Raw genomic sequence first — 115,343 nt, forward strand, 5'->3', positions numbered from 1 at the left:
GGCAAAGGCCAAACCTTATTTTTTCTACTCATCTCAACTTTAGTGTTGCTGCTTATCAATTAAAACAAGTTACTAACATTCCGTACTGCACTATTGCTCACGGGATCGAAGCTTGGGATATAAAAAGCTCTTCTATAAAAACTGCTCTACATCATGCAGACCTTATCTTAGCAGTGAGCAACTACACACGCGATCGCCTTCTCAAAGAACAAAATCTCGATCCCCACAAAGTTGCTCTCCTACCAAATACGTTTGATGCAAGTCGCTTCAAACCTGCATCTAAACCTGCTTATTTACTAGCGCAATATAAACTTACCCCGCAACAGCCAGTCATACTGACTGTTGCAAGACTAGCAAAAGGAGAACAGTACAAAGGATACGACAAAGTTCTGCAAGCTCTTCCACTTATTCGCAAAGTCATTCCCGATATTCACTACATCATTATTGGTAAGGGAGATGACAGATCTAGAATTGAGCAAATCATTGCTCAACTTGAACTGCAAGGTTGTGTGACTCTAGCTGGTTTTGTACCTGATGAGCATTTGTGCGATTACTACAACCTTTGCGATGTTTATGCCATGCCCAGCAAAGGAGAAGGGTTTGGCATTGTCTATCTAGAAGCATTAGCTTGCGGCAAACCCGTCCTAGCAGGTAACCAAGATGGGGCGATTGATGCACTTTGCCATGGCGAACTGGGAGCACTTGTTAATCCAGAAGATATCGGAGAAATTACGCAAGCGTTGCTCAAAATTTTACGCTATGTTTATCCCAATCCTTTAATTTATCAGCCTGAAGCTTTACGCCAGAAAGTAATTACTACCTTTGGGTTTGAGCGTTTTCAACAGAATCTTGCAAATCTTATGGGTGAGCATTTCAAGTTAATGACAAGGAGATAATTTTTATGTGTGGCATCTCAGGAATTCTTACTGCCGATCGGTATCAGGATGCCTTGGAAACAGTTATTCGGCGGATGCAGATAGCGATCCAACATCGCGGACCTGATGATGCTGGTCTTTATATTTCAACTAATAGACAAGCTGCTCTTGCTCATACTCGTTTGTCAATTCTTGACCTCAGTCCAGCAGGGCACCAGCCCATGTCCGCATCTGATGGACGGTACTGGATTACCTTTAATGGTGAGATTTATAATTTTCGACAACTTCGGCAAAATCTCATCTCCCAAGGAGAGCAGTTTTATTCACAAACAGACACAGAAGTTATTCTTAGGCTGTACCAGAGAATGGGGCATAACTGTGTCAAGTATTTACGGGGGATGTTTGCTTTTGCTATCTGGGATAACCTGGAGAAAACCTGTTTTTTAGCTCGTGACCCTCTGGGAATCAAACCGTTATATTATTGGCAATCTGGTTCAACTCTGATTTTTGCTTCAGAACTCAGAGCTGTTCTTGCCTCTAGTTTACCGACTGTTAACATGAGTAAGTCGGGATTATATGGTTACTTGGTAACTGGTTCGGTGCCAGAACCACACACTCTTATAGAAGATATTTACTGTTTGCCAGCCGGTCATTGGTTGTATTGGCAGTCTACTGGAGTAAAGAAAGAGCAGTATTGGCAAATTAACTTCACCCCCGAACAAATTTCACCACAAGAAGCCCAAGAAAAAACTCATGCTGCTCTGGTTGACTCGATTGAACATCACTTTATCAGTGATGTACCTGTAGGAATTTTTTTAAGTGGTGGTATTGACTCAACAACTGTTCTTGCCCTAGCAAGCCAGACACAAAAAGAACAATTAAGTACTTACTCTATCGCTTTTGAAGAAACGCAGTGGAATGAAGGGGAGATTGCCAAACAAATTGCTAAAGAGTTTGGTGCAAAGCACACGGAATATAAAGTCACAGCATCAGCGGCTAAAGAGTTACTACCTAAATTTTTAGACGCGATCGATCAACCAAGTATCGATGGTTTTAATACTTTCTGCGTATCAAAAGTAGCTCGTGAAAGTGGTACTAAAGTTGTACTATCAGGGCTGGGAGGAGATGAATTATTTGCAGGATACCAATCTTTTGTAAAAATTCCACAAATGGTAGCAAAAAGCAAACAGTTGAAAGCAATTCCCATGCTTGCTACCAGCGCAGGGACGGCTTTGGCTCATTGGGGTGTGCCACCAAAAATAAAGCGATTGGGCGATTTTCTTCGGGGTTCTCCCAGTTCATCTACAGCGTATCGAAGCTTTCGAGGAATTTTCTCTCATACAGAAGCTTGTACACTTGCCCATCAATACGTTGAATCTCCTCCAACTTCCTTTCATTGGGAAAACTATCTAAATAATCAGCAACTAACTTTCACCCTAGAAGATGAAGTTAGTTTTTTAGAACTGAGTTGTTATATGCGGAATCAATTACTCCGTGACAGCGATGTTATGAGTATGGCTTGGGGACTAGAATTGCGGGTTCCTCTGGTTGATAGCAGCTTGTTAGAAGCAGTTGCGCCCATCCCTAGTAATCTTCGTTTAGCCTTTGGAAAAAAATTATTGATTGCAGCCGTCCCTAATTTACCTGATTGGGTTGTGAATCGTCCCAAACGAGGCTTTTTCTTTCCCTACGAGCAGTGGATGGCAGGTGAATGGCGAGATTACTTTAGCAATATCACTGCCTCAAATGATATACCCCTCAAACCCTGGTATCGCCGATGGAGTTTGGCAGTTCTTAAGTATTGGTGGGAGCAGGTAACAAAATGAAAGTCCTTCACGTGATTCCCTCTGTTGCTCCAGTCCGGGGCGGTCCGAGTCTTGCAGTCATAGAAATGGTCACAGCACTGCGCGATATGGGTATTGATGCTGAAATAGCCACCACAAATGATAACGGACGAGATTTACTAGATGTATCTCTTGGAGAATGCACTGAGTACCATGGAGTGCCAATTTGGTTCTTTTCTCGATTTTCCCCTAACTCCCATGCTGTACGTGAGTTTGCTTTTTCCCATCAATTAACTGCTTGGTTATGGCAAAAAATTCATCAATATGACCTGTTACACATCCATGCTATCTTTTCTTATCCTTCTACAGTAACGATGGCGATTGCCCGTCAAAAACAAGTTCCTTATATAGTTCGTCCTTTAGGTCAATTGTGCCATTGGTCTCTCCAGCAAAGCGCTCGCAAAAAGCAGATTTATCTCAAGCTTATAGAAATAGCTAATCTTAAGGGTAGCCAAGCCCTTCACCTGACCTCCAAACAAGAAGAGCAAGAAGTTTCTCTATTAAGTTTAAATACCCCCAGTTTTATCTTGCCTCATGGTTTGTCCATCCCGCCCGCAATCCCTGATGCTCGTCAGCGCTTGCGCCAGGAGCTAAATGTTCTGGCAGATGAACCCATCATCTTGTTTTTGTCACGTTTCCATCCTAAAAAAGGTTTGGATTATCTAATTCCAGCACTAGGGAAACTAGCCGATCGTCGCTTTACCTTTGTTATGGCGGGTAATGGCTTGCCAGAGTATGAAAAATACGTAGAATCACTGCTTTTTTCTCATGGCATTCGCACTCATACGCATATTACCGGATTTGTTGAAGGAGAAAGAAAGAATATATTAATGCAGGGAGCAGACCTGTTTGCTCTCACGTCCCACTCAGAAAATTTTGGAGTCGCAGTTTTAGAAGCCCTTGCTGTTGGTCTTCCCGTGCTGGTGACTCCTGGTGTTGCTTTAGCTGGTTTGGTGAAAGAGGAGCGTTTGGGTTATGTTCCAGAACTGGATATAACTGCGATCTCATCTCTTTTAAAACGAGCTTTAGAACATCCTCAAGAAGCAAAGAGTATGGGTGAATATGCCAGGAAACTAGTTTTAGAGAAATATACTTGGAGGAATATATCTAATCATCTTATAGAGATTTACAACAAGATTATCAAACATTATGAGTTGTTTTTAATGCAATAGAGAAAATTTTCTTATTAGCGATACATATCAAAATAATGGAACAAGTTACACCTCTTTTGCTTACATATAATGAAGCGCCCAATATCGCTCGCGTGCTCAAGAACCTTTCTTGGGCAAACAATATTATTGTTATTGACAGCTACAGTACCGATGGAACTCTGGAAATTTTAGCCTCCTATCCACAGGTTCAGGTTTTTAAGCGAAAATTTGATACCCATGCATCGCAATGGAATTATGGTTTAGAAAAAGTTACAACTGAATGGGTACTCTCTTTGGATGCAGACTACATAGTGACCGATGAGCTTTTTCAAGAAATTCAATCGATACCTTTAAATACCTTCATAGATGGTTACTTTGTTCGATTTAAATACTGTGTATTTGGCAAACCATTACATAGCGCTTTATTACCACCCCGCCAAGTTCTTTTCAAAAAAAATAAAGCAAAATATATTGATGATGGACATACTCAGCTGTTACGCGTAGAAGGTCAGTCTAGTTATCTTTCTGGTTATATTTACCATGACGATCGCAAGTCTCTAAGCCGTTGGCTATGGGCTCAAGATCGCTACATGGTGATTGAGGCACAAAAGTTAACAGAAACTCCTAATAATCAACTTAGTTTGGGAGATCGCATTCGCAAACAAAAAATTCTAGCTCCTTTGATTATCTTGTTCTACTGCCTCATCTTAAAAAGAGGTATTTTCGATGGATGGCATGGATGGTACTATGCCTTTCAAAGAGTTTTGGCAGAAGTTTTACTTTCTATTCACTTAATTGAATATGAAAAAATGCAAAAGCAGAATATGGAGACCTTTGTGTTAAAAACGCTGAGTTAAAATTAAGCATCTTAATTGAAGAATACAGAAAATTGGTGGAAGTTATCGGTGAAGCAATTACAGAGCTATCTCAAAAAATATTGGTTTTTTACTGTAGTAGGTCTGTTCATTGTTCTCCTAAGTATTATTCCCATACGTTTAGCGATCACCTCCTATCAAAATCCATTTCCACAAGCCATATTTACTCTTGGTGGGGGTATAGATAGAGAAAAATTCACAGCTCAATTTGCACAATACTTTCCTAATCTAGAAATTTGGGTTTCTAGTGGCACAAATAAAGACCAAGCTAAATCTGTTTTCCAAGCGTTTGGTATTTCAAATCAACGCCTTCATTTAGACTACCGCGCCGTTGACACGGTTACCAACTTCACTAGTCTTGTATCTGATTTTAAACAACGCCAGATACAACACCTGTACTTAATTACCTCTGACTTTCATATGCCACGAGCAAAAGTAATAGCTACCTTAGTTCTGGGCAGTCAAGGCATTACTTTTACCCCTCTTTCCGTTCCCTCCAATCGACCTAAAGAACCTCTCATGAATATTCTCCGCGATTGTTGTCGCTCACTCCTTTGGATTTTGACAGGTCGCACAGGAGCAAGCCTCAATTCTTATGTTATTTATTCGTCATATGCGTTTAGATAATTATACTTTAGGAGCATATACTCCAGGTGCTCCCTTTTGGAAACAACTGTTGTGGTATTTCCTGGGATCGCCTTTAGTACAAAGTTATTGGCTACCCGTGTCTTCTTTCAAGGTTTGGATGCTGCGCTTATTTGGTGCAACGATTGGTCAAGCAGTCCGTATCAAACCTGGGGTGCGGGTCAAGTTTCCTTGGCGGTTGACAGTTGGCGATCACGTTTGGATTGGTGAAGATTCTTGGTTAGATAACATTGCCCCGATTGCCATACAGAGCCATGTTTGTTTGTCACAAGGCGTATACCTATGTACGGGAAATCATGACTGGAAGCATCCTGATTTTCAGTTAATTGCTGCACCAATTTACATAGAAGAAAGTAGTTGGATTGCAGCAAAAGCAGTTGTTGGTCCTGGCGTTACTATAGGAGCAGGAGCAGTGCTGACATTAGGCGGAGTGACAGGGCATTCATTAGAACCAATGACTATTTACGCAGGTAATCCAGCTCAACCGCTTAAAAAAAGAATAATCAAAGAACAAGAAGTAGTGTGCTAATTAAATAAGTAAAAGCGGTGTAGTACTTATACTCACCGCGTAGTGACTTCTAATATCACTCAATTTCAGTTTAGCAAAAGTCACTTAAAGGTAGATTTAACCTAATTGTTTTAAACGCGACCGTTACTGGCAATAACAGACTTACGGAATTGCCCTACACTTTGAGCAAAGCGATCTGCTAGGATTTGTCTGTAAACCGCTTCATAACCATCAGTCATTGCTTGATAGCTAAAACGCTTAAAAACATATTCCCGACAACCAGCCCGGTCTAATTCAGCAACCTTGTCAACAGCAGCTACACACTCCTCTACAGTGTTGCAAAGGAACCCTGTCTTTCCGTGGGCAATCACCTCTTTTGTAGATCCCAGTTTCATAGCAATCACTGGAGTACCAGATGCCATTGATTCAATCATCACTAACCCAAATGGTTCTCGCCAGGTAATGGGGAACAAAGTTGCAACCGCACCGCCCATCAATACATTCTTTTGCTCGTGGTTAGCTTCACCCAAATACTGAATCTGTTTGCCATCGATAAGAGGTTTAATTTCCCTTTCGTAATACTCTACATCAACGACATCTACTTTACCGGCCATCTTCAAACGCCAACCCGTTCTCTTGGCTATCTCTATTGCATGATGCGGTCCTTTTTCAGGAGATATACGACCTAGGAAGGCTAAATACGGCTCTTCATCTGGTTGGGGATAGAATTTATAACTGCTGACATCAATACCGTTGTAAACCGTTGCCGCATAGTTCAACCCCAGCCTTGGTTCCCTCTGTGCATCGGAAATACTAACGTATGGTTGCTTTTTCCCATACCTATACATCTTTTCATTATCAGGGGTAAAAATACCGTGCAATGTATGAACGGTGGGGGTTTTTACCAGATTGGCATAGGGGATCACTCCATAACCCATATGAGAGTGAATAACGTCAAATTCTTCCGCCATTTCATACACCCGGCTGAGTTGCAACGTTTCGTAAACGTTATACTCCTTTACTTTCTTATCAAGTCTAAGGGCTTGGGGGTGAACCGAGACAAGGTTTGCCAGACTGATAGAATCTCCCGATGCAAAAAGGGTTACTTCGTGTCCGCGACGGACTAATTCATCAGTCAGTAACCCCACTACTAACTCTACGCCACCATAAGCTGGGGGCGGTACTCTCTCCCATAATGGAGCAACCTGAGCAATCCGCACAAATAACCTCCTAAAAAGTTAATTTATCAAAGTGCAGACCTTCTTACTAATGCATCATTTGAAGCTACCCTGTCTGCATGAGAGCTTGGTAAAAAGAAAAAATTTAGTAAGAATCATATACAAACTGTATAGGGTTTCTTCAAGATTCTCTGTCTATCCCAGGTAGGGAAATTCTTATCTACCCCACACAATACAAAGTTTTTATTTATTAATCTTTGTTCCCGATTTATTCTTTCTATAGAACGTTAACAAAATAATAAAGATATATAAAAATACAATTTATCTTTCTAAAAGAATATTACTTTAGTTGTAGAAAAGCACATTTTGAATTCTATTGCTCGACCTTGTCAATCTTCCAAAATAAAGATAATTCTCCCAATTAACTTAATTAAGATATTTAAAGCCTTATTGTCTTCTAAAAAATGGCTAATGTTGTAACAATAGTAGCGTAGCTTGAGTAAATTTAGTTGAATTCGTTAAATTTCAGAGCCTGAAACTCTAAAAGTATTGGGACGTTTGTAAGCAAATTGAATTATTTATACAAATGAGCGATCGCTTAATTTCTATAAATAATCTATTTTATAAGTATGGATAATCAAACTAATTAGGACTTACGCATAGGGGGGAGCGACAATATGTAAAATACCCAAAATGGCGTTGAGGTTGCGTCAGTCCTACTAATAACACTTGATTTTCAAGCATCAGCGTATGAACCCAAGTTATGGGGGAGAGCGTCCCCCCGCCCCTACACTCTCGCTGCACTCACACTATAAGTCGCAGTCTTAGTCTGTGCCGCATTAATCGCCACACCCAAAACATGCTGACCGGCTTTTTCCAGCAGATCTTTAGATAGCTCAATATTGCTGGAATCTGCCACTCCTGGTCTAACAACAAATAAGACGCCATTAGAAATCTTACCTAGAATAGTAGCATCAGCTGCTACGGTCAATGGAGGAGTATCGATAATGACAAAGTCATAAGTTTGTGCAACTTGCGCCACCAATACAGCCATTTGGCTGGAATCGAGCAAGGCAACTGGATTGCGAGTTGCAACACCTGCAGTAAGTACTTGCAAATTCGGCTGGACTTCAACTATAGACTCTTCCAAAGAAGACTCACTTGTGAGGACGCTGCTTAAACCACGCTCGTTTGGAATTTCCCAGATTTTATGCTGGCTGGGATGACGCAAATCTCCATCTATGAGCAACACTCGGCGTCCTAACTGAGACATGGCAACAGCTAAATTAACAGCAACAGTAGATTTGCCTTCTTTAGGTACGGAACTTGCAACGACTATGACTTTGATAGGTCTATCTGAGTTAAAAAATCTCAGATTGGTTTGAAGCATTTGGAATGCTTCGCTGACAGGAGAATCGGGATTATTTCTGACAATGACTTCTGGAACAGCGTGAATAAGATTGCGATGGGGAAAAGGAGGAACGATCGCAAGTACAGGATAAGAGGCTAACAAGTCTCGAGCCGATTTAGAAGTTTTAACAGTACCGTCAACTTTCTCTAACAGCCAAGCAGCAGCGCTAGCCAAAACAATTCCACCAACTAAGCCTTGCAGCAAGTTCACGTACTGACGGCTCTTTATCGGCTGTCCTGGGACTAAAGCAGGTGTGATAATTCGAGCATTACCTACTTCCTGATTCTCTGCTACCTGAAGCTCTTGATATCTATCTAAAAGGTTTTTATAACTAGCTTCAGTAGCAGCTATTTCACGTTCGATTTGACGCTGTTGAAGCTCTAGTTGGGGTAAAGTATTAGCCCTTTGTCTGTAGGAATCAATAACTCTATCTAAAGCTTTAAGCCTTACTTGCAAACTCAGACGTTCTGCTTCAGCACCAGCAAAACTCTGAAGGATTCCTTGTTGCAAACCTAAAGTTCTAAGTTGAACAATTTTTTCTGGGTCTTTAATTTGGTTAAAGCGTCCTGCTTTACCGATAAAACTTTGTTCTATTCGTCGCTTGAGTTCTTTATTGAGAATGTTGACTTGCTCTTTCAAGTTAATCACAGTTGGGTGAGCATTTGTTAAGCGGAGTCTTGAAACTTCAAGCTTTTGTTGAGCCTCTTGTAACTGTCCGAGAACAGAAATAGTTGTAGGAGATTCACCAACAAAACCTGCAATAACTGCTTCTTGCGAGCTCACACCAAACATACTCTGGATTGATTCCTTACGCGCCGTTTGAGCTGCAAAATCAGATCTGGCTGCAGCTACTTGCCTATCTAGCTCGCTGAGAATATTTACACTAGATGCTGCTTCTGCTTTGAGGTCTAAAACTCTATTTCGCTGCTTAAATCTTTGTAATGTCTCTTCCGCCGCTTGTAATGCTGCTTTCCTTATCGGTAATTGTTGCGCTATAAAATCTCTAGCAGACCTAGTTTGGGCACGATTTGCATTTATGTCATTTTCTATGTAAATTCTCATTAGGGTATTGACAATAGAGGCAGCCTTTTTTGGTTCTGTACCTACGTAAGATAGTTCCAGGATATCAGTACCCTTGATGTTAGAAACTTGTAGTTCTTTTAACAAAACTTGAGGACTTTGAGATAGCCTTAAAGCAGCTATAGCTCTTTCTGCAAGAGGCAGAGAACGCAAAATAGCCGCTTCATTATCTAAAGGATTACCACGTACTGAAGTTTCTAACTGTCCTAGTTGGCTACCAACCCCTGTCAAAGAAGAGGTCGTATTCTTTTTAAATAAAAGTTGACCGCTTGCTTGATAAATAGGTGTATCCTGCATCGTTTTCACAACACTTAACAGGAATACAGCCAAAAAGACGATAGAAGCTGGTAACCATCGCCGTCTCAAAATAAACCAAATTTGTACGTAATCTTCCATGGTTGTTGTTGTAGGGGGAAGCAGGTTTTACTTAATGTAATTTTTTAGATAGCAAAATACACCCTCAGTAGACAAAAGCCAAACTCTTAGAAAGACCTGTTAAATTTATCTCCAGGCTTGTGTCGTGTCTGATAACTTTAAATTAGTTATGTTTAATAAAACTCTCTAAAGTATAGGAGCCCTCACTGTAAATGCTAATGGCAGATTTACGGAAAATAATTAGCGATCCCTCTGAGATTTTAAAGCTCTCTCCGAGTAATTACCGTTGACAAATGATAGTGAGAGTCTGTGAAGAGATATTTTTCAACTACCGACATTCACCGATCGCTAAAGATAACTACATTTAAATAGCTTTAAATTTATCTAGACTAACACAGAATCTTAGCGGTTATTAACAACACATTTATCCCTAAGCCAGTGTATGGAGAACCAAAGAATGCAACGAAATGTAAAATCATAGATTTCACACCCAGTAGTCCTATGTAGCCTTTGGCAAGCCTAATGACGAACGAACTAGTATAAATAAAAACCTAAATTAATGATTTGCGTTGATTTACTTAAGCAAAGCTCAGACAAATTGATATCGAGACGCGATCGCATTCAATACAGCATTTCATCGTGGTTAGTTGTGAGCGATCGCCACTTCAGTTACAACTACTTATTTACATTTCTTTATGTTTTTGTTAAGTTTTTTAATATGTCCTCATAATATCACTCATACTGCAAACATGACCACCACAACCCTTCTGACCAGTATCTTCAAACCCAACGTAAATCCCAGTGTCTCCTCCCAAACAGCTTGGGCGCTCCTGAGAGTCATCGTTGGCATCATCATGATCCACAACGGGTTAGACAAACTAGGTAACATCGAAAGCTTCTCTCAAGCCTATGTCGAAGTCATCGGTTTACCCTTTCCCCTGTTTTTCAGCTATGTAGCAGCCTTCACCGAACTCCTAGGCGCACCACTACTCGCCATTGGTTTGTTTACCCGCGTGGCATCGCTCGGTTTGTTCTCAACCATGTGTGTGGCTGTCTACCATCACATCCTGGTTGCAGGCTTCAACATTTCCTACCTAGAACTGTCTTTAATTTATGCAGCGTGCTTTCTCTTCTTCACCATCAATGGTGCAGGTCTATTTTCCACCGATGCCCTAATTGCCAACCGGCTGGATGCTAATTCCCTATCCATCCAAGCCAAGCAAATCATGCGTCTGGAGAAGTCTTATCAAGCAGCAAGTGCTGATAAAGTATCAGTTGGCTAATGGCTAAAGCTAATGGCTAATAGCTAATGGCTAATGGCTAATTGCTTTTTGACGATTAGCTATTAGCTATTAGCAGTCTTCACTCTTATTTTTATATTTCATTTGGGACTGCTATACCAGTTTTCTATGAAGATGCATACAATTAGCCTGCGAAGGCAGGCTTTGTTTGTATAGCTCCACATTTCCAATGTGAGGGCAATAATGTGCAACTTCACATAGAATTACTCTTAGCCTTTGCTTCAGCAGGGCGAGTGTCAATCCTAATCAGAGGCCAAAGAACGGCGTAATTCGCGAATAGCTACACCCGTACCGCGATCGCCTGCTGTTTTTAAACACTGAGCGATAACAACTCCTAAATCCACATTAGGGAAGTAGCGGCTGGTTGGTTGCAGCTGGTATTGATTTTCCTGCAAACCATAAATTGCTAAGCGATCGCGTTTGAAGATCCAAACTTCTGGAATACGGTACGGGATATAGTCGTTAACATCAGTGTATGAAGTGACATCAATTTCAATTGCTAAATCGGGTGATGGATCGGTATCCCACTCCAACCTGTCTCGTCCCACCACTGCTTGCCAATTATCAATATAAAAGCAATAATCTGGTTCAATACCGCTTTCAGAAGGCAGTTCCATTGTAATGGGTGTAAATGCTTCATAATTGCGGTTTTGGGCATCAAGTAAAACTTTCACAACATCTGCCAAAATATTCGCTTCACGTCCGTGTTTCGGCAGTGGTGACATGAGTAAAATTTCCCCAGAGCGATACTTAATACGTGGAATGGAGGAATCGCCTCGACTATCGCAAAGGGTACGATAGAGTTGCCAGGAACCAGGCATTCTCACCAACGTTCCGGAGGGTAGCTGAATATTTTCGCTCGAAATGACGGCGTACATAGTTTTGATGGAGCGACTGACTCCCATGATAAGCTGTCTTTAGATGATATTGAATTTAATTCATGCTTAGCGCTTAAAAATCACAATACAGACGAAACCTGCCGGATGTAGGTTTGTTTAATAAAGTCCACATAGGTGGTGAGTCCAGCGCTGCAGGCGGGTTTCCCGCCGTAGGCGACTGGCGAACCCGAAGGGACTTTGTTTGTATAGTTGCGAATTATATTCGCCTCTAGCGCTCTTAAGTTCTTCAGGAATGATTTAGGATTGCTATATCTGAAAACCAACTTAAAATTATTGTTTACAACATTGAAAATGAGGAAATTGTCCAATGGCTAAAATAGACGATTATCGAAATAAAATTCAACAACTTCTTAATAAATATACCAAGTATAAACCAAGTTACGGTGAAGTAGAAGTTGAACCAATATTTGATACAGAACGCAATCATTACCAAATTCTAAGAGTAGGCTGGAACAACCAAAAGCGTATTTACGGTCCTATAATGCATCTTGATATTATAAATGAGAAAATTTGGATTCAACAAAATACGACTGAAGTTGACATTGCCTTGGAACTAATAGAAATGGGAGTACCCAAGCATGATATTGTCATTGGATTTCACACTCCGAAAATGCGAGAATTTACAGATTTCGCAGTAGGGTGAGAAGCCGGGAAGGGTCAGGGTGAGGGACTCCTAAGCCCCCTCGCCCGTGGAAAAGGGGGTTGGGGGTGAGGGCAAAACCTACCGCTTCACAGAGTGTTTGCCATTGCCATTGTGAACTACCACAGAATCCAGAACAGTATACTCGCGAGTATCTATCGTCTCCAGCGCCATAGGCGGCTCAACAATGGCACTTTCCTGCTTCTCCTCAGTGGTAAACACCGCAACGGAATCCTGCAATTGCTTTGCTACACTCACAGTCTGATCCAAAGAGCTCGAAACCAAGCGAGAAAATTCACTCGTATGGAAAGAATCATGAGCAATCTGCTTCATCAACGACGCCACCAGTTGTGAAGTTTGCGCTTGGGACACCGTTGCATCAGAAATTAACTGCACCAACTCATCAATCTGGCGGGATACATCTAAAATCTCCCCTAATTGCATCTTAGTATCTCTCACCAAATCCGTCCCTTCCACCACCTGATTCATTCCCTCTTCCACAGCTTTTACCACTTCCGTGGTTTCAAACTGAATGTTATCCACAATTTGCTCGATTTCTTGAGTCGCTTGTGTCGATTGAGCCGCTAATTGACTCACTTCTTCTGCAACCACACTAAAAGCCCGACCTTCTTCACCCGCTTTTGCTGCTTCAATGCTGGTATTAATCGCAATAATATTTGTTTGCAAAGCAATTTGTTTAATCAAAGCCACCACTTTGTAAATCTCTTGAGAAGATTCACCCAACCGCTTCACCTTCTTAGCCGCTTCTGACATGGTTAAACGCAGATTCATGATGCTATTAACCGTCAAATCCATAGAACTGTTTCCGCTTTCAGCAGCAGTGGACGCCGTGCGAGCCATAGTTGCTGCTTGGTGTGCGCTATCTGCCACAGCTTGGATGGAAAGCGCCATTGCATCGAGAGACTGTAAAGTGTTGGTAATTTCTTCAGCTTGTTTGAGAGCATCATCAGCCAACAAACGCATTGCTTCTGAGTTTTCCCCAACGTAAATATTGACCTGTGCGGCGGTGTGTTTCACCTGAGTCACAATATGCCGCAAATTTTGAATAATGGCATTGAAAAACTCAGCCACAACCCCAATTTCCCCTACGGAAATTTCCGCACGTACCGTCAAGTTACCCTTAGACACTTCCCGAACATCATCGAGCAGCGCAACCACTTGCCGTTGCAACGTTTCCTTACTGTCTCGCAACATTTCTTGTGTCTGTGTTCGTTCTGTAATATCTGCCTGTACTCCAATAAAATGAATCACCTGTCCCAACGCATCCCGAACTGGTGAAACGGTCAGCTGATTCCAAAAAGGAGTTCCATCTTTACGATAATTCTTAATCACAACTTGGCAATCGCGTTCTTCTCTGACAGCGTCGTGTATCTCTTTCACCGTCGTTGGATCTGTATCCGGTCCCTGCAAGAAACGACAGTTTTGCCCCAGTGCTTCTTTTTGCGAGTAGCCGGTGATTGTTTGAAATGCAGCGTTGCAAAAGATAATGGGGTTATCTGCCTGACGCGGGTCTGTAATGAGAATACCATTGCTAGCCGCAGCAATAGCGCGATCGCGCACCCGTAAAATTTCCTGTGCTTGCTGCAATTCATGCAACAGATTTGCCTGTTCCAAAGCAATCCCTATTTGAATTGCCAATTGTCGGAATAACTCAACCTCCGTCTTTTGCCAAAGTCGAAAACCGCAGCACTGATGGCAAAACAGCAAGCCCTGGAGTTGATTGTTATTCAAAATCGGCGCAGCCATATAAGCCTTAATCTGGAAATGTTCTAAAATCTCCAAATGAGCTTGAGCAAAACCCACATCGTAAATATTGTTCGTTACCCAAACCCGACCACCGTTGTAAGTTTCAATATAACGTTCCCAAAAAGAATCATTCACTGTATGCCCTAGGAGGGGATTCCAATTTAACCCTACCTCCTCCGCAATGATTGTTCCACTCCAGTCAGGATTAAAGCGGTAGATAATCACCCGGTCTGTACCCAAAGCTTGCTGCACTTCACGGACCGCCGTATTGAGAACATCATCCAACTTGAGAGAACGGCGAATGCGGAGAGTCAATTCTGTAAATTTCTGCGCCCGCAAAACTTCCGCTTCCTGCTGTCTCAAGAGTATAGCTTGCGCTGACATCCGGCGATCGATAAAAGATGTCAGCAGAGTAAACGCCAAAATAATCAGGGTACACACCCCAATCCCAGTTGCTAGCAAGGTTAAAGAAGAATTTGCCTGATTTGCCAACACCCTACCCACAGCTTGAGTTGGCATAAAAGAAGCTGCTGCCATTCCCGTGTAATGCATACCAGCGATCGCGCACCCCATCAGCAGCGAACTTAATATCCGCGATGACCTTCCCTTGTGGCTCGTTTGCATCCGGAAGTGAAAAGCAATCCACAAAGCCGCAATAGATGCTGCGATCGCAACAAGCACTGACAGTACAAATAACACGGGATCGTAATGAGTGTGAGCCTCCATCCTCATAGCTGCCATCCCAATATAATGCATGGCAGCAATCCCCAGACCCATTAACACCCCCCCAAACAGCAAGCGCTGCCAGCTCAAAAATTGGCGACTGGCAAGAAAGAGCGCTCCTCCAGAAGCAACGACAGCAGGCATGATTGAGAAAATCACCGTCTTCACATCATAGGCAATAGGGACTGGCAAACTAAAAGCAAGCATGGCGATAAAGTGCATCGACCAGATACCAATTCCCATCGTGATGCTACCGCCAATCAACCAAATCAGCCTGATCTTTTTCTCAGCCGCCGTCACGCGCCCTGCTAAATCTAGAGCTGTGTAAGATGACAGTACTGCGATCGCTATAGATAGCGCTACTAAGCCCTGGTGGTAGGTGCTACTCATCATTGGTAAATTCCCCTGGTGTCCCAAAACAATCTTTTTGAATAGTTTATTAAAACTTAATTTTCGTATCTTTTATTACCAGTAACCTAGAAAAACAAAAAAACATATAAATTGGGTAGACCTTTTAGTGGATGAGCCTCATTTTTCATCTGGAACCTCCGGGAGCAGGGAAACCTTGTGTCTTTAGACCAAGGAGGAACTGCGACTCGTGCCATTTTAATGGCAGTGAAATTGTCTTGAGAACTCGTTGCATACTCAAACCGTCCTTTATTATAATTGGATGAGTTTTCAAGTTATTTAAATGCAGACAATATCTGTAAAATGCAAGATTGAAGTTCCTGTAAAGTTGCAGCAAGAGATTGACGCAACTTTAGAGGGGTTTGCAGATGCTTGCAACCAGATATTGTCCGTTGCAAAACGCGAAAAATGCTGGAATACAACCAAGTTGCATCACTTGGTTTACAAGAGCGTTCGTGAAGCCACGGGGTTGAAAGCAAATCACGTTTGCCAAGCGATTCGTCGCGTGATTGGCAACGCTAAGGCTGTTAAACAAATCCACGCATTCAGACCAACGTCCATTAATTTGGATGCTCGGACTTTTCAATACATCGAAGAGTCCCAAGCCGTTGGCGTGACATTGATAAGTGGACGCAGGAAGTTTAAGTTGAGCATCGGTAACTATCAACTGGGGTTGCTCAAAGGTCAATCTCCAACTGCTGCCACTCTCAACAAAACCAAACGGGGCGACTACTATATCAACATCGCTGTTGATGTTCCAAGCCAACCACCGGGCAAAACGCCCAGAGTAATTGGCATTGACCTCGGCAGGCGAGATATCGCCACGACAAGTACTGGAAAATCTTGGAGTGGCAAACAGATTCAATTTATCCGTGACCGCTACAGTAAGGTCAGAGCTAATGTTCAACGCAAACGCACTCGGAGTTCTAGAAGACTCCTGAGACGGCTCTCTGGCAGAGAACAACGCTTTCAAAAGTGGCTGAATCACAACATTTCTAAAGAAATTGTCTTTGAAGCAAAACAAAGTAATGCCGCACTTGCTTTTGAAGATTTGACAAACATTCGAGAATCGCTCAACGAAAAGCCACGTTCTAAAACGGAACGACGTAGAACCAACAATTGGGCATTTTATCAGTTGCGGTTGTTTACCCAATACAAGGCAAGTATTGCGGGAGTGCCAGTAGTTTTGGTTCCACCTGCTTACACGAGTCAGACTTGTTCGCGGTGTCACCACGTACATCCGGTTAACGGTAAATCGTATCGTTCTGGTAAGTCGTTTAAATGTGGACATTGTGGTTTTGAATGTGATGCCGATTTGAATGCGTCTGCCAATATTGCAGTTTTGGGGTACTCCGCAATCGTGCCCGAAAGTCCGGGGATGAGTTGTTTGTTGGAAGGGCAGCGAAGGGCTGTTTCCGACAAATAGGCGTGAACTGGGCTAAAGCCCCGTCTCTTTAGAGCGGGGTTGCTTACAAGAGACATTCTTGCACAAAAGAATTTTTCGTAAAAGCTCTTCCACATAAATTTTTTTAAAAAATAAAAACTAAAAAAAATAAAAGCCGCAAGCAAGATATTCTCGCGCTCACGGCTGAACCGCTATTATCCCCATTTGAACTCTCTATATCTTATATTTTAAACCATAAAAACCCTAATTTTGTACAGTAGGAAAAGTAGGTTAGTTACTGTATTTTTTTAAAAAAATAAAGACTGAAAAGTAGGAAAAGACGCAAAGATAAACACATTTTACTATATTTAATATCAATCAAAAATTGATTATTTTCTTATTAATAAATGTTATTTTCTCATTGACTGTCATCCTATAGTTGGCAAGAAGAAACAGAATTGTGTTATGAAATCAATACCTTTGCCAATTTCTTAAAAACCCTACAGACTGGAAGTCTGTGGCTACATAAACAAAGCCCACCTGCGTGGGCTAAAACCCAAAGCCCACCTGCGTGGGCTTTATTTGTACAGCCCTACTCTTCCAGAGTGAGGGCGTTTTGGCAAAAGTATTGACTGAGCAGTCGCTATTTGCTGTTTACCTATCAACGCCGCACTCTTTCTGTTTTGAAAACACCAACTGAAGCCTGAAACTCCTGCGCCATCTCCACAGTTTGCAGTAAAGAAGTAGAAACTTGACGAGATAAATCGCTTGTCCGCAAAGAACTGTCAGCAATTTGCTTCATCAAGCATACCACTGCTTGAGAAGTTGCTGCTTGAGAAACGGTGGTATTGGAAATAGAATGGAGTAAATTATCAATTTGGCAAGAAACATCTAAAATTTCACCAAGCTGGAGCTTTGCATCTTGGACACACTCAGTTCCATCTACCACTTGTGTCAATCCCTGTTCCACAGCTTTGATTGCGGCTCTTGCTTCTAACTGAATATTGTCCACAATTTGTTCAATATCTTTCGTTGCTTGGGAAGCGCGAAGAGCTAATCCACCAATTTCTTCTGCAACCACCGTAAAGGCTTGACCTTCCACGCCTACTTTTGCTGCTTCAATACTCGTGTTAATAGAGAGTACGTTAGTTTGCAGGGCAATTTGGTTAATCATGGACACAACTTTGGTAATTTCTTGAGATGCTTCACCCAATCTCTTGACTTTTTTGGCAGTCTCTGAAATTGTCAACCGCAAGTTCATAATATTATTAACAGTATGTTCCATTGCATTTCTTCCTGCCTTGGCAGTTGTCGATGCACTGCGAGCCATCTCTGTTGCTTTATGAGCGTTGTCCGCCACATCTTGAATTGACAGCGCCATGGAATCCAATGATTCCAAAATATAGTTAATCTCTTCGGCTTGTTGAAGTGCTTCATCTGCTAACTCGTGCATTGCTTCTGAATTGTCTCCAACAGATACGTTTACCTGTCGGGCTGTATTTTTTACAGATATAACAATTTGTTGCAGACTTTCAATAATAAGATTGAAAAAGTCAGCAATCACCCCAATTTCTCCTGGTGTAATTTCTGCACGCACGGTTAAATCGCCTTTAGCAGCTTCTTGAACATCGTTGAGCAGTTCTACAACCTGTCTTTGCAAAGTTTCTTTACTGGATTCTAATTCTTGCTGTGCTTGCATTCTTTCTGTAATATCTGCTTGCACTCCAATAAAATGACTCACTTGTCCTGAAGCATCTTTGACTGGTGAAACTGTCAATTGATTCCAGAAAGGAGTGCCATCTTTACGATAGTTCTTGATAATGACTTGGCAATCACGTCTTTGTTGCAAGGCATTGCGTATTTCTCCCACAGTCGCCGGATCTGTGTCTCTTCCTTGCAAGAAGCGACAATTGCGTCCCATAACTTCTTGTGACGAATAGCCAGTGATGTTCTCAAAAGCAGTGTTGCAAAAGATAATGGGATTATCCGATTGCCTAGCGTCGGTAATGATGATGGCATTACTTGCTGCTGCGATCGCGCGATCGCGCAACCACAACACTTCCTGCGCCTGTCGCAATTCGTGTAACAGATTTGCATGTTCTATGGCGATACTGACTTGAATTGCCAACTGTCCGAACAAATCCACTTCCGATTGCTGCCATTTCCGAAATCCAGAACATTGATGAGCGCACAACAACCCAACAAGCGCATCGTTAATGACAATTGGTGCAACCACATTTGCCTTCACTTGAAGATTTTCTAATATCTCGCGGTGGCAATCTGTAAAGCCTGCTTCGTAAATATTATTAGTTGCTCTAACTCTTCCATTTTTGTACAACTCCCTACAGTGTTCGTTCATTGGATCGTTCAATGTTTTGCCTATTGTTCGCATCCAGGTGCGTGTCACTGATTCGGCAACAATCGTGCCACTCCAATCAGGCTTGAAGCGATAAATGATAACACGATCTATATCTAGAGCTTGACGAATTTCATTGACAGCAGTGTTGAGCACATCATCCAAACTCAACCAGCGTCTGATTCGGAGAGTCATGTCTGTAAATTGTTGCGATCGCAAAGCGTCTGCTTGTTGCTGTTTGAGAATCTTGGTTTGAGTATATAAATGTCTATCGACAAGGGAAGTGAGTAGCGTAAAACCCAGAATGATAAAAGTTGCTAGCCCCAGACAAATACCTAACAAAGTATCATCTGTTTGAACGTCTTGTACAAAAGAAACTGTTTGCGCTAACTTATTGGGTGTAAAAGAAGCTCCAGCCATCCCTGTGTAGTGCATCCCGGAAATAGCAATTCCCATAGCAATAGCACTTGAAATCTTAATAAAACTTCCAGCCTTGGTTTTCCGGGTGTAAAAGCCCAGCCATAAAGCTGTAATTGAAGCAGCAACAGCAATGATTAAAGAACCTGCAAACCATAAAGGGTCATATTGCGTATTGACTGCCATCTGCATTGCTCCCATACCCGTATAGTGCATGCAGGCAATGCCCAAACCCATCAATACGCCTCCAATTAACAATCTCCCAAAACCTAAAATCGGGCAACTGACTAAAAAAAGTGCGGCTCCTGAAGCAAGAATTGCAGGTAATATTGAGAATAAAACTTTGCCTAAATCGTAAGAAATAGGTGTTGGTAGGTATAAGGCTAACATGGCAACAAAGTGCATTGACCAGATACCAATTCCTATAGCGATCGCACCTCCAATTAACCAAGCGATTCTGACTTTTTTACTGACTGCACTCATGTGTCCTGCTAGGTTTAACCCCGTGTAGGAAGCAAAGACTGCGATCGCTATAGATAATGCCACTAAATTTTGGTTGTAGGTGCCATTCATTGCTTTTTTCCCTGATAGTCGTTAGTGGTTGGTAATTGTAAGTGTGTAGTCGTGCTATAGCTGACGCCACACTTTGGCGAACAGCGCCAGTTTTTCTTTGCGTCTTCCTCCATTGGATAGAAATCATGTCTAAATCAAGTATTCATAAAGTTAAAAAGATAAAATTTAAATCTTTTATGAATTATCAATCTAGTAGTATGAATTGTTGGAATTAGCTGCTATTATTACATGAATATTTTTTGGTTAAAATAGATTTTTTTTTAATAGTTCAAAGAGCTAAAAAATAGATAAATTAGCTAAAGAACAGATAATCAAGAAAAAATTTTGGTTGCAATAAGTAAATCAGTGGAAAGAATCATTAGTAGTATGTAGTGGCAATACACAGGAAGTATCCCGTTTTGGCAAAATGTCCTCAGAATAGAATTCGAGACGACAGGCGCTATCTCAGGAGCGGAGACGCTACGCGAACAACGGGGGGAACCCAGAGCAGTCGCCTCAACGGGGGGCTTTGGGGTCCCCACGAAGTGGGGTTGGGGGGAAACCCCCCTCCCTTGTTCACCAGTTGCCAGGGCGCGGGAAACCCCTCCCTTGTTCGCCAGTTGCCAGGGCGCGGGAAACCCGCCTACAGCACTGGTCTCACCGCCTACAGCACTGGTCTCACCGCCTACAGCACTGGTCTCACCGCCTACAGGGCTGGACTCACCACCTACGTGGACTTTGTTAAAAATAACCTGCGTAGGCAGGTTTCGTTTGTATAGCCGCGATTTCAATCGCAAACTTGTTTTTTTCAAATTGGCATACTCCCAATACACACGCTAAACGGCTCCTACAGACCAAATAAAAGTGTCTAACAGAACTTCGTTTGCACGGTTCCCATTTTCTCCACTGACACTGTTTGCATGAGTCAGCTATAACTGTAAAGTTATTTGACTCCTAAATACCCTTAAGACTACTCATGTAGTATTAATGTAATATATATTAATCGAAAAAGAATGCTTCTGACCATAACCACCACACACAACCCAACAACTGACTTGGGTTATCTCCTGCACAAACATCCAGAGCGCTGTCAATCCTTTTCGCTCTCCTTTGGACAAGCACACGTCTTTTACCCAGAGCTTAGCGAAGACAGATGCACGGCGGCGCTGTTATTGGATATCGACCAGATAAAGTTAGTGCGGGGACGCGGTGCAACTTTGGCAGAGTACGTGAGCGATCGCCCTTATGTGGCTTCATCATTTTTTAGTGTTGCGATCGCCCAAGTTTTCAGTACAGCCCTTGCAGGGCGGTGTAAAGAACGACCCGAAATGGTACAAACACCCATACCCCTCTTTGCCAGATTAAGTGTTTTACCGTGTCGGGGTGGTGAAGTTTTCTTGCGCCAGTTATTTGAACCATTAGGCTATACTGTCAATGCCGAAAGTCACCAACTCGATGAAGAATTTCCCGATTGGGGACAGAGCCGATATTACACAGTAGAATTGCAGCATACTTTGCCTCTGAGGGAGCTACTCAGTCATCTCTACGTACTCATCCCCGTTTTAGATGATGAGAAACACTACTGGGTCAGCGAACAAGAAGTTCAAAAGCTCCTGCATCATGGAGAAGGGTGGTTAACAGCACATCCAGCAAAACAAGAAATTACCCGTCGCTACCTAAAACGACAGCACCGCCTCACGCGTGCTGCTTTAGCAAAATTAGCAGAAGAAGACCAACCCGATCCAGATTCCTCCCAAGAAAGCCATGCTGAGGAAGAAGCAGAGGTAGAAAAGCCCATCAGCTTAAATCAGCAGAGGTTAAATGCAGTTGTAGCCGCTTTAAAAGAAAATAGTGCAAAGCGAGTCATCGATCTAGGTTGCGGTCAGGGTAGCTTAATGAAAGTACTACTTCAAGACAGCTTTTTTGAACAGATTACAGGTGTAGACGTATCCTATCGTTCCCTAGAAGTAGCACAAGAAAGACTAGACCGCCTGCGTTTACCAAAAAACCAGTGGAACCGGATGCAACTGTTTCAAAGTGCGCTGACCTACCAGGATAAGCGTTTTACCGGACACGATGCAGCCACCGTCGTAGAAGTCATCGAACATCTCGATTTACCCCGCCTTGCAGCCTTTGAGCGATCGTTATTCGAGTTTGCCCAGCCAACAACAGTTATAGTCACTACTCCCAATATTGAATACAACATCAAATTTGAGAACTTACCAGCAGGAAAACTGCGCCATAGAGACCATCGTTTTGAGTGGACCCGTCAAGAATTTCAAACTTGGGCAAATACTGTAGCAAAACGTTTTGGTTACACAGTGCAATTTCAACCTATTGGAGCAGAAGATTCAGAGGTAGGTTCGCCTACACAAATGGCGGTGTTGAGAAGGGTTAATTGCTAATGGCTAATGGCTAATTGCTAATTGCTAATGGCTAATTGCTAATGGCTAATTGCTAATAGAAACTTACAAATTACAAATTATAAACAACTAACCCCTCACAAATGAAATTTGATGAACTTGATAGTAAAATGCGGGTTTTTGAGACAGCACACGACTATTGTGTACTGCCCGGAATTTATATTGTAGCAAGATTAGATGGGCGTAGCTTTACTCGATTGACTAAAGAAACCCATCAATTTGAAGCTCCTTATGATGAAAAATTTCGCGACATGATGCTGACAACAACTGAATATTTAATGCATTGTGGAATAGATATTATTTATGGCTATACCCAAAGTGATGAAATCTCGTTGCTGTTTTCTCGTAACGAAAATAGTTTTGGTCGTAAGTTAAGAAAACTAAATTCAGTTTTAGCAGGAGAAGCAAGTGCTAAGTTTTCTTTATTGCTTGGTGATATCGGTGCTTTTGATTGTCGCATATCCCAACTACCCAGTATGGAAGAAGTTGTAAATTATTTCCGTTGGCGACATGAAGACGCTCATAGAAATTCTCTTAACTCCCACTGTTACTGGAGTTTGCGGCGAGATGGTAATAATGCAACCCAAGCTACCAAAAGACTTCAGAAAATGTCTGTTGCTGATAAAAACGAACTTTTGTTTCAGTACGGTATTAATTTCAATCAGTTACCTAACTGGCAAAAACGAGGTGTAGGTTTGTATTGGGAAGAATATGAAAAATTGGGTTACAATCCCGTAAACGGTGAAGTTGTTCCCACCACGCGACGGCGCATTCTCCATGATTTTAATTTACCTATGAAGGATGAATACAGCCAGTTTATTACAAAAATTATTAACAGTTCATTGTAATTATTCATTAACCATTAGCCATTAGCCATTAGCCATTAGCCATTAACATGAAAATAACACTTCCCGAATTATCTCTAGTTGTTCTTATCGGAGCTTCTGGTTCTGGTAAATCAACATTTGCTCGCAAAAACTTTCACCCCTTTGAGATATTATCTTCAGATTTTTGTAGGGGACTGGTGTCTGATGATGAAAACAATCAGGCTGCAAGTTCTGCTGCTTTTGATGTGTTGTACTATATTGCAGCTAAGCGATTGGCGATCGGTAAACTCACTGTTATAGATGCTACTAATGTTTACCCGGAAGACCGCAAAAAATTGCTAGCACTGGCACGAGAGTATCACTTTTTGTCTGTGGCGATCGCTTTCAATCTTCCAGAAGAACTTTGTCACCAACGCAACCAACAACGACCAGACCGTCAGTTTGGTCCTCATGTAGTGCGCCGTCACACTCATTTTCTGTTGCGATCGCTGCGAGGTTTGGAAAAAGAAGGTTTCCGCTATGTCTACACTCTCAATTCCGTAGAGGAAATAGAAACTGTAGAAATTGAGCGTCAACCACTCTGGAACAACCGCAAACACGAACTTGGTCCTTTTGATATCATCGGCGATCTTCACGGTTGCTGTGATGAACTTGAAGCTCTATTGCAAAAGTTGGGCTACCAAAAAGACAAGGAAGACAAGGTAGAATCTTCTCCCTTGTTTACCCAATCCCCCCCTCTCCCCATCTCCCCCTCCCCCTCTCCTCATTGGGACTTCCCCACCTACTACCACCCTGAAGGACGCAAAGCAGTTTTTTTAGGTGACCTTGTAGACCGGGGACCTCGGATCTTGGATACGGTAAAACTTGTGCGGAACATGGTTGCAGCAGGAACGGGTTTCTGCATTCTAGGTAATCATGAAAACAAGCTATTGCGGAAATTACGAGGTAAAAATGTTAAGGTAAATCATGGATTGGAGCAAACTTTGGCTGAAATTGAGCTTTTGCCAGAGGATGTGCGTGAATCTTTTACAAAACAGTTGTGTGAGTTCCTCAATTCCCTGATAAGTCATTATGTTTTTGACAAGGGACAGCTGGTGGTTGCTCATGCGGGATTAAAACAGGAAATGCACGGGCGGGGTTCTGGGGCTGTACGGGAGTTTGCTATATATGGTGAAACGACTGGAGAAATTGATGAGTTTGGTTTGCCCGTTCGTTACAATTGGTCTGCAGATTATCGCGGTGAGGCGGTTGTTGTTTACGGACATACTCCTGTTCCAGAACCTGAATGGTTGAATAATACTATTGATATTGATACGGGGTGTGTGTTTGGTGGGAAATTAACTGCATTGCGTTATCCAGAAAGGGAACTGGTTAGCATTCCTGCTTTTCAGACTTATTGCGAACCTATCAAACCAATTGTGGAAACGCGGGGTGCTTCCTTGCAGCAGGAATATGATGATGTGCTTAATATTGAGGATGTCCTCGGGAAGCGCATCATTGATACTCGACTCAAAGCTAAAATTACGATTCGCGAAGAAAATGCGATCGCAGCCTTAGAGGTGATGAGCCGTTTTGCTGCTAATCCCAAATGGCTGATTTACTTACCACCTACCATGTCTCCTGTAGAAACATCTGAAGAACCGGGTTATTTAGAACATCCGATTCCGGCTTTTGCCTACTATCAAAGCCGTGGAATTACGAAAGTTGTTTGCGAAGAAAAGCACATGGGTTCTCGGGCGATCGCGATCGTCTGTCGAGATGAAATAGCAGCGAAAAAACGATTTGGTGTAGTGGATGAGGGAATCGGAATTTGCTATACCCGCACGGGAAGAAGATTTTTTGATAATTTACAGCTAGAGCAAGAATTTTTGACCCGATTGAATGCTGCCCTTTCACACAGTGGTTTTTGGGAAACATTTAATACAGAATGGGTTTGCTTGGATTGCGAATTGATGCCTTGGTCTGCCAAAGCCCAAGCATTATTACAGCAACAGTATGCACCTGTTGGAATTGCATCGCGCCTTTCCTTAACCGATGCTGTAACCTTGTTACAACAAGCCAGTCACCGGGGTGTAGATGTCAGCAATCAACTCAGTTCTTACCAAGAACGAGTCAAAATGGCCCATCAGTACGTCAATGCCTACCGCCGTTACTGCTGGCCAGTCAGTGATATTTCTCACCTCAAACTTGCCCCCTTCCACATATTAGCAACAGAGGGAGCAGCCCATACCGATAAAGACCATCTCTGGCACATGGAACAAATTGCCAAAATTTGCCAGTCTGACCCCAACCTGCTTTTTGCAACCAACTACAAGGCGATCGATTTAACCGATCCCAACAGCCAAGCAGATGGAGTCCGTTGGTGGGAAGAACTCACAAATGCAGGAGGTGAAGGTATGGTCGTCAAGCCAATGCAATTTATAGTTCAAGAAAATCGCGGTATCGTGCAGCCTGCTATTAAGTGTCGCGGACGGGAATATCTGCGGATTATCTACGGTCCTGAATACTCAAAAACTGAAAATTTAGCACGCTTGCGTCACCGGGGACTCTCCCTCAAACGTTCTCTTGCCATGCGAGAGTTTGCCTTAGGTGTTGAAGCATTGGAGCGTTTTGTGGCTCGTGCGCCCCTACGTCGCATCCATGAGTGCGTTTTTGGTATTTTAGCTCTAGAGAGCGAGCCAGTCGATCCTCGATTGTAAATTAGTTGCGGATCGCCCTAGTAGTTCACCACATAAGTTTTGATGGTCACTCACCTCGTTCCCAGGCTCAGCCTGGGAATGCTGTCTTTGGAGGCTCCGCCTCCAGTGGAGTGCGAGGCAGAGCCTCGCTGTATGCATTCCCAGGTAGAACCTGGGAACGAGAGTGGGTAAGTGAACGCACTACCCATCGAAATTAATGTGGTGAACCACTAGCTTTTCCGCACTCTGGAGACGTGCAATTGCGTGAGGTAGGCACTTCATGCGATCTGCCCTCTGGGCTGGAGCGAAGCGATCGCGCAATTCTACGTGTGGAAATCCGCATGACAAGACTTACTGATGGAGCGATCGCTTGTGAAGTCCGGACTAAAACGGTGTTTTAAGAATAATTCCATAGAAGGGTATGGAAGGGAGAACAACCGTTTGCCCTAATAATTTTATTTAAAGTTTGTTTAGCGCTCTATTTTCCAAAGCGTAGTTGGAAATGAAGCTTTCCAGACAAAGGTATTTAAATATAAATCTTGATATGCTGGTTCAATTTTGAATTGTTGTTGCTTGAGATAAGAAACTAGCTCTTGAGAGGGATAAACTAAGAACACATTGCTGAACTCATTGGGAATTACGACCTTTGTTGGGTGAGATACCAGCAGGACTTTGACATGAGAAGCCAGTTCATAGTTTAAAGGAGCTACGGCGAAAACCTCTGCATCTGATATTAAAAGCGGACGACTTGCTTCGTTGATTATATTAGATGACTGACTGACAAAGTTTTCTTTTCCATTCCAAGTTTCTGTTGAAGAACTTATTGCACAAGATAAAATTCCAATAGAGATGATTACAGTAAAGGCAATTCGCCACAATTTTGTATGGACTGGAATCGAAGGTTTAGTTATTTTTGTCGCTAGTAAATAAGCGATCGCTATTTGAACTCCTAAAACACACGGAAGTATATATCTATCTATAGCAGAACGCCTTCCCCCTAATGTTAAATCTGGTATCGCAATGGCAAGTGCAGTTACTCCAGTGAAGCACATAATAAACAGCCAAGTATCTTTTGGGGCGTGCTTGTAAAGAAAATAAAATGCATAAATAGCTAAAGGAACAAAAATTCCCCCAAACACAGCTACAAAGGCTTCTTCAGAAAGTAAAAACTTTTTTTCAAAAAAATCATGCCAATAAATAAAAATATCACAAATAATCTTTGTCCAAGAACAGAATAAATCCGTAAAAGCAGCAGGCTCATTTGTCCAGTCTGTTCTAATTTTAGCGGTCTCTGAATTAGTGAGTAAAACTAATATCCAAGGAGAATATATCACAAGAACAAAAATAACAGTTGATAAATATTTTTTAATTTTGTGTGTTAGAGAAAATTTTTCCTTAATAAGGAGATAAACTCCATGTCCAATAAGAACGAGATTTGAAAAGAAAAAAGAATAAACATTGAGTACTGAAATCACTCCATAAATCAACCAATCTTTCTTGCGATTGAACTCCACCGCCCGCAGGAAAGCTGCACTTGATAGTAAGAACATTAAAATCCATAACATTCTAGGTCTAGCAATTTGAGCGTGAGCAATATGAATAGGTGAAACGGCAATTAAAGCTACAGAGATTGATGCTACTACTGGTGATTTAAATAGTTCCATACACAGCCAGTAAATAGCAAAAAATACCAGAAAGCTAGTCAAGACTGTAAAGCTTCTCATTGCTATGAGAGAAGTACCAAACCATTGCATCCAAATCCTAACTAATACAAAATAAAGTGGTACGTGTTGGGGAGCTTCATTTGCTGTAATTTTTATGGTATCGAACACGTTAGTTTCTGGAGCAATTTGCCAAAACTTTTTCATTTCTTCAGGCGTAATAATCTTATCCCTAGGAATTGAAAGTACAGTTTCTCTTTGATGCCCGCCTGCTCGTGTTAAAGTAATAAATTCATCTCCATCAAAAGGTTTTTTATCGAGGTTAACAACACGAAGAAATATACCTATAACCAATATAATAATTACCAATAAACGTAGATTTTTTAGAGGCAATTGATAATTTGTTAGCTTTGTTTGAGACAATACCACTTCACATAAACTCCGACACGTAACAAAATCATATCACGAGCTTGACTCGCCCAACTTGATTGCTAAAGCCCTGAAGTTTTATGCTTTAGAACTTCCAAACTGATAAAGGTGTCAAAAAGTGTATTTGAAAATAGGAAAATTTTTAGGCCATCGCTTTGCTGTAGCATAGCGGCAGATCGCTAATTAAGAAAGACCAAGAGCCCTCTTTAATTACTTTCAAGAGAAAATAATATAAAATGCTTCCAGTATAAGGATTACTAAAACCCGACTTCCGTACAGTACCATTGGGATACAGTGGGTTTGGCGCAACTGAGCGAAAAACTGGCATAGATACAAACAGCCATAAGAGTGTAAGTTGCAATCAGCATAATGAGAAGTTTTTGAGATGTCAGTGTTTGAAAAAATTTCTGTTTATACGTACTTCCTACTACTGCACCCAAAATTCCACCAATAGGGGCGAGACTAACCATCATAAATAACACTGGTAACGAGCCAAGACCACCACCTTTTCCCCAGGATTGCACCAGTCCCGGTACGGAATAGGTTGGCATCATGCAGATAAGCATTGTCCCAAAGAAGGAACCAAGGATTGCAGGAATCATCGTTTTATTAATACGGTGTTTAATTGCCCCAATGATTAATCCAACAACAAGACCGATCGCAACGGAGATAAATATACCAAATATGGTACTGGCAAACAAATTTGGCACAATGTAATTAAAAATGAGAGTTAAATTCAACATAAAAGTACAGTGCGATGTAGCTCAACGATGCAAACTTTAGCCGACCGGGTTCCCAGTCATTCACCATTTTCTCCATCAATTACGGTATTTGTCATCGTAAGATTTATTATAAGTGCGCTCCCCCTACAGCAAAATCGAGAATTTTCAAAAACACGATTAACAAATTCTTCTTGGGCTCTGTCAAACTATCTTAAGAACTTTTATGCCCAATGGGATTAGTTGTTAAAGAGTCTTAAGTGGTTGGTGTTAATCAAATAACTCACAATTGAAACCTTGTAGACGATCGCAAACTTAGAATTACGAATATTCGCTGCACAGCAGGTTGGCGTCGGTAGTTTACAATCCCACCATAGGAGTGTAACCTGGTAGTTGCTTGATTCGTTCTATCCAACTCAGAACGTGTTGATAGGGTTCCAGTGAAATTTTGCCATCAGGTGCAAGAGCAATGTAGGGAAAAACTGCTATATCTGCAATGGTGGGGCGATCGCACTCCAACCATTGGCGATCGCTTAAATGTTGGTTAAGCTGTGTAAGAATAAATTCTGCTTTTTGGGTTGTCCAGTCAATATCGACATAAGTGGCATTAAACAGATGATACCGACGTGCCAATTCCGGACCCTGACGGATTTCACCTGCTGTTGTGGATAGCCAACGCACAACTCGGCTCAGTGCTACAGCATCAAGAGGTAACCATTGTTCGCCACCATACTGGCGAGCTAAATAGACTAGTATTGCTTGAGCATCTGCAAGCGTGGTATCGCCATCTACAAGAACGGGAACTTGACCAAAGGGGTTGATGGTAAGAAATTCAGGAGACTTGTGTTCTCCCTTTATCAAATCAACTTTAATCCATTCATACTCAATATTTAAAAGCGATAGCAAAAGCCTGGGTTTGTAGCTGTTACCGGATAATTCGTAACCGTAAAGTTTAATCATGAATTTTTTTGTATACCAATCGTTTAGTATGGATAATGTACCAATCGTTCGGTATAATGTCAAGAGGTCAATTTTTAATTCCTCAATACATGGCAAAAGATACTTACATCCCCTGTTTGCTGCAATTATTTCGACAATATGGCTACGATGGCGCAACCCTATCCAAAATATCTCAAGCAACGGGGCTTGGGAAAGCAAGCCTCTATCATCATTTTCCTGGCGGTAAAGATGAAATGATGATGGCTGTATTGGATTTTCTCAATAGCTGGTTTGAGCAACACATCTTAAAAGCGCTGCATTCAGAAGGAGATGTGCGGACTCGGTTGTGTAGAATGTGCGATCGCGTTTTGGAATTATATGACGGTGGGGAACAACCCTGCTTGACAGCTATAATATTGATGGGGTCAGCACGAGATGTTTTTCATGCTAAAGTGCAAGCAGTTTTGCGTGCTTGGATTGATGCGATCGCAAATGTTTTAATAGAAGCAGGATTTAGAGAATCTTTAGCAAAAGAACGAGCACAAAATGCCCTCATAGCAATTCAAGGAGCTTTGATAGTAGCGCATGGGTTAGACGATTTAACACCCTTTGAACGTGTTGTCAAACAATTACCGCAAGAACTTTGTTCTTGAGTTGTAGGAGGGCTACCAATAGGCGATCGTGCAAGTCAACCTCAATAACACTGCTGAGACAAATATGGGGTCACCGTGCCAATCCGGGTTTTTTGTTTGAAAGTTAATTGCGGCTGGCTACCCGAAAAATCTGGTCAGCAGTCAAATTTAATTCAGGAAAAGTCGGTGAGATAATGCGTTCGCTTCCTCTGAACTGGCTGACCTGATACTCATCTTCGACTAGGTAGTACACAGAGAAAGTTGGCTGCTTGGGATTACCGATAAACTTACGTCCACCTAACGCGGCGTAATCTGCAATCCAGTACTCAGGAATACCCATTTCCTCATAGTCAGCGAGCTTTTTGTGATAATCATCACGCCAGTTTGTGCTGACTACCTCAATGACTAAAGGAACTGATGCTGCATCAGATACAGTTGACTCCTTTTTCCACAGAGGTTCATTGATTAAGTTAGGGTTGTTTAGTAGCAGCACATCCGGCGAGTAAGCCGATTCGCTTTGGGTCGGTTTAACAAATGCTGTTTTGGGAATGAAATAAGGCAGTTTCAAACGTTTGTATTCTGTGACTATCTCTCCGACTAAAAACCCAACAACTTGTTCGTGGTCTCCTGTTGGTGGTGGCATTTCAACAATTACTCCATCGTGTAGTTCATAGCGTCGTTGCGGGTTTTCTGGGTACCAAGCAATAAATTCGTCGAAAGTTACTCGTTTGGTTAAGGCTTGGGTCATTTGTCCTCCTTCTCTTGCTCTTGAAGTTTTTTGGCGAGCGCTTCTGATATCAAATCCGGTTGATTGCACACAGATATAATTACATCATAATGAGCGTTTTAGCCATTTGGAGTTACTTGGCCTTTACTTGCTGCAAAATCAATATCTAAGTATATAGCTATGATTTTAGGCACTTAGCGATCCCCCCTAGCCCCCCTTAAAAAGGGGGGAAAATACTCTTAAAGTCCCCCAATTTATCGGGGGATTTAGGGGGATTTTGAATGTTTTGCTACTGATGACAGGACTTTTCAAATATCCTCTAAGACAAGCTGCAAACTTCCTCTACCGAGGGTTGAAGTCTGCGGCTTGAGACAGGGCGTAGTTGCTGGTTTTTCCTGGAATCGACCGATCCGCCTTAAGTGCTTCGCCCCGTAAAATTTGGAGAAGGATCTCGATTGTCTGTTGCAGGTGAGTCCGCCCATCTTCCAATGTAGCTTTTGGGTCCATATATCCCCCCGGAACCTGATGTCCGACGGGTCCAGCAGAAATGATGGTAATTTTACCTTCGCGCTTGCCTCGATTCCAGTAAGATAGAGGGAAGATTTTCCAGCGACCCGGAAATACGATGGGACCCAATCGCTCAACGGTGTCTTTGTCGCCAACAATGTGATAAAGATGTTCCAACACCAAAAAATTGTTGTTAGCGCTCATCACGCCACCTAGGGAGATAACATCAATCGGAGCTCCGGTCGATCGCTTTAAGTAGGGAGCAGCAGCAACAGACATTTCTCCGCCACCGCTGTAGCCAAGTAGAGTAATAGGTACGCCGCTTCTAGGTTGGTAACCGCGCTTGATTAAACCATCAAAAATGACTTGAGCGATGCCTTGATTGTAGATAGGTCCATAGCGTTTGTCGGAAGACACCGCCACAATAATTACGTTTCGCAAGTTCACCAGCAGTCCTAACAAAGCCGCCGGATTTGTCCACCGCATTTTATCTGCCAGACGCCATAAAAATGCTAGCGGGCGGTCTTCATTGAGGGGCTTGTTCAGCACCGAATACATCATTAATCCCTGCACTAATTCCACACCTGAAGGTAAGGAGGGTTCGAGCGCCTTCAAAAAATCTTCAATATCCGGTGTATATTCTGCTCCCGACTGACCAACCCCATCAAGATAAACGACATAGCGATCGACAGATGGATGGTGTGTCGATCGCTCGATCCCTGCTGATGTAGGAGACGTATCGATCTCGTCATCATACCAGCCAGCCCACCACCCCAGGGATTCCAGTGGTGCGAGAATTCCGGCAAAGACGAGCGCAACTACACCAATCCAAACCAAATCGAAAATCAGCTGCCACAAACCCTGTAGATTGGGGTAAGAGCCGAATAAACCGTTGCGAATCGGACGCAACAGCACTAGGATAATCATAAAGGCGATCGCCATCACCAGCAAGCTCAGTACTAGTTTTACAGGCTGCGGAATGCCCTGCGTTTTGCGGTCGAGTTGCACGAGTGGATCGGATGTATTGGTGCGTTGAGTGATGTTCAGGGGAGTTGAGACGCTCGGTCGATCTGTCAGGTTTTGAGTGACGCTACGGGCTCTCTCTGAAGCAGAACGACCGGAAGCTTGAATAAATTCCTGAATTTCGGGGAATCGAGTTTGAGATGCGGTAATAATCGGCTCCGCCGGTCTGCCCCCCTCCAACACCCGCTCTATAAGCTCTTCACGCGTATCGATCAAATCGACTCCCGCAACGCGATCGGCAAGACTGCGACCGAGACGCGCAATGGGCTGTCCGATGGTACCTTCTAAAAGCTGCTTTACCAACCAACCGAGCGCCACATAAACCAAAGCAGATCCAACTTCAACCCGAGCCACCGCAGCAAACCCTACGACCATTGCTAACAAGTTCCAGACGGAAAGCAGGTTGGCGATCGGATAACCCAAGTAAGGCAAAGCTCCTAAAAAGCCAAACAGCTGGGGAACATATCCCAATCCAAACACTTCGATTAAGGTCAGCAACGGTACGCGTGTCGATCCAGGTAGCAGACAAATGACCCAGGTACTCAGCGTTAAAAAGAGAAAGCCAACCGTAAACAGAACTGCATTCAGCAACAAGCTAAACGCAAATCTCCATAACTTAACGCGGCTAATAAACAGAACAATGAATTGTCCAACCGCAAGCGATAGACCTGAGAGCAGCACGACAAGCAACGCTAACCAGAGCCCGTCGGGAAGCGTTGCGATCCGTTGAAAGGCATTGAATTTGAATGCAAACGCACCCCCAATCAGTTCATGCCATTGATTCAACGCTGTGTCAATCATTGTGCTGCTCCAAATTGAAATAACTCAATGTCAATCAAGTGATGTAAATATCAACTATCATGCTTGACGATGCAGAAACAATCAATCTCTTGGTACATTTGAGATAATATTCATGCAAGATGTAGCAGTCCGTGTAAGAGTTACAAACACCTCTTTCTTGTCCCTACATCCCCCTAATATTAATTCCATTCACCTTGTAAAGTGAAAGCAGCCCAGTAGTAAGGTGCAGCATATTTTTGAGTCTGCCATATTTCTACCTGTGCTGCTCGCAAAGCTGCTGCAGGCGTTAATTTTTCTTTTAGCATCTTCTTGTAAAATGCCTTCATGAGTTCTGCTGTTGCTTGGTCATCCACACTCCAAAGACTCACCACAACTCGCGGGCTACCCGCATACATAAACCCCCTTGTTAACCCTACCAATCCTTCTCCCTTAACTTCCTCTCCCAAGCCAGTTTTACAGGCGCTAAGTACCACCAGTTCTGCTTGCAGCTTAAGGTTAAAAACATCGTGCAAGCGCAAAAACCCATTTTGCGGCACTCCTTTGTCATTAAAGAGCGACAACACGACTCCTGATAGTTCTGGATGCTTGCTGTTGAGGATGCCATGAGTCGCAAAATGAATCAGGCGATATTGACTCAAATCGCTACTTGTAGCCGTGGTACGACTTGCACTAAAGTCAAAAGCTGGCTTACCTTCGTTAGTTGGAACAAGAGCAAGAATTTGCTCTGCTTCTTGACGTGTAAACTGCAAGCGCTGAAAGCTAATGTCTGAATCTCTGGCAGATCTGGTTAAATTGAGACTATCTAAACTGTTTTCTGAATTTGATGGGCGAGACGCCTGTCTTTTACCTTGGAGACGCTCATCATCAACACTAAAGATAGGATCTGCTAACACAGCTAATGTTTTCGTTGCAGGTTTGCGTTCTTTATGTTCGCGTCGGAGTATCGCTAGTGTAGACGCTGAGGGTAGAGTAATAATTTCGTGGTTGAGCAGTAACGGTTCGTATTTACCATTATTTTGTGAGTTGGGTAGAGTCAGGGCGGCAAATGGCACGTACTGCAAAGCTCCATCACTAACAACGACTAAGCGTTTCTGTCCCAGTTGCTGAGCTACTGGTGCTACTATTAGCTGAGATAGAGTATCTATAGATGGACTGTGCTTGAGATATGGAGTCGTTACGGATTGACGAAACTTTTGGACAGCGGCTTCAATATCCGCACGCTTGGGCAGTTCGTAACTGGTTATCTTTTTGTTAGTGACTGCCCAAAGATAACTGCGCTTTTCCCCCAAAGAATATTCTAAAAGCAGTGTGCGATCGTCAAGAATTTGTTGCTGAATTTGCGGAACTGAAAGAGGTTGAGGTTGAGTGAGTGCTGCATAACGGGGACTCGTAGCGCGGATCTGTGCTTGGACTTGCTCGTACTGTTGTAAAACTGCTTCATTTTCTTTTTCTAAAGCTTGTGTCTGTGCTTCAGTGCGATCGCCACCTAATAGCTGTATCCGACGTTTTTCTAAAACATCCAGTTGTTGTCGTAAGTTACGTTCTTGAGAGAGTAACTTCGGGTCCACTCCTTGGCGAATATCTGCATTCGCTTCTGTCAGCAACTCCAAAAGACTGCGGGCGCGGGCGCGTTCGCTGGTTTGCAGTGCTAGAGCATCGTATCCTTGAGATGGTTGCTGTTTGTGCAACTGCATGAGCAAATCAATATAAAACTGATAATAATCTTGTACTGTAGCAAAATAGGAAGCCCGCAGTTCTTGGGAGTTTATTTTGGTGCGTAAATCTTCTACAATGTCGATGACTGTTTTGATTTGAGTGAGAGCTGCATTAAGATTGCCTTGATTCCGTTGAACGGAGGCAATGTTATACAAGCTCTGCGCTTCCCCTCCCCTGTTTCCTAGCTGTTGATATACAGGTAAAGCTTGGTGGAAATAATCCAGTGCTTTTTGCTGTTCTCCCAAACTTAAGTGAACTCTGCCAATATTATTAAGATTGGCTGCTAACCCTAATTTATTTTCTACAGATTGAAATAAAGGTAAAGATTGTTGGAAATAATCCAGCGCTTTTTGTTTTTCTCCTAAATTTAAGTAAACTGTACCAATATTGTTTAGGCTCCCAGCTTCCCCCAGTTTGTCTCCTGTATGTCGTTTGAGAACAAGGGATTGCTGAAAATAATCGAGCGCTTTTTGCGTTTCTCTCAAGTGTAAGTAGACTGTACCGATATTATTGAGAGTATGTGCTTCTGCTGACTTATCTCCTGTTTTTTGATACAACGGTAAAGATTGACGGAAATATTCTAGTGCTTTTTGCTGTGCTCCAAAATCCAAGTAGACATAACCAATATTATTAAGAGTACGAGCTTCCCCTCGTTTATCTCCCACCTGTTTCCTCAAGGAAAGAGATTGTTGAAAATAATTCAATGCCTTTTGCGGATCGCCTAAATCTAAGTAGACATTGCCAATGTTGTTAAGACTGATAGCTTCTCCTGCTTTATCTCCCATCTGTTGCTTGAGCAACAGGGCTTGGTGAAAATAGTCCAACGCTTTTTGGAGTTCTCCTGAATCTAAGTAGACTTTGCCAATGTTACTCAGAGTAATCGTTTGTCCTTTTTTATCTCCTATCTGTCGCCTCAGTGATAGGGTTTGATTTAAATAATCCAGTGCTTTTTTCTGCTGTCCTAAATCTGAGTAGATTTTACCAAGATGACCGAGGGTGAAGGCTTCTGATGAGCGATCGCCCAATTTACGATACAGTGGAAGTACAGCTTCAAATTTGGCGATCGCTTGTAGCAAAGATTCTGCTGTTCCTTGCTCGTAGAGTTGTTTTCCCTCTTGAAACAATTTTTCAGCATCAGCAGGAGTTGAATTTGGCAAACTTGTCTGCGATCGTTGTGTAACATTCACTACCCAAGATTCTTTGGCAGTGACAGAACTTGATTCAACAAACAACAAAATGCTGGCAAAAAAAATACTAGTGCGACCTGCTAGCAATACAAGCGAATGCCATCGGATTAAATCACATACCCTCCATTTTGCCATAACAGCACCTTTATTCTCTAGCTTACTAGCTATAGCATTCCCAAAAGCCCTCGAACGATCGATATTCGACCCAAGTTTTGGGAACAATAATAGAGTCAATCTCTAAAACTCATGCATTTATATCGACATGAAATGGATTCAAGCATCTTTGTATCTTGCAGCCCTTTCCTTACCTGTTTGTTGGAATTTCCTTCGGGTCTCTGCTCTCACACCGCAGAACCAGAGTTACCACACACCTAAAACATGGCAAATCAGTCAAGTTTTTAAGCCACCAAAGCGGGGAAAACCTCCTGCAAGTGCTGGTGGAGGGACTCGCAGTGTCTCTTGTCTAAAAGGAAACAAACAACTAACCCCCTTAACGCCTTCAGAGAAATTGGGGCTGACATTAGCTGAACGTCCAACATTTTTTTGGTATGTACCTTCATCTTCGGCCCAAACAGCCAAGTTTGTACTTCTAGCTGATAAAGATCGAGAAGTATTATATGAAACATCCCTGACTCTTCCCAATAAACCCGGAATCATTAGCTTTAAAATTCCCGATAGTGCTCCCGCACTTGCCGTGGGTAAAACTTATCACTGGTATTTCACCATTGTTTGCAATGCTGAAGACGCTAGCGAGAATCCTCTTGTCGATGGCTGGGTAGAACGCACTCAAGCAGAATTACCCCTGTCGGAAGCCTTAGCCAAGGCAGATTTGTGGAAGTTACCTGCTATTTATGCAGAAGCAGGGATTTGGCATGAAGGATTAACAACTCTCGTGCAGCTGCGCCGTACTGAGCCACAAAACTTAAAAGTAAAGATGAATTGGAGACAATTTTTAAAATCAGTTGGTTTAAATGCGATCGCCTCAGAACCATTGATCGATTGCTGTACGGCAGAAAATGCATCACCGAAATAGTTGAGATACAGTAGCACCCCTATTGCAACTGCAAATCTTTTTTCAATCTGTCGTCTGATTTTGGAGAAATGGTCTAACTTTTTCCAGGAAATCGTATTATTTATGACTCCATTTAATTGGTTTATCTGCGTGCATCTGCGGTTTCCTAATTTTTGATAAAAAATAATGATGTGGACAAAGCTGAAACCGCGAATTTGGCAATGGCGGGTTATTTTATTTGCATTTCCCAGTGTTACAGCCCTAACAATCGCACTCCGCTTAACTGGATTACTCCAATTATTAGAATTAGCAGCACTGGATCAATTTTTTCTCCTCCGACCTCGAGAGCCAGTTGATACACGTATTGTGATAGTTGATATTAACGAAGCAGATATTCGCAAACAAGGTCATTGGCCCATATCCGATCGAGAGCTTGCTAGAGTATTAGAGAAAATCAAACAGCAGCAACCTAGAGCCATAGGTTTAGATCTCTATCGAGATTTACCCGTAGAGCCCGGTCATCAAAAACTGCGCGAGGTCTTTGAGTCCACTCCCAATATAATTGGAGTACAAAAAGTTTCCGATACTTCCGACAGTTCTGCGGTCAATCCCTCTCCCATACTCAAACAACGCCAGCAAATTGGAGCCAACGATTTCCCCTTAGACAGCGATGGTAAAGTTCGGCGCGGATTGTTGTATCTAAATTTAAACGAGGAGGAGACTCTTGAAAGTTTTGGGTTAAAACTCGCATTGTTGTACTTAAAACCTGAAGGGATTACTGCAAAGCCAGCAAAAAGTAACTCCAATTACTTGCAATTGGGTGAAAGTGTTTTTTATACTTTTGAACCTAATGATGGGGGCTATGTCCGAGCGGATGCTGGTAGCTACCAAGTGCTGTTAAATTACCGGGGAGGGATACAGCAGTTTACCAAAATTTCCCTCACAAATGTTCAAGAAGACCGCATTCCGCCAGATTTAATGCGTGGCAAGGTGGTATTAATTGGAGCATCTGCTGAAAGTTTGAAAGATGTATTCTACACGCCTTATAGCAGTCATATATTAACTTCCCCCAAACGCATGGCGGGTGTAACAATTCATGCTAATTTAATCAGTCAAATTTTAAGTGCGGCTTTGGATAATCGTCCACTCATAAAATGCTTACCTGAGGTGCTAGAATGGTTGTTGATTTTAATTGCAGCAATCTTTGGTGCCACTTTGTGTTGGGTGCAACGACACAATAACACTCAGAAAAATATCACGATTGTCAGTATTTTCCTAGCCAGTTGCTGTCTGCTGGGTGGTAGCTTTATGGCGTTTCTAGCTGGTTGGTGGATTCCCGTTGTCCCTTCACTGCTAGCATTAGCAGGCTCGGCGATCGCTGTTACCCAGTATCTTGCCCAAAGTGCTACCGAAATGAGAAAAACTCTCGGTCGCTATCTGACAAATGAAATACTTGCAAATATATTAGAAACTCCTTCTGGTTTAAAGTTAGGGGGAGAGCGAAAAAAAGTCACAGTCCTTGTCTCCGACCTTAGAGGTTTCTCGGCTCTTTCCGAACAATTACCACCCGAACAAGTCGTCAACGTTCTCAATCTTTATTTAGGAGCCATGACAGATGTTATCGATCGCTACAAAGGGACAATTAGTGACTTTATGGGTGATGGCATCTTTGTCATGTTTGGTGCGCCCATAAATCGTAATGATGATTCCCAAAGAGCCATCGCCTGTGCTGTAGGAATGCAATTAGCAATGCAGCACGTGAACGAACAAATTCAGCAAATGAATTTACCAATGCTCGAAATGGGAATTGGGATCAATACAGGCGAGGTTGTGGCGGGGAACATCGGTTCTCAAAAACGCGCCCAGTACACAGTTATTGGCAGTCATGTCAATTTGGCAGCTCGAATCGAATCTTATACAGTGGGGGGACAAATTTTAATTTCCGAAAATACTCGCAAGGATGCTGATATTGACCTCCAGGTTACCGGACAGCTGCAAATAGAACCTAAAGGCATGAAAGAACCCGTGACAATTTTTGAAATTCGAGGCATTGGGGGTGATTATAACCTGTTCTTACCCCAAGATGATGAAGGCATCATCGATCTAGAGCAGGTCGTTCCAGTGGAATATACGGTTTTGCAGGGAAAACACGCAGTTGGAGCAGTATTTCAGGGGGAATTAGTGAGTCTTTCAGAAAAAGGGGCGCATTTGCGATCGCCACATTCTTTAGACATCCTCAGCAATCTAAAACTCAAATTATTAATTGAAGCAGACCTGGAAACAGAAGAAAAATACTTCTATGCCAAAGTCATCAAACAATCGGGAGATAGCGGATATCATTTTTTGATTCGGTTTACAGCTATTCCCCCAAGAGCGATCGCAGTTCTCAATACACTACGCAATACATCATAAAGGAGCATTCCAATGAGAGAAAAAACGCCGACGATTGGAAATCGCGGCTACACAAACAAAGAGGGAGCTACGCAGGCTTCAATCAAGTCCGCGCAGGCGGTGAGTCCAGCGCTACAGGGGGGTTTCCCACGCCCTGGCGACTGGTGAGACCAGCCCTGAAGGCGGGTTTCCCGCGCCCTGGGGACTGGCGAACCCGAAGGGACTTGGTTCGTATAGCCCTAGAATTCTGTTTTGAGGGCAATGTGCATTCATTGGGGTGCATGAAGTGCAGCAAACTTAAAATTTAGCCCGCGCAGGCGGGCTTTGTTTGTATAGCCCCACATTTCCAATGTGAGGGAATTTTAAGCGCAACTTCATATAGAACTGGTATTATCACGGTTATGCGCCGTTTATATGACAGCACATGGCTTAATGGCATTATCTTGAAAAAGAAAGATTATTTGTTGCAGTCGGGAGATCGCTTCTGGCTCAGTTGGGTTTCAAAAAGGTCAAACGGTAAATAAGTTCATCAGAAAATTTACCTTTGACAAACTCTGCGGTCTTATTAACGCTATATAGCTCAAAATCAAGATTCTCAAGCACCTTACGACAACCATAGTTTTGCTCGTTCACCGAAGCATAAAGAGCAGGAAAGTCAAAGCGCTCGCGAGCAAGGGCGATCGCTTTTGAGCAGTAAGCAGGCGCATACCCCCGTTTCTGAAAGTTTGCAAAAGTCATGAGACCAATTTCTGCGTAAGCGTCATCGAAAATACCTATCTCGACAACTCCAACAAACTGGCGTTGGGGAAGTACCGCCGCCCACTTGAGCCAAGTCATAGTATCGTTATCAGGTGATTTTTCCAGTGCAGCAAACTTGAACTTGTGCTTCAAATCCGAGAGAGTCGGTATCTCATCTTCTAAATATTCATATAAAATAGGGTCACTTAGATGTGAGTACAGCATCTCGGCGTGGTCTTCCGTCACTTTTTCTAGATCCAAGCTAATCGCAGCTTTGTTCATGTCTTATCTTCCTTGGAGGGGTCTACGAATGAAATAATTTAACGCTTAAGTCGTTTTTTAAAGCTGTACTTAGTTATAGAAGAATAATAATTCTACTGCAAGATCGTCGAACTATTTAAAGATGATAGATATCATTTTCTAATTCAGTTTGTGGCAATCCCCAAGAGCGATCGAAGTTCTCAGCCACGCGATTTCCTACAGGCGTTCCCTGTTCCTTTTTTTGTAATTTTGCAGTCTATAAGCAGGCTCTACTTCTTCAACCACAAGCAACTATTACTAGAACTTTAACAAAATTTAGCAATTAATACTAAACAGATGTTACCAATGTGGGAAAACTAAATTCAGAAATCATGATAAAGCAGTATGGCTGACACTCTTGTAAGAATTCCCGGATACAACATAACTGAAGAAATCTACAATGGTTCGAGAACTCTAGTTTATCGAGGATATCGAGAGATAGACTCATTACCTGTAGTCATTAAACTGCTGAAAAATCCTTATCCCAGCTTCAATGAACTAGTACAATTTCGCAATCAGTATACCATTGCCAAAAATCTTAACTCACCCTTCATTGTCCAAACTTATAACCTAGAACCTTATCAAAATAGCTATGGGTTGGTGATGGAAGATTACGGCGCGATTTCTTTAAAAGACTGGATTAGGGAAGGGGAAGTAACACTCTCGTTAAGGGAATTTTTACAAGTAGCGATCGCCTTATGCCATACCTTAAATTTACTCTATCAAGAGCGCATTATACACAAAGATATAAAACCCAGCAATATTTTAATTAACCCCGAAACCAAACAAGTCAAATTAATTGATTTTAGTATCGCTTCTCTACTCCCGAGAGAAACCCAAACTCTTGTCAATCCTAATGTAATAGAAGGGACGCTGAATTATATCTCTCCAGAACAAACGGGAAGAATGAATCGCGGGATAGATTATCGCACAGATTTTTATTCTTTGGGTGTTACTTTCTACGAATTACTGACAGGAAAATTGCCATTTACAGCACATGAGGCAATGGAATTGGTGCATTGTCATATTGCTAAAACCGCACCCTTGGTAGATAAAATTAATTCAAAAATTCCATCTGTGCTCTCAAAAATTGTTAGTAAATTGATGGCAAAGAATGCTGAAGATAGATATCAAAGTGCATTAGGACTGAAGTTTGATTTAGAAAAATGTTTGCATCAGCTGCAAGTTGACGGTAAGGTCGAAGACTTTGAAATTGCACGGAGAGATGTTTGCGATCGCTTCATTATCCCTGACAAACTTTACGGACGAGAAACTGAAGCATCAAGTCTGCTCCAAGCCTTTAAAAGAGTCAGCCTTGGTGCAACAGAAATGATGCTAGTTGCGGGCTTTTCCGGGATTGGCAAAACCGCCGTTATCAACGAAGTTCATAAACCCATTGTGCAGCAACGCGGTTACTTCATCAAAGGAAAATACGACCAGTTTAACCGTAACATTCCCTTCAGTGCCTTTGTACAAGCCTTTCGGCACTTGATGGGACAACTCTTGAGTGAAAATGATACTCAGCTAGCACAGTGGAAAGACAAAATCCTCTGTACTTTGGGTGAGAACGGACAAGTCCTCATTGAAGTCATCCCCGAACTCGAACAGATTATTGGCAAACAACCCGTAGCCCCAGAACTGAATGGCAGTGCTGCACAGAACCGCTTCAACTTGCTCTTTCAGAAATTCATTGCCATCTTCACCACAGCAGAACATCCGTTAGTCATGTTCCTCGATGACTTGCAGTGGGCAGATTCAGCTTCACTAAACTTGGTGCAAGTGTTGATGAGCCAAAATGCAGTGGGCTATTTGCTAATGATTGGGGCATATCGAGATAACGAAGTCTTTCCCGCTCATCCCCTAATGCTGACACTTGAAGAGATAAAGAAAGCCTCAGCAACTATCAGCACTCTCACCCTAGCTCCGTTAAGTCAATCTCACATCAATGATTTGGTTGCCGATACCCTCAGCTGTTCAAAAGTTTTAGCACAACCACTGACAGAGTTAGTTTATCAAAAAACCAAAGGCAACCCCTTCTTTGTCACGCAGTTTCTGAAAGCCTTGCATCATGAAGGCTGCATTGTCTATGACTTCAATATAGGACACTGGCAGTGCGATATGATAGCAGTGCGATCGCTCTCGCTTACTGATGATGTGGTTCAGTTTATGGCGCTGCAATTACAAAAGTTGCCACAAACCACTCAAGAGATACTCAAGTTAGCTGCTTGTGTGGGGGCGCAGTTCGATCTGGAAACATTGGCGATTGTTTCAGAAGAATCACCAACCGATGCAGCGACAGCATTGTGGAAAGCCTTGCAGGAAGGCTTGGTTTTACCCACAAGTCAGATTTACAAGTTTTTTCAAGGTGCGGAACAGTTTGAGGCAGAGAATACGGTGAATCCCACCTACCGCTTTTTGCACGATCGCGTTCAGCAAGCCGCTTACTCCCTGATTCCCGATGACCAACAGCAAGCCACTCATCTTAAAATTGGGCAATTGCTGTTGCAAAATACGGCACCTGAAACCGTAGAACTCAAAGTTTTTGATATTACCAATCAGTTGAACAATGGAATCGATTTGATCCATTGTATCGCCGAGCGATATGAGTTAGCTCAGTTGAATCTGATCGCTGGCAAAAAAGCAAAAGTTTCTACAGCTTATAAAGCAGCAGTTAAATACTGCACGATCGGGATTGAAATACTTCCCAAAGATAGTTGGGAAACTGCTTACGACCTTACATTTAAGTTGTATCGGGAATGTGCAGAGTGCGAATATATCACAGGGAGCATTGACAAAGCAGAATGGCTCTTCGAGCGAGCATTACAGTATGCCAAAAATAAATTCGATCTAGCAGAGATTTATGGCCTTCAACTAGCTCTAAGATCCAATCACGGCGAGAATTTACCTGCCAGTCATGAGGCTGCACTGAGTGGCTTGAGTGTTTTGGGAATGAACATCCCAGCAACCGATGAAGGTCAGCAAGCGCTGATCGAAACCACACTCAAGGAGATCCAGGACAAACTAGAAACCGTGCAACCCGCCGATCTATTCGATCTGCCTGTGATGACCGATCCAGCAAAGAAAGTATGTATGTCAATCCTCCCCGATCTATGGGGAGCTGCTTATGTTGGTGGCAAACAACTGCTTACAATTTTGAGCATCCTCTTAATGCTTCATACTTCATTAATCTATGGCAATACCGAAAGTTCGGGCTGTGCTTACTGCTTGTATGGGATGATGCTCGCGATTCAAGGAGACTATCGAAATGCGTATGAGTTTGGTAGGTTGGGACGAAAGCTCGATCGTCAATTCAATAGCATCAAGTTCATTCCCAAAACCAATAACGTTTTTGGTCATACAATCAATCCCTACAACAGACCCCTGGTTAAAAACGTGACAGTTTACCAACAAACCCTTCAAGCCAGTTATGAAACGGGTGACATTGGGTTTGGCATTTGGGCAGTAGTCTGTATTATTTGGACGATGTTGTTGAAAGGCGATCGCCTATCAGAGGTGTATGCCGAAACCGAGAAATACTTGAGCTACGTGCAACAAGTAAATAATGTGAATATGTCGCATGGATTTACCTTACAGCGGCAATTTCTCTTACACCTGCAAGGTTTGTTGGAAGAACCGGATCTCCTAGTTAATGGTACAGAGCGGGACATTGTTTGCCTTGATGTTTGGCAGAAGAATAATTTTGAAAGTGGTATCAATTGGTATTGCTTCTTAAAAATCCAACTATTGTACTTGTATGGTCGCTATGCCGAAGCCCTGGAAGTCGCTCATATTGCTGAAAAAACGCTAGCTTCTAATCTTGGTCTTTTTCCCATCATTTTATTCCACTTTTATTACCCGCTTAGTTTAGCCGCGCTTTATCCTCAAGCAACACCAGAGAATCAACAGCACTACTGGGATGTGATGCTGCAGCAGCGAAAACTTCTAGAAACCTGGACGCAAACCTGTCCTGAGAACTTTTTGCATCAATCACTGTTGCTGGCGGCTGAAATGGCGAGAGTTTCAGGTAACTACGTAGATGCGATCGTCTGTTACGATCGCGCTATTACCGCAGCCAAAGAAAATCACTTTACCCATATTGAAGCACTTGCCAACGAACTAGCAGCAAAGTTTTACTTGGAATGGGGTAAGGATCGCATTGCTCAGGAGTATATGACTCAAGCCTACTATGGCTATGTCCGTTGGGAAGCAAAAGCCAAAGTCACTGACTTGGAAAAACGCTATCCCCAACTGCTTGTCCCCATTCTGTTACAGGAAACTTGTTCTCCCCTTTACACTAACGAAACTACCTTTGTCTTGGGGAGTGTTACATCCACTAGTTCGGGCACTTCTAGCAACAATCTCTCAGATATCCTAGATTTAAAAGCTACTCTCAAAGCTTCCCAGACTCTTTCAGGTGAAATCGAACTCGAAAAACTGTTTTCATCGTTACTTTCTATCGTCATTGAAAATGCAGGGGCTGATAAATGCGTGTTAATGCTCTTGCGAGACAACCGCTTGCTAATCAAAGGCTCAATGAACGGGGAAACACACCCCGTCGTATTGCAGCAACTTCCGGTTGAAGATAGCCAAGACATTCCCCTGAAGCTGATTTACAAAGTCAAGAACAACAAGCAGACGGTTGTCCTGGTGGATGCGACAGCAGATCCTACCTTAGCCGACGACTCCTATATTGTTCGTCAGCAACCTAAAAGTATCTTATGTAGCCCGATTTTGCATCAGGGGAAGTTGATGGGCATTTTATATCTAGAAAATAATTTAGCAATGGGAGCTTTCACAAGCGATCGCGTCGAACTGCTCAACTTACTCTGCTCTCAAGCTGCTATTTCTTTAGAAAATGCTCGACTTTATGAACGTTCTCAGGAATATGCCCAACAACTAGAAACTGCTTTACAAAACCTGCAACAAGCACAATTACACATCATCCAAAGTGAGAAAATGTCTGCTTTGGGTAACTTAGTTGCTGGTGTTGCTCACGAAATGAATAATCCTTTAGGTTTTATTTTTGCCAGTCTCAAACAAGCTAAACCTACCTTCGTCGATATTGTGGAACACTTGAAACTCTATCAAAAAACTTTACCGAACAAGAGTGAAGAAATTCTCAACCACGAATCAGAAATCGACTTGGAATATAGCTTAGAAGACTTGCCCAAAATGCTTGATTCCATGACTGTAGCATGCGACAGGCTCAAAAATATCAGCACCAGTTTACGTACTTTTTCCCGTGCCGATAAAGATTACAAAGTACCGTTTTACATTCATGAAGGCATTGATAGCACTCTTCTCATTCTCAAACACCGTCTCAAAGCTAACGAATACCGTCCTGCCATTGAAGTCGTGACTCACTACGGTAATTTACCTCAAATTGAATGTTTTCCAGGACAATTAAATCAGGTATTTATGAATATTTTAGCTAATGCTATTGATGCATTAGAGGAGTCGAATCGCGGACAGAATCTTGAAGAAACTAAAGCTCAACCCAACCAAATTACTGTTACAACTTTAGTAGAAAATAATCTGGTTAAAATTGCTATTGCTGATAATGGCAAGGGGATGAGTGAATCAGTCAGACAGAAGATATTTGACCATTTATTTACTACGAAAGCTGTGGGAAAAGGAACGGGGTTGGGATTGGCGATCGCTCGGCAAATTGTTGAAGAAACGCACGGTGGCAAATTGAGTTGCAATTCTGTTCTTGGAAAGGGGACAGAATTTCTTATTGAAATTCCCATGTCAGTCAGTACAAGTCAATCAGCTAAAAATACAGAGCACTTTCCATGCTAAACCGTTTTTAGCTCATAACTTTTTTCCTTCTGGTGTGTCTCCTTTGCACGGCGTAATGCAGCTAGCTGCGCCTGTAACTGCGCTTTAACTTGATGTCTGTAGGTAAAAAAGTGCTCTCCAATACCTAAAGCTGTTAAATAATCATAGATAAGACGGGGTTTGGCAAGAGCGATCGCTATTAATTGCCACCAATACCTAAACCTTGTAGAACGCACTACACCCTGACGCCAGCACAATGCTGCAAATAAGCGGATTTCAGGCCATGTTATCGGACGATTGGTTTTTCCACGCCAGCCCTTCATCATCATCATGTGACGGAAAGTTCGTTTGAGATAGGGCATGGGTTCGTAAATAGACCAAAACGCGTCGATGTATTCCTCAGTAATTTCTTCGACTGGGCGTGTTGGTACAAAATTCATAATTGCACCTTGATGAAATGTCCCCAACCCATCCAGCAGTCGTCCTTCTTGCTGCAAGCGGTTCCACATAGCAGTATTTTGCAATGCTTGTAGCAAGCTAAATTGTCCTTGGGGAATTCCTGTCTCTTCGATAAACTCCCGAATCCTTTTACCTGCACCAGGACGTTCGTTGTCAAAGCCCATAATGAAACCAGACATGATCTGCAATCCTGCTCGCGTAATTTTATGGCATGACTCAACTAAACTTTGACGCGTGTTCTGAACTTTGTGAATGCCCAATAGGCTATCTGTATCTGGTGTTTCAATACCCATGAATACAACAGTGAAACCAGCTTTCACCATTAACTCAATGAGTTCATCGTCTTCTGCCAAGTTCAAAGAAGCTTCTGTGACCAAGATAAAAGGATAATTGTGTTGTTCCATCCAAGGGATAAGCGATCGCAAAAATACTTTAGCGTTGCGTTTGTTCCCAATAAAATTGTCATCTACAACAAACACATACCGCCGCCAACCCAGATCGTAGAGGACTTGAAACTCCCTCAGCATCTGTTCTGGTGTTTTTGTACGGGGCTTACGTCCATACAAGTTGATGATGTCGCAAAACTCGCACTGAAAAGGACAACCGCGTGAAAACTGTACGGTAATGGCTAGGTACGCGTTTAAATCCAGTAAGTCAAAGCGGGCTATGGGAGTTTGCGTCACATCCGGTTTTTCTGTAGCGCGGAAAATTCCCCCTTCGTCTCCCCGTGCTAAAGCTTGCAAAAACATGGGAATAGTGCATTCCCCTTCATCCAAAATAAGATAATTAGCTCCTGCTTCCAGAGCAAATTCCGGTACTGATGTGGGGAATGGTCCGCCAACTGCAACTTTTTTACCTAACGCAATTCCTTTTTGAATCAATTCCTGAAAATCCTGTTTTTGGATTATCATTGCAGAGATAATCACCAGATCGCACCATGCCCAATCATCATCTGTCTCCAGACGGATATTACGGTCTACCAACCGAATTTCCCAATCAGCAGGCAACAATGCAGCTACTGTAATTAAGCCCAAGGGCGGATTTGTAGTGCGTAAACCTGACAACTTGAGTGTTTCCTGGTAAGACCAGAAAGAATTAGGCATTATTGGCCAGAGGAGTAAAGCTTTCATAGAGCACACACCTCGGAGTGTTCAAAATACTTAAACTTTAGGTTACTGCTACTTTGCTTCAAAAGAGCTTACGTTTTGTCTATTTTTGTAAACTAATTGTTAGTGGTTAGTCGTTAGTTGCTATTTATGCTTCCACTAACCGCTAACCACTAACTACTAACTAAAGTAAAATTCATGAGCAACAAGCAACGAGTCTTTTCTGGCGTTCAACCTACGGGCAATCTACATTTGGGTAACTACTTAGGTGCTATCAATAACTGGGTGGAAATCCAAAACCAGTACGATAATTTCTTTTGTGTGGTAGATTTACATGCCATCACAGCACCGCACAATCCAGCAACCCTGGCATCAGATAGCTACACGATCGCAGCTCTCTATCTTGCGTGTGGTATCGATCTAAGCCACTCTACTATCTTTATACAATCTCACGTATCTGCCCATAGCGAACTGACTTGGTTGCTTAACTGTATCACTCCCCTAAACTGGCTGGAAGATATGATTCAGTTTAAAGAAAAGGCAGTGAAGCAGGGAGAAAACGTTAATACGGGTTTGTTAGACTACCCAGTGTTAATGGCTTCCGATATTTTACTCTACCAAACAGATAAAGTTCCAGTCGGTGAGGACCAAAAGCAACATTTGGAATTGACACGGGATATTGTCAACCGATTTAACCACTTGTTTGCCAAACCGGATCGTCCCGTGCTGAAGTTACCAGAACCCTTAATCCGTAAAGAAGGCGCTAGGGTCATGAGTTTGACAGATGGTACAAAGAAAATGTCAAAGTCCGATCCATCAGAATTGAGCCGGATTAATCTGTTAGATTCTCCTGATGAGATTGCCAAGAAAATTAAGCGGTGTAAAACAGATCCAGTTCGAGGTTTGGAGTTTGATAATCCAGAACGTCCTGAAAGTAACAATTTGTTAACGCTGTATATGCTGCTTTCTGGCAAGACCAAGGAAGAGGTTGCGGCTGAATGTCGGGATATGGGCTGGGGGCAATTTAAGCCTTTGTTTACGGATGTGGTCAATGCAGCGTTGAAACCCATTCAGGATAAGTACCGCGCAATAGTTGATGATAAAGGCTACCTTGAGTCCGTATTGCGCGAAGGCAAGCAGAAAGCTGAATCTGCTGCCAACGAAACAGTTACACAGGTTAAGAAAGCCATGGGTTACTCATTACCACTGTAGCAGTTTTACATATTTAATTTTAGATTTTAGATGGACTGTACATCTAAGGTCTAAAATTAACCTCTTCCAATTTTTATGCACAACATCTTGACAACCACTCCCTTAAGTTCATTTCGCGCAGCCGCACAAGCGGGGGAGTTTCTCGTGACTGCTGAGGTTGCGCCTCCTAAAGGGGGAGATCCAACACATATGATTGAAATGGCGGCGACCCTTAAGGGGAGGGTTCATGCCGTCAACATCACAGATGGTAGCCGTGCTGTGCTGCGGATGTCTTCGCTTGTGGCATCAGCTATTTTGTTACAGAATGGAATTGAGCCGATTTGTCAGATTGCGTGTCGCGATCGCAACCGGATTGGTTTGCAAGCCGACCTTATGGGTGCTCACGCTTTGGGTATTCATAATATCCTCGCTTTGACTGGTGACCCCGTGAAAGCAGGAGACCACCCAGAAGCCAAAGGAGTTTTTGATTTAGAGTCAATACGCTTGCTACAAATGATACAGAAACTCAATCACGGTGTTGATTGCAACGAGCAACCTTTAACAGATGGAGCGCTAAACTTATTTCCCGGTGCAGCTGTTGACCCGCAATGTAACAGTTGGTCCGGATTGCAAAGCCGATTTGATCGCAAACTAGAAGCAGGAGCGCAATTCTTTCAAAGTCAGTTAATTACAGATTTTGAACGGCTGGAAAAGTTTATGGATCAAATAGCTGGTGGTTGTAACAAACCGATTTTAGCTGGAATTTTTCTTTTAAAATCAGCTAAGAACGCTCAATTTATCAATCGATGCGTACCGGGTGTAAATATTCCCCAAGACATCATCGATCGATTGGCAAAAGCTAAAAAACCTTTAGAAGAAGGGATGAAAATTGCAGCCGAACAAGTGCAAGTAGCGCGTCAATTGTGTCATGGAGTTCACATGATGGCAGTGAAGCGTGAAGATTTGATTCCACAAATTTTGGATTTGGCAGGAGTTGCGCCAGTGAATTTAGTTGTATCTAAGTAAACTGGTCAATAGATTTTTTAGTAGAGCAGCTAGAATAACTAGCTGCTTTTGTATATGAGATTATGTAATTTCCTTAATAAAACCTTTGCCAAAACACCCTCACTCTAGAAGAGTGGGGCTATACAAACAAAGCCCACCTGCGTGGGCTAAAACCTAGAGCCCACGCAGGTGGGCAACATTTATGTAGCCACAGTGAATTTAGTTGTATCTAAGTAAGGCTATATACTAAACATCTCCAAAAATGATGTAGAGACGCGCTATGGCGCGTCTTTATAAGGGTGAAATATAATCCACAATTAATTCTGAGGGTATCTGTTTATTAACAAAATTGCTAGAATAACTAAGTCTTATAAGCAAATTCAACTTGTATGATTTTGATCTCTTTGTTTTTCATTATGAGAGACTAGTAAGTGTTAATACTAAAGGAGTTACCTTTGTGATTAAGACCCAAACATCCAATCCAGAGCTTTTTGATGAGAACATGGATTTTGAAGAAGACACAGATATTGACCAAGAAGAGGAAATTACTGAACCATTTGATCCTACACAAATTAGAGTAGATACTAGACCAATGACTATCGATCTTGTTCTTGATAGAATTAAATATGAAGAAATTAATTTAACTCCTGATTTTCAACGTCACGCTGACATTTGGACGGATATTTCTAAAAGTAGGCTTATAGAATCTATTCTTATCCGGATTCCACTACCTGCTTTTTATTTGGATGCAACAGATGATGATAAATGGTTAGTCATAGATGGCCTGCAACGCTTAACAGCTATTAAGAGATTTGTTATTGATAACGATCTCAGATTAAAAGGGCTAGAGTTTCTTACTAATTTAAAAAATAAAAATTATAATGAGCTACCCCGACACTATCAACGTCGAATTAAAGAGACTGTCATTACAGTTTATTTAATCGAAAAAGGTACACCTCCCGAAGTCAAATTTAACATTTTCAAACGTATTAATACTGGTGGGTTACCGCTATCACTACAAGAAATCCGTCATGCTTTGAATCAAGGACAAGCAGCCAACCTTTTGGCTAAACTTGCAGATTCAGCAGAGTTCAAGCTAGTAACAGGTCTTCAAAAGACAAAAACTCGAAAATATCTTCGTATGGAAGATCGAAATTTTGTCCTTCGATTTTTAGCTTTTATGCTTACTCCATATAATAATTATCAAGCTAAAAGTTTAGACGTTTTTCTGAATGAAACAATGTCTAGTATAAATCAAATGTCTCAGCAAGAGATAAATTTGTTAGAACAAAATTTTATACGAGCAATGAAAGTAGCATTTGACATTTTCGGTGAATATGCTTTTCGCAAACGTTCAAAAGATAAACTTACTCAAAAAAATCCCATTAATAAAGCATTGTTTGATGCTTGGGCAGTCAATCTCAGTCATCTTCAAGAGCAACAAATTTATAATTTAAAAGAGCGAAAAGAAGATTTAATAGATAGATTTATCGATATCATGGATAATGATAAAGAATTTATGGGATCGATTTCTCAAGGAACTGATAGTATTACCAAAGTCAAGTATAGGTTTAGAATAATTGAACAATTAATCCAAGAAGTATTGTTATGATTTGTTCGATCCGCTTAAAAAACTTCAAACCTTTTGAAGAGCAATTTCTTCATTTCAGAAATCTTACATTACTTTCTGGTCTTAACAGTACTGGCAAATCTTCTGTTCTTCAAGCATTTGGTCTGCTACGCCAAGCATACCAACAAGATTTATTACCAATGAGAGGGTTAGCTCTTAACGGTGAACTGGTCTGTATTGGTACAGCTCAAGATGCTCTCTTCCAAGGAGCACAAGACGATTCTATTAGTTTTGAACTGATTTGGGAAGACGGCAAGAAGGGAATATGGGTTTTTAATTATAATCCAGCCGGAGATGTCCTAACTCTAACCTCAGAACCAGCCCCTCTTGATGTTTATAAATCAAATCTTTTCAATGATAACTTCCATTATCTTCAAGCAGAACGTGTTGGACCTCGCACATACTTTGAAATATCAGATTATCAAGTACGGCAACATCAACAAATAGGAAGTAGAGGTGAGTATACTGCTCATTTTCTTTCAGTATATAGGGACAAAGAGATTCCCATCTCTCGTTTGAGCCATTCCTTAGCCAAGTCACTTAATTTGAGAGATCAAGTGGAGGCATGGATAGGAGAAGTAAGCCCAGGAACACGCATAGAGATTCAATCGAACCCAGATATGGATTTGGTAAGCTTTCAATATTCTTATGGATTGGGAAACCCTCACCGAGCGACCAACGTTGGTTTCGGAATTACATATACCTTACCTATTATTGTAGCTATACTGGCATCTGAACCTGGTACATTAATTTTAATTGAGAATCCAGAAGCACATCTGCATCCAAAAGGACAAGCAAAGATGGGGGAGTTACTGGCGCTTGCAGCTAGTTGTGGTGTTCAAGCAGTAATTGAAACTCATAGCGATCATGTTTTAAATGGCATTCGTCTTGCTGTTCATAGCGGTAAGCTTGCTCCTGAAGATGTTCAGTTGCACTACTTTCAACGTCGAGAAAAAGAGGGACTAGCCTTTACTGAAGTCGTTTCACCAAGAATTGATAGAAACGGACGAATTGACAAATGGCCAGATGGCTTCTTTGACGAGTGGGAAAAAAGCTTGGATGCATTGTTAGAACCAGCAGGAGAATGAGACGTGGATTTTGATGTCATATTAAATGAATTGTCTTTACAAAATCCTGCACCTAATGAAGCAATAGCACGACAATGGATGTCTAATTTTATTAGCACTATAAAGGCAATCAAGGATAGAGGGATAAAGGTAAGTCTTCGCACTAAGGATGATTTTCATACTACCTTACTTGCGCCTAATTACCCTCTTCGCCGCTGGCTGAATGATAAAGAAGTAGACCAAATAGAGCGAGGTTTTATCAAAACTCTTGCAACTAAAAGCCCTTTTTCAACAGATCTCATAAATTCAGCGATTTTGAACATTGAGAATAACATAGGTTTATCTGAATTTTGCTATCAAGGAGAGCAAGTTATTGGACTTGGAGTTGCTCATATTCTTGACACAATATCAGTCAGCTTACTTTCAGACGAGAAGTGGAATTGCAGATACGTAAATTTAGAATTTAGAAGGATAGATGAAGATGGAGAGTTGATTGATGAGGTTGTAAAAATCGTTCATGCTAGTTGTAAAGAGCACATACAAAAACATAGTGAATGGTTTAAATACCGTATTCGTACCACAGTTCTGGACGGATTAGATATTTGGAATTTAAGAGAGGATCTCTTCCCAAATCTTGTATTTTGCGATGATGTCTATAAGCAAGTACAAAGCCTTAACAGTGGTAACCCAATACTACGGCAAGTCATAAAGCGTTTGTTTGAAATGGAAGAAACCTGCAAAAACTGGACAGATGGAGTATTTGATATGGACAGTCTTCCTTGCAAGGTTTCTCCGGAAAGTGACTCAAGGCTGAAGCGATTGAAAAAGGAATTAACTTTTAAATGTCCTGATGGCAACGAGCGTGTTTTCAGTTTGCACGTTCGCATGACACCAGGGGCTTGGCGACTTCACTTTTCCGTGGACTTAGGACCAGGAAAAATCATCATTGGCTACATTGGACTGAAAATTATGTAATTTCCTTAATAAAACCTTTGCCAAAACACCCTCACTCTAGAAGAGTGGACGGCAGGCGCTACAACGGGGGGAACCCAGAGCAGAGCAGTCGCCTCAACGGGGGGCATTGGGTTCCCCACGAAGTGGGGTTGGGCGGAAACCCCCCGAAGTTTGCTATTGGGGAGACAGTGCGTTGCGGAGGTTTCCTCCGTTGAAGCACCTGTCGTCTTTACCCAAGTGAAGCATCTGACGTGGAAACCCCCAAACCGCAACTTCTCTGGGCACGGCGCTGCTCTGGGCAACGCGCTGCCTCGGCTATACAAACAAAGCCCACCTGCATGGGCTCTGGGTTTTAGCCCACGCAGGTGGGCTTCCTTTATGTAGCCACAGACTTCCAGTCTGTAGGGCTTGTCAATAAAAATTTATTACTTTATCCCCAGCAGGGGATGAATGCAAGATAAAATACAAAAAAACTCAAATACCATCATGCCCCAACGCTCTCCAACAAAGCCAAGTAAACCTCAGTCTCGCCCAAAATGGTCGCCAGACACAGAATTGATGGGCTTGATGTTTGAGTTAGTTCCCCAAAAAGATTCTTATCTTTACGCCCAATACACTATCGGACTTCATGCCTGGTTTCTCGATCGCGTGCGTTCTACAGACCCTGAACTGTCAGCATACTTGCATGATGGAGAATCCGAAAAACCGTTTACTATCTCAGCATTAGATGGAGAGATAACCAGTAGCGGCAGACAAATACGACTACTTGCAAACACTTCTTATCATTGGTACGTCACAGCTTTATCCAGTAGAGTACAAAAGTGGATGGCGCAGTGGGTAAAAAAGTTACCTTCTTCAGTTGATTTGCGAGACGCCCCCTTAACTATAGCTTCCTGTCAAATTTCACATCCTCCTACAACTTATGCCGCACTGTTAGATTCTGAGTACGGTGGAACGATCTCCTTAACATTTCTGAGCCCTACTAGTTTCCGTCGCAAAGGTCATCATTTACCTCTACCCGTTCCAGTTAACATTTTTCACAGCTACCTAAGGCGTTGGAACGACTTTTCCGGGATACCTGTTGACCAAGATGCTTTTCTGGCTTGGGTAGACGACAATGTCTTGATTAATCGTTGTCAGGTAACAACTGTAAAGGTATTAGCAGGTAAAAAAGGTGCAGTTACGGGATTTACTGGGGCAATTGAGTTAAGTTTGAAGAAAGAAGCAGCACAAGAACCAGAGTTCGAGCAGTTATTTTATGCTTTGGGGAAACTCGCATTTTATTGCGGAACCGGTCATAAAACTACTTTTGGCTTGGGACAAACACGTTTGGGTTGGTCATCTGAAGTTCCGCAAGATATACCTGATGTAGAAAGTGTGTTGGCAAAACGAATTGAGGATTTGGTAGAAATTTTTAGGGCACAACGCAAGCGAACTGGAGGAGATCGTGCGGATGAAATAGCCTCGAAATGGGCAACTATCTTGGCAAGGCGGGAGATGGGAGAGTCTTTGCAGGTAGTGGCACAAGATTTGGAGATGCCTTATGAAACAGTCAAGACTTATGCGAAATTGGCACGACGGGCTTTAAAAGAACAAGAGTAAAGCTATATTACATTTTGTTTGGAAATCTTTGACAAAAGATTCCGATAATATATAGCAGCCCTAAATCCTTTGGAATAAATTTTAATGATTGTAAAGCTGATAACACCTACCAAACAAAGTTTTTAGTCGTGATTGATAACTTTTTCTTTCGATCCGAGATTTGCGATCGCATAGCCATGAGGATAGGTGCGGGTTGGAGAGTCGATAAAAAACTTTGACTGCTTGAGGGGTGGTAAGAAACGCTGTATTCTACCCCGGATTTGCAGAGTTTTTTCAACACTTTGACGCAGCCATTGGGAGGGATGTTCAAAACCAAAAGCATCTAGCATTGCGTCATCAAGTAAGGCGTATATTGCAGGTTTTAAAAGAGGAGACATCCACTTGGGGTACCAACTCAAAAATAAATCACGAGTTGCTTCACCAACGGAACGATTGGTTTCTGCATAGTGAAAGTGCGTTCGTTCGTACTCAATATTGTATTGTTCCAATTCCTCGTAAGTTGCAGGAATCCCTTCAATGTGCATCCGATTGCCCACTTCCCGCCAGAAATAAAAAGAGGCGAGCCTTTCTTGTTCCGACATCAACCTCCAACCAAAACGGCTATTCCAACGGATAGGTTCAAAAATAAAGGTTGACAGAACATAGAGAAAATCAGCATTTTGAATTTTGAAACGAGAGTGAATGGCATTCATGCGCTGAATTGCCTGACAACCGCGATCGCTGTCATAACCCCATTTACAAAACTCTACAATAATTATTGCTGTATCATCGTAGCGTTTTTGAGGACGTTTGTGAAACTCCCCCGTTTTATCTAATAACTTAGAAATACTCGGAACACAATAAGTTTTCATAAGTGCAACTTCTAGTGCTCTCGTTATGTCCCATGGAAACTCGTAGCCCAACATCAGATGATAAATTTGACAGTGGTCTTGCAGTGGGTTGAGTTGCTGAATCTGCTGTAGGTTGTTGTAACGGTGAAGACGCATGCGAGTATCTCCTGTTCTAGAATGAACTGGTAGTAAAAAAAATGATAGAAAACGCTAGGAATAAATACAACTAAACCCTCAAAAAACACAATGAATCAAGTGGATCTAGCTTTTACTCCAGCCCTAGAACAGGCGCAGTTAGTTCGTCGTCGGGAAGTTTCTCCCCTAGACTTAGTACAAGTCTACCTAGAACGCATTCAACAGTTCAATCCTCAGTTGGGAAGTTATTTTACAGTGTTGGCAGAGCAAGCTATTGCAGATGCTAAAGCTAAAACAGAGATTCTCGCAAGTGCTTCCGAATTGCCACCATTTTTTGGCGTGCCAATTTCTATCAAAGACTTGAACCCCCTTGCAGGTGTCCCTTGTACTTTTGGAAATCCGGCATTATTAAATAATATTCCTAATTATGATGATGGTGTGGTTACGCGCATTAAGCACGCTGGATTTATTATTCTCGGTAAAACAGCAACTTCAGAACTAGGTGCGTGTCCCTATACGGAACCGAGGGGCTTTCCTCCTGCTAGAAATCCCTGGAATTTGGAATACACTCCCGGTGGTTCGAGTGGTGGTGCAGCCGCAGCCGTAGCAGCAGGGTTGTGCGCGATCGCCCAAGGTTCTGATGGTGGCGGTTCGGTGCGGGGACCAGCAGCTTGTTGTGGTTTGGTGGGAATCAAGCCATCACGGGGACGCGTAACTCACGCACCCGTGGGCGATCGCATGAATGGTATTGCAATGAACGGTCCCCTGGGACGTACTGTTGCAGATGCGGCTGCACTTTTAGATGTGATGTCTGGCTATGTCACGGGCGATCCATATTGGCTTCCCAATCCCGAACCATCATTTCTTGCTGCGACTCAAATCAAACCAGGACGGTTGCGGATTGCTTATTCTACAAAAATCCTTCCCATTGGAGAAGCAGATAGCAACTGCAAGCAAGGAGTCTTGCAAACAGTCGAGTTATTAGAACAACTCGGTCATGTTGTGGAAGAAAAATGCCCTGATTTTAGTGGGATCGTAGAACCGTTTAAAATTGTTTGGCAAACTGCACCAGCTTCTTCGGGGCTTCCTTATGAGATTTTACAGCCATTTACCCAATGGTTGTTTGAAAGAAGCGGTTCTGCTGGGGAATACTTGAAAGCAGTTTCTCAAATGCAAGTTGTATCCCGACAAATTGTGGCATTTTTTGATACGGTGGATGTACTGGTATTGCCAGTTTACCTCCATTCTCCCATTCGTGTTGGAGAATGGGCAGACTTAAGCCCAGAAGAGACATTCCAAAAAATTATTGACTGGGTTGCACCCTGTCCGCCCGCTAATGCGACAGGACAACCTGCGATCGCACTTCCTGTGGGTTTTGACAGCAATGGTTTACCTATAGGCGTGCAATTGATAGGACGCCCCGCAGCAGAAGCTACCTTAATTAGCCTAGCAGCACAACTGGAAGTTGCAAAGCCATGGATTCAGCACCGTCCATCGTTAACGGTGACTGGTAACCAGTAATCCAATTATGCAGGCAAGTGTAGAACAGCTTTCAAAAGTTAGCGTACTAGCCGATTTGGAAACAGCAGATAAATTGAATTTGCAACCTCACACTCAAGTACATTCCTACCGGAATGGTGAAATTATCCTGCATGAAGGAGATCGTTTACCAGCAAAGTTATACGCTGTGGTGGGTGGTTCAATTCAAATAACTAAAACAGCATCAACAGGGAAAGAAACAATTCTTCGCACTCTTTCTACTGGGGATATTTTTGCGGCTCCTGCTTTACTTGGAGATGGTGTTGCACCTGCGACTGTGACGGCGCAGAGTGATTGCGAGATTTTGACGGTAGCAAGAGATGCTTTACTGAAAGCTATTCAGCAAAATCCTGATATTGCTCTGCGTATGCTCGTGGTTTTTAACTCTCGCATTCAGCAACTACATGAAACAGTTCATGGGTTAGTCTCTGAAAGAGCTATTGTCCGTCTTGCAAGATTAATTCAATATTTTGCGACTCATGATGGTACGGAGCCAACCGAACAAGGAGTAGCGTTGAAAATTCAATTGCCTTACTATCGCATGGCTCGAAGTATTGGCATCACTTATGAAGAATGTGTCCGTTTGATCAAAAGTGTGAACTCAGTTATTGATTACAGTCGCGGAGGCAAAATAACGATTCTGGATACGAAGAAATTAGACGCGATCGCTAATGGAGAGCAGTAACTTTTCAGGTATCTCCCAATCCTTTTTTAATCTCTGTTACAAAGAGTTAGTAAAAATGCTAAATTATCCGTGGCTTTCAATGCATGGGGAGCATTTGCAGGCATAAAGACAAAAACACCAGGTTCTAGTGCGATCTCTTCTCCTGATAAAGTCAGGAAACCCTTTCCTTGGATAACGTTTATTGTGGCATTGCGGGTAGAGGTATGCTCGGAAATTTCCGTGTCAGCTGCTAAACAAAAGAGCGTGTATTGACAAGTTTTATCTTTGATTAACACTTTGCTCAGAACTCCGTCACAGGGGTATTCAATTTCTGAATACAATTGGATGTTGGATTTGGTAGTATTCATCATAGGAATTTTAGATTTTGGATGCGTGGAGTTTATATTGTGGATTGCAAAGCTTTGTATTTGATATCAAATCCGGTAGGATATGAATGATTAAAAAACCGCAGAGACGCAGAGAGCGCAGAGAGAGAGAGGAAAGAGAAATAATTCCGATATAAACGGATTTGATATGAACTGTTTTCAACAAAATACTCTTGCTTTCTCTCCTCTTTTGAGATTATTGGGCGATCGCGCAAATGATAATATAGCCTAGTTCGTTGTTGTATTTATGGAAAATCCGGCGCATTTCCCAAACTCGTTGGCGAATAGGCTTATGGGTAAAAATGTTCCATAAAATCCGAATAGTACTTAATACACCTTCATCTTGAAACATCTGCCCTAAATTTAATAAGGACATTTTTCCAATTTTTTGCTGCTGCAGTTGCAATCCTGCAGAGGCAAACACAGCGTTCCAGTTAGCTTGTGAAAGTGGCTTGGAATTATATCTTAACACTCTTGCCAGATCGGTATGAATTTCTTCTTCTTTGCCATTGGCTAGTAATTCATGGCTGAGAAATAGACCTTTAGTTTTAAGTTTGTTGTGTATTTGAGATAAAATTTTAGCTTTGCCAGGGGGCGATTGCATGGTCAAAATCGCTTCTGCTAAAACGTAATCGAACTTACCCGGTATTTTATTTAATTGAAAAATATCACCCTCAATAATTTCGATTTGGTTTTCTAAGCCTGCGTTACGGATATTAGCACGAGCACGAAGAGCACTTTCAGGATTTTTTTCTACACCAACAACTTTCACGTTATAACGTTTTGCCAGTTCTATGGCGCTGTAGCCAAAACTAGAGGCTAATTCTAAAACCGTCTCTCCGGGCTGAAAATTAGCCCATTGGAGTAATTGCTCTGTTGCTAATCGTCCACCCGGACGTAAATATTTTTTACCTGCAGCAGCTAGCACTTGGTGTCCGGCTGCTGTTTGGAAATTGAGGGTAGCATTGCTCATGTCTTTAACTCCCGATTGAATGCTATCCCTACTTTGTCAAAAATTTCTTCCTCTGTCTTTGAGGTAGCTCAAGGTTAGTTGTTAGTTGTTGGTGGTTACTGTTATGGTGGATATTTTGTTTTTCTCAACGCGAACTTTTTCTGCAATACTATCCGATTGACGGCATTCTTGCGCTACTGACGATAAATTCGTAAAAGCCCCGGAACTGTTTCCATCTCCCATATCAGATAACGCCCGCCCGACACCTTGCAAACAAGTGTTCATTATTACAATATCAGAATTTTTTTGTTTGAGTTGCTGTTGCAGGATTTGAATTTGTTGTTCGCTATCCTTGAGCTGTCTCTGCGCCTCTTGAAGTTGTTGTTGCGTATCTTGCAATTCAAATTTGACATTATCTAAATCCTTTGGAGACACACATCCACATAATGTCAAGAGTACAGTGATACAAATCGTACCAAATTCTAACCGAAAAGAGTTCTTCATAATAGGGATGCCCTCACTCAGACATAAATTATCTTTTACCGTAGAATTATCTGTATAAAAAGCTTTTTTTCAAAATTTTTATAAACGTAACTTTTTTAATATACTGTACTTAGTTCATAGAGCAACATATTTGTACGTCTGTATAGGCTCTAACTTTTTAGAGTATTTTTCCAATAAACTATTAATGTTTATTGTAAACTTTTAGTTTCGTCTTTTTATGTTAATCTGGCTCACCGTAGTTAATTCTCCTAATTTAAATCGATATGAATTTGACTAAAAGATTAAATAAAAATATCGAAAAAGATTGAATTAGGTTTTGAGTAAATCTGCCAAAATGGCAACAATGGTTTATTAGATTTGATATTCATTTATGTACTGGGGTCGTTTTATTGATATCTACCAAATAAGCGACACTAGAGCACTTCAAGTAAAGTGCAACAAACCATACAAAACTCTTCTCTATTTAGACTTCCCTATTTATTAGAAAAATATGTTAGATAAAGTGTGAAGTCTCAAGTGTAAAGTATGAAAAGTCGTTATTTATGACCCTTGATTCTTCATTGTTCTTTTCATCCTTCATCCTTTATCCTTTATCCTTTCTTTACGTGGGGAATCATTGCGGAAATCTTTTTACAATCACCGTTACAACATGATTGGGCAGTTACTAGCAGGACATTACAAAGTCCTTGAAGTATTGGGTGAAGGAGGTTTTGGGCAAACTTACGTTGCTGAGGACAGCCACCTCCCAGGAAACCCTAAATGCGTCCTCAAACATCTTAAATCTTCTAGTACAGACCCTGAAATTTTAGAAACTGCTAGAAGGTTATTTCAAAAAGAAGCTGAAACGTTGCAAAAGTTGGGTAGCCACGACCAAATTCCCCGACTGTTTGCATATTTTGAAGAGAACCAAGAATTTTATTTGGTACAAGAATTTATTGATGGATACTCTCTCAACAAAGAAATAACTTTGGGGTTGAGATGGACAGAAAGCCAAGTTATCCAATTGCTCATTGAGGTACTGAGCATTTTAGAGTTTGTCCACAGCCAAGGAGTCATTCATCGTGATATTAAACCCAGCAATCTTATCAGACGCGCTTCAGATAACAAATTAGTTCTGATTGACTTTGGCGCAATTAAACAATTGCGAAGTCAAACAGCAACTCGCACGGGGCATAATAATCTGACTCTGATCGTCGGAACTCGCGGATATATGCCTTCCGAACAAATTAGACGCTTACCGCGCCCTAGCAGCGATATCTACGCCTTGGGGATGATGGGTATTCAAGCACTCACGGGGATGTATCCGCACAAACTCCAAGACGATCCGAACACAGGAGAAATTTTGTGGCAACATCTAGCTTGTGTGAGTCCGGGATTATCTGCTGTCTTAACTCAAATGACACGCTATCACTTCAAGGATCGTTATCAGACAGCAACAGAGGCTTTGTGTGCGCTTCGAGAATTAGCGGCTTACCCCAACCAACTTTCAGGTGTTGAGGCGACTGTCACAACTACGACTTTACACGAACTGACTTTGGAATGGGAAGAAGGAGAATTAGCTAAGAATCGCAAAATTACTGAGAAGCAACATAGCAAGAAGCCCGGTAGAGTTCGTGTTGGTCGCAATCCCGAAGAGTGCGATATTGTTTTGAACGATCCAACCGTGTCAGGGCTGCATATTGAAATCTTTTTTCATCAAGCTAAGGAAAGATTTTATTTGCGGAATTTACGCCAAAGGAACCCTCCTATTGTTGATGGTCAATTACTTTTAGCTGGTGAAATACCTCTTTTTATTGGTAGCAGTATACGTTTGGGACAAGTCAATGTTAGGGTGAGTGCGATCGCAAGCAAGGATTATCCTGTAGGGTATGTTCCAATTGAATTCGCACTTGTACCGATCGCCCCGCAACAACCCGTCGTGAAAACGATACGCATGCCCAAAGTGAACAGCTTTAAAGAACACTCAAAGCTGATTGTGCGGTCGGGTCGATCTACAATTGCTTCAATACCCAGCAAAGTGCCACGCCTCTTGGGAGTCAGTTTTGCCGTCTGTGCGAGTGCGATCGGTGGATTGGTCTTTTTTAACGCTGACAACACAAGCGGAAGTAACGCACAACAGAGTTGGCTATCTGAAAAACCCCAGCTTTGTCGTATTATTTCCCCTCCTGGTGGTAGGTTTACGGCTAAATTACGACCCGAACCGGGAACAGAAGTTGGTGCAATCAAACAACTCAAGCTAGGCGAAAGGGTTTTGTTTTTGCGATCGCGCGGTGATTTTACAGAAGTTCAACTACCTGATGGTAGCCAAGGCTGGCTTTTTAATGATGAGATCCGACGTTGTATTGCATCGAAGAAAGGATAAAGAAGGGATCGGGGACAAGGTAGAGGGGGTAGACAAGGTAGAATTCTTCCTTGTCTCCCTTGTCTCCCTTATCCCCCTTGTCCCCGATCGCTTTTTCTAAATTTATCCTTGGCAGAACACAAATCTTTTGAATAATGTATGTAACCGGAATTAACTGGTGGATCTATGTAGCTTTGTCTAAATGCTACAAATCATACTAAAGGGAGATAAAATGCTATGGCACTAGAGCAAGTGAATGCTTTTTATGACACGTTGATGTCGGATCGAGCAATTTACGAGCAATACTACCGTCAGTGCTGCGTTCGCGGATTATTTGGTATTTGGGATTGGGATAAAACAAAAATTGTTAATTTTGCTACTACTTTAGGCTATTCTTTTACGGAAAGCGAATTAGACGCTGTCTTGTTTGGCAGTGAACCAATTGTTCTTCAAGATTCAATAAATTTATCAGAATATAAACAGTACGTATTTCAGTGACCGACGCTGGTTGGTGCTCATCGGTCACCGATTATTCTTAAAAAGAAGACCCTGTCTGTTTTAAAAACTCTTTTTCTTCTGGTGTTGAAGTTCTTCCCAAAATCGCATTGCGATGGGGAAAGCGACCAAAACGCTCTATGACTTTCATATGGCGAATAGCATAATCAATACAACTGGCACTGTCAGGATCGTTGGTGAGTTGCTCAAACAACTGAACCGACTTACGCTGATGTTCCAAGTTTTCGCTGTGTTCAAATGGGAGATAAATAAACCAGCGTTGGACAGGTAGAAGTGCTTTGTCATAGCCATGGGCAATGGCATGATGCGCTGCGGAGAGTGCTTCCCAGTCTGTTAAAAAGGCTTCGGGAGTATCTCGGAAAACGTTTCGGGGAAATTGATCGAGCAGCAAAATGAGAGCCAAACAGCTCTCAGGGGCATCAAGCCATTCGTCGAGATTTCCTGCTGCTGCTTTTTGATAAGCTGTTAAAAACCGGACGCGAAGTTCTTCGTCAAATTCCGGTTTTTTACTAAACCATGAAGATTTTGGTTTTCCATAACCCGGTTCATCTGGTTTGCCAAACCAAAAGTCTAAAATTTCAGTTGCCTGTGACATCGCTTTTACTGACCCTTACAAAGCACTTGTCGCATTTTACGCATATTTGTTGGCAATTCAAAGTTCATTGCTTGTTGTATAAAAATAGATGGTACGGGTATGGTCGGAGTTGCTGCCACTCCATAAGTCAGTAAAGTGCCATTACCACAATCTTTTAGCTCTAAGTTAGCCGTAAAATCGTGAAATGTGCCTTTTTCCAGTCGAAATTGTATCCGCTGTCCAATTTCTTCTACAACGTTAAGGTAAATTTCGACTTGAGCTGTAAAAAATAAGAAAGCTTTTTGTGCTGCTTGATACAGACGCTTGGCTTCTCCTCGTTGCAACACTTCACTTTTGGTCACATCCGGAAAATATTGCACCCAACGGGGATAATCTGTAATTTGCTGCCACACTTGCGATCGCATCAATGGTACGTACATTGTGGCTGTCACAGCACCGCCCCAGGCTGTATGCGAGCTTGTCTGTACTAATATTTCGCCTTGCATCAACAATCTTTGTTGATCTTGATTCCAAACCATATTTGAACCAGTAATAACTGTATCTGATGTTGACGATGCCCTCATATTACTTTCAATCACTCCTCAAAACACCTACAACTTAAAGGTCTATAACTGGATATAGGTCTCAATCGAGCCAAATATGCCAATTTTAGTTCCAATCCGATCTACAAGTTTTCCGGAAATTACCACGTGTTTGCAATTATTACCAAAACTTCATAAAAACTAGCCTCTTCTTATCGCTAAAATTAAAATTTCTAGAATTCTTATTTCATATAATGTGTTCTCCCCTCAGCATCAGAGAGCCCAGAAGCTACTAAAACGGTTTAAAATTCACTAGTTTACCTAGATGGCGGGTCTAGGGAAAGCCAGCAGATTTCCCAACTGAAAAGAGCGAGCCTATAGCTCTATGTCCTTGGGATATACAGAGATACCCAAAGGGTGAATTACCTTCGCCCAAAACTTTTTAAAGATATTCTTAAATTGTTCACGAGTATTCACTGATTGCATTCAGTAGAAATACTGAAAATTCCTTTTAAATCTTCAATAGCAGAAAATAATGCGTCTATAGCCGACCCCATACAATTTATGAGTCTTTCAGGATTTGTAAAATCTTGTCAAGATAAAATAAAAAAAGCTAACTTACAACAAACTTTTGATGTTGGAGCACTAGAAATGAATTCTTCTAAGTTAAATCGCAGGTTAAACCAATCTCTAGGTATTTTTCTTGGTGTTGCGATCGCTGTCTGGGTTTTGAGAGGTTTTGGTGCGATCACTTTTCTTCCTGGAGGGGTTATTTGGCTGTTGCTTCTAGCAGCAGTAGCTATGGGTGTCCTAAGTTACGTGCAGAAGACTTGGTGGCGATTCTAATTTGATTGTTTTAATCACCTCAGGAAAAGGAAAAACTTAATTTTATGGAAAAGGATGTCCGGGAAACAAAAATCTTATTTTTTGACGATCGACCAGAACAGCTACAGGAGCTATTTAACATCCTTATCCATAAAGGTTACAGTGTTCAAAGAAGTAATTTTCAACCAGAAGAGATACTCCCTCGCGTTCTTCTGGAAGTACCCGATATAATTGTGTTAAATGTTACACTTCGAGAAACAGAAACATATACAATTTGCCACCATTTAAAATCAAATGAGAGAACTGAAAATATACCAATAATTTTTATTAACTTTATAAATAATATTCATGAAAAATTAAAATATTTGAGATTGGGTATTTTTGATTATATTACGCAACCGACTACTGAAGAAGAGATTTTATTGCGTATAGAAAATCAACTCAAGACTCAAAAATGGCAAAAACAACTAAAAGAGCAAAATCTCCAACTACAAAATGAAATTAAATCTCGCGAGTTTGCAGAAATTGAATTAAGGGAAAGTGCAGAAAGGGAACGAGCCATATCCCACGTGATTCAAAGTATGCGGCAATCGTTAGATTTAAAAACAATTTTTGCTGCCACAACACAAGAATTGCGACAAGTCCTTAATTGCGATCGCGTTGTTGTGTACCGTTTTAATCCAGATTGGAGTGGAGAGTTCATCGCGGAGTCTGTAGGCAAAAGCTGGGCGTCTATCATTGAAGCAAATCAAAGTAACCCCGATCTGACTAAAAATGCTTTAGAAAACGAACGTTGCATCATTCAACTATTTAACAGTCAAGATAATCAAGTTTTAGATACTTATATGCAAGAAACTCAAGGCGGCGTATACAACCAGGGTACGAGTTTCTTGTGTGTTCCCGATATTTACAAAGCCGATTTTGACTCTTGTTATATTAATCTTTTGGAACGCTTTCAAGCCAAAGCTTATATTACCGTTCCCATATTTTGCGGTCAGCAACTTTGGGGACTGCTTGCAAGTTATCAAAATTCCAATACTCGAAACTGGAAAACAGGAGAAATTAATATTGTTGTGCAAATAGGCAATCAGTTGGGAGTTGCACTACAGCAAGTAGAACTCCTGGCAAAAACTCAAGAACAGTCAACAGCATTGCAACAGGCTGTTATTGCTGCTGATGCTGCCAATCATGCCAAAAGTGAATTTCTAGCAAACATGAGTCACGAGCTGCGGACGCCACTCAATGCTATTCTTGGCTTTACCCAATTGATGAGTCGCGATCGCAAATTATCCCGAGAAACTCAGCAGAATCTAGAAATCATTAATCGTGCGGGAGAACACCTACTTAGCTTAATCAATGACATTTTGGAAATGTCTAAAATTGAAGCAGGTAGGACAACCCTCAACATCAACTCTTTCGATCTATATCACCTCTTGAATAACTTGCAACAAATGCTGCATTTACGTGCAGTTTCAAAAGGTTTAGAACTGGTGTTTGAGTTAGATGCAAACCTTCCCCAAAACGTAAAAACCGATGCCAGTAAGCTGCGTCAAGTTTTGCTCAACCTCTTAGGTAATGCCATCAAGTTTACTAACAGTGGGCGCGTGACATTGCGTGCAAGATTGGAGGCTGGGATCTGGGGCTTGGGATCTGGGAAAGAAACCTCCCAATCCCTCATCTTTGAGGTTCAAGACACTGGGCTTGGAATTGCACCTCATGAAATGGATTTGCTGTTTGAACCATTTGGGCAAACAGAAACCGGTAGAGAATCACAACAAGGAACGGGGCTGGGATTAGCTATTTGCCGTAAATACCTGCATCTTATGGGTGGTGAGATTGGCGTTCGCAGTACTTTAGGCGAGGGTAGTACCTTTGCTTTTCACATCCCTATTGAATTAACTTGTCAAAGCGAAAATATCATTAGCCCAGTACCGAAGCGAGTCATCGGTTTGGCACCCAATCAACCGGAGTACCGTATCTTAGTGGTAGATGATGCAAGCGACAGTCGTTTATTGTTAGTGAAATTACTGTCAGCGATCGGATTTAAAGTCCGCGAAGCAAACAATGGAACACAAGCTATTTTGGAGTGGGAATCTTGGCACCCACAGATCATTTTTATGGATATGCGAATGCCAGTCATGGATGGTTATGAAGCAACAAGACAGATTAAGGCAAGGGAAAAGACACTTGGAATGAGTCACTCTCAAACCCCGAACCGCAATCGTCAATTCCCAACTATTATCATCGCCCTCACGGCTAGTGCCTTTGAAGAACAAAGTACGTTTATGATTCAAGCAGGCTGTAATGATTTTATTAAAAAGCCGTTTCGAGAAGAATTTTTACTAGAAAAATTAAAGCAATATTTGGGTCTGCAATACCTTTATGAAGAAGAAAATAGCTCTGTAGAGGATGTAAATAATTATGTATCTGAGGATTTTTTTCTGGAATTATGTCAGATGTCCCCTGAATGGTTAAGAGAATTAAACCATGCAGCAGCACAATGTAGTGATGAGTTAATTCTTAAATTTATAGAGCAGATTCCTGCTGAATATGCTCTCTTAGCATCTGCTTTAACTGATTTAGCTCACAATTTCTACTTTGAAAAAATCATGCAATTAACTGACTTGGCATTATCCGGAAATTTATAATTATTTCAGTCTTTGTGCATAACTCTTATGCCAGATGTTTTCTGTTGCCATCTTAGTTAAGTTTTGGATCTGGCAGACATATCAAAGCTAATTAGGAGGGGATTGTGAAAAGTTATGATACTGGCGAAGTCCGTAAGGATGATACGGACGATCGCGGCAGTGGTAGGTGGTTTTTTAAGCTGGTAGAGTATAACGCTGTTCAATAGCAGCTTTAATAGCCGCACGGCTTTCTCTGGCTGAACCGTTAGCAGTTTTCTCTATCTTCTCAGCTTCCTCCGCTAAAGAATCATCCTTAATAGCTTCTTGGAACCAACGGGAATAGTCTCCCTGCTTGAGATGGTACAACCAGGTTTCGTCATCAACGCCTTCAGCAATTTGGGTAAACAAAATTAAGTTTTGAGCGCGGAGATTGAGTTTGCCCAATGGTCCTACAAAGTAAAAGCTTTTATCTTCTCCCAATTGTCCTTGAGCATACTTGCGTACATGACGGCGGCGTTCTGTATTTCCGGGAGTGATGCGGAAGCGGAATGGTTCGGTCTCAGATTCGCGGAACCATACCATCGCCTCTCCTGGTTCGAGTTTTTGAGGAGCCAGTTGTGGGGGACAATGACCCACAACAGAACAGAATTGCTCAATATTTTTCTCTGGTGACAAACCTACAGTAATGATAGCATCTACCAAAGATAGTGCTGCGGGGGCAACTTGGTCGGGATGGACGGTAATAAACATCATGCAATCAAGCTTTTGGGGTAGTGTTAGGGAAGCAGGATTCCAAGAAGCAGGCATGAGGTGATGGGCTTCATCTACCACTATCCAATGAGGACGACCGGTACGCGCTCTTAATTCCTGCAATTGGGGTAAAAATTCGGCAAAAAAGGCGGGACGATCTGCTAAAGCAACGCCCAGTAAGTTAACAATCACATTTTGGTGCGGTTGCTCTAGTAAATCTAAAATTTCTTGTATCCTTGGCGCTCTGTTAGTATCACCTAAAATAACTGCATCTTCAAAGTTTTCGTAATCGCCTTCAGGATCGATGATACAGAATTGATAATTTTGCTCTGCAATGCGCTCCAGTACAGCCGTTGCCAAAGTCGATTTACCACCACCAGAAGTACCAGTTAGTAAAAGATTTGAGCCGTAAGCCTGGATATTTACGAGAGAATCATCTTCTCTCGTACCCAATAAAATATTGTGTTGTTCCCTTTGGATGTTTATCTCAGTCAAATCTGAAGCCAGCAATCGATCGATCAGTTCGACAACACCAGCACCGCGACTGTTTTCAGTGACAAAATCTACTCGTTCTTTTACCACCGGTAAAGCGTTTGCAACAGCGACAGAACACTGACACAATTCTAAGAAAGCATGGTCATTTTCAGCATCACCTACAGCTACAACATTATGCGGTGATAACTTCATTTCATCTAAAGCAGCAGTCAATCCTACTGCTTTGTTGATACCGGAAGGCAGTATCATAACTGCACCTTTATTAAAAATGACTTGCAATTCCAAACCCAACTCCCGAATTGTTTGCAGTACTGTTGTTTCGTTGGGATGCCAAGTGGCAACAATGACTCGACCAACTGACAAAGGATCTACTTTGCGATCGCGTAATGCTTTGATAAACTCTTCGGGCGGTTTTGAGCCTAATGGTTTCTCCTGACGGGAAGCAGGAGAGTACAACAAAGCGCCATTTTCTACCACCACCCAATCAAATAAATCCAATTCTGGAAATGCACGCTGCAAATCTTCTAGTTCGCGACCTGTCACTAATATCAATTTTCTACCAGAAAGGCGCAGGCGTTTTAAAGCTGCTATAGTTTCATCGCTTACGCGACCGTCAGTTGCTAGCGTACCATCATAGTCAGTGGCTAAGACAAAGTAGCGCATAGTTAATTATTAGAAGTAGATTTAAAACATATGTGTACACAAATAAAATGACTTGAGTCTGAGACTGAAGAAATCCAGCCTGGGAAATAAATACTCTATCAATCAAGGGTGAGATTTAGAAAGTCAGTATCTGCAATATACCTCATAGCTCAAGTTTTGTATTTTCTTACACGGGGCTGAAAATGGTACCTTGGAAAGTTATAACAGAATTTACTGTTGGCCATCACAAGGAAAAATCACAAATGCCATACCTGACTTCAGAAAGTACGATTCGTTCTCTGATTGCTGAATATACAAAAGCCAGTACTTTATGGATTGATACCGAAGTTGCTGAGTACAACACTCGCAATCCGAGATTATCGCTGATTCAAGTCTTGGATGAGCCAGCAGATTTGAGCGGGGAACGCACTTTTATTTTGGATGTTCTCAACCAGCCCCACACTGTCGCTGAGTTTATTGACAAAATTATGGTTAATTCCAAAATTGAAAAAGTTTTTCATAATGCCAGCTACGATTTAAAATTTTTAGGTGGAAAGAAAGCAAAAAATATTACTTGTACTTTAGAATTGGCAAAAAAAATTCCTTATTATGCTTTACCAGTTCCTAACTATCAATTGAAAACGTTAGCTGAAGAACTTTGTGATTTCCAGAATATAGAAAAGCAAGAACAGAAAAGTGATTGGGGACGGCGACCCTTAACTGAAGACCAAATAGAGTATGCTTACTTAGACTGTATTTATCTTGCTCAAGTCCATTTAAATTTGATAGAATTAAATAAAGAAATTAATCCAGAACCTGCTGCGGAAGACATAACAGCCCTAAATGCAAGATACGCGCAGATTGAGGAACAGTGGAAGGTGCTCAATTCAGAGTACGAGCATTTGCGGGAGCGCATCAAAAAAGCCATGCAATTGCAAAATGTATCTGAGACACCATATTTAAAACTGTCTTCTTACGAACGCACATCTGTAAAAGTTGCGTTTATGGAACTGGTACAGTTGGTACAAAATCAATCTCTTGATTTTGATTTTCCGATTGCATTGACTCAAAAATTACAAAAAGATTTAGGAGAAAATTTAGAACAACTGTCAGTAGACGTTGAGAAAAAAACTTACTGGCAACTAACATCGAAAAATCAAGAAAGTGATGCAGGACAGGATGAAGAATAAAGTATAAAGGATGAAGAATGAAAAATCTGTTGCTGGCTGTATTTGTGTTTTTGGCAATCGTGGGTTGTAACAATACTAAAGAAGTATTTGTAACAGATATTCAATCTCGTCCTGTCTTGCGTTCGGTAGCTAGACCATCTAGTGCTAGAGACTTTTATATTCAGGGTCAGTACAGGCAAACAAAAGGAGACTCTCAAGGCGCGATCGCTGCATACAATAAAGCGCTCGGTCTTAATCCCGATTATGGAGAAGCTTACAATAAGCGAGGGTTAGCCTACTTTAAGTTAGGAAACAGACAGCAAGCGATCGCAGACTACAATCAAGCCCTGCAAATAAATTCTAATGATACTCAAGCTTATAATAATAGGGGGAATGTTTATATAGCAGAGGGAGCAACACGAGATGCGATCGCAGATTACAATCAAGCGATTCGCATTAATCCTAATTATGCTGAAGCATACAATAATCGAGGAAATGCTAGAGCAGCGACTGGAGATAGAAATGCAGCCGTAGACGATTACAGTGAAGCGATTCGCCTCAATCCCAAATACGCCGTCGCATATAATAATAGAGGGAACGCCCGCACCATTTTAGGAGATAGAGAGGGAGCAATTGCAGATTACGACGAAGCCATTCGTCTATCCCCCAACTTTGCTGCAGCATACAATAATCGGGGTAATGCTCGGGCTGCATTAGGAGACAAAGAGGGTGCTATGGCTGATTTGCAACGAGCAGCCAAAATTTTTGAAAAACAAGACAATCAGCAATTGTATCAAGAAGTGATGAATAATATGAAAGAGCTTGGACAATAGTTACGCTTGATATCATTCTTACCAAATAATTGCCTTATTAAAAGGGGTTGGGGGGATCGTATTTGTCTCAAAGATGCGCGGGAATTGGTATGAGAACAAAGAGAGCACATTGAAACCGTTATGACTGATTCTACAAACCAGCGCCGCGATCGCAGGAGCATCCCAATTTGGAAAAAACATGACCGCGATTGAAATCGCCGCTACACAAACAAAGTCTATTTAAAGTGGACTTTAATATGAAGTCCGCATCGTCGGACTTGGTTGGTATAGCTTCAGAATAGAATTCTGAAGGCAATTGGCACTCTTTGGGATGCTTTTGCGATCGCTTCTGTATTATTCTCTCTAACGCGGAGTCACCGCTTGCAATGTTGCATACTATTGCCCGTTCTCAAGGCTTGCATGAATATGGAGTCTGGCTAAAAGATTAATTTGTTATCTTTAGTGTTTGAAACACTAACAATTAGAGTATCATATTAACTATTATTTGCCGTATACGCCCTTTATACACATTATGCAAACTCTATCTACTGCATGAGCAGTCAAATAAAGCAGCAGTCATGAGTCCCAAACAAATCAGCAAGCGCAATTTTACAGATAAAAAAGCAGATGAGTAAAACATGATATGTAGTAGCTCATCAGTTTTCCACTGTTTCCCACCTAATTTAGTGTTCGATCGAGGTCGCATTGTCGAAGATAGCACCAATTAATGAATGACTGGCAAAACTTGGTGCTGACTAATAGGTTATGGAAAATGCAGGCAGGTGGATTTTTGCCTGTAGAAGCCGCTTACAGTGGCAAAGTATGAAGCTGACTGCCCAAAAAGGAGGACAAGGAATTGCTAAGCGAAAATGAACTACAATTAGCCGCTGATGTACTGGTAATTGGTGGCGGTCCAGCCGCCGCATGGGCAGCATGGGCAGCCGCATCTCAGGGTGTCAAAGTCATTATTGTTGATAAAGGGTTTTTAGGTACGAGCGGTGCTGCTGCTGCTAGTGGCAATGGTATTATGGCTCCTTGTCCCGAGAATTGGGACAAAGTTTTGTCGGAGCGCTATTGTTTAGGAAACAACCTAGCTAGCTTGCGTTGGATCGAGCGGGTGATTGAAAAAACTTGGCTCAGTTTGCCACTCGTGGAAGATTGGGGCTATCGTTTCCCTAAAGAAAATGGGGAATCCGTGCGCCAAAGTTATTACGGTCCTGAATATATGCGGGTACTTCGCAAAACCCTGTTGCGTGTGGGCGTTCAGATTCTCGACCAAAGTCCTGCTCTCGAGCTTTTATTAGCTGAGGACGGCTCAGTGGCTGGAGCAATAGGAGTGCAACGGCAGCATCATCGTACTTATACCGTTCGTGCTGGTGCAGTAGTCCTAGCAAATGGCGGTTGTGCATTCTTGAGCAAAGCATTGGGCTGCAATACCAATACAGGTGATGGATTGCTGATGGCAGTGGAAGCAGGTGCTGAACTTTCCAGTATGGAAGCTTCCAATCACTATGCCATCTCGACCGCTTTCAATGCCACAGTAACAAGGGGTGTTCCTTTTGGCTGGGCTAGCTACACTAATGAAGCGGGTATCGATCTGGGTGGCTATATCAATGGTCGTCGCGATCCATCCTTCCTCCCCAATGCTCTCCTAAAAGGCTCCGTTTATGCCCGTTTAGATCGAGCCACACCTGAAGTCAAGGCAGTGATTGAAAGGTCTCATTTCATTGCTTTTCTACCTTATAAAAAAGCTGGCATCGATCCCTATACAGAACGAGTGCCCGTAACACTAGTTTTAGAAGGTACAGTGCGTGGTACAGGTGGAATTCGGATTGTGAATGATAGTTGCGGTACAAAGGTTCCCGGACTTTACGCCGCTGGTGATGCTGCATCACGGGAGTTTTTATCTGGTTTGGCTTCTGGCGGTGGTGGTCCCAATGCCGCTTGGGCGATCTCTACAGGACAATGGGCAGGAGTTGGAGCAGCTGCTTTTGCGAAGAGTCTGGGCGCTCATGCTTGCGAACGGGTTGTGCGTCCTGTAGGTCAAGCCGGATTGCGCTCGCACTCAAGCACTTTTGAAACATTTGATAGCGAGGCAATTGTGCGGGGGGTACAAGCCCAGATGTTCCCATTAGAGAAAAATTACTGGCGTAGCGAGCAAGGGCTTTTGGATTCACTCGCCAAATTAGAAACGCTATGGCAGCAAGTACAAGCAAACCCAAAACAAAATACCGTGCGCGATGTGGAATTTTCTCGTCGGGCGGCTGCTCTCACGGCTGTAGCGCGATGGGCGTATTTTAGCGCTTTACATCGCACGGAAACACGCAGCGAACATATTCGCGTGGACTATCCCCAAACCGATCCAAATCAGCGTTATTATCAAGCCACTGGTGGTTTAGAAAAGCTTTGGGTGAGGCGTGATTGGATAACGGATGCGATGTCTGACGACAAGCCGCAAAGCATTTGCGCCACGCCTCCAACACTCACCAATCAAACTACAACCTCTACATCAAAGTCATAGCAGGAGCCTTATAATGATCGAGCTTGTCAGCCATAAACTTTGTATCAACTGCAATGTTTGCGTCCAAGTTTGTCCTACCAATGTCTTTGACTCCGTACCCAACCAACCACCCGCGATCGCCAGAAAAGAAGACTGCCAAACGTGTTTCATGTGTGAGGCATATTGTCCTGCTGATGCACTCTATGTTGCGCCTGAATCTCATACTAATGTTGCAGTCAATGAGGATGAATTAATTGAAAGTGGCATCATGGGTGAATATCGTCGCATCTTGGGTTGGGGGTATGGCAGAAAAAACAATAGTGACTTGGATACTGCTCATAAACTGCGCCAACTACCGCGCCCCTATCAAAGTTAATTATGTGTGTAATCGAGAGTGCAACTGCACTCAGTCATTGACAGGCTGAAGTAGCAAGCCCCAACCTCGGCCAAGCAGGTTGAGGTACTTCACACTTCTAGTCTTTTACTGGATTAACTCATCATACAATTGCTATGATGAGTTAATACTACTGTTTATTTATCCATTTATCGTAATATACTTTTAGCAACAGGGTTGGCGAGAAGCTGAGTACAGCTTGCGCCAAGGGCGATGCTGCAAAGCAGCCGCTTCGCGAGAAGCTGGGTACAGCTTGCGCTAAGAGCGATGCTGCAAAGCAGCCGCTTCGCGAGAAGCTGGGTACAGCTTGCGCTAAGAGCGATGCTGCAAAGCAGCCGCTTCGCGAGAAGCTGGGTACAGCTTGCGCTAAGAGCGATGCTGCAAAGCAGCCGCTTCGCGATCGCATATAAGACCACGCCTACGGAGGGCTAATGAGCGGTAAAAAACAATTGAAACTGGGTGCGTTCATGCGTCCTGTCAGCATACATACAGGTGCTTGGCGCTATCCTGGGGCTTTACCTGATGCCAATTTTAACTTCCCAGCACTGAAACGATTTATCCAGAAACTAGAGCAGGGCAAGTTCGATGCATTCTTCATGGCCGATCACTTAGCGGTACTCAATATGCCGCTCAATGCTTTAAAGCGCAGTCACACCGTAACCTCGTTCGAGCCTTTCACTCTGCTTTCTGCCCTCGCAAGCGTCACCGAACATATCGGGTTGATAGCCACCGCTTCCACAACTTACGACCAGCCTTACCACATTGCTCGCCGCTTCGCGTCCCTAGATCATATCAGCGGCGGTCGCGCTGGTTGGAACATCGTTACCACAGCCAATCCAGACGCAGCACTTAACTTCGGTTTAAAAGAGGAAGTGGAGCATGACGAACGCTACGCACGAGCTAGAGAATTCTATGATGTCGTAACGGGACTTTGGGATTCCTTTGCTGACGATGCATTCATCCGAGACGTGGGATCGGGAATTTATTTCGATCCCTCAAAAATTCACGTTCTGGGTCATCAGGGAAAATATCTCTCGGTACGGGGACCATTAAACATCGCCAGACCCGTTCAGGGTTGGCCAGTCATAGTTCAGGCAGGTGCGTCTGAAGCGGGGCGTCAGCTGGCTGCCGAAACCGCTGAAATCGTGTTTGCATCCGCCAGCAGTTTGGAAGCAGGCAAAGTCTTCTTTGCTGACATTAAGAGTCGTGCGCGGGCGATCGGACGCGATCCAGAAACCATCAAAATTCTTCCGGGTGCCTTAGTTATCGTAGGTGAAACCGTAGAAGCAGCACGCGCCAAGCGTACCCATTTGGATAGCCTCGTGCATTATGACAGCGGGATCGCTAGCCTGAATAGCGCACTTGGTTATGACGTTTCGGGCTTCGATCCCGATGGTCCTTTGCCGATAATTCCACAGACTAACGCTGGTAAGAGCGCACGAGAACGAGTAATAGCGCTTTCCCAACGCGAGAATTTGACCATTCGACAGCTAGCTCAACGCATTGGCAGTTACGGCGGATTGGCGTTTGTCGGTACACCCCAAACCATTGCCGATGAAATGGAGCAATGGCTGACTGAGGAAGGATCTGACGGATTCAACATCATGTTCCCTTTTGTTCCAGAAGGGCTAAATGATTTTGTAGACAGGGTTGTGCCAGAACTCCAACGGCGTGGGATCTTTCGCCAGGACTACGAGGGCAAGACGCTGCGCGAAAATCTGGGACTGGCTCGCCCTGCTAATCGCTTCTTTGAGACTGCAACTGCATCTGTAACTTAATATGTAAGTAGTTTACACACACTAGAGAGAAAAATAATGAAACCTCGCCTATCAATTGATAGTGCGAGGAGTCATAAAACTGCGAATGAGTTTTTCTATTGACTTGTGTATCCCTGCTTGTTTACGCATAGTGCATTCGGCATTTGGGATGGACATGAGTGAGGCTGAAGTGCGAGAGCAATGATGCCTCAGTCAAGTATTAGAAAGGATCGCCTGGAGTGCGATAAACACTCTTTCAGCTTGCGCTAAGAGCAAGCGCACGCATAACTTAATGATGGAACATTGCCAGACTGGGTAAAAGTTGATATGTTTCGCTCTTAATTAGGATAGAGAGTCCCAACCAAATTAAAACAAAGGGAAAGACTTTGCGACCATAGCGAGTGAGAAGCGGTGCCATGAGGGGATTGCGAGTCAGGAAGTATGAGAGACAGCACCATACCCCAACAGTAAGGTAGCAAACACATAAAATGACTCCTAAACTTGGGAGATTGCTACTCGCAAACAAAGGTACGTAAATTCCAATGTTATTACCTCCATTTGCAATAGTCACTGCGGACACTCTATAGGTTTGAGGATCGCGGAGAGTTGCCAAGAGTGATTTTTTGTGGCGCTTTGAGCGAGTGGGAGAAGATGACAAGTTAACCGCGATAGATTCTACTGCCTCATCCCCGTCGTCTCGACTCAAGAGATGACTGATACCAATAGCGATAGGAAGGAAACCCAATAAACCAATCCAGCTTGCAGGAAGAACTAAACCGCCAAAGAAACCGGGTAGACTAGCTAAAACTAACGCAGTGAATCCAACAAACTCACCAAGAATAATGTGCTTCGGGCGAAAAGCGTGATTGACTTTTCCAAAGAAAGCTGTCAAATATAGATTGTCATCAAAGGTAGTTGCAAAGGCAGCAGAGATGCCAACAATGAGTGTAGTAATTAGCCAATTCACAGTTATTACTCGCTATTCTTAAAATCAAGACAGTGTTTGTTTCCGCCAGGTACCTTAGCAGCGCATGGTTTTCATATTATGCCTTTCCTAAAATCACAGCAAATATTCTTTTTTTTTAAATTGATAAAAAAAAGTGATTGAAAAACTACTCTAAGTAATACCTATTTTGCCGTAAATAGACAGCCATAAAAGCTTTGAATGAATAGTGTAAGTCATTAATGACAAGAATAATGTTGTTTTAAAAATATTTTTGGTTGGGTCTACTAGACCAAGACGCGGCTTTATTACTGTACATTCGCTCATTAATTACCTATTGCATATACTTGCGTTTTCATCACTAATGAAAAATTAATATTGTTATCTATGTCCACGTAGGTGGACTTGGTTTGTATATAGCAATCCTAAATCATTTGTAAAATTCCTCTTTTCTCTTTTCTTCTCCTGACGGAGACGCTACGCGATGCTGTAAGCTATGCCCGCTAGGGCTATACTTGCTCTTTGCGACGCCTGGTGCTTTTATAGGGGGAACCCCCCTCCCTTGTTCACCAGTCCCGGTGGTCGCGGGAAACACCTCCCTTGTTCGTCAGTTACCAGGGCGTGGGAAACCCGCCTACAGCAATGGTCTCACCGCCTACTTTCTCTGGATTCACCGCAACGCACTGGCTCGTCTTTGTGGTTCATAATTTTATAAATCAAATAGGACTGCTATAGCTGCGATTACGAACATCGCAGGCGTGTTTTTTCCAAATTAAGATACTCCCGTTTCGATCCCCCCTAACCCCCCTTAAAAAAGGGGGAACTTAATTCCAATTCTCCCTTTTCACAATGTTTCATCTCTTTTCTAGAGATCTGTATACCACCGTAGCCAATACTTCTCGGTTAAGCCGTTTTTTCCTCCCCTGTACAAAGGTGCTTGTCTTTCGCGACAATTTTCGAGAGCCCTTGCAGTATTGCCACCGTAGCTCCTTGCAGGAGAGAGGCTTCAAAAGCGCGATAAGCACTCTTTCGGCTTGCGCCAAGGGCGATCGCACGCGTTGGTGTGCTTCGATCTCCTAACACGCTATTGTACACAAGTCTCAAGTAGCACATAAATTGATGTTTTAGCGTTGCTTTTACCTCACTCTAACCCTCCCCTTGCACTCATGGATGGAAATATAAATTTGATTTCTTCCTAATCCATCAGAGAGATTTGAGGGGAGTAGTAGGACAGAATATGCAAGATGCTTGTTATTAATTGATATATTCCCACAGATAAATTTTGTACATTCATAATAGTCCTTAAGATTGCCTCTAATTTAAACCTCCAGACAGGTCATTATCGAGTGAAGGAAGACTATTATGAACATATAAATAATTGAATTTGTAAAAACGAATTAGACAAGGTAGGTTAAAGATGAATAAGTCTATGGAATTATCTCTAGAGCAACAATTTAATCTAAGAATCTTTGAAGATTATGTAAGGCAGATGTCTCGCGAACAGGCACAAGATTTTCTCATTGAGATGCAAGAGCACATGATGCTCAAGGAAAATATGTACAAAACTTTGCTAAAGCAAGACTGGGGAATTAGCGCAGACCAAATCTTTATGTAAAGCAACTGCACTCTGTGTTCGATAAGTAATTATTCATAAATAACGCAAAAACCTATGAAAACCCAACAGAAACTTGACGAAATAACACTATACCTGACACAAACTTTGAGTGAATATGAAGTAATTCCCGCAAATTGGGGATGGCATATTCACAAGAAAGATATGTATTGTGGACTACTAGAATATCAAGATAAAAAAGGTTGGCGGGGGAGCGCTTTTAATTCCTTGCCAGCAAGAGTTAAAGAGAAACTTAAACAATTTGCACTTTCAAATTTTGCTCTCACTTATCAAGTGATGGTTTAGAACTCATGTTAGGGTGGGCAATGCTCATCGGAATAGAATGGCTGCCATTGCCCGCATAACTGTTTACCGAACAGCAGGTTCTAACATCCGAATTGTCCCAGCATCAGCATCTATTTCCACATCCAGACCAAGAGGCAATGTCAGCACATTTTCAAGATGTCCGATCGCAGCACCAGACCATGCAGGAATGCCCAAGGGTTTGATATGATCCCATAAAACCTCTTCAAAGGTCAAAGAGCCATAGTCTGCATCAGGCAAACAATCAGAGCATTGCCCAAAAATAAAACCAGCTAGTTTATCAAATAAACCCGCTATTTTTAACTGAGTCATCATCCGATCTATACGATATACATTCTCGTTCAAATCCTCCAAAAATAAAATAGCACCATTAAAATTGGGTAAATAAGGAGAGCCAACAATTGCTGATAAAACGGAAAGGTTCCCTCCAATCAGCTTACCTTTGGCTTTACCAGAAGAAATAGTTTGAACTCGGTATTTAACTTGCATCAAGCGGTCAGAATCACCGCTATCTTTCTCATTTTTAAAGGTGACAGTTTCAGCATTAAACAAAACGCGCCGAAAAGATTCTGTTTGAGTTGTTCTCCAAGAACTGAGTCCGTTGGGACCGTGAAATGTCACAAGATTAGTTTTCGCATTCAAGCCGAGGATTAATGACGTGATATCGCTGAAACCAACTACAATTTTGGGATTTTTGCGAATGCGATCGTAATCTAGATAAGGCAACATTCGGCTGCATCCCCATCCACCGCGAATTGGTAAAATCGCTGCTACGGAAGGATCGGCAAAAAATTGATTGATGTCAGAGGCGCGATCTTTGTCTTTACCTGCTAAATAACCATACCGTTCTAGAACATGAGGTGCGAGTTTGGGAACTAATCCTAAGGCTTTGACTGCATCTACAACTATATTAAGTTGTTCGCGAACAAATGTAGCACCAGCGGGGCTAACTATTCCCACACCAGATCCGGCTTGCAAGCGTTTGGGTTTTAACAGTGGTTGACTAGCTGCTATCCCCAACTTCAATGGAGACGCGAATACGGAAGAACTAGCGGCTAGTCCAATCAGAAAGTCACGGCGATTTATCATAAGAGTTTTGGTATGAAATCGAGTTGCTCGATTTATGGCGCAGAACATTGTGTAGTGTTTGCAATAAATCTTCAGCCATGTAAGGTTTGGATATAAATGCTTTCACTCCAGTAGTCCCTGCTAATTTATCGCCTGATAAACCACTTACCGCAACAATCAAAGCATTTGGATTTAGTTTTTGTATTGTGCGAATGGTGACTGCACCATCCATCATTGGCATCATCATGTCCACTAATACCAAGTTAATTTCGTGTTTTTGTTGGGCATAAAGTGCGATCGCATCAATCCCATTGCTAGCTGTTAACACTTTGTAATTATAAGCTTCTAATGAAATTTTGGTCGTCTCGAGAATATTGACTTCGTCATCTATGACGAGAATCAATTCTCCATTGCCCTTTGGTAGTTCGAGATCTTCCACATATGGGGTCGCTGTGACTGCCACTGCAGGCAAAAATATCTTAAACTCAGTTCCTACTCCAACCTTGCTATCGACGGTGACAAAACCGCCATGACTTTTAATGATACCCCTGACTGTTGAAAGACCCAGCCCCGTTCCTTTGCCAAACTCTTTTGTAGTAAAGAAAGGCTCGAATATTCTGTCGGCAATTTCGGACGACATCCCAATTCCTGAATCAGTCACTGCGATCGCAACGTAAGGACCAACACTCGCATCCAAATTAATACGAGCGTAACGATCGTCAATAAATTGGTTTTCGGCTTGTAGGTTCAGAACACCGCCGTTCGCCATAGCATCACGAGCATTCACAATTAAGTTCATCAGAACTTGATGCAGGTGTGTAGCATCCCCAAAAACAGCCCAGAGGTCTGGTTTTACACTCGTAAAAAATTCAATAGATTTGGGAAATGTTTCTCGAACGATCTGCTCAATTTCCAAAAACAAAGAGCTAATTTGCACAATTGTACGCTTGCCTTCGACTCCCCGTGCAAATTGCAACACTTGTTTGACCAATGCAGCACCTCGTTTGGTGTTATTTTCGATAATTTTTAAGACTTGCGAGTTTCGCTCATCAATATCAGGGAGTTTAATCTGTAGCAGTTGTGCTGAAGCCAAGATAGGAGTAAATATATTATTCAAATCGTGGGCAATACCACCGGCGAGTGTTCCAATACTTTCCAGTCTTTGAGCGCGTAACAATTGGCTTTCTAGCTGTTTTTTCTCTGTAATGTCGGTGTTAACTACAAGAATTGACTTGGGTTGTCCGTTTTTATGGCGTATCAGCGTCCAACGACTCGCAACAATAATGCGTTGACCTTCCTTATGAACCTGATTCAACTCACCTTGCCAGGTGCCACTTTCAGCTAGCTTTTTTTGAATTTCTTGAAGTTGAGATACTGTTTCTGGCTGATACAAAAGCTCGTTAGCATTTTTACTTATTGCTTCTGTTGCTGTCCAGCCATACAAGTGTTCGGCACCTTTATTCCAATAATGAATTTCATTATTTAAATCTCGAACAAGAATTGCGTCTGTGGTGATATCCAATAAAGCAGCTTGTTCGTGAATTTTGTGTTCTGCTTGTTTGCGCTCGGAAATTTCCTCTTCCAAACGCAAATTTTGCTGCAAGAGCGTCTTCGTTAGATTCCGAAGTCTTAAATGGAGTTCGATCCGGGCTAAAACCTCTTCATGCATGAGAGGTTTAGTGACGTAGTCCACCGCACCGAGGCTTAAACCTTTGACCTTGTCTATTGCTTCAGACAGTGCGGTCATAAAAATGACAGGAATATCTTTTGTTGATTCATTGGCTTTTAAACGACGGCAAGTTTCAAAGCCATCCATTCCTGGCATCAGAACATCTAAGAGAATGAGATCGGGTGGAGAATATACCGCTCTTTCGATCGCGCTCTCCCCATCTTCAGCAATCAAAACCGTAAATCCAGAGTTGGATAGTAAATCAAACAGTATTTCTAAATTAGTGGGTGTGTCATCGACAATTAAGATCGCACCCTTATCAGTAGAATCTTTGTCCTTTAGCATTTTTCATTTATTATTTCTTAACAGTCTTTTTATCCCCAATGCCTGATGCGATTATTTTCTACGACCTCCACTTTAAAAGTTATACTTTCCATCCTAGATTGTTCTTCTGGAATTTTTGGTGTACGATCAATTTTTTACATTTGCCTTCAATACATAATAAATGGTGTAACTAAAAGTAAAGTTACATCATTGAGTCCGCGCTCGATTGCATTCACGAGGCTGTAAGCTCTCCAATTTCTTTGAAGAATTGGGAAGACTAAGCAAAGTTACCCATCGGAACTTAAGACACAGACGACTGGAGGACTTTCAAATAAAAAATCTGCCAAAATTGCTTGTTGTGTAGGAGGCTTCTAGGCTGTCACTTATACAGGACAAACGAGGACGCCAATCCTACAAGATAAATAATTTATTGTTTGGAAATTCTGAAGATGTCTTAATATTGACTTCATCAAGTATATAAATTTACTCACATTCTAGATTGAATAGACGGAAATAACAACAGCTAGATTAAGGAATGTAACTGTCACTAAAATCTCAAGCTAATGACAAAGAATCAATGAGGTTTGTCAGGCGATCGCGCAATAACACACCTGAGACTGCTATAATGCTCACTACTTTATTGAAAGAATGAATTACAGAGCCACAGTGAAAAAAATTAAAATTCTGTAGTAAAAATGATGAAATGTTTACGCTAATGTAAAATCGCAAAGAATGCCCGATCGAAAGAAAGGCAAAATAGGACGCGGGTAAAAATAGGGCTGATGTGCTATTAGAGGAAACAACAAATGGGACATATCATTGCTACTGCAAATATGAAGGGCGGCGTTGGCAAAACCACTCTTACAGTCAATATGGCGACTTGTTTAACCAAAAATCATGGTAAGCGAGTCCTCGTTCTGGATTTAGATAGTCAAATCAGCGCTACACTCAGTCTGATGTCGCCTGTGGACTTTGCCAAACTCCGAAAGCAACAACGGACGCTGAGGTATTTACTCGACCAAATTATCAATTCATCGTCAAGAAAAAAATTGACAATTCAAGATATTATTCAACATCAGGTTTGCAATCTTCCAGGATTAGACTTATTGCCAGGAGATATTGACCTATATGATGAATTTGTTGTCTCGGAAATGCTGTATCAGCAAGCAGTCAATTTGGGTGAAAACGAGTTTGAAAATATTTGGAATCGGTTTGAAAGAGTGTTACTGGGGAAAGTTTTAGAACCCGTTCTTCAAGAATATGATTTTATTCTCTTAGATTGCGCTCCTGGATATAACCTTTTGACTCGCAGTGCTTTAGCAACCAGTAACTTCTACATACTTCCTGCAAAACCAGAACCCTTATCTGTGGTAGGAATTCAACTGTTAGAACGGCGCATTGCTCAGTTGAAAGAAAGTCACGAACAGGAAGCCAATCTGGGCATACAAATGCTGGGAATTGTTTTTACAATGTCTAACGCCAACTTTCTCAGTGGTAGGTACTACAAACAAGTTATACAACGCGTTCATCAAGATTTTGGCGACGAAAAAGTTTGCCAGACGCAAATACCAACTGACGTGAATGTTGCAAAGGCTGTTGATACTTTTATGCCAGCTGTCTTACACACTCCTCAATCAGCAGGTTCAAAAGCGTTTACTCAACTCACACAAGAGTTGTTGCAGAAGTTGGAAAAAGCTAAGGTGGAAAACCAGCAACAAGGTAACTTGCAATTTGCCACCACTTAAATTTCTTCATCCTCCACCAATACGGCAAGGGCTCTCGAAAATTGTCGCGGGAGACAAGCAGGGGATGCACCTTTGTGCAGGGGAGGAAAAAACGGCTTAACCGACAACTATTGCATCTTCCACCCTTCTCCTAACGGCAGAAGGGTGGATAGTTTATACGCTCGGCAAGCGATCGCTAACCCAATCGCGAAGTAGAAAATACCGTGGAATTCCTTAAAATTCCCCTGCTAAAGCTGAAACACAACGTTCGCAAATGAGAGGATGTTCGGTAAATTCTCCCACTCGAGTGGAGTAGTTCCAACATCGATCGCACTTATGTCCATCTGCGTCAGCTACACCTAAAGCCCATGTCTCTGACTGTAAGTTGTACTTCGAGCTTTGAGCCGTTTCTGGAGAATCAAGTAAATCGACCTGAGAAGTTAAAAATAGATAACGTAACTCATCTATTCCATTCTGGCTGGCATTTAGGGCTGTCACAGAAGAACGCAACTGCTCATCGAGTATACATAACAATACCTTGGCTTCTAAGGAAGAACCGATGGTTTTGGCGACCCTTGCTTCTTCGAGCACCTTGTTAACATCTGTGCGAAGTTGTCGCAATTGTTGCCAGCATGCTGCTAGTTCTGGGTTTTTCCATCCCTCCTCTAACTGCACCCAACCCGCTTCAAATACAGATTTATAAGGCGTTTTGTAGGGGAGGAACTGCCAAATATCTTCTGCCATATGACACAGTACGGGAGCGATCGCACGTGCTAAATTTTCCAAAGCAATCCTCAAGACTGTCTGACAGCTGCGGCGGCGGAACGCGTTTGGCGCACTGATATACAGCCTGTCTTTTGCCACATCCAGATAGAAGTTGGACAAATCCACCACGCAAAAATTCTGCACCGTTTGGAAAAAGCGGAAAAACTGAAAGCTGTCAAACGCTTCCGTCACTTCCTGAAACACTTCTGTCATGCGGTGCAGCATATAGCGGTCAAGAGAAGGCAATTCTTCTAGGGGTACAGCATCTTTTTCCGGGTCAAAATCGTGCAGATTACCCAGTAAGAACCTCGCAGTATTGCGAATCTTGTTGCGAATATCTGCTAGTTGCTTGATGATGTTATTGCCCAAGCGTACATCGGCAGAGTAGTCTACAGAAGAGACCCACAACCTTACAACATCAGCACCGTAGCCCGGTTCTTTTTTCTGGTCTTTCCCCCCCAAGATGACAGTCGCTGGGTCTACCACATTTCCTAATGATTTACTCATTTTGCGACCTTGTTCATCCAAGACAAAACCGTGAGTTAATACAGTTTTGTAAGGCGCACAATTATTAACCGCTACACTTGTAAGCAAACTCGATTGAAACCAACCGCGATGTTGGTCGGAACCTTCCAAATACATATCAACAGGATAGTCGAGTTGCGATCGCTGGTTCGCTACAGCCGCCCAAGAGGAACCAGAGTCAAACCACACATCCATGGTGTCAGTTCCTTTCCGGTAAGACCGACCGTTGTTGCGCTCTTTTTCTGGTAACAACTCTTCTACTGATAGTTCCCACCAAGCATCAGACCCTTTTTCAGCAAATATTGCTTGTACGTGGGAGATGCTTTCTTCATTCAGTAAAGGTTCTCCCGTTTCTTCATCGTAGAATACGGGGATCGGTACACCCCAACTGCGCTGACGGGAGATACACCAATCAGAACGTTCGGCTACCATTGGGGTAATGCGATTTTCACCTTGGGAGGGAATCCATTTTACAGATGCGATCGCTTTGAGTGCTTCATCCCTAAATCCTTCCACCGAAGCAAACCACTGTTCTGTAGCCCGGAAAATGGTAGGTTTCTTAGTCCGCCAATCGTAGGGATACTTGTGGACGTAAGCTTCCTCCTTCAGCAGAGAACCAGCCGCAGTTAGCGCATCAATGATAGCTTGATTGCCATCCCCAAGAACATTTAACCCAGCAAACTCTCCCGCTTCCTTAGTAAAATTACCGTTATCATCCACAGGTGCAAGGACAGGTAAACTGTAGCGTTGACCTACAATGTAGTCTTCTTGACCGTGACCGGGAGCCGTGTGTACCAATCCAGTACCGGAGTCAGTGGTGACATAATCTCCACCAATGACTATTGGACTTTCGCGATCGAAGAGAGGATGACGGTAGGTAGAATACTCTAAATCTTTTCCTTTGACGGTTGCTTTGACAGTTAATTGCGCCTCAAGAACCGTAGAGAGACGTTCTACCAAATCCGCAGCAACGATAAGATATTTGAAATTTGCCTCACCTAAAGGCGCAACATTGCCAGGATCGCTTTGCGTCTTCGCATCTTGGCGTGACACTTCCACTACTGCGTAATTGAGTTCTGGATTGAGTGCAACAGCCAAGTTACCTGGAATAGTCCAAGGAGTGGTAGTCCAGATAGCAACAGCTAACTCAGGTAAAAACTCACCCAAAACTGGTTTCACTGCTTCCGACAAACTTGTCATTTTAAACGCAGCGTAGATACTCCGCGAAGTGTGACCTTCCGGATATTCCAACTCAGCTTCTGCTAAAGCTGTTTTAGAACTTGGGCTCCAGTGTACTGGTTTCAATCCTCGATAGATGTAGCCTTTGAGGACCATTTGACCGAAAACACCAATTTGCGCTGCTTCATATTCTGGCTTTAGCGTGAGATAGGGATGTCCCCAATCACCCCACACACCGTATCGTTTGAAACTGTCTCGTTGTTCATCGACTGCAGACAGGGCAAATTCCTTCGCTTTCTGACGCAGTTGCAAAGGCGTCAAGTTTTGCCGTTCTGCTTGCTTCATATTCTGCAAAACTTTCAATTCGATAGGCAAACCGTGACAGTCCCAACCAGGTACGTAACGAGCCTTACGACCGCGCAGCAGTTGGTAGCGATTAATAATGTCTTTAAGAATTTTATTTAGAGCGTGACCGATATGCAGGGAACCATTAGCATAAGGTGGCCCATCATGCAATATAAATAAGTCGCCTGGATTTTCTTCAGACAGGCGTTCATAAATCTTATTTTCTTCCCAAAACTTTTGGATTTCAGGTTCGCGCTTGATAGCGTTTGCCCGCATATCAAAGTTGGTCTTAGGTAAGTTTACAGTGTCTTTGTAGCTTCCAGGTTCTGTCACAGTGCTGAATGTCTAGAAATAAAGGTTTATTATTCTCTCGATCTACTTGAGAGAATTTCTGTTATTTTTACTATGATACTTGGCATCACAATAGCAGACGACACCAAGATGCCGTCTGAAATACCATCATAGAACTTTTGAACTCTTGTAGTGCGGGTCGAAAGCTCGCTTTTCATACAAAGATCGGCTGTTCGGTCTGCACCACAAGAAACTTGAGCTAAGAGACGCCTATCCCACAATCCGAATCATTTATTTCTGGGGAATCCTCAGTTAGCGATCGTATATGTTGATTGCCAACCCTAAGTTGATGGATTGGGTGGAACTTGTTCGGGAGGTTCTTCAGCAGGCGGAGCCAGTACAGCATCGGGAGCAACTTCTACTACAGGAAGAGGGGGTGTTTTATCCTCAGCACTCTCTCGAGCGGCTTCCACCAATTCTGGAGATGGGGGATTTGGTGGAATTGGTTCTGTAACCAGCTTGGTTTTTGCTTCCGAATCAACGGGTGTGACTGGTTCTGCTGGTTGTTCGTATGTTGGGGTTGTAGTTTCAGTAACAGTGACAGGCGGTTGTGCGATCGCACTGCGTTGGTCAACAATCTCAACCTTTGGCGCTGCTGTAGGAGATACTGCAGCGTTTGAAGTTTCGGGGGTTTTCGTGACTCCAGTGTGTTGAACCTTATCTTTTGGACGAGAGAAGGTGCGGCTCAACCACTGTTGCAACGGGGCGAATCGTTCTTGCAGTGACAGCTTAGAAACCGAGCTTCCAAGGTTCGTTTTGACCTCTTCGGCATTTGGTATTTGGGTTTGTTGAGCCGTAGGCGTCAGTTGACGGCGCAGTGAGAGTGTTTGCCAGCCAAACCATCCCAAAAGAGCGACACTAGCCACATGACCCAGCAAAAGACCTCCAGTAATGCGTGGTGCGAATATCCATAAAACCAAGGCGTAGAACAGCCCTACACCGCTCCAGATAAAATCATTCTTGCGGTGGATTTCTGGGAAAAAGAAAGCTGCTAAGTAAAGCGCTATACTACCCAGACCGACTGTCAACGCTAGGACGTGTGCCAGCATCTTGTGGTTACTCCTTTCTTTTGACTAGGGATAGGGGACTCGGGACTGGGAAGCGGGGCTTAGGGATTAAGGACTTGGGGATGAGGAGCAAAGATATTATACTTTCTATTTTCTATCCCCTATCTCCTATCCCCGATCCCCGGTTCCCAATCCCCCATCCCCTAATTTTGCAAAATTTGTCCGGAAAATGTTGAGATAGATACAAATTAAAATTAATTATTTGTATCTTTGTGTATTTTGACTCTGTTTGTGAAGTCTTAATGTCTTCTTTAGGAGAGAAGGGAAAATCTCGGACTAACCTAAAGATAAAGAGAATCTGCAAGAGTTAGCCAAAAAATTATGACACAGCAAAGCTTTGGTGTGATTGGTCTAGCCGTCATGGGCGAGAACATCGCTCTAAACGTTGAGCGAAACGGCTTTCCAATCGCAGTTTACAACCGCTCGCGCGATAAGACCGATAAATTCATGGCGGAGCGTGCTAACGGAAGAAACGTCAAAGCCGCGTTTACTCTGGAAGAGTTTGTAGCTGCCTTGGAACGTCCCAGACGAATTTTGATTATGGTTCAAGCTGGTAAGCCTGTAGACGCAGTGATTAGTCAGCTGAGACCTTTGCTAGACGAAGGCGACATCATTATCGACGGTGGCAACTCTTGGTTTGAAGATACAGATCGGCGCACTCAAGAATTGGAACCTGCTGGTTTTCGATTCATTGGAATGGGCGTCAGTGGTGGTGAAGAAGGAGCACTCAATGGTCCTTCACTCATGCCAGGAGGGACACAAAGCTCTTACCAGTATTTGGAGCCGATTTTTACAAAAATTGCGGCTCAAGTCGATGATGGTGCTTGCGTAACCTACGTCGGTCCCGGTGGTTCCGGTCACTACGTGAAAATGGTACATAACGGCATTGAGTATGGTGATATGCAGCTAATTGCAGAAGCCTACGATTTGCTGAAAAATGCTGCAGGACTGGATCACAATCAGCTACATCAAGTTTTTAGTGAGTGGAACACCACCGACGAACTAAATTCTTTCTTGATTGAAATTACTGCCAATATCTTCCCCTATGTTGACCAAGATACACATTTACCTTTGGTAGATTTGATTGTTGACTCAGCAGGTCAAAAGGGAACCGGACGTTGGACAGTACAAACTGCTTTGGAATTGGGTGTTGCCATTCCGACCATTACCGCCGCAGTTAATGGTCGAATCATGTCTTCCTACAAGCAAGAACGTATTGCAGCATCTAAGATCCTCACAGGTCCAACAGGCAAGTATGAGGGTGATAGCAAAGAGTTTATCAACAAAGTTCGAGATGCTCTCTACTGCTCAAAAATCTGTTCCTACGCTCAAGGAATGGCTTTGCTATCCAGAGCTTCCCAAACATATAACTGGAACTTAAAACTGGGTGAATTGGCTCGGATTTGGAAGGGTGGCTGTATCATTCGGGCTGGATTTTTGAACAAGATCAAGAATGCTTTTGGCGAAAATTCATCTCTACCCAACCTGCTCTTAGCCCCTGAATTTAAACAGACAATTCTTGACAGGCAAAATGCTTGGCGGGACGTTTTAGTAACCGCAGCAAAACTAGGTATCCCAGTACCCGCGTTCAGCGCTTCCTTGGATTACTTTGATAGCTACCGTCGCGATCGCCTACCTCAAAACCTGACTCAAGCACAACGCGACTACTTTGGAGCACATACCTACGAGCGTGTAGATAAACCTGGTGTTTTCCACACTGAGTGGGTTCCCATTACTGAAAAGAACAGCTAAATTCCAACCTGTTTTTTAGGAATGAAATTCATGTGGGGTAGGCGTTCTTGCCTACCCCTAATTTCAGGCAACTAAATGGCAAATAATCACGCACATTAGGAGAGCATCCCAATGAATGAAAAAACGCCGACGATTGGAAATCGCGGCTACACAAACAAAGCCTGCCTACGCAGGCTTCAATTAAACGAAATCTCCCGTAGTTTTTTGAGCTTTATACTCTTTTAAATTCACTTTACCTTTGTTATTTTAAATCCACTTTACCTAAAATAACTTTGTTCAATTTAATCTGCTGAGTCTGGGTTCGCATTTTTATACTTAGCTTTTAATTCCTCTAATTCATCATCAATAATACTTTTACTAGAAGGCTGAGGTTTTTGTGTAGGCTGGAATTGGGTATTTTTATTTACATTGTTTGAGTTCCCACCACTGCGACCCCCCAACAGCTTTGTTTTTATTTCTTGCAATTCTTTATCAATAATGTCATTCGTGGAGTTGGCAGAAGTCGATTTCTGTGGAGCAGGAGGTGTACTGACAGGAGTGACTGGTGTTGGTGATGCGAGGGCGACTTGCTGTTGGCGATTCAAATCCGTGAGGACTGCGTTGACTGTTTGATAGCGTTGGGCAACAGTAGGTTCCAACATTTTGTCAAGAATGTATCTCAATTCATTACTGACGGGAGTTTTAAGATGCTGCTGCCAAACCCAAGTCGCATTATAAGTGTCGTATATGTCAAAGGGAGAACACTGAGTGAGGAGATGAATGCAAGTCACGCCCAAACTAAATATGTCACTGGCAAAAACGGCTTTTCCTCTGATTTGTTCGGGTGCAACATATTCCGGGCTACCAATACTAGTACCAGTCCTGTTTAAGGCGGTGTAAGTCGCTGCTTTTGCAGCTCCAAAGTCTACCAAAACAAGATTTCCAATAGCTGAGGCTGTAGATCTGCGTTGAATGATATTTTCTGGTTTAATATCTCTGTGAATGACTTGTCTTTCATGACAAAACTGCAACACTGGCAGTAAGTCGTTGAGTAAGTGCCGAATTTCCGCCTCATTAAAAGCACCCCTTTGTGCCAATTCTTCAGCCAAATTTAGCCCATCAATAAATTCTTGTACAAGATACTGCCGATCGTCTTGAGTAAAATAAGCAAGGAGTTCCGGGATTTGTGGATGTTTCCCCAGTTCGTCAAGGCGCATTGCTTCTTGAGTAAACAACTCAACAGCCTTCTCTACTGTACTCGTGCCTTGGGCTTGGGGAAAAAATTGTTTGATAACACAACGTGGCTTAGACGGTTTATCCTCATCCACAGCTAAGAAGGTTCTGCCAAAACCTCCTTGCCCTAATGGTTTAATTGCACGATATCGTTCTTTCAGGAGTAGTTTGGAACCGCAAGTCAAGCAAAACTTGCCATCATTGGTATGCTGGGGGTTGGGACAAAAAGGATTTAGGCAATAGCTCATGTTAAAGCGATCGTACAGTGACGAACTTCTTGTTGTGTTGAGAGTCCGCTCTCAGTTATCTTTATTCTGCCATGTTAAATAAAATGGTGCTTCATACAATACCTTTGCCGAAATCCCCTCACTTGAGATGAGTGGGGCTTTTGAGAACTTGGCAAAGGTACTGTTATATTCGCCAATTATCCAGCTTTAAGCTGTAACCCAGCCCTTGAGTTCGCTGATAATGCGACAAATTACCACTAACTAAAATTAAATTCTTTTGTACTGCGATCGCAGCAATCATGGCATCGGCGAGTCCTATCGGTTGCCCAGTGCGTTCCAAATCAGCATAAATGCGTCCTGCTAATTGAGCATCACTTAGTTCAAGTGCTAACACTTCTATATTAATAATTTCCGAAAATAAATGCTGAATCTTGTCTTCACGTTGAAGCTTATGCCAACCTTTGACAATTTCCAACACAGTGATGGTAGAGATTGTGTAGCAACCAAGTGCAGAATGGTAAGCTGAAGCTCTAGCCACACCTCTCTGATTAAGGCCCTTTAAAAGTTCAGAAAAAATATCCGTGTCAAGTAGTGCTTTTTCCAAAACGTTGATTGAGTGAGTGCGCTTCCCTATCCTTCATAACTTCTGCTAACATCTCATCTACTGACTTAGGATCGTCAGCAAATAGCCCTAACAATCGGTCTTTTGGCGTTTCAGTTAACGCCAGCTGGTCGATTGCATATGCAATTAAGTCTGACAAATCACAATGCCGTACTTTTGCCAGCAAAAGTGCTTTGTTCAGGGTTTTCTCATCTAGTTCGAGTTCTATTGTATTCACACTGCTTTATCTATAAGTATTTAATGTATTCTAGCATTTTTGCTTTAATAGATACTAGAAGAGCATTCTAAAGTATCACACTACGAATTATGGGCTCATCCCAGTTTGGAAAAAACAAGATTGTGATTGAAATCACGCCTATACAAACGCTCGTCTGCCTGTGCGGACTTATTTAAAGCCTGCGTAGGCAGGCTTTGTTTGTGTAGCCCCAGAATTCTATTCTGAGGGCAATTGCAAATTTGAGATGCTCCCTTGCTAAAAAGTTTTCAGACTTAGGCAATTCGGATTCATGCAGTTGCTAGCGTTCATACTAATGGCTGAGGTATATAGCAGTCCTAAATGAAATATAAGAATAAGCGTGAAGACTGCTAATGGCTAATGGTCAATTAGCCATTAGCCATTAGCAATTCAAATTTTTTACAAATGATTTAGGATTGCTATAGAATCTTTTACTACAGATACAACCTCAAGCTTAGAGTTTAAGGAAATATTTCATATTACTTTAGCTTTTCCACCTGATTTCTCATTAACCTCTGCACGCTGGCTATTACCCGGTTTAACTCATAACCCCGCCTCTGAGGATTTTCCAAATACGCTTGCTGTTCCTCTTCGATCATCAGTACATCTTGTTTCACCAATCCATCCAACAATTTCTGCGCCGAACCAAACAAACTATTTTTCACAAACCGTCGAAACCATACGGGTAATTTATGCAAGCGCCAAAAAGCATTGAGTGATGTAAAATGAACTAAATATGCTTTTGTTTCTATCTCATTGACAGGACATAACAAACAATAAATTTTAAAATCTTTGCCTAATGTTGAAGCCCAATGAGGATATATATAACTAACATTTAATGGTTCGGGATGCAGTCGGCGCAAAGCAGGAAAAAATAACTGGGAAATAGACCAAATTTTATCAATCTTGTAATAACTTTGAGCGTTATAATGAGCGTCAACGCGATCGCTATCTTCGTAAATATCTTTGAGGGATGGTTCTGCCCAAGCTTGGTAATCTTGATGTAAATGCCCGTGGTACATATCCATCAGGTTTTCTATCAAATAAGAATAGTGTGCTTGACAGTGAATGACTGACACTGTAGCAATATAATTCAAGTGTTCCCATTCGGGAACGCCCATTGGATGTACTGACTCGTGATGCTTGGTTTGTGCATTTCCAGGGAAAAGCCAAATAAACCCGTCTTGTTCCTGTACGGGGTAATGACGAATTTTACAACTGGGGAGTTTTTGATTGTCTGCTAAATAAGGTACTGCTACACATTCGCCTCGAGCGTTAAAGCGCCAAGCATGATAAGCGCATTCCAATTCGCTATCGATCGCTCGCCCGTGACTGAGTTTAACAAGTCGATGGGGACATCGATCTTCTAAAGCATGGATTTGTTCGTTGCGATCGCGATAAAGTACGATTGCTTGTTTCCATAGCGTTACACCTATGGGCTGAGTATTGACCTCGCTGCTACGAGCAACAACGTACCAGCGATCGAGATTAATACTTAGCTGACGAATATCTCGAATTTGAGATGCTTCGGAAACAGAGGACATAAACTCACACCTTATGAATTATGAATTATGAATTATGAAGGATGAAGTAAGTATTTTTCATCTTTTATCCTTTATAAAGTATGTCTAGATGTAATAATGATGCTGCTGAGGCAAAAATCTGTATGACAAGCTCCCAATCACAGCAAGAAAAGCCCGCAACTGAATCCATGTCAGATGCAGAACTCATCAACGAATTTATCGCTGAGACAACGAGTATCAACTATATAGAGATTGTTGAAAACGTCATCGACACTTTAGAGCAAGATGACAGTGCAATGGTAAGCCATCCTTCAGAAGGAGGTTATCGTTGGAAGTTTCACTATGGTACGGTAGAAGTCTTTGTCCAGCTGACTGGTACAACTGATGAGGATACCATCACCGTTTGGTCTCCAGTGCTGAAATTACCCGCTAAGGATGAATCCAAGTTAATGCAAAAACTCTTGGAAATGAATGCATCAAGTACCTTTGAATCCCATTTTGCCATCATTGAAAACCAAGTAGTTGTTATGGGAACCCGGACTCTAACAGATTTATCCCCAGGTGAGGTTTCTCGTCTGATTACGGTTGTAGCCACTATTGCTGATAACAATGACGAAGTGTTACAAGCTGAGTATGGTGTAGCTTATTGAAGAAATTTTAGATTTTAGATGGGAAGTCAGCTGAAAATTCCCCAATCCCAAACCCTCAATCCAAAATCTAAAATCCAAAATTCTATGTGGCGACTGATTCCGTTGTTAGAAGCTTCTGGTGACTCGCAAATGGCAATCGATCGTTGGTTGCTAGAACAGCACCTGTTGCGATCGCATCCGCCTACTTTGCGATTTTATACTTGGTCGCCACTGACTATTTCCTTGGGATACCACCAACACAAATATCCAGAACACTGGCAAAATCTGGTTTGGCAGGGACAAAAAATCAACTTGGTGCAGCGTCCAACAGGGGGGCGGGCGGTATTGCATCAAGGTGATTTAACTTACACTGTAGTGACATCCAATCTGACGGGAAACCGTGTTGAGATCTACCAGAAAATTTGTGAGTTTTTGATTCAAGGGTGGCGAGCGCTTGGTGTAGAATTGCACTACGGAACAGCAGGGCGAGGTTATATCCACAACCCCAATTGTTTTGGTACTGCGACTGGTGCCGATCTTGTTTTGCCAAATGGAACAAAATTTATTGGTAGCGCCCAACTGCGAAGGGGAGTAGCGACCCTACAGCATGGTTCTATTCGTTTGCAACCAGATGGTGAGTTATTTGCTCGGGTTTTTCCTGGGGAAACATTTACACCCGTGAGACTTCCTCAATTAGATATTAAAGAGATTGTGACAGCATTAATTGCGGCTGCTAGCCGTTGTTTTGATACCGACTTTAAGGAGCAACCTCTTTCTCAATCTGAGTGGGAGGCAATTGTAGCGGGTGCTTCTTGCAAGTAACCTTCAGCTACACAATCGTCAATTTCGATAATGAACTGTATTTGTTGGCTGAGTCGGTTGATTGACATATAAAGTTATCTATAAATGTTACGTTGGTTAGATCCCCAACTTCTTGATAAAGTCGGGGATCTTGCAGCCCATCTTTGTTAGCTAGAGTGAGAAGTGAGAAAAGCTTCTACTTCGGCTGCAGTGGGTTGAGATGCGATCGCACCTGCTTTCATTGTCGTTAATGCTCCTGCTGCACTGGCATAATTCAGAATTTTTGTGACAGTTTCTTTGTCGTTCAAGCTCTGGATACCATAAGTCAGTATTTGGTGAATAAAGCCAGCGACAAAACTATCCCCTGCACCAGTTGTATCAACGACAGGGACGGAAAAAGCGGGGAGTTTGCCTTCGTTTTCACCAAGACAATAAGCACAGCCGTTTTCTCCATCTGTGATCAAAACTCCTTCAACCGAATTGAGGCGGTAAGTGATTGCACCTGCATCAGCTGTATTAAATAGCCACTCAGCTTCTTCTTTAGAAAGTTTGAGAAAATCAACTTGTTTAAATAATTCTTGAATTTTTTGAGGAGCAATATCGGGATTTGTCCAGAACACGGGACGCCAATTGATATCTAGAAGCACCTTAATATCATAATGTTCTGCTAGCTCTAAAGCGCGGTAAATAGCTTGTCCGCTTTCCGGATAAGCTAACTCCAAAGTCCCTAAAACTAGAAAATCTGCTGCTTCAAATAACTCTATTGGTAATTTGTCAGCTTTTAGGTAAGTGTCCGCAAACTCTGTGGTTTCAAAGTCTTTAAAGCCAGCAAAAGAGCGATCGCCTAAGAGCGAGCGTACAACATTAACTTGCCTTGTTGGTGCTGTGGGATGACGCTGTATTCCTGTTGTATTTACACCCACCTTTTCAAACAGTTCCACCAGTTCATTACCTGGTGCGTCCTCACCCACACAACCGACAAATCCTGTAGATGTTCCCAACTTCATTAAAGCACAGGCTACGTTAGCGGGTGCTCCTCCAGGATAAGCTGTCCAAGACTCAACTTCTTCTAGCTTTCGCCCCAATTGGTCAGCTAATCGGTCAAACAAAACTTCACCCAGGCACAAAACACGGGGATTACTCATTGAATTTTGGATGTTGGCTTAGGAATTTCCAGTATAAAATTACAACATTTCTGCCAATTTGTTGGCGTTCGTTCATACAATTAAATAGCAATTTTTGCTACCAAACTTAGTTGTAAGTACTCCTGTTTAATAGTATTTCTACTTATCTTTATACTTATTTATACATAAGTATATAGTAACAAAAAAAACAAATAGTGGTCTTTTCTTGTCCCCCTTGTCTTCCTTATCCCCCATCCCCTCCTCCCCTCATCCTTCTGCCCTACTTCTCATAAAAATAGTATTTCTGCCTATACTTTAAGCATCTACCTCCAAAAGAATCTTCTAGAATGAGAAAGAGTGATTAAGTACATATACTAAAGAGGAAAAAAACTCATGGCTGGTGGCGAGTCTCAGACCCCTGTTAGTCTGTCAGACAGAGAACTGCAAATTATTGATTTAGTGGCTGCTGGCTTAACTAACCAAGAGATTGCAGCAAAGTTGGAAATAAGCAAGCGAACCGTTGACAACCATATCAGCAATATTCTCACCAAGACAGGCACAGACAACCGAGTTGCTCTTGTCCGTTGGGCATTACACTGGGGCAAAGTCTGCTTGAATGATGTAAATTGCTGTCCTCTGCCTAATTTCAACAATGATTCAACAAGTTCGGCAAACTCAACCAATGTCTAGCATTCTGTCAAGCTAATTTTGACTGGTTGCTTATAGTTTCCTCCTCACAATTTAGATTTGAAGGTGTAAACCTTGAAAAATCAAGTAAGGCAGAGGCGAATTTAAGTAGTTCTTATGTATTTTCATACACCAAAACAGATAAAAATGCGATTGGCGATCGGTTGTTCTACCCCGATCCCTATTTTCATTTTTTATCTAACCAGTAACAGACTAACTACACTTGCTGCGTTTCTCTCAAGAACTGTTAAGGAATAAGTTATCCTTCTTGTGGGGTGGACATCCTCCCTAGCCCAGTGTATGGAGCGGGAACGATACCAGCCCACAAGAAATTAGCTTGTGTGTACGCGGGAGGACCCCAGTAGGTAGGGTAATTCAGGAAGAAAAGATAAAAATTTTGCCATAGGAAACTGAAGTCGCTCTATACAGTCAACAAAAATTAGCAACAATCGAGAGATTGAAACGTTACATTTAAAAGAAATCTATGTTGCTCCACAGTCTCAAGAGCAGTGTTGCTATGGATACTTCTTCTCTTTTCTTTATTGATATTACAGCAGCCCAACCAATGCAAGATGCCGATTTACTCAGGCATTTATCATTTGTTCCAGGGTTGAAAGAAATTCTGATTTTACGCCAAGTTCATGCTTTGGAGCACGCTACAGTTTGGGTTCTCAGTGGAGCAAAAACTGCTTCTGCTTCTCCTACTAAAGCAACAAGCCCCGTTCAACTTGACAACGAATTGTTAGGTGGTTTATCTACTGAAAAAGGATTTTATCTTTATGGAGAGGTAAACATTAGCGATTTACGGCGAGCAGCGATGCTGGCTCTACACCGCCTGACTCATGGTGAAGGGGATTTAGCCGTTCATCCTCGTTGTGGTACAAATCTTTCAGTAGCGATGGTGCTTACAGCTGGGTTAGCTGTGGGAATGCATCTGCTACTACCACGGGGACCTATTGAGCAACTTATAGGTTTGGGGTTAGCAGCAACCACTGCGTGTGAACTTGCTCCTGACGTAGGTGCTTCGGTACAGCGATACCTAACAACTTCCATTCCCTTCAACTTAGAAATCGATAGTATTACGCGCACGCGAGATATTTGGGGACGCGACGCACATTTTATCAAAGTGCGATGGAGAGATTAGGAAGAAATAGGGAGGACAAGGGAGACAAGGGAGAGGGGGTAGACAAGGGAGAAAATACTTCCATACGATCCGTATCCTCACTCCCTCACTCCCCTACTCCCCCAATCCCTATTAATTAATGAATGAATATGAGAAAACTCTATTTCTTACTACCCGGAACATATGGTAAGTTTGCCTGCGGAGGGCTGTGGGCAGAGTTAAAAACATTAACGCTGGCTCAGGAAATCTGTAGTGCTGATGTTGTGACTTATCGCCAAAGGGAAAAAGATAAGCTTTTTTTAGACGATCTACTGAGAGGCAAAAAATTAGATGATGTTATTTTTGTCGTTAGTTGGGGATTTGATGTAGCTCGACTTGTGGCAAAACTCAAGCAATATAATGTTGTCTATCACGCCCATAGCGCAGGTTATGGCTTTAGTTTGCCTTCAAGTATTCCCATAATTGCTGTCAGTCGAAATACTATGGGATATTGGGGACAAAAAGCTCCAAATTCTCTAATTTATTATTTGCCCAATCAAATTTCCAATGAATTTCAAAATCTCAACATTGAAAGAGATATTGATGTTTTAATTCAAACCCGTAAATCTTCTCAATATTTAATTCAGGAACTGATTCCAGAATTGCAGCAACAATGCAAAGTGACAATTGTTAATTCCTACGTTGAGGATATAACTGGTTTATTCAATCGAGCTAAAGTTTACCTCTATGATTCAGCAGAATACTGGGCGCAGCAGGGTGTAAGTGAAGGGTTCGGTCTCCAACCCATGGAAGCACTTGCTTGTGGTTGTCAGGTATTTTCTAGTCTTAATGGGGGATTATCTGATTATTTAGACCCTGCATTTAATAGCTATAAAATTGCTGGTTACTCTAGAGCATATGATGTTCAGCGTATTCTAAAGGTATTGAAATCTTGGAGCCCATCCAATTTGTCAGAAGAATTTTTTGCGGAATACAGAACGGATAATATTATTCAAAGATTGAAGGTGATTCTGGATGATTTAAATAATTTCTACGACCACAAAATGCATTATCCATCCAATATTAAAGATTTGACGAAAACGCGTTTGTTAATATTAAATAGTCAGCGAATCTTTAATAAGCTGACTCAGAAAAAAAGATGAAGTAAGTAGTAATTCAGGGCTGACGCAAAGCCTCCCTTAAAAAGCTACGGGAGCATCCCAAAGAGCGCAATTGCCCTCAGAATAGAATTCTGGGGCTACACAAACAAAGTCCGCCTACGCGGACTTAATAAGAAGTCCACGTAGGTGGTGAATCCAGTCCTGCAGGCGGGTTTCCCGCCGTAGGGAACTGGTGAACCCGAAGGGACTTTGTTTGTATAGACGTGATTTCAATCACAAGCATCTTTTTCCAAATTGGGATGCTCCCAAAAGCTACCGTGGTGTACAGATCTCTAAAAAAGGGATGAAACATCGTGAAAAGGGAGAATTGGAATGAAGTTCCCCCCTTTTTTAAGGGGGGTTAGGGGGGATCTGCAACCTGTGAAATACTCGAAATGCAGACAAATTACCATCACTAGAAGCTGACTTATGCAGAGCGTGGCAAGTAGCTTCTATAATGTTTTCTTATTTTTTACTAGTGTTGTTTCTTGACATTTTACGTCATTTTTCAGTTCATACATACCTTCAGATTTTCTGATAAGTTCGAGAAAAGATGTTCCACGGCTTACAGTGAGTCGTGGAATTTCATAAAAATATTTTCTACAAACAAGATTTAATATCTCATCATTATAGAGATAACTTGATAAATAATATTTAGATACATAAGACTTTACCTGTTGATTGTAAGCTCCATAGGGATAAGCAAAATGAGATGCTACTTTTTTCTGTGGATCTAAATCTTTGGTACATTCTCGTAATTTTGTTTGAGCTTGCACTAGCTCATATACGATTTCCTGAGAACTGAGTTTAGTTAAATTTTTGTGGTTCATCCCATGAGATTGAATATCGTAAAAACCGTTCTTTAAGCCCTCTCTTAATTCCTGACACCCTAAATGAGTTGAGATTTTACTCTTTTGCTTTGGAAAAGTACCTGGATTAATAAATAAGACAACTTTAATTTTTTTATTGTATTTTTTCTCTAGTTTATAAAGAATTGGGAGTAAATTAGTATGGATTGTCTTATGTCCGTCATCTATGGACAGCATAATTGGCTTTTTATTGAGATATTCTTTAGGGATTTTTTTGGCTTTTTTTAAGAAAAAGTCATATAAGTCTTGAGTCGTTAAAAACCAGTAATCGTTACGAATTAGGTCTTCTAGAAGTTCTTCTAGGTCTTGCTGCGGGTAATGGAGTGACTCTTTAGGAGAAAAAATCACGGGAGCTTTGTCATCTAAAATACCATGAAAACCCAAAATTGGAATTTCACGGTCATTTGTTTTGAAATTGAACTGAGAAAGAAAAATCATGGCTAATAGAGCCAAGCCCAAAGCTATATTTTGATTTTTTAGAAAGAACACTGTAGTTAATCTTAAAAAAACTAAAGCAAATTTAACAATGCCCAAAATAGAGAAGACTCTATCGGCGCTTGCAAATTTTTACCGATTATTGACAGTGAATTATAATACAGCTTTTTTGGGGTTTACGAGCACTAAATATATATAGCAATCCTAGTTGAGATCTGAACATGGGGGACAAGGAGGACAAGGGGGACAAGGAAGACAAGGAAGAGGTGTTTGTAACTCCTACACGAACTGCTATATGTCGTGTCGGTTTTTATGATTTAATTTGTCCAAACAGATTTTTATCCAAGAATGAGAAATGTATTTATGCTGCTTGCTTTAGCTGAAAGCAGAAAAGCTTTGCCTGAATGTTTGCCAAATCCACCTGTCGGTTGTGTCATTGTAGGAGTTGAAGAGATCGTGGCAAAGGGATACACGCAAGCACCAGGTATGCATCATGCTGAAGCTGAAGCGCTTCATCAGATTCAAGGCAAAGCATTTGATTCCTTAAAAATGTACGTCACGCTTGAACCTTGTTCTTTTCATGGACGAACTCCCTCATGTGCTTTGGCGATCGCGCAAGATCCTCGAATAAAGGAGATATACGTCTCTTTGGTCGATCCAGATCCTCGCAATAATGGAAAAGGATTAGACATTTTGCGAAAAGCAGGGAAGATAGTTCGTGTTGGTTTATGTGCTGTAGAAGTCAATTCCTTTCTTAACCAGTATTTATTCAGGTTTTGAGGACGTCATCCTTCATACCTCATACTTCAATTGACTGTTTCAATGAGTCATATTTAAAATACGGGGAGTACAGCGCCTTGGTATTTTTGATTGATAAAATCTTTGACTTGAGGAGCGTTAATTAAGCTACCTAGTTTCTGAATTTTGGGCTCGTTTGCTTTCTCTTGCAATGTGACTAAACCCACCGCATAGCGCTGTTCTGAAGCTGATTCTTGTACTAATGGTTTTAGTTGCAGCCCCGCTTGTAAACGTAGAGAAGCGGAAAGCACGGCTATGTCTACATCATCTAAGGAACGCACGATCGCTGGTCCTTCTAGTTCTTTCAGTTGAAGGTTTTTGGGGTTATCTTTAATATCTTTGACGCCTGCAAACTCTCCTACACTGTCTTTAAACTTAATGAAGCCTTGAGAAGCCAGTAGCCTTAAACTGCGATCGCCATTACTTTTGTCATTATAAATAGCGATAGTTGCTTTTTGTGGTACTTCAGCAATAGATTTATATCGTTTGGAATAGATACCTATTGGAGTTAAAAATCCTGTTTTAAGCATAATTAAATTGAGATTCAGTTCTTTTGCAGCATTTTGCATAAAAGGAGTGTGCTGAAAAAAATTGGCATCAATTTGTCCATCTTTTAGCGCCGTGTTAGGTTGTGTCCAATCATTAAAGTTAACTATTTGAATATCCAATCCTTCACTAGCAGCTAGATTGGTTTGAATAAACTTTAAAATATCATCAGAAATCACAGACCAGACACCCACTTTGATAACTTCTTTTTCTTGAGTCACCTGAACGGGAGATGCTGTAGGATTTGCAGTTAAATTTGCAGATATATCACTAGAGTTTTGATTGCAAGCCGAAAAAAGTAGAGAGATCGTAAAGGAACTGACACCGATGAGGAAATATCTACGATTCATTTTCAAATATGTTTGATTTGTTTGTATTTTGTTCATTGACTCTTGTTCCAACTAACTACTATAGGAATCCCATTTTATTTTTTAACTTACTGTAGGGAGGGCAATACTCGCAATATAAGGTTTTTGATAAGATATGCCTATCCTCCAGACCTTAAAATTGTTTGCAAATGATTTATGATTCCTATAAAAACTAAACAATTGCAAAAAGAATGGATGTAAAAAATCCAATTCCAGCGATGAGAACAAAACGGCGACCAATTTCTGTTAAAGGTTCTAATGATTTTGGAGCGTTCATAAGCGAATTTTTTCTAATTTATAGTGGATTCGATCTCGCGTACTTGTTGCAAAGCCTCAAAAAGAATTATTTTTTTCTTAGTTGTCGGGCTAGAAGATCTCCTAAAAATTGTATGAGTTGTACCAGAACAATCAGAACTAGAATTGTGGAGAACATGACTCCTACATCGAATCTTTGATACCCATATTGAATTGCTAAATTACCCAAACCTCCACCACCAACTGCTCCAGCCATTGCTGAAGAATTTAACAAGCTAACGATGAGAATTGTAATCCCTAAAATGATTGATGGTAGGGCTTCGGGGATGAGCACTTTGAAAACAATTTGCCAATAGTTACAGCCCATTGCTTCTGCTGCTTCTATCAAACCCTTATCGACTTCAAGAATGCTAGTTTCCGCAATTCGTGCAAAGAATGGAATAGCAGCAATGGTTAGGGGAACAAGAGCTGCTGTACTGCCAATGGAAGTGCCAACAACCAGTCTTGTAAGGGGAGTTAACACAACCAGTAGAATGATAAAGGGAAAGGAACGCCCGGTATTGACAACTGCACTTAGGGCTTTATTCACTTGTGGGGAGTCTAAAACGTTACCGGGACCGGTCATCACCAGCAACAAGCCCAAAGGTAAACCTAACAATATAGCAACTATAGCTGATAATCCCACCATGTAAAAGGTTTCAAGCGATGCTAGCCACAAACTTTGAACTAATTCCCACCCTTGCATGAATGTACCTCGACTTCAACCTTTGATTTATGTAAGTACTCAAGAGCCTGGGTTAAATTGGCTCCTTTAAGTTCGACTTGAAACTGACCTACGCGTTGGTTTCCTACTGTTTCAACACTCCCGTTAAGAAGATGAATATCAATATCAAAACGACGAGCTAAAGTGGCAAATATGGGTTGGGTAGCAGTTTCTCCAGCAAATGCTAGTGTTGCCAAAATTCCATCAGAATGGTGAGTGTATCCATTGCAACGGGGAAAAAATTCTTGTGCCAGTAAAGTATCTGGTTGAGATGCCAGGTAACTGACTTGCCCCTGCTCGACAATTTTTCCGGCTCTCAGTACTGCTACACTATCACATATGTGTTTGACTACACTCATTTCATGAGTAATAAGCAAAATTGTCAGCCCCATTCGTTTGTTGAGGTCGCGAAGCAATTCTAATATTGAACGGGTTGTTTGGGGATCGAGGGCGGAGGTTGCTTCATCTGATAGCAGTACTTTTGGTTCTCCGGCTAGAGCCCGTGCAATACCAACTCTCTGCTTTTGTCCGCCTGATAGTTGGGCTGGATAAGCATTGGCTTTACTTTCCAAACCAACGAGTGCTAGTAATTCTTCGACTTTCGCTTTTCGTTTAAGTTTGCTGTAACCAATGACTTCTAGAGGGAAGGCAATGTTTTCTGCAACGGTTCTGCTACTCAAGAGATTAAAGTGCTGAAAAATCATGCCGATGTGTTGGCGTGCTTGGCGTAATGCTGCACCGGAGAGGGCTGTTATTTCTTGAGCGTTAACCCAAACGGAACCCGATGTGGGTTTTTCTAGTTGGTTGACGCAGCGAATGAGAGTACTTTTTCCCGCGCCACTCGGTCCGAGGACTCCGAATATTTTCCCTGGCTTGACTTGAAGGGTAACACCGTCTAGGGCGACTGTTGTTTGGTCGCCTTGTTTGTAGATTTTTCGTACATCAACAAATTCAATCATTAATAGTTACTGAAAGGATAAAGTATGAAGGATGAAGGGTAAAAGTATTGTTTTTGCCTTTCTTCTTCCTTCGTGTCCTTTGCGACGGCAGTAGCTCCAGGGAGAACCCCTGCACGGCGCTGCTTTGGGTACCGTACTGGCTCGTCTTTAGGGTTTAGTCAAATAAATTGTTTTGGGACGAGAAAGGAGTTATATAAATGAATTTGAGTAGAAAGTATATAAACTACCACTTCTGAGCGGGAAGCCAATTGTAATTTTTATCTTTAACATCAATTTTCTGAGGAATAACTTTTAACTCATAAAATGTATCTGCCATATGTTGCAACCCCGTAAGCACTTCATCAGTTATAGGTAATACCTTTCTCTCTCCACCGCGCTTTTCAACAATTTCCATTGTTGCTAAATCAACTTTATAAAGTGCTGAAAGCAGTTTTGCTGAATTTTTATAGTTCTTTTTAGACCAATTACCTGCTTTTTCTAGTTCTTGCAAAATGATTTTGAGAATTTCTGGATGGTCTCTGACAAAATCTGGAGATGCATAATAGAAGCCAGGACTTTCTACAATAGCGCGATCGCCAAATACCGTACTGTTATCTGCTAGCAAGCGAGTGGGAAGCTTCCGTTCAGCATCAGCAGTATAGGGGTCCCATATGACCCACGCATCCAGCTTACCCCGTTCAAAAGCAGGCAAAGCTTCTGCAGGAGAAAGATACAGGGGTTGAATATCACTGTATTTTAACCCTGCCTTTTCTAATGCACGCACTATCATGTACTGCGAACTCGAGCCTTTAGCAAAAGCGACTTTTTTGCCTTTGAGGTCTCCAAGGCTTTTGATAGATGAATTTTCTAACACCAAAATAGCGGAACTTCTTGTACTACTTGTATTTGCTGCTACCCGAACAAAGGGTTTATCGCTAGCTTGAGCAAAGACACTCCCGGTACCACCGCCACCGCCAAAGACGATACTACCTACACTCATTGCCTCAAGTAAAGGGGCGGTAGAGGAAAATTCGCTCCACTGTACGGAAACACCAAGCGGTTGCAAGCGCTTTTCTAGGTTTCTTTGTGCTTTGAGTATATTCAGCAGTGCCATCCCTTTTTGATGACCCATTTTTAGGACTTTTAAATGCGTATTTTCTGGGTTTTGCTTGAGTGCGTTTGCAGAATTGGTTGAGTTAGTTTGAGAACAAGATGCAATTGTGATACTTAAGGTTATACCCAGTACAAATAATAAGGTGAAAGTCCGAACGCTGGACTGTTTAAAAAACTCAAAAAAGCTTTTTTGTTTAATCCAGCTTATACCTTGATTCAAGATTCGAGTAAACATAATTTTTTCCGTAGTTGGGTTTCACTGCTGTTCAACCCAAAAAGTCAGGTCTTTGTTTTTTGTTAGGGTTCATTTCTAAAACCCCCAATCTATAATTGATTCAAAAGTCAATTATTCTCAGTATTGCTGACAGAAGAAAGTGTTGGATGAGGTAGCTCGAGCAGGTAAGAAACTATCTCTTTGCGCCAAGCGTCATATACTGGTTCAAGACCTATTGTATTAGCACCAGTAGCGTGAAGATCTTGTTGCCAGCTTGTTTTAATGCAGTCATTGCGCCGTTTTTGAATGTGTTCGTCTATTTCTATTAACAATGCTGCAAGTTCTGTTTTTTCATCAGGAGAGGCTGTTTCATATTTTTGCCGCCACCAATGAGAGATTGTCTGACGGTGGACTGAGTCATTCAATTGGAAAACACTTGCACTGGAAGCTGCTAGTTCGGGATCGTTAATTTTAGATGTACTAATCTTTACTATTTCTGTAGGGAAATTATAATGCTTGTAGTGCAATTCAAAAGCAACAAATCCCAGCCAACTTCGGTATGAGATATCACCCATGATTTCCCAGTGGTGTTGTATTTCTTTACGGATATCGTCAATCGGATCTTCTCCTGTTATTGCGATCGCGCGATCCCGAAAAGCTTGAGCGCGTGCTGCATCATCTCCAATTTGCCTGCTTAAGATCAAATGTAGATCTGGGTCGGAAATTAACCAGATTGCTTTGTTACAAGCTTGGACTGCAAACAAGTCACGAGCAGCAGATGCTACCCAGTATTGATAAAAATTTGATTTTTCTTCTTCTGTTTCAGGTGGTCTAACTTCAGATTGCTGAGTCAATACAATATGTGGAGTGTAGTTGGCGAAAATTTTGTTTAAAATTTCTTGTTCAAATTCCGCGTTCCAGGTACGAGTGAGTGTTGCAATCATAGTATTTTCCTTTTAATCGTTTATGCTGACAAGTTTGGGAAGTTTGGAAACTGGAATATTTAAAAGGTGTGAAAGAACTTCTTTGCGCCAAGCGTCATAAATGACATCAAACCCTTCAGCTTCAAAACCCAAAGCTTTTTGAACAAGTTGCCAATGTTCTTTCAGGTAAGGGTTTCGCCTCTTCTGTCCCTCTTCATCAACTTCAATCAGTTGTGCGGCTAGCTTGGATTTTTTTTCTAGTGAGGCGCTGTCATATATTTTTTGCCACCAAGCAACTACACCCAAACGGTGTACGGCTTCATCTGGTAAGATTCTTTTACTCGCAAAGTTAGATGATTCAGGATCGTTAATCCTTGTCAGGCGACTGTTAACAATCAATTGAGCCACAATATGAAGCTCGTAGTGCAGTTCAAATGCTAAAAAACCCAACCAGTTGCGAACGGGTAAAGCACCCATATATTTCCAGTGTTGTTGCACTGCTTGCTGTATATCTTCAATGGGATCGCGCCCTGACAGAGCAAACACGCGTTGGCGTGTATGTTGAGAATGTTCGCCATCATCTCCCAGCTGTCTGCTAATGAATAATTGCAGGTCTATATCATCTGGTACGATGTCGGTAATTGCCTTAGCACAAACTTGGACAATAAACAGGTCGTGGGCTGCTCCGGCTATGCGAAATCGGTAAAAATTTTCTAATTCTTCGTCTGTAGCAGGTGGTCTGGGTTCGTACAAGCGAGTTGTGGGAAGATGGGGAGCGTGTTGGGCAATCAGTTTATTGATAGTTTCGACTTCCCATTCCGTAGTCCAAGCAGGACGAGTTAATGTTGCTGTCATATTTTTTTCCTCATAAATATCTTTCCGAACCAATTGGTACTATACTTCTAGTGCTAATAAAGCCCAGTCGCAATCATAGAGTTTTGTATCGGTCGGAATTTGTGCGCTTTTACGAAGCAAGTCAGCGCAGGTGGACTTGATTGAAGCCTGCGCAGGCAGGCTTTGTTTGTGTAGCCGCGATTTCCAATCGTCGGCGTTTTGTTCAAATTGGGATGCTCTCATGGTGAGTCTCTCCTTTGCGACAGATAATGACTCGTGTTACAAAGCAGTGGCTGATAAGCGATCGCTAGATAAATGATGGCGAACTCTGGGCATAATTTCTTGAGAAAAGCGTCTCATCTCTGTTGTAAAAGGTTGAAATTGCAGCATAAATGTGTCGATACCTATATTGGCAAAATCAGCTATTCGAGCCGCAACCGTATCGTAACTGCCAACTAAGCCAGCTGCTGTTCCACCGTTGCTTCCTACTCCTGGGTACTTCGCCATATTTTTAAACATGACAACTTCGGAATCGACTCCTTTTAAAAGCTCGGATCTGTCGTCTTGTTTTGTGAGTTCAAACAACCATTGATATTCTTCTTGTGCTTCGACATCTGTCGGTCGAGCAATGACGAAAGCCGACATGGCAAAGCGTAATGGTTTTAACTGCAAACGCACGCGCTTTTTCACATCAGTAATAGTTTCTTGTATCACTTCAAGGGGACGACCGTTAAGAAAAAAGACATCAGCTTCTCTCATTGCCAAGTCTTTAGCGCTATCTGACTCACCTCCTAAATAAACTTGGGGATAGGGGTGCGCTAACGGGCGTGGATGCAAAGACAACTCATCAATTTGAAAGAATTTTCCTGAATAATTAACCTGTTCCCCACTCCAAAGTGCTTTTACCACTTCAATCCACTCTTGAGAATAGCGGTAGCGATCGCTGTGGGATAAAAAGGTAATTCCAGATTTTTCCATTTCTGGCTTAAACCACGCACTGACTAAGTTAATCGCAAAACGCCCGCCACTTATAGCATCTATACCCAGCGCCATCTTTGCCAACACAACGGGATGGAAAAGTAAAGGTTTTACAGCTGCAATGATTTCAATAGAGTCAGTCGCCTCAGCAAGTGCAGCAGCAGCTGTCCAAGTTTCCAACTGGTCCAATTCTTGATTTCTGGGATTGATTAGGTGTTCGGCGATGAGAGTGGTTGTAAAGCCGCATTCCTCTGCTAGCTGAATCAGTTCTTTTGCTCTTTTATAGCTAGCATCACGAGGTTCTTGTGGATGCTTCATTGCACCACAGTTACCGTATACGGGAATCCAAATGCCATAGCGGGGTTCAGACATAGCTTCTTTCACTGTTTTCCCAGAGACTTAAAGCTTTGCTCGTAGTAGAGATGTAGTTTGACAAACGGTATGGGATGAAATATCGTTACCAACATCCAAACAGTTGGGGAAAGAGGAGAAGGTAAAACCAAAGTTTACCCCTCCTTAACTCTGAACTGAAGGTATTTGCGCTCGCTCTACTCTTTTTATAAATTACAGTAAGTCAGTAGACAAACCGTACTTTATTATGACAATGATTTCACAGATTGTTGAAAAAAGCAATGGTGCAGTCAAAGAAAAGCTTTTTAACGTTTCTCCAATTTTGCGACTCGCCCCTCCAATGCGTTGACTTGCTGCTTTAGCTCTACAACCAAAGTAGCAAGTCTATCAAACATGCGATCGCGCTCTTGTGGTGGAACGGTTTTTGGCGATCGCGATGATGGAGTTTGGGCTGTACTTGCAGGAGGTACGCGACGGTTTTGATTGAGTAATGATTCAATACGGAGCACTCTAGTCTCCAAACGGTTCAAGTCTGCTTCCAAATTAGAAACACGGGAGTCATACTGCTCGGATGACACGGAATTTTGCAATATTCCACCCCAGAGGAGAATTCCCAATACAAGTACCGATACGACCAGCCAGAAGCGTTTCATCAATTTCACTCAGGTTTCAGTTGAGAAAATAGACTTTGCCAGTCAATAGAACTAACAATCTTTTCTCCCTCTTTTACCTCAAATGTAACATTACGTGCTTGACTTTGTTGTAGTGCTTCTACACAAAGCTTAGCAACATCCTCACGGCTGATTTTTCCTTTGATATTATCGCCTTGGGCGACAATCAATTCTTTGCCACCTAGTTCCTCTGTTAAGGCGCAGGGTCTAACAATTGTGTAAGGAATTCCACTTTGTCTTAAACTCTCTTCTCCTTTTAATTTCCAAGTTAAAATTCCTCCGAGTTGGTCATTTAATCTAACAGCGGGTGGTTCCTCTTCTAAATTAATTCCCGGTCTTCCGGGACGAGTCACGCCTGCTGAACTCACAAGGACAAACTGGGGTAAAACTTGTTTACCATAAGCTTTGATCGATTCTACTTGTAGAGAAAAACCACCTGGTGTAAATTTTGGATTTAATCCCCCATCGTATTCAAACTTGCTCAACATTAGTTGGAACGAGCAAATTTTACTGGTATCAATGGGTTGAGAATCTTTGAGTGTTTTGGCTCGAAAAACTGCAATTGTATCTGCAAAAGGAATGCGAACATTCATCCAGGTGTTGGGTTCGGTGTCAAAAGAATAGCTGTAAGCGACACCATCCCATTGTGTCTCGGTACGCAGGAGGAATTTATAGCGTTTTCCGTCACCTCTAAGGCGCAACTCTATGCCCTCAGAGCCAGATAAGTTAAAACCGGGAGAAAAATTTTTAGTTCTGACCGAAGCAAATCCTCCTGAGTTGGCGGTAGAAACGCAGCCAGAAAACAGGGCTGTACCTTCCACCAGTTGAATATTGCTTTGACTGACTCCACCCATTACGACATCATCCACCGCGCCCCAAGTCTCTTTAAGTTCTGTGGATGGATTTGTAAAATCAAATAACACTCGTTCGCCTGCTTTTGGCAGATATTTTGCTACAGCTTCTACCAAGTTTTTCACACCTTGGTATTCAACGTTTTCTGGTGTATCGCCAACAATTTCAGGTTGGTAAAACTTAACCCCTTGGTAGTATTTAGCACGATCTGGGCTGTCTCCTTCTACAGGCTGAACGCGCACAGCAGTACAGCAAACTACAGCCTGGATGTTAGCTGCAATCAGAGGGGTGAGAGTTTCTGGGTTTGTAATATCAGCAACCACTAATTCCGTGTCATTGCCAAGAAGCGATCGCGCTTTGTCTATGTCTCGGACTAGCGATCGCACTTTATAACCCCTTTGGAGGAGTTGTCCCACCACACGTTTTCCCAAACCACCCGTTGCACCAGCTACCAGTATAACGCCCACTTGTTTTGCTCCATCAAGTCTGTCTTTATTATGAGGGCGACCTTGGAATAAATCTTGTAGCCAGTTAAGGAAAGGAATAACTTCAAAGTAGGTCAAAGTTTCAAGAAATCTGCCTAAGTCCCACTGCGAGCGATTGTTATCAGCCATATTCCAAGAACTCAAATAGGAGAGACGCATCCCAAGGATATAACACCCAAGTGCTCATACCCAAGATTCTAGAGCAAGAGATTCTAGTGGTTTACCAGATTGATTTTGAGGAACGTAGAGACTGGATATCATCTTCAAAATTGCGCTGTTAGGTATAACCTATTAAGATCGGGCTAGTGACGCTTGCAACAAATTTACTACTTTAAGCAATAGCTTTGCCAAAACGCCCTCACTCTGGAAGAGTGGGGCTATACAAACAAAGCCCACCTGCGTGGGCTTTGGGTTTTAGCTCACGCAGGTGGGCTTCCTTTATGTAGCTACAGACTGGAAGTCTGTAGTGCTTTTGAGAAATTGGCAAAGGTATTGTTTAAGGAGATGCAATTTTACTTACTCTGCCAATTCTACTGATTTATCTTAGGATTCTGACATTGACGAAATTGCTACTTGCATTGGAGTACGGCCAGAAGCATCTGTTTGCTCTAAATCTTTTACAGTCTGAAGCAATTTTTGAACTCTAATTAAATCGTTGGATTCAATTGCTTTAAATCAATCAGTAATTTCTGATTTTTTTTTGTCAGACATGATTTTCTATGGGATTTTTATCGTATAGGATTGAGATAAAACGAAGATATATATCTTGAAAGCTAGAGTTCATCAGCTCGGGAATATTTCAATGAATTTTTTATGATGAACCACAACCCAAACAACGCATACAAACCAAAAAAGCTCCTAAAATTGAGACACTTTCAACGAGTAATTGAAATGATAAAGGAGCGAGAGCAAATCCCCAAACTAGAGAAATAACTCCCGCTACTAAAGCTGCTATACGGTTAATCTCATCCTTAGTACTTAAACCTACAAAAAAAATCCCCAGACCGATTATTAGTAAAATTATGCCAGCCATAAATATATTTTGTTACCTGTGTAAGCAAATTTTAGAGTATTCACATCTCAACTCTCATAAGGAGCTATTTCATTCCAATCATATGCCATGTAACGAGCTAGGGCTACCACGTAAGGGTTCCATTGGCGGCGCAGAGAAATGTACAGAGAGACACCAGCCTCTAAATCATCTGCTGTCTCTATTCCTTCGGCTTTCATTTTTTCCACTGCGTGATAGTAGCGCTTGCGCCATGTCTGCTCAACTGAGTCATTATTTTTTGAACGACTTTTTGGCAAAAATAAGCTAGATAACTCAACGAGCAATTGTAGACCGCCACCCCACAATTCTTCTACAGCTGTAGAATGCGTAATTGAATGATACTTTTTGGTATTCAACGCACTTTTGATTAACGTGGCTGTATCCATTGCCAAAAGTATCACGCGTGGTAAGGCATAATAGCATTGGCGAAATCGGAAATAGAGCAACGCTGGGTAAGAGTGCTGCGATTCTAGCAAGTCTATTACGTCCGTTGCCATGTTAGAAACATCTTGTTGTACGCCATTCAGTTCACCACTAGCACCCAGTCTCGCTATCATTTCTGCTGCGTCTGCCGTACCAGCACTTCGGTGGTGTAAGCTCAAAGCAAAAGTGTGGCGTCTTGTAATTGCACTGTACACTGAGAGTAAGTAAGTAATCGTTAAAGTAAAAACAGAAAAGCCAAGAGATGCTTCTAAGATCGTTAACAGGCGTTGAAAATCTGTTTTTGGAGTCAAGTCCCCTGTTCCCAGTGTTGTTAGTGAAAAACCACTGTAGTAAAGCGCTGATATAAAATTAGTTTCTGTCTGCCCATCACTTGCTTGTATAGACCAACCCAACTCAGTCCAAACAATTAGGGCGAACCCATAAAGCAGCAAACTCAGCCAGACTACAACAGTTGCAATCATCAATACAGGACCGCTATGAGAAAGTACTTTTTCGTCTTTAAAGGGCATTATACGTGCAACGAACCGGAAGAGCCGCCACATCACTTTTCCAAGATGCAAACTCAGTACGCTACTACCAAGGCGAGGGAACAGGACAGTTAGGTAAATATCCAAAAGTGATAAAACTATCAGTCCTGCACCTACTAATTGCACTAACAATTTCATTCGTGAAATACCAATTTTCGATAAACACCATGTCATTTTTGAATCATGTTTATTTAGCATACTATTCTTGATGCTGGGCTTATAAACTACCTAAGGTTTTAGAAACCTCATCAATCGCAACTCGGCCAAATACAAACATCAAGTCTCCAAGCATCCCTAAAGTTAAAGGAATTGTGTCTTGTGATAGTGTGTCAGCCCAACTGATAGGTACTAACGAGAAGTTGTTAAAAATACTAGTATCAACTAGTACAGGTCGGCGGAAATAACTATACCATTAGAATTGAGATAAAAGTTCCAATAATAAGCGTTTGTGCTTTCTGCCCTCTGCCTTTTGGACTTCTGCCTTCATGTACTAGCTTAAACTCCGGATCGCGATCGCCACGCCGTTGAGTGTAAGGAAATGGGTGTTAAGGATATTTATTTGATGCCCATAGATTCCAACATTCTTTCTCGCTTCTTCCGTGCAATCTCCCGCATATCCACAGTTTTATCAGTCTCGTCTACGATTTCACCAGTGATTACCTCTAACACATCTTCTAAGGTAACGACACCAGCTACGTTTCCGTATTCATCTACTACCACTGCTAAATGTTCGCGAGCCTCTATAAAGATTTTCAGGAGTTTGTCTGCTTTAATGGTTTCAGGTACAAAGCGAGCTTTGCGAGACAGTTGAGCAATTGTTTGATGATTCTTACCTTCTACCATTGCTGTAAGTAAAGTCTGCTTTAGAGCAAATCCAATAACTTCATCGATAGAGTCATCAATCACAATAATTCGGGTATGTTGTGAAAAAATGATGTCTGCTTTTGCTTCAGCAAGAGTCATATCGCCACGTATATGTGTCACTATGACTCGGGGTGTCATTATATCAGACGCTGTTAAATCGTTTAATCGAAACACCCGTTGGATCATTTCTGCTTCATCCCTTTCTATCATCCCCTCTTGTTGACCGATACTCGCCAATAACTTGATTTCCGCCTCATTCGTTGTCGGTCGTTTCTTACCCTTGATAAAGGGTGCAGTAACGGTTTGCAGAATCCAAACTAAGGGTGTGAAGACAATGGAGAGCCCGGTAACAGGTAAAGCAGCAAGTATAGCTAATTGTTCTGCATAGCGTTCTCCAAGTGTTTTTGGAATGATTTCACCAAAGATGATAATTAAGAAGGTCAATACCCCTGAAAATACACCCAGCCATATATCTCCTAAAACTTTAGCAGCAATATTAGCTGTCAGAATACTACCAACGATATTAAAAGTATTATTCAGGATGACGATCGTGGCGATCGGTCGGTTCATGTTTTCACGAATCGCCAAAAGTGCTACTAAAGCAGGTTTGTTTGATTGAGCTAATTGGCGTACTCTTAATGTAGATACAGAAAAAAGCGCAGTCTCTACGCTAGAACAAAGCGCCGAACCACTAATTACAAAAATGACAACCAAAATCAGCAGCAGCATATTTTTTCCCAAGCATGGGAATAAAAAGTGTAAATTTAAATGAAATTATAAGATTTTAAATAATAATAGCTAAAAATGCAACATTCTTGCAAACTCAATCTAAATATTTGCTATGTGTAACTTCAAGTATTCACATTTTAGCAATTAGTTCATCTAGCTAAAGCTATAGATTTACGAACATGAAGAGTAGTAGAAGTTGTGTTGTAGTAAAAATTCTATAGGGAATTCTGGAAATTAATAACTTTAGATAGAGAGCCTTTTTGCAATTCTTCTTAATATATCTTGTAGGAATGTCCATGATAAAAAGGTGTAATGAATTTTCAAGAAGCTGTATCGGCAGGATGGACAAAGGTACAAGACATGATGAGTAGTGCCATCATCATGCTGCCTAATATTGTATTAGCCTTAATTGTCTTTCTTGTATTTTGGTTTGTAGCTAGGGGGGTTCGGTTTTCAGTCAGACGCATTACCCGAAGATACCGCAATGCAAGGAATCTAGGGCTTGTTCTCGGACGTT

General features: G+C 42.1%; 90 protein-coding genes (2 of these 90 only partly in view). 45 read left to right on the forward strand and 45 right to left on the reverse strand.

Going from position 1 to position 115,343, the window contains the following annotated elements; translation table 11 throughout:
• The 6 genes in view from AB0756_RS20185 to AB0756_RS20210 are tightly spaced (at most 48 nt apart) and all read left to right on the forward strand, a layout consistent with a single transcriptional unit that may run on beyond the window.
• A protein-coding gene (locus AB0756_RS20185) for a glycosyltransferase (RefSeq protein ID WP_038085779.1) crosses the window boundary here: on the forward strand, positions 1 to 896 show its 3' portion. 262 nt of this gene lie to the left of the window's left edge; the window shows 896 of its 1,158 coding nt (coding positions 263-1,158); the start codon falls outside the window, past its left edge; it ends in the stop codon at positions 894 to 896.
• Between the two features lie 5 nt (positions 897 to 901).
• The gene (gene asnB, locus AB0756_RS20190; RefSeq protein ID WP_038085777.1) at positions 902 to 2,701 is read left to right on the forward strand and encodes an asparagine synthase (glutamine-hydrolyzing); all 1,800 of its coding nucleotides are present in this window, start codon (positions 902 to 904) and stop codon (positions 2,699 to 2,701) included.
• Positions 2,698 to 3,891 carry a glycosyltransferase gene (locus AB0756_RS20195; protein WP_038085774.1) on the forward strand — a complete coding sequence of 398 codons (1,194 nt, stop codon included), beginning with the start codon at positions 2,698 to 2,700 and terminating at the stop codon, positions 3,889 to 3,891. The genes asnB and AB0756_RS20195 overlap by 4 nt, the downstream gene beginning before the upstream one ends.
• Before the next feature lie 35 nt (positions 3,892 to 3,926).
• Complete coding sequence (locus AB0756_RS20200; RefSeq protein WP_408019758.1) at positions 3,927 to 4,727, forward strand: glycosyltransferase family 2 protein; 801 nt, start codon at positions 3,927 to 3,929, stop codon at positions 4,725 to 4,727.
• A 48-nt stretch (positions 4,728 to 4,775) separates the two neighbouring features.
• Positions 4,776 to 5,372, forward strand: coding sequence for a YdcF family protein (locus AB0756_RS20205; protein ID WP_038085837.1), 597 nt, complete (start codon positions 4,776 to 4,778; stop codon positions 5,370 to 5,372).
• A complete protein-coding gene (locus tag AB0756_RS20210) occupies positions 5,359 to 5,919 on the forward strand; it encodes a WcaF family extracellular polysaccharide biosynthesis acetyltransferase (RefSeq protein WP_038085769.1) in 561 nt (186 codons plus the stop codon). The genes AB0756_RS20205 and AB0756_RS20210 overlap by 14 nt, the downstream gene beginning before the upstream one ends.
• Before the next feature lie 110 nt (positions 5,920 to 6,029).
• On the opposite strand, the gene AB0756_RS20215 is transcribed toward AB0756_RS20210, so the two are convergent.
• Entirely contained in the window at positions 6,030 to 7,118 is a 1,089-nt protein-coding gene (locus tag AB0756_RS20215) for a glycosyltransferase family 4 protein (protein ID WP_038085766.1), read from the reverse strand.
• Positions 7,119 to 7,863: 745 nt separating this feature from the next.
• On the reverse strand, positions 7,864 to 9,963 hold the full coding sequence (locus AB0756_RS20220) for a GumC family protein (protein ID WP_038085763.1): 2,100 nt from the start codon (positions 9,961 to 9,963) through the stop codon (positions 7,864 to 7,866).
• Positions 9,964 to 10,691: 728 nt separating this feature from the next.
• Here AB0756_RS20220 and AB0756_RS20225 point away from each other — a divergent pair.
• Positions 10,692 to 11,225 carry a DoxX family protein gene (locus AB0756_RS20225; RefSeq protein WP_038085834.1) on the forward strand — a complete coding sequence of 178 codons (534 nt, stop codon included), beginning with the start codon at positions 10,692 to 10,694 and terminating at the stop codon, positions 11,223 to 11,225.
• Positions 11,226 to 11,485: 260 nt separating this feature from the next.
• On the opposite strand, the gene AB0756_RS20230 is transcribed toward AB0756_RS20225, so the two are convergent.
• Positions 11,486 to 12,121 carry a Uma2 family endonuclease gene (locus AB0756_RS20230; protein ID WP_038085762.1) on the reverse strand — a complete coding sequence of 212 codons (636 nt, stop codon included), beginning with the start codon at positions 12,119 to 12,121 and terminating at the stop codon, positions 11,486 to 11,488.
• 328 nt (positions 12,122 to 12,449) lie between these two features.
• Between AB0756_RS20230 and AB0756_RS20235 the strand changes: the two genes are divergently transcribed.
• Positions 12,450 to 12,785 carry a XisI protein gene (locus tag AB0756_RS20235; protein WP_038085756.1) on the forward strand — a complete coding sequence of 112 codons (336 nt, stop codon included), beginning with the start codon at positions 12,450 to 12,452 and terminating at the stop codon, positions 12,783 to 12,785.
• Between the two features lie 78 nt (positions 12,786 to 12,863).
• Here AB0756_RS20235 and AB0756_RS20240 read toward each other — a convergent pair whose 3' ends face one another.
• Positions 12,864 to 15,665 carry an MHYT domain-containing protein gene (locus AB0756_RS20240; protein ID WP_237265994.1) on the reverse strand — a complete coding sequence of 934 codons (2,802 nt, stop codon included), beginning with the start codon at positions 15,663 to 15,665 and terminating at the stop codon, positions 12,864 to 12,866.
• Between the two features lie 298 nt (positions 15,666 to 15,963).
• On the opposite strand from AB0756_RS20240, the gene AB0756_RS20245 reads away from it, so the two are divergent.
• Positions 15,964 to 17,106 (forward strand): RNA-guided endonuclease InsQ/TnpB family protein, encoded by a 1,143-nt coding sequence (locus tag AB0756_RS20245; protein WP_050046605.1) that lies wholly within the window; start codon positions 15,964 to 15,966, stop codon positions 17,104 to 17,106.
• Positions 17,107 to 17,725: 619 nt separating this feature from the next.
• Here AB0756_RS20245 and AB0756_RS20250 read toward each other — a convergent pair.
• Complete coding sequence (locus AB0756_RS20250; RefSeq protein WP_050046606.1) at positions 17,726 to 20,410, reverse strand: MHYT domain-containing protein; 2,685 nt, start codon at positions 20,408 to 20,410, stop codon at positions 17,726 to 17,728.
• 992 nt (positions 20,411 to 21,402) lie between these two features.
• On the opposite strand from AB0756_RS20250, the gene AB0756_RS20255 reads away from it, so the two are divergent.
• The 4 genes from AB0756_RS20255 (at position 21,403) to AB0756_RS20270 (ending at position 26,718) form a co-directional block, all read left to right on the forward strand.
• Positions 21,403 to 22,794, forward strand: a complete 1,392-nt coding sequence (locus tag AB0756_RS20255) for a 3' terminal RNA ribose 2'-O-methyltransferase Hen1 (protein ID WP_038083431.1) — start codon at positions 21,403 to 21,405, stop codon at positions 22,792 to 22,794.
• A 101-nt stretch (positions 22,795 to 22,895) separates the two neighbouring features.
• Positions 22,896 to 23,660 carry a tRNA(His) guanylyltransferase Thg1 family protein gene (locus AB0756_RS20260; RefSeq protein ID WP_038081669.1) on the forward strand — a complete coding sequence of 255 codons (765 nt, stop codon included), beginning with the start codon at positions 22,896 to 22,898 and terminating at the stop codon, positions 23,658 to 23,660.
• A 47-nt stretch (positions 23,661 to 23,707) separates the two neighbouring features.
• Positions 23,708 to 26,338, forward strand: a complete 2,631-nt coding sequence (locus tag AB0756_RS20265) for a polynucleotide kinase-phosphatase (protein WP_050046608.1) — start codon at positions 23,708 to 23,710, stop codon at positions 26,336 to 26,338.
• A gap of 233 nt (positions 26,339 to 26,571) precedes the next feature.
• Positions 26,572 to 26,718: a hypothetical protein gene (locus AB0756_RS20270; protein WP_153021425.1), complete on the forward strand. Its 147-nt coding sequence runs from the start codon at positions 26,572 to 26,574 to the stop codon at positions 26,716 to 26,718.
• A 69-nt stretch (positions 26,719 to 26,787) separates the two neighbouring features.
• Here AB0756_RS20270 and AB0756_RS20275 read toward each other — a convergent pair whose 3' ends face one another.
• The 3 genes from AB0756_RS20275 to AB0756_RS20285 all read right to left on the reverse strand — a co-directional run bounded on the left by AB0756_RS20275 (position 26,788) and on the right by AB0756_RS20285 (position 30,086).
• A complete protein-coding gene (locus tag AB0756_RS20275; protein ID WP_408019771.1) occupies positions 26,788 to 28,185 on the reverse strand; it encodes a glycosyltransferase family 39 protein in 1,398 nt (465 codons plus the stop codon).
• Between the two features lie 479 nt (positions 28,186 to 28,664).
• Complete coding sequence (locus tag AB0756_RS20280; protein ID WP_038081667.1) at positions 28,665 to 29,150, reverse strand: hypothetical protein; 486 nt, start codon at positions 29,148 to 29,150, stop codon at positions 28,665 to 28,667.
• A 336-nt stretch (positions 29,151 to 29,486) separates the two neighbouring features.
• Positions 29,487 to 30,086, reverse strand: coding sequence for a glutathione S-transferase family protein (locus AB0756_RS20285; RefSeq protein WP_038081701.1), 600 nt, complete (start codon positions 30,084 to 30,086; stop codon positions 29,487 to 29,489).
• Positions 30,087 to 30,142: 56 nt separating this feature from the next.
• Here AB0756_RS20285 and AB0756_RS20290 point away from each other — a divergent pair, with 56 nt between their 5' ends.
• The gene (locus AB0756_RS20290) at positions 30,143 to 30,718 is read left to right on the forward strand and encodes a TetR/AcrR family transcriptional regulator (protein WP_237265993.1); all 576 of its coding nucleotides are present in this window, start codon (positions 30,143 to 30,145) and stop codon (positions 30,716 to 30,718) included.
• Between the two features lie 103 nt (positions 30,719 to 30,821).
• Here AB0756_RS20290 and AB0756_RS20295 read toward each other — a convergent pair whose 3' ends face one another.
• The 3 genes from AB0756_RS20295 to AB0756_RS20305 all read right to left on the reverse strand — a co-directional run bounded on the left by AB0756_RS20295 (position 30,822) and on the right by AB0756_RS20305 (position 36,793).
• A complete protein-coding gene (locus AB0756_RS20295) occupies positions 30,822 to 31,445 on the reverse strand; it encodes a Uma2 family endonuclease (protein WP_038081700.1) in 624 nt (207 codons plus the stop codon).
• A 321-nt stretch (positions 31,446 to 31,766) separates the two neighbouring features.
• Positions 31,767 to 33,755, reverse strand: a complete 1,989-nt coding sequence (locus AB0756_RS20300; protein ID WP_050046610.1) for a hypothetical protein — start codon at positions 33,753 to 33,755, stop codon at positions 31,767 to 31,769.
• Between the two features lie 179 nt (positions 33,756 to 33,934).
• A complete protein-coding gene (locus AB0756_RS20305; RefSeq protein WP_038079990.1) occupies positions 33,935 to 36,793 on the reverse strand; it encodes a CHAT domain-containing tetratricopeptide repeat protein in 2,859 nt (952 codons plus the stop codon).
• A 127-nt stretch (positions 36,794 to 36,920) separates the two neighbouring features.
• Between AB0756_RS20305 and AB0756_RS20310 the strand changes: the two genes are divergently transcribed.
• Positions 36,921 to 37,691 carry a DUF928 domain-containing protein gene (locus tag AB0756_RS20310; protein WP_038079988.1) on the forward strand — a complete coding sequence of 257 codons (771 nt, stop codon included), beginning with the start codon at positions 36,921 to 36,923 and terminating at the stop codon, positions 37,689 to 37,691.
• Between the two features lie 165 nt (positions 37,692 to 37,856).
• The gene (locus AB0756_RS20315) at positions 37,857 to 40,082 is read left to right on the forward strand and encodes a CHASE2 domain-containing protein (protein WP_038079986.1); all 2,226 of its coding nucleotides are present in this window, start codon (positions 37,857 to 37,859) and stop codon (positions 40,080 to 40,082) included.
• A gap of 468 nt (positions 40,083 to 40,550) precedes the next feature.
• Here AB0756_RS20315 and AB0756_RS20320 read toward each other — a convergent pair whose 3' ends face one another.
• The gene (locus tag AB0756_RS20320; RefSeq protein WP_038079984.1) at positions 40,551 to 41,081 is read right to left on the reverse strand and encodes a GNAT family N-acetyltransferase; all 531 of its coding nucleotides are present in this window, start codon (positions 41,079 to 41,081) and stop codon (positions 40,551 to 40,553) included.
• Positions 41,082 to 41,444: 363 nt separating this feature from the next.
• Between AB0756_RS20320 and AB0756_RS20325 the strand changes: the two genes are divergently transcribed.
• A complete protein-coding gene (locus AB0756_RS20325) occupies positions 41,445 to 46,901 on the forward strand; it encodes a trifunctional serine/threonine-protein kinase/ATP-binding protein/sensor histidine kinase (RefSeq protein WP_167844789.1) in 5,457 nt (1,818 codons plus the stop codon).
• Here AB0756_RS20325 and AB0756_RS20330 read toward each other — a convergent pair.
• On the reverse strand, positions 46,898 to 48,469 hold the full coding sequence (locus AB0756_RS20330; RefSeq protein ID WP_038079977.1) for a B12-binding domain-containing radical SAM protein: 1,572 nt from the start codon (positions 48,467 to 48,469) through the stop codon (positions 46,898 to 46,900). The genes AB0756_RS20325 and AB0756_RS20330 overlap by 4 nt on opposite strands.
• Before the next feature lie 174 nt (positions 48,470 to 48,643).
• Between AB0756_RS20330 and trpS the strand changes: the two genes are divergently transcribed.
• From trpS to cas6, 6 genes are all read left to right on the forward strand, one after another.
• On the forward strand, positions 48,644 to 49,657 hold the full coding sequence (gene trpS, locus AB0756_RS20335) for a tryptophan--tRNA ligase (protein ID WP_038079976.1): 1,014 nt from the start codon (positions 48,644 to 48,646) through the stop codon (positions 49,655 to 49,657).
• Between the two features lie 75 nt (positions 49,658 to 49,732).
• The gene (locus AB0756_RS20340) at positions 49,733 to 50,662 is read left to right on the forward strand and encodes a methylenetetrahydrofolate reductase (protein ID WP_038079966.1); all 930 of its coding nucleotides are present in this window, start codon (positions 49,733 to 49,735) and stop codon (positions 50,660 to 50,662) included.
• A 436-nt stretch (positions 50,663 to 51,098) separates the two neighbouring features.
• Entirely contained in the window at positions 51,099 to 52,253 is a 1,155-nt protein-coding gene (locus AB0756_RS20345) for a DUF262 domain-containing protein (protein ID WP_038079993.1), read from the forward strand.
• On the forward strand, positions 52,250 to 53,359 hold the full coding sequence (locus AB0756_RS20350; protein WP_038079964.1) for an AAA family ATPase: 1,110 nt from the start codon (positions 52,250 to 52,252) through the stop codon (positions 53,357 to 53,359). Before AB0756_RS20345 ends, AB0756_RS20350 begins: the two co-directional genes overlap by 4 nt.
• Positions 53,360 to 53,362: 3 nt before the next feature.
• On the forward strand, positions 53,363 to 54,313 hold the full coding sequence (locus AB0756_RS20355; protein WP_038079962.1) for a hypothetical protein: 951 nt from the start codon (positions 53,363 to 53,365) through the stop codon (positions 54,311 to 54,313).
• A 465-nt stretch (positions 54,314 to 54,778) separates the two neighbouring features.
• Positions 54,779 to 55,894 carry a CRISPR-associated endoribonuclease Cas6 gene (cas6, locus tag AB0756_RS20360; RefSeq protein WP_038079992.1) on the forward strand — a complete coding sequence of 372 codons (1,116 nt, stop codon included), beginning with the start codon at positions 54,779 to 54,781 and terminating at the stop codon, positions 55,892 to 55,894.
• 122 nt (positions 55,895 to 56,016) lie between these two features.
• Here the strand turns inward: cas6 and AB0756_RS20365 are convergent, their stop codons facing one another.
• Positions 56,017 to 56,880 (reverse strand): oxygenase MpaB family protein, encoded by an 864-nt coding sequence (locus AB0756_RS20365; protein ID WP_038079960.1) that lies wholly within the window; start codon positions 56,878 to 56,880, stop codon positions 56,017 to 56,019.
• Positions 56,881 to 56,970: 90 nt separating this feature from the next.
• Here AB0756_RS20365 and AB0756_RS20370 point away from each other — a divergent pair, with 90 nt between their 5' ends.
• Positions 56,971 to 58,380 (forward strand): amidase, encoded by a 1,410-nt coding sequence (locus tag AB0756_RS20370; RefSeq protein WP_038079958.1) that lies wholly within the window; start codon positions 56,971 to 56,973, stop codon positions 58,378 to 58,380.
• Positions 58,381 to 58,387: 7 nt separating this feature from the next.
• On the forward strand, positions 58,388 to 59,083 hold the full coding sequence (locus tag AB0756_RS20375; protein WP_038079957.1) for a Crp/Fnr family transcriptional regulator: 696 nt from the start codon (positions 58,388 to 58,390) through the stop codon (positions 59,081 to 59,083).
• A 26-nt stretch (positions 59,084 to 59,109) separates the two neighbouring features.
• On the opposite strand, the gene AB0756_RS20380 is transcribed toward AB0756_RS20375, so the two are convergent.
• From AB0756_RS20380 to AB0756_RS20390, 3 genes are all read right to left on the reverse strand, one after another.
• Entirely contained in the window at positions 59,110 to 59,433 is a 324-nt protein-coding gene (locus tag AB0756_RS20380; protein ID WP_237265992.1) for a cupin domain-containing protein, read from the reverse strand.
• 211 nt (positions 59,434 to 59,644) lie between these two features.
• Positions 59,645 to 60,421 carry an SAM-dependent methyltransferase gene (locus AB0756_RS20385; protein WP_038079953.1) on the reverse strand — a complete coding sequence of 259 codons (777 nt, stop codon included), beginning with the start codon at positions 60,419 to 60,421 and terminating at the stop codon, positions 59,645 to 59,647.
• Between the two features lie 81 nt (positions 60,422 to 60,502).
• Complete coding sequence (locus tag AB0756_RS20390) at positions 60,503 to 60,904, reverse strand: hypothetical protein (RefSeq protein WP_038079951.1); 402 nt, start codon at positions 60,902 to 60,904, stop codon at positions 60,503 to 60,505.
• Positions 60,905 to 61,553: 649 nt separating this feature from the next.
• Between AB0756_RS20390 and AB0756_RS20395 the strand changes: the two genes are divergently transcribed.
• Together AB0756_RS20395 and AB0756_RS20400 are read left to right on the forward strand one after the other, a co-directional pair.
• On the forward strand, positions 61,554 to 63,266 hold the full coding sequence (locus AB0756_RS20395) for a protein kinase domain-containing protein (RefSeq protein ID WP_038079948.1): 1,713 nt from the start codon (positions 61,554 to 61,556) through the stop codon (positions 63,264 to 63,266).
• Positions 63,267 to 63,482: 216 nt separating this feature from the next.
• Complete coding sequence (locus AB0756_RS20400) at positions 63,483 to 63,743, forward strand: Nif11-like leader peptide family natural product precursor (RefSeq protein ID WP_038079946.1); 261 nt, start codon at positions 63,483 to 63,485, stop codon at positions 63,741 to 63,743.
• Between the two features lie 37 nt (positions 63,744 to 63,780).
• On the opposite strand, the gene AB0756_RS20405 is transcribed toward AB0756_RS20400, so the two are convergent.
• A complete protein-coding gene (locus AB0756_RS20405) occupies positions 63,781 to 64,356 on the reverse strand; it encodes a DUF924 family protein (protein ID WP_038079943.1) in 576 nt (191 codons plus the stop codon).
• A gap of 5 nt (positions 64,357 to 64,361) precedes the next feature.
• On the reverse strand, positions 64,362 to 64,919 hold the full coding sequence (locus AB0756_RS20410; protein WP_038079941.1) for an SRPBCC family protein: 558 nt from the start codon (positions 64,917 to 64,919) through the stop codon (positions 64,362 to 64,364).
• A gap of 609 nt (positions 64,920 to 65,528) precedes the next feature.
• On the opposite strand from AB0756_RS20410, the gene AB0756_RS20415 reads away from it, so the two are divergent.
• Together AB0756_RS20415 and AB0756_RS20420 are read left to right on the forward strand one after the other, a co-directional pair.
• Positions 65,529 to 65,723 carry a hypothetical protein gene (locus AB0756_RS20415; protein WP_038079991.1) on the forward strand — a complete coding sequence of 65 codons (195 nt, stop codon included), beginning with the start codon at positions 65,529 to 65,531 and terminating at the stop codon, positions 65,721 to 65,723.
• 44 nt (positions 65,724 to 65,767) lie between these two features.
• Positions 65,768 to 68,350, forward strand: a complete 2,583-nt coding sequence (locus AB0756_RS20420; RefSeq protein ID WP_038079939.1) for a GAF domain-containing hybrid sensor histidine kinase/response regulator — start codon at positions 65,768 to 65,770, stop codon at positions 68,348 to 68,350.
• 174 nt (positions 68,351 to 68,524) lie between these two features.
• On the opposite strand, the gene AB0756_RS20425 is transcribed toward AB0756_RS20420, so the two are convergent.
• On the reverse strand, positions 68,525 to 70,237 hold the full coding sequence (locus AB0756_RS20425) for an HAD family hydrolase (protein ID WP_038079937.1): 1,713 nt from the start codon (positions 70,235 to 70,237) through the stop codon (positions 68,525 to 68,527).
• Positions 70,238 to 70,479: 242 nt separating this feature from the next.
• Between AB0756_RS20425 and AB0756_RS20430 the strand changes: the two genes are divergently transcribed.
• The 5 genes from AB0756_RS20430 (at position 70,480) to AB0756_RS20450 (ending at position 76,869) form a co-directional block, all read left to right on the forward strand.
• The gene (locus AB0756_RS20430) at positions 70,480 to 71,406 is read left to right on the forward strand and encodes a ribonuclease D (protein ID WP_038079935.1); all 927 of its coding nucleotides are present in this window, start codon (positions 70,480 to 70,482) and stop codon (positions 71,404 to 71,406) included.
• A 17-nt stretch (positions 71,407 to 71,423) separates the two neighbouring features.
• Complete coding sequence (locus tag AB0756_RS20435; protein ID WP_038079933.1) at positions 71,424 to 72,218, forward strand: tetratricopeptide repeat protein; 795 nt, start codon at positions 71,424 to 71,426, stop codon at positions 72,216 to 72,218.
• A gap of 835 nt (positions 72,219 to 73,053) precedes the next feature.
• Positions 73,054 to 74,718, forward strand: coding sequence for an FAD-dependent oxidoreductase (locus AB0756_RS20440; RefSeq protein ID WP_237265991.1), 1,665 nt, complete (start codon positions 73,054 to 73,056; stop codon positions 74,716 to 74,718).
• Between the two features lie 13 nt (positions 74,719 to 74,731).
• Positions 74,732 to 75,073, forward strand: coding sequence for a 4Fe-4S binding protein (locus tag AB0756_RS20445; RefSeq protein ID WP_038079929.1), 342 nt, complete (start codon positions 74,732 to 74,734; stop codon positions 75,071 to 75,073).
• A gap of 449 nt (positions 75,074 to 75,522) precedes the next feature.
• Positions 75,523 to 76,869, forward strand: a complete 1,347-nt coding sequence (locus AB0756_RS20450) for an LLM class flavin-dependent oxidoreductase (RefSeq protein ID WP_038079927.1) — start codon at positions 75,523 to 75,525, stop codon at positions 76,867 to 76,869.
• A 268-nt stretch (positions 76,870 to 77,137) separates the two neighbouring features.
• On the opposite strand, the gene AB0756_RS20455 is transcribed toward AB0756_RS20450, so the two are convergent.
• Positions 77,138 to 77,815 carry a cadmium resistance transporter gene (locus AB0756_RS20455; protein ID WP_038079925.1) on the reverse strand — a complete coding sequence of 226 codons (678 nt, stop codon included), beginning with the start codon at positions 77,813 to 77,815 and terminating at the stop codon, positions 77,138 to 77,140.
• A gap of 879 nt (positions 77,816 to 78,694) precedes the next feature.
• A complete protein-coding gene (locus AB0756_RS20460) occupies positions 78,695 to 78,886 on the reverse strand; it encodes a hypothetical protein (protein WP_162002204.1) in 192 nt (63 codons plus the stop codon).
• A gap of 322 nt (positions 78,887 to 79,208) precedes the next feature.
• On the opposite strand from AB0756_RS20460, the gene AB0756_RS20465 reads away from it, so the two are divergent.
• Both AB0756_RS20465 and AB0756_RS20470 read left to right on the forward strand, forming a co-directional pair.
• Complete coding sequence (locus AB0756_RS20465) at positions 79,209 to 79,406, forward strand: NblA/ycf18 family protein (protein ID WP_038079922.1); 198 nt, start codon at positions 79,209 to 79,211, stop codon at positions 79,404 to 79,406.
• Positions 79,407 to 79,460: 54 nt separating this feature from the next.
• A complete protein-coding gene (locus AB0756_RS20470) occupies positions 79,461 to 79,709 on the forward strand; it encodes a hypothetical protein (RefSeq protein ID WP_038079919.1) in 249 nt (82 codons plus the stop codon).
• A gap of 63 nt (positions 79,710 to 79,772) precedes the next feature.
• On the opposite strand, the gene AB0756_RS20475 is transcribed toward AB0756_RS20470, so the two are convergent.
• Together AB0756_RS20475 and AB0756_RS20480 are read right to left on the reverse strand one after the other, a co-directional pair.
• Complete coding sequence (locus AB0756_RS20475) at positions 79,773 to 80,816, reverse strand: S66 peptidase family protein (protein WP_038079917.1); 1,044 nt, start codon at positions 80,814 to 80,816, stop codon at positions 79,773 to 79,775.
• Positions 80,800 to 82,809 carry an ATP-binding response regulator gene (locus AB0756_RS20480; RefSeq protein ID WP_038079915.1) on the reverse strand — a complete coding sequence of 670 codons (2,010 nt, stop codon included), beginning with the start codon at positions 82,807 to 82,809 and terminating at the stop codon, positions 80,800 to 80,802. The genes AB0756_RS20475 and AB0756_RS20480 overlap by 17 nt, the downstream gene beginning before the upstream one ends.
• Before the next feature lie 785 nt (positions 82,810 to 83,594).
• Between AB0756_RS20480 and AB0756_RS20485 the strand changes: the two genes are divergently transcribed.
• Positions 83,595 to 84,533: a ParA family protein gene (locus tag AB0756_RS20485; protein ID WP_038079914.1), complete on the forward strand. Its 939-nt coding sequence runs from the start codon at positions 83,595 to 83,597 to the stop codon at positions 84,531 to 84,533.
• Positions 84,534 to 84,746: 213 nt separating this feature from the next.
• Here AB0756_RS20485 and ileS read toward each other — a convergent pair whose 3' ends face one another.
• Positions 84,747 to 87,659 (reverse strand): isoleucine--tRNA ligase, encoded by a 2,913-nt coding sequence (ileS, locus tag AB0756_RS20490; protein ID WP_050046612.1) that lies wholly within the window; start codon positions 87,657 to 87,659, stop codon positions 84,747 to 84,749.
• Positions 87,660 to 87,958: 299 nt separating this feature from the next.
• Positions 87,959 to 88,726, reverse strand: a complete 768-nt coding sequence (locus tag AB0756_RS20495; RefSeq protein ID WP_038074199.1) for a Ycf66 family protein — start codon at positions 88,724 to 88,726, stop codon at positions 87,959 to 87,961.
• A 339-nt stretch (positions 88,727 to 89,065) separates the two neighbouring features.
• On the opposite strand from AB0756_RS20495, the gene gndA reads away from it, so the two are divergent.
• A complete protein-coding gene (gene gndA / locus AB0756_RS20500; RefSeq protein WP_038074202.1) occupies positions 89,066 to 90,496 on the forward strand; it encodes an NADP-dependent phosphogluconate dehydrogenase in 1,431 nt (476 codons plus the stop codon).
• 281 nt (positions 90,497 to 90,777) lie between these two features.
• Here gndA and AB0756_RS20505 read toward each other — a convergent pair whose 3' ends face one another.
• The 4 genes from AB0756_RS20505 to AB0756_RS20520 all read right to left on the reverse strand — a co-directional run bounded on the left by AB0756_RS20505 (position 90,778) and on the right by AB0756_RS20520 (position 94,336).
• A complete protein-coding gene (locus AB0756_RS20505) occupies positions 90,778 to 91,956 on the reverse strand; it encodes a serine/threonine-protein kinase (RefSeq protein ID WP_038074204.1) in 1,179 nt (392 codons plus the stop codon).
• Between the two features lie 163 nt (positions 91,957 to 92,119).
• Positions 92,120 to 92,473 carry a PIN domain-containing protein gene (locus tag AB0756_RS20510; protein ID WP_237265990.1) on the reverse strand — a complete coding sequence of 118 codons (354 nt, stop codon included), beginning with the start codon at positions 92,471 to 92,473 and terminating at the stop codon, positions 92,120 to 92,122.
• Between the two features lie 46 nt (positions 92,474 to 92,519).
• A complete protein-coding gene (locus AB0756_RS20515) occupies positions 92,520 to 92,774 on the reverse strand; it encodes a hypothetical protein (RefSeq protein ID WP_038074208.1) in 255 nt (84 codons plus the stop codon).
• Positions 92,775 to 93,271: 497 nt separating this feature from the next.
• A complete protein-coding gene (locus AB0756_RS20520) occupies positions 93,272 to 94,336 on the reverse strand; it encodes an aromatic ring-hydroxylating dioxygenase subunit alpha (protein WP_038074210.1) in 1,065 nt (354 codons plus the stop codon).
• A gap of 122 nt (positions 94,337 to 94,458) precedes the next feature.
• Between AB0756_RS20520 and AB0756_RS20525 the strand changes: the two genes are divergently transcribed.
• Entirely contained in the window at positions 94,459 to 94,965 is a 507-nt protein-coding gene (locus AB0756_RS20525; RefSeq protein WP_038074212.1) for a YbjN domain-containing protein, read from the forward strand.
• Positions 94,966 to 95,049: 84 nt separating this feature from the next.
• Entirely contained in the window at positions 95,050 to 95,766 is a 717-nt protein-coding gene (locus tag AB0756_RS20530; RefSeq protein WP_038074388.1) for a lipoate--protein ligase family protein, read from the forward strand.
• 146 nt (positions 95,767 to 95,912) lie between these two features.
• On the opposite strand, the gene AB0756_RS20535 is transcribed toward AB0756_RS20530, so the two are convergent.
• On the reverse strand, positions 95,913 to 96,890 hold the full coding sequence (locus tag AB0756_RS20535) for a carbohydrate kinase family protein (RefSeq protein ID WP_038074214.1): 978 nt from the start codon (positions 96,888 to 96,890) through the stop codon (positions 95,913 to 95,915).
• A 372-nt stretch (positions 96,891 to 97,262) separates the two neighbouring features.
• On the opposite strand from AB0756_RS20535, the gene pedR reads away from it, so the two are divergent.
• The 3 genes from pedR to AB0756_RS20550 all read left to right on the forward strand — a co-directional run bounded on the left by pedR (position 97,263) and on the right by AB0756_RS20550 (position 99,821).
• Positions 97,263 to 97,559 carry a photosynthetic electron transport-dependent transcriptional regulator PedR gene (gene pedR / locus AB0756_RS20540; RefSeq protein WP_038074215.1) on the forward strand — a complete coding sequence of 99 codons (297 nt, stop codon included), beginning with the start codon at positions 97,263 to 97,265 and terminating at the stop codon, positions 97,557 to 97,559.
• Positions 97,560 to 98,073: 514 nt separating this feature from the next.
• Positions 98,074 to 98,700: a DUF6391 domain-containing protein gene (locus AB0756_RS20545; protein ID WP_038074391.1), complete on the forward strand. Its 627-nt coding sequence runs from the start codon at positions 98,074 to 98,076 to the stop codon at positions 98,698 to 98,700.
• 128 nt (positions 98,701 to 98,828) lie between these two features.
• Positions 98,829 to 99,821 (forward strand): glycosyltransferase, encoded by a 993-nt coding sequence (locus AB0756_RS20550; RefSeq protein WP_038074393.1) that lies wholly within the window; start codon positions 98,829 to 98,831, stop codon positions 99,819 to 99,821.
• Positions 99,822 to 100,270: 449 nt separating this feature from the next.
• On the opposite strand, the gene AB0756_RS20555 is transcribed toward AB0756_RS20550, so the two are convergent.
• The gene (locus AB0756_RS20555) at positions 100,271 to 101,176 is read right to left on the reverse strand and encodes a polysaccharide deacetylase family protein (protein WP_038074395.1); all 906 of its coding nucleotides are present in this window, start codon (positions 101,174 to 101,176) and stop codon (positions 100,271 to 100,273) included.
• A 309-nt stretch (positions 101,177 to 101,485) separates the two neighbouring features.
• Between AB0756_RS20555 and AB0756_RS20560 the strand changes: the two genes are divergently transcribed.
• Entirely contained in the window at positions 101,486 to 101,902 is a 417-nt protein-coding gene (locus tag AB0756_RS20560) for a bifunctional diaminohydroxyphosphoribosylaminopyrimidine deaminase/5-amino-6-(5-phosphoribosylamino)uracil reductase RibD (RefSeq protein ID WP_202048677.1), read from the forward strand.
• Positions 101,903 to 101,955: 53 nt separating this feature from the next.
• On the opposite strand, the gene AB0756_RS20565 is transcribed toward AB0756_RS20560, so the two are convergent.
• From AB0756_RS20565 to AB0756_RS20625, 13 genes are all read right to left on the reverse strand, one after another.
• On the reverse strand, positions 101,956 to 102,816 hold the full coding sequence (locus AB0756_RS20565) for a MetQ/NlpA family ABC transporter substrate-binding protein (RefSeq protein WP_038074398.1): 861 nt from the start codon (positions 102,814 to 102,816) through the stop codon (positions 101,956 to 101,958).
• Positions 102,817 to 103,177: 361 nt separating this feature from the next.
• Positions 103,178 to 103,834, reverse strand: a complete 657-nt coding sequence (locus AB0756_RS20570) for a methionine ABC transporter permease (protein WP_038074220.1) — start codon at positions 103,832 to 103,834, stop codon at positions 103,178 to 103,180.
• Entirely contained in the window at positions 103,816 to 104,811 is a 996-nt protein-coding gene (locus tag AB0756_RS20575; protein ID WP_038074223.1) for a methionine ABC transporter ATP-binding protein, read from the reverse strand. Before AB0756_RS20575 ends, AB0756_RS20570 begins: the two co-directional genes overlap by 19 nt.
• Positions 104,812 to 105,034: 223 nt before the next feature.
• Positions 105,035 to 106,138: an aliphatic sulfonate ABC transporter substrate-binding protein gene (locus AB0756_RS20580; protein WP_050046613.1), complete on the reverse strand. Its 1,104-nt coding sequence runs from the start codon at positions 106,136 to 106,138 to the stop codon at positions 105,035 to 105,037.
• Positions 106,139 to 106,245: 107 nt separating this feature from the next.
• Complete coding sequence (locus AB0756_RS20585; protein ID WP_038074224.1) at positions 106,246 to 107,061, reverse strand: hypothetical protein; 816 nt, start codon at positions 107,059 to 107,061, stop codon at positions 106,246 to 106,248.
• A gap of 12 nt (positions 107,062 to 107,073) precedes the next feature.
• A complete protein-coding gene (locus tag AB0756_RS20590; RefSeq protein ID WP_038074226.1) occupies positions 107,074 to 107,895 on the reverse strand; it encodes a hypothetical protein in 822 nt (273 codons plus the stop codon).
• A gap of 39 nt (positions 107,896 to 107,934) precedes the next feature.
• Entirely contained in the window at positions 107,935 to 108,117 is a 183-nt protein-coding gene (locus AB0756_RS20595; RefSeq protein WP_038074228.1) for a hypothetical protein, read from the reverse strand.
• Between the two features lie 36 nt (positions 108,118 to 108,153).
• Positions 108,154 to 109,224 carry an LLM class flavin-dependent oxidoreductase gene (locus AB0756_RS20600; RefSeq protein ID WP_038074231.1) on the reverse strand — a complete coding sequence of 357 codons (1,071 nt, stop codon included), beginning with the start codon at positions 109,222 to 109,224 and terminating at the stop codon, positions 108,154 to 108,156.
• A 284-nt stretch (positions 109,225 to 109,508) separates the two neighbouring features.
• Positions 109,509 to 109,856, reverse strand: a complete 348-nt coding sequence (locus AB0756_RS20605) for a hypothetical protein (RefSeq protein WP_038074232.1) — start codon at positions 109,854 to 109,856, stop codon at positions 109,509 to 109,511.
• 5 nt (positions 109,857 to 109,861) lie between these two features.
• A complete protein-coding gene (locus tag AB0756_RS20610; protein ID WP_038074404.1) occupies positions 109,862 to 111,340 on the reverse strand; it encodes a CIA30 family protein in 1,479 nt (492 codons plus the stop codon).
• Positions 111,341 to 112,022: 682 nt separating this feature from the next.
• Complete coding sequence (locus AB0756_RS20615) at positions 112,023 to 112,244, reverse strand: hypothetical protein (protein WP_050046614.1); 222 nt, start codon at positions 112,242 to 112,244, stop codon at positions 112,023 to 112,025.
• A 47-nt stretch (positions 112,245 to 112,291) separates the two neighbouring features.
• A complete protein-coding gene (locus AB0756_RS20620; RefSeq protein WP_237265989.1) occupies positions 112,292 to 113,407 on the reverse strand; it encodes a potassium channel family protein in 1,116 nt (371 codons plus the stop codon).
• Between the two features lie 381 nt (positions 113,408 to 113,788).
• The gene (locus tag AB0756_RS20625) at positions 113,789 to 114,826 is read right to left on the reverse strand and encodes a hemolysin family protein (protein WP_038074238.1); all 1,038 of its coding nucleotides are present in this window, start codon (positions 114,824 to 114,826) and stop codon (positions 113,789 to 113,791) included.
• 312 nt (positions 114,827 to 115,138) lie between these two features.
• Between AB0756_RS20625 and AB0756_RS20630 the strand changes: the two genes are divergently transcribed.
• A protein-coding gene (locus AB0756_RS20630; RefSeq protein ID WP_038074240.1) for a mechanosensitive ion channel family protein crosses the window boundary here: on the forward strand, positions 115,139 to 115,343 show its 5' portion. 824 nt of this gene lie beyond the right edge of the window; the window shows 205 of its 1,029 coding nt (coding positions 1-205); its start codon is at positions 115,139 to 115,141; the stop codon falls past the right edge of the window.

It is taken from the genome of Tolypothrix campylonemoides VB511288_2 (assembly GCF_045999855.1).
GTDB classification, from domain to species: domain Bacteria; phylum Cyanobacteriota; class Cyanobacteriia; order Cyanobacteriales; family Nostocaceae; genus Scytonema; species Scytonema bouteillei_A.

Excerpts from the sequence above, each read along its gene's own strand:
- AB0756_RS20580 (WP_050046613.1), bottom strand. The coding sequence starts at position 106,138 with ATGTTTACTCGAATCTTGAATCAAGGTATAAGCTGGATTAAACAAAAA.
- AB0756_RS20415 (WP_038079991.1), top strand. The coding sequence starts at position 65,529 with ATGAATTCTTCTAAGTTAAATCGCAGGTTAAACCAATCTCTAGGTATT.
- AB0756_RS20575 (WP_038074223.1), bottom strand. The coding sequence starts at position 104,811 with ATGATTGAATTTGTTGATGTACGAAAAATCTACAAACAAGGCGACCAA.
- AB0756_RS20230 (WP_038085762.1), bottom strand. The coding sequence starts at position 12,121 with ATGTACGCCGTCATTTCGAGCGAAAATATTCAGCTACCCTCCGGAACG.
- AB0756_RS20390 (WP_038079951.1), bottom strand. The coding sequence starts at position 60,904 with ATGAAGAACTCTTTTCGGTTAGAATTTGGTACGATTTGTATCACTGTA.
- AB0756_RS20525 (WP_038074212.1), top strand. The coding sequence starts at position 94,459 with ATGACAAGCTCCCAATCACAGCAAGAAAAGCCCGCAACTGAATCCATG.
- AB0756_RS20255 (WP_038083431.1), top strand. The coding sequence starts at position 21,403 with ATGCTTCTGACCATAACCACCACACACAACCCAACAACTGACTTGGGT.
- AB0756_RS20245 (WP_050046605.1), top strand. The coding sequence starts at position 15,964 with ATGCAGACAATATCTGTAAAATGCAAGATTGAAGTTCCTGTAAAGTTG.
- AB0756_RS20300 (WP_050046610.1), bottom strand. The coding sequence starts at position 33,755 with ATGATTGACACAGCGTTGAATCAATGGCATGAACTGATTGGGGGTGCG.
- AB0756_RS20210 (WP_038085769.1), top strand. The coding sequence starts at position 5,359 with ATGCGTTTAGATAATTATACTTTAGGAGCATATACTCCAGGTGCTCCC.
- AB0756_RS20305 (WP_038079990.1), bottom strand. The coding sequence starts at position 36,793 with ATGGCAAAATGGAGGGTATGTGATTTAATCCGATGGCATTCGCTTGTA.
- AB0756_RS20250 (WP_050046606.1), bottom strand. The coding sequence starts at position 20,410 with ATGAATGGCACCTACAACCAAAATTTAGTGGCATTATCTATAGCGATC.
- AB0756_RS20285 (WP_038081701.1), bottom strand. The coding sequence starts at position 30,086 with ATGATTAAACTTTACGGTTACGAATTATCCGGTAACAGCTACAAACCC.
- AB0756_RS20560 (WP_202048677.1), top strand. The coding sequence starts at position 101,486 with ATGCTGCTTGCTTTAGCTGAAAGCAGAAAAGCTTTGCCTGAATGTTTG.
- AB0756_RS20370 (WP_038079958.1), top strand. The coding sequence starts at position 56,971 with ATGAATCAAGTGGATCTAGCTTTTACTCCAGCCCTAGAACAGGCGCAG.
- AB0756_RS20260 (WP_038081669.1), top strand. The coding sequence starts at position 22,896 with ATGAAATTTGATGAACTTGATAGTAAAATGCGGGTTTTTGAGACAGCA.
- AB0756_RS20240 (WP_237265994.1), bottom strand. The coding sequence starts at position 15,665 with ATGATGAGTAGCACCTACCACCAGGGCTTAGTAGCGCTATCTATAGCG.
- AB0756_RS20530 (WP_038074388.1), top strand. The coding sequence starts at position 95,050 with ATGTGGCGACTGATTCCGTTGTTAGAAGCTTCTGGTGACTCGCAAATG.
- AB0756_RS20330 (WP_038079977.1), bottom strand. The coding sequence starts at position 48,469 with ATGAAAGCTTTACTCCTCTGGCCAATAATGCCTAATTCTTTCTGGTCT.
- AB0756_RS20505 (WP_038074204.1), bottom strand. The coding sequence starts at position 91,956 with ATGAGCTATTGCCTAAATCCTTTTTGTCCCAACCCCCAGCATACCAAT.
- AB0756_RS20340 (WP_038079966.1), top strand. The coding sequence starts at position 49,733 with ATGCACAACATCTTGACAACCACTCCCTTAAGTTCATTTCGCGCAGCC.
- AB0756_RS20265 (WP_050046608.1), top strand. The coding sequence starts at position 23,708 with ATGAAAATAACACTTCCCGAATTATCTCTAGTTGTTCTTATCGGAGCT.
- AB0756_RS20600 (WP_038074231.1), bottom strand. The coding sequence starts at position 109,224 with ATGTCTGAACCCCGCTATGGCATTTGGATTCCCGTATACGGTAACTGT.
- AB0756_RS20385 (WP_038079953.1), bottom strand. The coding sequence starts at position 60,421 with ATGAGCAATGCTACCCTCAATTTCCAAACAGCAGCCGGACACCAAGTG.
- AB0756_RS20590 (WP_038074226.1), bottom strand. The coding sequence starts at position 107,895 with ATGACAGCAACATTAACTCGTCCTGCTTGGACTACGGAATGGGAAGTC.
- AB0756_RS20295 (WP_038081700.1), bottom strand. The coding sequence starts at position 31,445 with ATGACCCAAGCCTTAACCAAACGAGTAACTTTCGACGAATTTATTGCT.
- AB0756_RS20465 (WP_038079922.1), top strand. The coding sequence starts at position 79,209 with ATGAATAAGTCTATGGAATTATCTCTAGAGCAACAATTTAATCTAAGA.
- AB0756_RS20425 (WP_038079937.1), bottom strand. The coding sequence starts at position 70,237 with ATGCGCTACTTTGTCTTAGCCACTGACTATGATGGTACGCTAGCAACT.
- AB0756_RS20235 (WP_038085756.1), top strand. The coding sequence starts at position 12,450 with ATGGCTAAAATAGACGATTATCGAAATAAAATTCAACAACTTCTTAAT.
- AB0756_RS20450 (WP_038079927.1), top strand. The coding sequence starts at position 75,523 with ATGAGCGGTAAAAAACAATTGAAACTGGGTGCGTTCATGCGTCCTGTC.
- AB0756_RS20400 (WP_038079946.1), top strand. The coding sequence starts at position 63,483 with ATGGCACTAGAGCAAGTGAATGCTTTTTATGACACGTTGATGTCGGAT.
- AB0756_RS20225 (WP_038085834.1), top strand. The coding sequence starts at position 10,692 with ATGACCACCACAACCCTTCTGACCAGTATCTTCAAACCCAACGTAAAT.
- AB0756_RS20535 (WP_038074214.1), bottom strand. The coding sequence starts at position 96,890 with ATGAGTAATCCCCGTGTTTTGTGCCTGGGTGAAGTTTTGTTTGACCGA.
- AB0756_RS20275 (WP_408019771.1), bottom strand. The coding sequence starts at position 28,185 with ATGAAAAAGTTTTGGCAAATTGCTCCAGAAACTAACGTGTTCGATACC.
- AB0756_RS20435 (WP_038079933.1), top strand. The coding sequence starts at position 71,424 with ATGAAAAATCTGTTGCTGGCTGTATTTGTGTTTTTGGCAATCGTGGGT.
- pedR (WP_038074215.1), top strand. The coding sequence starts at position 97,263 with ATGGCTGGTGGCGAGTCTCAGACCCCTGTTAGTCTGTCAGACAGAGAA.
- AB0756_RS20585 (WP_038074224.1), bottom strand. The coding sequence starts at position 107,061 with ATGATTGCAACACTCACTCGTACCTGGAACGCGGAATTTGAACAAGAA.
- gndA (WP_038074202.1), top strand. The coding sequence starts at position 89,066 with ATGACACAGCAAAGCTTTGGTGTGATTGGTCTAGCCGTCATGGGCGAG.
- AB0756_RS20405 (WP_038079943.1), bottom strand. The coding sequence starts at position 64,356 with ATGTCACAGGCAACTGAAATTTTAGACTTTTGGTTTGGCAAACCAGAT.
- AB0756_RS20365 (WP_038079960.1), bottom strand. The coding sequence starts at position 56,880 with ATGCGTCTTCACCGTTACAACAACCTACAGCAGATTCAGCAACTCAAC.
- AB0756_RS20605 (WP_038074232.1), bottom strand. The coding sequence starts at position 109,856 with ATGAAACGCTTCTGGCTGGTCGTATCGGTACTTGTATTGGGAATTCTC.
- AB0756_RS20570 (WP_038074220.1), bottom strand. The coding sequence starts at position 103,834 with ATGCAAGGGTGGGAATTAGTTCAAAGTTTGTGGCTAGCATCGCTTGAA.
- AB0756_RS20445 (WP_038079929.1), top strand. The coding sequence starts at position 74,732 with ATGATCGAGCTTGTCAGCCATAAACTTTGTATCAACTGCAATGTTTGC.
- AB0756_RS20375 (WP_038079957.1), top strand. The coding sequence starts at position 58,388 with ATGCAGGCAAGTGTAGAACAGCTTTCAAAAGTTAGCGTACTAGCCGAT.
- trpS (WP_038079976.1), top strand. The coding sequence starts at position 48,644 with ATGAGCAACAAGCAACGAGTCTTTTCTGGCGTTCAACCTACGGGCAAT.
- AB0756_RS20485 (WP_038079914.1), top strand. The coding sequence starts at position 83,595 with ATGGGACATATCATTGCTACTGCAAATATGAAGGGCGGCGTTGGCAAA.
- cas6 (WP_038079992.1), top strand. The coding sequence starts at position 54,779 with ATGCCCCAACGCTCTCCAACAAAGCCAAGTAAACCTCAGTCTCGCCCA.
- AB0756_RS20195 (WP_038085774.1), top strand. The coding sequence starts at position 2,698 with ATGAAAGTCCTTCACGTGATTCCCTCTGTTGCTCCAGTCCGGGGCGGT.
- AB0756_RS20470 (WP_038079919.1), top strand. The coding sequence starts at position 79,461 with ATGAAAACCCAACAGAAACTTGACGAAATAACACTATACCTGACACAA.
- AB0756_RS20565 (WP_038074398.1), bottom strand. The coding sequence starts at position 102,816 with ATGAATCGTAGATATTTCCTCATCGGTGTCAGTTCCTTTACGATCTCT.
- asnB (WP_038085777.1), top strand. The coding sequence starts at position 902 with ATGTGTGGCATCTCAGGAATTCTTACTGCCGATCGGTATCAGGATGCC.
- AB0756_RS20480 (WP_038079915.1), bottom strand. The coding sequence starts at position 82,809 with ATGCTAAAGGACAAAGATTCTACTGATAAGGGTGCGATCTTAATTGTC.
- AB0756_RS20615 (WP_050046614.1), bottom strand. The coding sequence starts at position 112,244 with ATGGCTGGCATAATTTTACTAATAATCGGTCTGGGGATTTTTTTTGTA.
- AB0756_RS20595 (WP_038074228.1), bottom strand. The coding sequence starts at position 108,117 with ATGAGAGCATCCCAATTTGAACAAAACGCCGACGATTGGAAATCGCGG.
- AB0756_RS20420 (WP_038079939.1), top strand. The coding sequence starts at position 65,768 with ATGGAAAAGGATGTCCGGGAAACAAAAATCTTATTTTTTGACGATCGA.
- AB0756_RS20200 (WP_408019758.1), top strand. The coding sequence starts at position 3,927 with ATGGAACAAGTTACACCTCTTTTGCTTACATATAATGAAGCGCCCAAT.
- AB0756_RS20315 (WP_038079986.1), top strand. The coding sequence starts at position 37,857 with ATGATGTGGACAAAGCTGAAACCGCGAATTTGGCAATGGCGGGTTATT.
- AB0756_RS20430 (WP_038079935.1), top strand. The coding sequence starts at position 70,480 with ATGCCATACCTGACTTCAGAAAGTACGATTCGTTCTCTGATTGCTGAA.
- AB0756_RS20280 (WP_038081667.1), bottom strand. The coding sequence starts at position 29,150 with ATGTTGAATTTAACTCTCATTTTTAATTACATTGTGCCAAATTTGTTT.
- AB0756_RS20520 (WP_038074210.1), bottom strand. The coding sequence starts at position 94,336 with ATGTCCTCTGTTTCCGAAGCATCTCAAATTCGAGATATTCGTCAGCTA.
- AB0756_RS20625 (WP_038074238.1), bottom strand. The coding sequence starts at position 114,826 with ATGCTGCTGCTGATTTTGGTTGTCATTTTTGTAATTAGTGGTTCGGCG.
- AB0756_RS20290 (WP_237265993.1), top strand. The coding sequence starts at position 30,143 with ATGTCAAGAGGTCAATTTTTAATTCCTCAATACATGGCAAAAGATACT.
- AB0756_RS20610 (WP_038074404.1), bottom strand. The coding sequence starts at position 111,340 with ATGGCTGATAACAATCGCTCGCAGTGGGACTTAGGCAGATTTCTTGAA.
- AB0756_RS20380 (WP_237265992.1), bottom strand. The coding sequence starts at position 59,433 with ATGATGAATACTACCAAATCCAACATCCAATTGTATTCAGAAATTGAA.
- AB0756_RS20350 (WP_038079964.1), top strand. The coding sequence starts at position 52,250 with ATGATTTGTTCGATCCGCTTAAAAAACTTCAAACCTTTTGAAGAGCAA.
- AB0756_RS20410 (WP_038079941.1), bottom strand. The coding sequence starts at position 64,919 with ATGAGGGCATCGTCAACATCAGATACAGTTATTACTGGTTCAAATATG.
- AB0756_RS20395 (WP_038079948.1), top strand. The coding sequence starts at position 61,554 with ATGATTGGGCAGTTACTAGCAGGACATTACAAAGTCCTTGAAGTATTG.
- AB0756_RS20320 (WP_038079984.1), bottom strand. The coding sequence starts at position 41,081 with ATGAACAAAGCTGCGATTAGCTTGGATCTAGAAAAAGTGACGGAAGAC.
- AB0756_RS20310 (WP_038079988.1), top strand. The coding sequence starts at position 36,921 with ATGAAATGGATTCAAGCATCTTTGTATCTTGCAGCCCTTTCCTTACCT.
- AB0756_RS20620 (WP_237265989.1), bottom strand. The coding sequence starts at position 113,407 with ATGACATGGTGTTTATCGAAAATTGGTATTTCACGAATGAAATTGTTA.
- AB0756_RS20545 (WP_038074391.1), top strand. The coding sequence starts at position 98,074 with ATGGATACTTCTTCTCTTTTCTTTATTGATATTACAGCAGCCCAACCA.
- AB0756_RS20325 (WP_167844789.1), top strand. The coding sequence starts at position 41,445 with ATGGCTGACACTCTTGTAAGAATTCCCGGATACAACATAACTGAAGAA.
- AB0756_RS20495 (WP_038074199.1), bottom strand. The coding sequence starts at position 88,726 with ATGCTGGCACACGTCCTAGCGTTGACAGTCGGTCTGGGTAGTATAGCG.
- AB0756_RS20220 (WP_038085763.1), bottom strand. The coding sequence starts at position 9,963 with ATGGAAGATTACGTACAAATTTGGTTTATTTTGAGACGGCGATGGTTA.
- AB0756_RS20550 (WP_038074393.1), top strand. The coding sequence starts at position 98,829 with ATGAGAAAACTCTATTTCTTACTACCCGGAACATATGGTAAGTTTGCC.
- AB0756_RS20475 (WP_038079917.1), bottom strand. The coding sequence starts at position 80,816 with ATGATAAATCGCCGTGACTTTCTGATTGGACTAGCCGCTAGTTCTTCC.